Origin of the sequence: Pseudomonas sp. DTU12.3 (genome assembly GCF_004124275.1) — a bacterium.
Classification (GTDB): domain Bacteria; phylum Pseudomonadota; class Gammaproteobacteria; order Pseudomonadales; family Pseudomonadaceae; genus Aquipseudomonas; species Aquipseudomonas helmanticensis.
The window spans coordinates 114,475-229,817 of sequence record NZ_CP027218.1; the positions used below are offsets into that span (position 1 = coordinate 114,475).

General features: G+C 59.5%; 95 protein-coding genes and 1 pseudogene (2 of these 96 only partly in view). 42 read left to right on the plus strand and 54 right to left on the minus strand.

Translation table 11 applies throughout. The annotated features are described in order from the left end of the window. The 3 genes from C2E19_RS00555 to C2E19_RS00565 all read right to left on the minus strand — a co-directional run. A protein-coding gene (locus C2E19_RS00555; RefSeq protein ID WP_129386700.1) for a 5-(carboxyamino)imidazole ribonucleotide synthase crosses the window boundary here: on the minus strand, positions 1–291 show its beginning. The gene continues 792 nt to the left of window position 1, outside the view; 291 of the gene's 1,083 nt are visible here — the first part of the coding sequence; it begins with the start codon at positions 289–291; its stop codon lies off the left edge, out of view. Between the two features lie 10 nt (positions 292–301). Continuing rightward, positions 302–793: a 5-(carboxyamino)imidazole ribonucleotide mutase gene (gene purE / locus C2E19_RS00560; RefSeq protein ID WP_007954291.1), complete on the minus strand. Its 492-nt coding sequence runs from the start codon at positions 791–793 to the stop codon at positions 302–304. Positions 794–1,083: 290 nt separating this feature from the next. Then, on the minus strand, positions 1,084–1,992 hold the full coding sequence (locus tag C2E19_RS00565; RefSeq protein ID WP_129386702.1) for a LysR substrate-binding domain-containing protein: 909 nt from the start codon (positions 1,990–1,992) through the stop codon (positions 1,084–1,086). A 180-nt stretch (positions 1,993–2,172) separates the two neighbouring features. On the opposite strand from C2E19_RS00565, the gene C2E19_RS00570 reads away from it, so the two are divergent. From C2E19_RS00570 to C2E19_RS00580, 3 genes are all read left to right on the plus strand, one after another. Beyond that, a complete protein-coding gene (locus tag C2E19_RS00570) occupies positions 2,173–3,597 on the plus strand; it encodes an aspartate ammonia-lyase (protein WP_129386705.1) in 1,425 nt (474 codons plus the stop codon). A gap of 486 nt (positions 3,598–4,083) precedes the next feature. Beyond that, entirely contained in the window at positions 4,084–5,529 is a 1,446-nt protein-coding gene (locus tag C2E19_RS00575) for a sodium:alanine symporter family protein (RefSeq protein ID WP_129386708.1), read from the plus strand. 171 nt (positions 5,530–5,700) lie between these two features. Then, complete coding sequence (locus tag C2E19_RS00580) at positions 5,701–6,705, plus strand: asparaginase (RefSeq protein ID WP_129386711.1); 1,005 nt, start codon at positions 5,701–5,703, stop codon at positions 6,703–6,705. A 146-nt stretch (positions 6,706–6,851) separates the two neighbouring features. Here the strand turns inward: C2E19_RS00580 and C2E19_RS29105 are convergent, their stop codons facing one another. Continuing rightward, positions 6,852–7,313: a hypothetical protein gene (locus tag C2E19_RS29105; RefSeq protein ID WP_256661269.1), complete on the minus strand. Its 462-nt coding sequence runs from the start codon at positions 7,311–7,313 to the stop codon at positions 6,852–6,854. Between the two features lie 3 nt (positions 7,314–7,316). Here C2E19_RS29105 and C2E19_RS00585 point away from each other — a divergent pair, with 3 nt between their 5' ends. The 6 genes from C2E19_RS00585 to C2E19_RS00610 all read left to right on the plus strand — a co-directional run bounded on the left by C2E19_RS00585 (position 7,317) and on the right by C2E19_RS00610 (position 24,357). Further along, positions 7,317–11,477 (plus strand): dermonecrotic toxin domain-containing protein, encoded by a 4,161-nt coding sequence (locus tag C2E19_RS00585; RefSeq protein ID WP_256661270.1) that lies wholly within the window; start codon positions 7,317–7,319, stop codon positions 11,475–11,477. 96 nt (positions 11,478–11,573) lie between these two features. Continuing rightward, the gene (locus tag C2E19_RS00590) at positions 11,574–12,566 is read left to right on the plus strand and encodes an AraC family transcriptional regulator (protein WP_129386716.1); all 993 of its coding nucleotides are present in this window, start codon (positions 11,574–11,576) and stop codon (positions 12,564–12,566) included. A gap of 205 nt (positions 12,567–12,771) precedes the next feature. Beyond that, positions 12,772–13,797, plus strand: coding sequence for a histone deacetylase family protein (locus tag C2E19_RS00595; RefSeq protein WP_129386719.1), 1,026 nt, complete (start codon positions 12,772–12,774; stop codon positions 13,795–13,797). Next, positions 13,794–14,894 (plus strand): polyamine ABC transporter substrate-binding protein, encoded by a 1,101-nt coding sequence (locus C2E19_RS00600; protein WP_129386723.1) that lies wholly within the window; start codon positions 13,794–13,796, stop codon positions 14,892–14,894. The genes C2E19_RS00595 and C2E19_RS00600 overlap by 4 nt, the downstream gene beginning before the upstream one ends. A gap of 151 nt (positions 14,895–15,045) precedes the next feature. After that, on the plus strand, positions 15,046–19,614 hold the full coding sequence (locus tag C2E19_RS00605) for a dermonecrotic toxin domain-containing protein (RefSeq protein WP_129386726.1): 4,569 nt from the start codon (positions 15,046–15,048) through the stop codon (positions 19,612–19,614). A 144-nt stretch (positions 19,615–19,758) separates the two neighbouring features. After that, positions 19,759–24,357 (plus strand): dermonecrotic toxin domain-containing protein, encoded by a 4,599-nt coding sequence (locus C2E19_RS00610; RefSeq protein WP_129386729.1) that lies wholly within the window; start codon positions 19,759–19,761, stop codon positions 24,355–24,357. 14 nt (positions 24,358–24,371) lie between these two features. On the opposite strand, the gene C2E19_RS00615 is transcribed toward C2E19_RS00610, so the two are convergent. Continuing rightward, positions 24,372–25,925, minus strand: a complete 1,554-nt coding sequence (locus C2E19_RS00615; protein ID WP_129386732.1) for a PLP-dependent aminotransferase family protein — start codon at positions 25,923–25,925, stop codon at positions 24,372–24,374. Between the two features lie 92 nt (positions 25,926–26,017). On the opposite strand from C2E19_RS00615, the gene C2E19_RS00620 reads away from it, so the two are divergent. From C2E19_RS00620 to C2E19_RS00630, 3 genes are read left to right on the plus strand one after another with little or no spacing between them, the layout of a single operon-like run. Next, positions 26,018–26,641 (plus strand): FMN-binding negative transcriptional regulator, encoded by a 624-nt coding sequence (locus C2E19_RS00620; protein WP_129386735.1) that lies wholly within the window; start codon positions 26,018–26,020, stop codon positions 26,639–26,641. A gap of 10 nt (positions 26,642–26,651) precedes the next feature. After that, positions 26,652–27,098, plus strand: a complete 447-nt coding sequence (locus tag C2E19_RS00625; RefSeq protein WP_129386738.1) for a GNAT family N-acetyltransferase — start codon at positions 26,652–26,654, stop codon at positions 27,096–27,098. Positions 27,099–27,110: 12 nt separating this feature from the next. Next, positions 27,111–27,782, plus strand: coding sequence for a GNAT family N-acetyltransferase (locus C2E19_RS00630; protein ID WP_129386741.1), 672 nt, complete (start codon positions 27,111–27,113; stop codon positions 27,780–27,782). A gap of 115 nt (positions 27,783–27,897) precedes the next feature. Here C2E19_RS00630 and C2E19_RS00635 read toward each other — a convergent pair whose 3' ends face one another. Next, complete coding sequence (locus C2E19_RS00635; protein ID WP_129386743.1) at positions 27,898–28,797, minus strand: homocysteine S-methyltransferase family protein; 900 nt, start codon at positions 28,795–28,797, stop codon at positions 27,898–27,900. Between the two features lie 113 nt (positions 28,798–28,910). On the opposite strand from C2E19_RS00635, the gene C2E19_RS00640 reads away from it, so the two are divergent. Both C2E19_RS00640 and C2E19_RS00645 read left to right on the plus strand, forming a co-directional pair. Then, on the plus strand, positions 28,911–29,732 hold the full coding sequence (locus C2E19_RS00640; protein WP_129386746.1) for an ABC transporter substrate-binding protein: 822 nt from the start codon (positions 28,911–28,913) through the stop codon (positions 29,730–29,732). Next, a complete protein-coding gene (locus tag C2E19_RS00645) occupies positions 29,729–30,565 on the plus strand; it encodes an amino acid ABC transporter permease (protein ID WP_129386749.1) in 837 nt (278 codons plus the stop codon). The genes C2E19_RS00640 and C2E19_RS00645 overlap by 4 nt, the downstream gene beginning before the upstream one ends. 32 nt (positions 30,566–30,597) lie before the next feature. Here C2E19_RS00645 and C2E19_RS00650 read toward each other — a convergent pair whose 3' ends face one another. Continuing rightward, the gene (locus C2E19_RS00650) at positions 30,598–30,876 is read right to left on the minus strand and encodes a transcriptional regulator (RefSeq protein WP_129386752.1); all 279 of its coding nucleotides are present in this window, start codon (positions 30,874–30,876) and stop codon (positions 30,598–30,600) included. A gap of 263 nt (positions 30,877–31,139) precedes the next feature. Between C2E19_RS00650 and C2E19_RS00655 the strand changes: the two genes are divergently transcribed. Both C2E19_RS00655 and C2E19_RS00660 read left to right on the plus strand, forming a co-directional pair. Continuing rightward, complete coding sequence (locus C2E19_RS00655; RefSeq protein ID WP_129386755.1) at positions 31,140–34,097, plus strand: autotransporter domain-containing protein; 2,958 nt, start codon at positions 31,140–31,142, stop codon at positions 34,095–34,097. A gap of 199 nt (positions 34,098–34,296) precedes the next feature. Next, complete coding sequence (locus C2E19_RS00660; protein WP_129386758.1) at positions 34,297–35,742, plus strand: autotransporter domain-containing protein; 1,446 nt, start codon at positions 34,297–34,299, stop codon at positions 35,740–35,742. Between the two features lie 179 nt (positions 35,743–35,921). Here the strand turns inward: C2E19_RS00660 and oadA are convergent, their stop codons facing one another. After that, positions 35,922–37,730, minus strand: a complete 1,809-nt coding sequence (gene oadA, locus C2E19_RS00665) for a sodium-extruding oxaloacetate decarboxylase subunit alpha (protein WP_129386761.1) — start codon at positions 37,728–37,730, stop codon at positions 35,922–35,924. An 11-nt stretch (positions 37,731–37,741) separates the two neighbouring features. After that, positions 37,742–39,157, minus strand: a complete 1,416-nt coding sequence (locus C2E19_RS00670; protein WP_053125176.1) for an acetyl-CoA carboxylase biotin carboxylase subunit — start codon at positions 39,155–39,157, stop codon at positions 37,742–37,744. 190 nt (positions 39,158–39,347) lie between these two features. On the opposite strand from C2E19_RS00670, the gene C2E19_RS00675 reads away from it, so the two are divergent. After that, the gene (locus C2E19_RS00675; protein WP_129386765.1) at positions 39,348–40,310 is read left to right on the plus strand and encodes a LysR family transcriptional regulator; all 963 of its coding nucleotides are present in this window, start codon (positions 39,348–39,350) and stop codon (positions 40,308–40,310) included. Here C2E19_RS00675 and C2E19_RS00680 read toward each other — a convergent pair. The 3 genes from C2E19_RS00680 to C2E19_RS00690 all read right to left on the minus strand — a co-directional run bounded on the left by C2E19_RS00680 (position 40,252) and on the right by C2E19_RS00690 (position 44,475). Then, entirely contained in the window at positions 40,252–40,455 is a 204-nt protein-coding gene (locus C2E19_RS00680) for a PA3496 family putative envelope integrity protein (RefSeq protein WP_093429603.1), read from the minus strand. The genes C2E19_RS00675 and C2E19_RS00680 overlap by 59 nt on opposite strands. A 152-nt stretch (positions 40,456–40,607) precedes the next feature. Next, the gene (gene hexR / locus C2E19_RS00685) at positions 40,608–41,474 is read right to left on the minus strand and encodes a transcriptional regulator HexR (RefSeq protein ID WP_007912071.1); all 867 of its coding nucleotides are present in this window, start codon (positions 41,472–41,474) and stop codon (positions 40,608–40,610) included. A gap of 127 nt (positions 41,475–41,601) precedes the next feature. Then, a complete protein-coding gene (locus tag C2E19_RS00690; RefSeq protein WP_129386768.1) occupies positions 41,602–44,475 on the minus strand; it encodes a bifunctional diguanylate cyclase/phosphodiesterase in 2,874 nt (957 codons plus the stop codon). Positions 44,476–44,732: 257 nt separating this feature from the next. Here C2E19_RS00690 and uvrD point away from each other — a divergent pair, with 257 nt between their 5' ends. The 4 genes from uvrD to C2E19_RS00710 all read left to right on the plus strand — a co-directional run bounded on the left by uvrD (position 44,733) and on the right by C2E19_RS00710 (position 49,068). Next, positions 44,733–46,916, plus strand: a complete 2,184-nt coding sequence (gene uvrD, locus C2E19_RS00695; protein WP_129386771.1) for a DNA helicase II — start codon at positions 44,733–44,735, stop codon at positions 46,914–46,916. A 113-nt stretch (positions 46,917–47,029) separates the two neighbouring features. Next, a complete protein-coding gene (locus C2E19_RS00700) occupies positions 47,030–47,470 on the plus strand; it encodes an EamA family transporter (RefSeq protein WP_025112632.1) in 441 nt (146 codons plus the stop codon). A 176-nt stretch (positions 47,471–47,646) separates the two neighbouring features. Continuing rightward, on the plus strand, positions 47,647–48,522 hold the full coding sequence (locus C2E19_RS00705; RefSeq protein WP_129386774.1) for a Tim44 domain-containing protein: 876 nt from the start codon (positions 47,647–47,649) through the stop codon (positions 48,520–48,522). 138 nt (positions 48,523–48,660) lie between these two features. Beyond that, positions 48,661–49,068, plus strand: a complete 408-nt coding sequence (locus tag C2E19_RS00710; protein WP_129386777.1) for an SMI1/KNR4 family protein — start codon at positions 48,661–48,663, stop codon at positions 49,066–49,068. Between the two features lie 21 nt (positions 49,069–49,089). On the opposite strand, the gene C2E19_RS00715 is transcribed toward C2E19_RS00710, so the two are convergent. Then, the gene (locus C2E19_RS00715; protein WP_129386780.1) at positions 49,090–50,853 is read right to left on the minus strand and encodes a cation:proton antiporter; all 1,764 of its coding nucleotides are present in this window, start codon (positions 50,851–50,853) and stop codon (positions 49,090–49,092) included. A gap of 279 nt (positions 50,854–51,132) precedes the next feature. Here C2E19_RS00715 and C2E19_RS00720 point away from each other — a divergent pair, with 279 nt between their 5' ends. Then, complete coding sequence (locus C2E19_RS00720) at positions 51,133–51,615, plus strand: acyl-CoA thioesterase (protein ID WP_003229693.1); 483 nt, start codon at positions 51,133–51,135, stop codon at positions 51,613–51,615. A 106-nt stretch (positions 51,616–51,721) separates the two neighbouring features. Here C2E19_RS00720 and pdxY read toward each other — a convergent pair whose 3' ends face one another. Further along, positions 51,722–52,594, minus strand: coding sequence for a pyridoxal kinase PdxY (gene pdxY / locus C2E19_RS00725; RefSeq protein WP_129386783.1), 873 nt, complete (start codon positions 52,592–52,594; stop codon positions 51,722–51,724). A gap of 117 nt (positions 52,595–52,711) precedes the next feature. On the opposite strand from pdxY, the gene C2E19_RS00730 reads away from it, so the two are divergent. Next, on the plus strand, positions 52,712–53,125 hold the full coding sequence (locus C2E19_RS00730; RefSeq protein WP_129386786.1) for a DUF3301 domain-containing protein: 414 nt from the start codon (positions 52,712–52,714) through the stop codon (positions 53,123–53,125). Between the two features lie 79 nt (positions 53,126–53,204). Here the strand turns inward: C2E19_RS00730 and C2E19_RS00735 are convergent, their stop codons facing one another. Further along, the gene (locus C2E19_RS00735) at positions 53,205–54,170 is read right to left on the minus strand and encodes a GTP-binding protein (RefSeq protein ID WP_129386789.1); all 966 of its coding nucleotides are present in this window, start codon (positions 54,168–54,170) and stop codon (positions 53,205–53,207) included. Between the two features lie 29 nt (positions 54,171–54,199). On the opposite strand from C2E19_RS00735, the gene C2E19_RS00740 reads away from it, so the two are divergent. Further along, positions 54,200–54,556, plus strand: coding sequence for an NADH:ubiquinone oxidoreductase (locus C2E19_RS00740; protein ID WP_129386792.1), 357 nt, complete (start codon positions 54,200–54,202; stop codon positions 54,554–54,556). A 14-nt stretch (positions 54,557–54,570) separates the two neighbouring features. Here C2E19_RS00740 and C2E19_RS00745 read toward each other — a convergent pair whose 3' ends face one another. Both C2E19_RS00745 and zigA read right to left on the minus strand, forming a co-directional pair. Further along, positions 54,571–55,215, minus strand: a complete 645-nt coding sequence (locus C2E19_RS00745) for a DUF1826 domain-containing protein (protein ID WP_129386795.1) — start codon at positions 55,213–55,215, stop codon at positions 54,571–54,573. Next, complete coding sequence (zigA, locus tag C2E19_RS00750) at positions 55,215–56,420, minus strand: zinc metallochaperone GTPase ZigA (RefSeq protein WP_129386798.1); 1,206 nt, start codon at positions 56,418–56,420, stop codon at positions 55,215–55,217. Before zigA ends, C2E19_RS00745 begins: the two co-directional genes overlap by 1 nt. Positions 56,421–56,641: 221 nt before the next feature. Between zigA and C2E19_RS00755 the strand changes: the two genes are divergently transcribed. Then, on the plus strand, positions 56,642–57,019 hold the full coding sequence (locus C2E19_RS00755; protein WP_129386800.1) for a glutamine synthetase: 378 nt from the start codon (positions 56,642–56,644) through the stop codon (positions 57,017–57,019). On the opposite strand, the gene C2E19_RS00760 is transcribed toward C2E19_RS00755, so the two are convergent. Beyond that, the gene (locus C2E19_RS00760; protein ID WP_129386803.1) at positions 57,016–58,218 is read right to left on the minus strand and encodes an N-acetylmuramoyl-L-alanine amidase; all 1,203 of its coding nucleotides are present in this window, start codon (positions 58,216–58,218) and stop codon (positions 57,016–57,018) included. The two genes, C2E19_RS00755 and C2E19_RS00760, sit on opposite strands and share 4 nt — an antisense overlap. 84 nt (positions 58,219–58,302) lie before the next feature. Here C2E19_RS00760 and folE2 point away from each other — a divergent pair, with 84 nt between their 5' ends. From folE2 to C2E19_RS00790, 6 genes are read left to right on the plus strand one after another with little or no spacing between them, the layout of a single operon-like run. Further along, positions 58,303–59,199 carry a GTP cyclohydrolase FolE2 gene (gene folE2, locus C2E19_RS00765; protein ID WP_129386806.1) on the plus strand — a complete coding sequence of 299 codons (897 nt, stop codon included), beginning with the start codon at positions 58,303–58,305 and terminating at the stop codon, positions 59,197–59,199. Next, positions 59,196–59,864 (plus strand): metal ABC transporter ATP-binding protein, encoded by a 669-nt coding sequence (locus C2E19_RS00770; protein ID WP_129386809.1) that lies wholly within the window; start codon positions 59,196–59,198, stop codon positions 59,862–59,864. Before folE2 ends, C2E19_RS00770 begins: the two co-directional genes overlap by 4 nt. Then, the gene (locus C2E19_RS00775; RefSeq protein ID WP_129386812.1) at positions 59,864–60,730 is read left to right on the plus strand and encodes a metal ABC transporter permease; all 867 of its coding nucleotides are present in this window, start codon (positions 59,864–59,866) and stop codon (positions 60,728–60,730) included. The genes C2E19_RS00770 and C2E19_RS00775 overlap by 1 nt, the downstream gene beginning before the upstream one ends. 11 nt (positions 60,731–60,741) lie before the next feature. Beyond that, the gene (locus tag C2E19_RS00780; protein WP_129386815.1) at positions 60,742–61,617 is read left to right on the plus strand and encodes a metal ABC transporter substrate-binding protein; all 876 of its coding nucleotides are present in this window, start codon (positions 60,742–60,744) and stop codon (positions 61,615–61,617) included. Then, positions 61,614–62,174 (plus strand): carbonate dehydratase, encoded by a 561-nt coding sequence (locus C2E19_RS00785; protein WP_129386818.1) that lies wholly within the window; start codon positions 61,614–61,616, stop codon positions 62,172–62,174. The genes C2E19_RS00780 and C2E19_RS00785 overlap by 4 nt, the downstream gene beginning before the upstream one ends. A 3-nt stretch (positions 62,175–62,177) precedes the next feature. Next, on the plus strand, positions 62,178–63,509 hold the full coding sequence (locus tag C2E19_RS00790; protein ID WP_129386821.1) for a dihydroorotase: 1,332 nt from the start codon (positions 62,178–62,180) through the stop codon (positions 63,507–63,509). A 116-nt stretch (positions 63,510–63,625) separates the two neighbouring features. Here the strand turns inward: C2E19_RS00790 and C2E19_RS00795 are convergent, their stop codons facing one another. Continuing rightward, positions 63,626–64,144, minus strand: a complete 519-nt coding sequence (locus C2E19_RS00795; RefSeq protein ID WP_129386824.1) for a DUF3617 domain-containing protein — start codon at positions 64,142–64,144, stop codon at positions 63,626–63,628. A gap of 131 nt (positions 64,145–64,275) precedes the next feature. On the opposite strand from C2E19_RS00795, the gene cls reads away from it, so the two are divergent. Continuing rightward, a complete protein-coding gene (gene cls, locus C2E19_RS00800) occupies positions 64,276–65,715 on the plus strand; it encodes a cardiolipin synthase (RefSeq protein ID WP_129386827.1) in 1,440 nt (479 codons plus the stop codon). 29 nt (positions 65,716–65,744) lie between these two features. On the opposite strand, the gene cfaB is transcribed toward cls, so the two are convergent. From cfaB to hflK (C2E19_RS00840), 8 genes are all read right to left on the minus strand, one after another. After that, a complete protein-coding gene (cfaB, locus tag C2E19_RS00805; protein WP_129386830.1) occupies positions 65,745–66,932 on the minus strand; it encodes a C17 cyclopropane fatty acid synthase CfaB in 1,188 nt (395 codons plus the stop codon). 85 nt (positions 66,933–67,017) lie between these two features. Further along, entirely contained in the window at positions 67,018–67,806 is a 789-nt protein-coding gene (locus tag C2E19_RS00810; protein WP_129386833.1) for a DNA-binding domain-containing protein, read from the minus strand. Next, positions 67,797–68,642 carry a DUF692 domain-containing protein gene (locus tag C2E19_RS00815; protein ID WP_129386836.1) on the minus strand — a complete coding sequence of 282 codons (846 nt, stop codon included), beginning with the start codon at positions 68,640–68,642 and terminating at the stop codon, positions 67,797–67,799. Before C2E19_RS00815 ends, C2E19_RS00810 begins: the two co-directional genes overlap by 10 nt. Before the next feature lie 64 nt (positions 68,643–68,706). Further along, on the minus strand, positions 68,707–68,958 hold the full coding sequence (locus C2E19_RS00820) for a hypothetical protein (RefSeq protein ID WP_129386839.1): 252 nt from the start codon (positions 68,956–68,958) through the stop codon (positions 68,707–68,709). 111 nt (positions 68,959–69,069) lie between these two features. Next, positions 69,070–70,977 (minus strand): cation-translocating P-type ATPase, encoded by a 1,908-nt coding sequence (locus C2E19_RS00825; protein WP_129386842.1) that lies wholly within the window; start codon positions 70,975–70,977, stop codon positions 69,070–69,072. Then, on the minus strand, positions 70,974–72,023 hold the full coding sequence (hflK, locus tag C2E19_RS00830) for a protease modulator HflK (RefSeq protein ID WP_129386845.1): 1,050 nt from the start codon (positions 72,021–72,023) through the stop codon (positions 70,974–70,976). The genes C2E19_RS00825 and hflK (C2E19_RS00830) overlap by 4 nt, the downstream gene beginning before the upstream one ends. Then, positions 72,020–73,060: a protease modulator HflC gene (gene hflC / locus C2E19_RS00835; protein ID WP_129386848.1), complete on the minus strand. Its 1,041-nt coding sequence runs from the start codon at positions 73,058–73,060 to the stop codon at positions 72,020–72,022. The genes hflK (C2E19_RS00830) and hflC overlap by 4 nt, the downstream gene beginning before the upstream one ends. After that, positions 73,057–75,015: a protease modulator HflK gene (hflK, locus tag C2E19_RS00840; protein ID WP_129386851.1), complete on the minus strand. Its 1,959-nt coding sequence runs from the start codon at positions 75,013–75,015 to the stop codon at positions 73,057–73,059. Before hflK (C2E19_RS00840) ends, hflC begins: the two co-directional genes overlap by 4 nt. Positions 75,016–75,226: 211 nt before the next feature. Between hflK (C2E19_RS00840) and C2E19_RS00845 the strand changes: the two are divergent. Next, positions 75,227–75,469: pseudogene (locus tag C2E19_RS00845) on the plus strand (dihydrolipoyl dehydrogenase); the annotation flags it as partial. A gap of 29 nt (positions 75,470–75,498) precedes the next feature. Here the strand turns inward: C2E19_RS00845 and C2E19_RS00850 are convergent. Beyond that, complete coding sequence (locus C2E19_RS00850) at positions 75,499–75,972, minus strand: Lrp/AsnC family transcriptional regulator (RefSeq protein WP_129386854.1); 474 nt, start codon at positions 75,970–75,972, stop codon at positions 75,499–75,501. A 144-nt stretch (positions 75,973–76,116) separates the two neighbouring features. On the opposite strand from C2E19_RS00850, the gene C2E19_RS00855 reads away from it, so the two are divergent. Continuing rightward, positions 76,117–76,746, plus strand: a complete 630-nt coding sequence (locus tag C2E19_RS00855) for a LysE family translocator (RefSeq protein ID WP_129386856.1) — start codon at positions 76,117–76,119, stop codon at positions 76,744–76,746. On the opposite strand, the gene C2E19_RS00860 is transcribed toward C2E19_RS00855, so the two are convergent. The 6 genes from C2E19_RS00860 to C2E19_RS00885 all read right to left on the minus strand — a co-directional run bounded on the left by C2E19_RS00860 (position 76,743) and on the right by C2E19_RS00885 (position 85,046). Beyond that, the gene (locus C2E19_RS00860; RefSeq protein ID WP_129386859.1) at positions 76,743–78,881 is read right to left on the minus strand and encodes a hypothetical protein; all 2,139 of its coding nucleotides are present in this window, start codon (positions 78,879–78,881) and stop codon (positions 76,743–76,745) included. The two genes, C2E19_RS00855 and C2E19_RS00860, sit on opposite strands and share 4 nt — an antisense overlap. Next, positions 78,868–80,052, minus strand: coding sequence for a DUF3142 domain-containing protein (locus C2E19_RS00865; protein WP_129386862.1), 1,185 nt, complete (start codon positions 80,050–80,052; stop codon positions 78,868–78,870). The genes C2E19_RS00860 and C2E19_RS00865 overlap by 14 nt, the downstream gene beginning before the upstream one ends. 137 nt (positions 80,053–80,189) lie before the next feature. Further along, entirely contained in the window at positions 80,190–81,029 is an 840-nt protein-coding gene (locus C2E19_RS00870) for a class I SAM-dependent methyltransferase (RefSeq protein WP_129386865.1), read from the minus strand. Continuing rightward, a complete protein-coding gene (locus C2E19_RS00875; RefSeq protein WP_129386868.1) occupies positions 81,023–82,177 on the minus strand; it encodes an acyltransferase in 1,155 nt (384 codons plus the stop codon). The genes C2E19_RS00870 and C2E19_RS00875 overlap by 7 nt, the downstream gene beginning before the upstream one ends. Then, positions 82,174–83,475, minus strand: a complete 1,302-nt coding sequence (locus tag C2E19_RS00880; RefSeq protein WP_129386871.1) for a glycosyltransferase — start codon at positions 83,473–83,475, stop codon at positions 82,174–82,176. The genes C2E19_RS00875 and C2E19_RS00880 overlap by 4 nt, the downstream gene beginning before the upstream one ends. Then, on the minus strand, positions 83,469–85,046 hold the full coding sequence (locus C2E19_RS00885) for a glycosyltransferase (RefSeq protein WP_129386874.1): 1,578 nt from the start codon (positions 85,044–85,046) through the stop codon (positions 83,469–83,471). The genes C2E19_RS00880 and C2E19_RS00885 overlap by 7 nt, the downstream gene beginning before the upstream one ends. A 427-nt stretch (positions 85,047–85,473) precedes the next feature. Between C2E19_RS00885 and C2E19_RS00890 the strand changes: the two genes are divergently transcribed. From C2E19_RS00890 to C2E19_RS00925, 8 genes are read left to right on the plus strand one after another with little or no spacing between them, the layout of a single operon-like run. Then, the gene (locus C2E19_RS00890) at positions 85,474–86,388 is read left to right on the plus strand and encodes a GDP-mannose 4,6-dehydratase (protein ID WP_129386877.1); all 915 of its coding nucleotides are present in this window, start codon (positions 85,474–85,476) and stop codon (positions 86,386–86,388) included. Further along, entirely contained in the window at positions 86,385–87,356 is a 972-nt protein-coding gene (gene gmd / locus C2E19_RS00895; RefSeq protein ID WP_011336673.1) for a GDP-mannose 4,6-dehydratase, read from the plus strand. The genes C2E19_RS00890 and gmd overlap by 4 nt, the downstream gene beginning before the upstream one ends. 3 nt (positions 87,357–87,359) lie before the next feature. Next, on the plus strand, positions 87,360–88,802 hold the full coding sequence (locus tag C2E19_RS00900; RefSeq protein WP_129386879.1) for a mannose-1-phosphate guanylyltransferase/mannose-6-phosphate isomerase: 1,443 nt from the start codon (positions 87,360–87,362) through the stop codon (positions 88,800–88,802). Then, positions 88,803–89,600 carry an ABC transporter permease gene (locus C2E19_RS00905; protein WP_129386881.1) on the plus strand — a complete coding sequence of 266 codons (798 nt, stop codon included), beginning with the start codon at positions 88,803–88,805 and terminating at the stop codon, positions 89,598–89,600. After that, the gene (locus C2E19_RS00910; protein ID WP_129386885.1) at positions 89,600–90,853 is read left to right on the plus strand and encodes an ABC transporter ATP-binding protein; all 1,254 of its coding nucleotides are present in this window, start codon (positions 89,600–89,602) and stop codon (positions 90,851–90,853) included. The genes C2E19_RS00905 and C2E19_RS00910 overlap by 1 nt, the downstream gene beginning before the upstream one ends. After that, a complete protein-coding gene (locus C2E19_RS00915; protein WP_129386888.1) occupies positions 90,850–92,217 on the plus strand; it encodes a glycosyltransferase family 1 protein in 1,368 nt (455 codons plus the stop codon). Before C2E19_RS00910 ends, C2E19_RS00915 begins: the two co-directional genes overlap by 4 nt. After that, positions 92,201–93,331, plus strand: a complete 1,131-nt coding sequence (locus C2E19_RS00920; protein WP_129386891.1) for a glycosyltransferase family 1 protein — start codon at positions 92,201–92,203, stop codon at positions 93,329–93,331. The genes C2E19_RS00915 and C2E19_RS00920 overlap by 17 nt, the downstream gene beginning before the upstream one ends. Before the next feature lies 1 nt (position 93,332). Next, a complete protein-coding gene (locus tag C2E19_RS00925; RefSeq protein ID WP_129386894.1) occupies positions 93,333–94,463 on the plus strand; it encodes a glycosyltransferase family 4 protein in 1,131 nt (376 codons plus the stop codon). A gap of 115 nt (positions 94,464–94,578) precedes the next feature. Here the strand turns inward: C2E19_RS00925 and C2E19_RS00930 are convergent, their stop codons facing one another. The 20 genes from C2E19_RS00930 to mnmE form a co-directional block, all read right to left on the minus strand. Beyond that, positions 94,579–96,609, minus strand: a complete 2,031-nt coding sequence (locus C2E19_RS00930; RefSeq protein WP_129386897.1) for a pyridoxamine 5'-phosphate oxidase family protein — start codon at positions 96,607–96,609, stop codon at positions 94,579–94,581. 45 nt (positions 96,610–96,654) lie between these two features. Next, positions 96,655–97,281: a glutathione S-transferase family protein gene (locus C2E19_RS00935; protein WP_129386900.1), complete on the minus strand. Its 627-nt coding sequence runs from the start codon at positions 97,279–97,281 to the stop codon at positions 96,655–96,657. Between the two features lie 105 nt (positions 97,282–97,386). Continuing rightward, positions 97,387–98,313, minus strand: coding sequence for a LysR family transcriptional regulator (locus C2E19_RS00940; RefSeq protein WP_129386903.1), 927 nt, complete (start codon positions 98,311–98,313; stop codon positions 97,387–97,389). 127 nt (positions 98,314–98,440) lie between these two features. Continuing rightward, entirely contained in the window at positions 98,441–100,273 is a 1,833-nt protein-coding gene (glmS, locus tag C2E19_RS00945; RefSeq protein ID WP_129386906.1) for a glutamine--fructose-6-phosphate transaminase (isomerizing), read from the minus strand. Positions 100,274–100,275: 2 nt separating this feature from the next. Then, entirely contained in the window at positions 100,276–101,052 is a 777-nt protein-coding gene (locus C2E19_RS00950; RefSeq protein ID WP_129386909.1) for a DeoR/GlpR family DNA-binding transcription regulator, read from the minus strand. Positions 101,053–101,281: 229 nt separating this feature from the next. Beyond that, positions 101,282–102,649 carry a bifunctional UDP-N-acetylglucosamine diphosphorylase/glucosamine-1-phosphate N-acetyltransferase GlmU gene (glmU, locus tag C2E19_RS00955; RefSeq protein WP_129386912.1) on the minus strand — a complete coding sequence of 456 codons (1,368 nt, stop codon included), beginning with the start codon at positions 102,647–102,649 and terminating at the stop codon, positions 101,282–101,284. A gap of 117 nt (positions 102,650–102,766) precedes the next feature. Continuing rightward, positions 102,767–103,192, minus strand: a complete 426-nt coding sequence (locus tag C2E19_RS00960; protein ID WP_007911962.1) for a F0F1 ATP synthase subunit epsilon — start codon at positions 103,190–103,192, stop codon at positions 102,767–102,769. A 45-nt stretch (positions 103,193–103,237) separates the two neighbouring features. Next, positions 103,238–104,617, minus strand: coding sequence for a F0F1 ATP synthase subunit beta (gene atpD / locus C2E19_RS00965; protein WP_016984062.1), 1,380 nt, complete (start codon positions 104,615–104,617; stop codon positions 103,238–103,240). Positions 104,618–104,644: 27 nt separating this feature from the next. Then, positions 104,645–105,505 (minus strand): F0F1 ATP synthase subunit gamma, encoded by an 861-nt coding sequence (atpG, locus tag C2E19_RS00970; protein WP_007911960.1) that lies wholly within the window; start codon positions 105,503–105,505, stop codon positions 104,645–104,647. Positions 105,506–105,555: 50 nt separating this feature from the next. Next, complete coding sequence (gene atpA, locus C2E19_RS00975; RefSeq protein WP_007911958.1) at positions 105,556–107,100, minus strand: F0F1 ATP synthase subunit alpha; 1,545 nt, start codon at positions 107,098–107,100, stop codon at positions 105,556–105,558. 21 nt (positions 107,101–107,121) lie between these two features. Beyond that, on the minus strand, positions 107,122–107,658 hold the full coding sequence (locus tag C2E19_RS00980) for a F0F1 ATP synthase subunit delta (protein ID WP_007911956.1): 537 nt from the start codon (positions 107,656–107,658) through the stop codon (positions 107,122–107,124). A 12-nt stretch (positions 107,659–107,670) separates the two neighbouring features. Further along, positions 107,671–108,141, minus strand: coding sequence for a F0F1 ATP synthase subunit B (locus C2E19_RS00985; protein WP_129386915.1), 471 nt, complete (start codon positions 108,139–108,141; stop codon positions 107,671–107,673). A 59-nt stretch (positions 108,142–108,200) separates the two neighbouring features. Continuing rightward, the gene (gene atpE, locus C2E19_RS00990; protein ID WP_003097235.1) at positions 108,201–108,458 is read right to left on the minus strand and encodes a F0F1 ATP synthase subunit C; all 258 of its coding nucleotides are present in this window, start codon (positions 108,456–108,458) and stop codon (positions 108,201–108,203) included. 133 nt (positions 108,459–108,591) lie between these two features. Next, a complete protein-coding gene (atpB, locus tag C2E19_RS00995; protein ID WP_008084413.1) occupies positions 108,592–109,461 on the minus strand; it encodes a F0F1 ATP synthase subunit A in 870 nt (289 codons plus the stop codon). Between the two features lie 16 nt (positions 109,462–109,477). After that, complete coding sequence (locus C2E19_RS01000) at positions 109,478–109,885, minus strand: F0F1 ATP synthase subunit I (protein ID WP_129386918.1); 408 nt, start codon at positions 109,883–109,885, stop codon at positions 109,478–109,480. Between the two features lie 148 nt (positions 109,886–110,033). Next, on the minus strand, positions 110,034–110,906 hold the full coding sequence (locus tag C2E19_RS01005) for a ParB/RepB/Spo0J family partition protein (RefSeq protein ID WP_129386921.1): 873 nt from the start codon (positions 110,904–110,906) through the stop codon (positions 110,034–110,036). A gap of 9 nt (positions 110,907–110,915) precedes the next feature. Then, a complete protein-coding gene (locus C2E19_RS01010) occupies positions 110,916–111,713 on the minus strand; it encodes a ParA family protein (RefSeq protein ID WP_007911909.1) in 798 nt (265 codons plus the stop codon). Between the two features lie 18 nt (positions 111,714–111,731). Next, entirely contained in the window at positions 111,732–112,376 is a 645-nt protein-coding gene (rsmG, locus tag C2E19_RS01015; protein ID WP_095188719.1) for a 16S rRNA (guanine(527)-N(7))-methyltransferase RsmG, read from the minus strand. Then, positions 112,373–114,271: a tRNA uridine-5-carboxymethylaminomethyl(34) synthesis enzyme MnmG gene (gene mnmG, locus C2E19_RS01020; protein WP_129386924.1), complete on the minus strand. Its 1,899-nt coding sequence runs from the start codon at positions 114,269–114,271 to the stop codon at positions 112,373–112,375. Before mnmG ends, rsmG begins: the two co-directional genes overlap by 4 nt. A 551-nt stretch (positions 114,272–114,822) precedes the next feature. After that, positions 114,823–115,343, minus strand: the 3' portion of a protein-coding gene (mnmE, locus tag C2E19_RS01030; RefSeq protein ID WP_129386927.1) for a tRNA uridine-5-carboxymethylaminomethyl(34) synthesis GTPase MnmE. Its footprint extends 850 nt past the window's final position; the window shows 521 of its 1,371 coding nt (coding positions 851–1,371); its start codon lies off the right edge, out of view; it ends in the stop codon at positions 114,823–114,825.

A 115,343-nucleotide genomic window follows, 5' to 3' on the forward strand; every position in this document is an offset into this window, starting at 1 on the left:
ATCACGAGCGATGCGCAGGGCTTCGGCGCTTGGGTAGACCGGGACGAATTGCGACAGGAATGCCACGGTTTCGGCCGGGACGCTTTCGAATTCGAAGGTCACCAGATCGACTTCATCGGCCAATTGGCGCAGATGATCCTGATCGCCGTAATCGGCCCGCAGGTGTTCGCCCAATGCAGCGGCGCAAGCGTCCGGCGCAGGGTCGAGAAAAGCGAAGTTCATGCCCAGCGGAGTGCCCGCCAGGGCCAACATGCGACCCAACTGGCCGCCACCGATTACACCGATCTTCATCTCAACAACCTCAGGCAATACGTGGATCTGGATTGTCCAGGACGCTGTCTGTCTGCTCGGCACGGAAGGTTTTCAGTACCGCGTGGAACTGTGGGTGCTTGGCGCCGAGGATGCTCGCCGAGAGCAACGCGGCGTTGATCGCGCCGGCCTTGCCGATAGCCAGGGTGGCGACCGGAATGCCCGCTGGCATCTGCACGATCGACAGCAGCGAGTCGACGCCCGAGAGCATGGCCGACTGCACTGGCACGCCCAGTACCGGCAGGTGGGTCTTGGCCGCACACATGCCTGGCAAATGGGCTGCGCCACCGGCACCGGCGATAATCACCTCGATGCCACGGCCTTCAGCCTCTTCGGCGTACTGGAACAGCAGATCCGGGGTGCGGTGGGCAGAGACCACTTTTACCTCGTACGGGATGCCGAGCTTTTCCAGCATATCGGCGGTGTGGCTAAGGGTGGACCAATCGGACTTGGAGCCCATGATCACGCCAACCAGTGCACTCATCGTCGCGCCTCTTCTCTCTGGAGCGCCCGCAGGCGCGTCATAAAACAACAAGCCACGCAGGTTGCGTGGCTTGATTGTACGAAAAATGGCCGGACGTGCCGGCCGAAGGCCGCGCAGTATACCGCAATGAAAGCAATAAACAGCCCCCTGCGCGACCATCTGTCATCTGCCGCAAATGCCCGGTTTTATTGACCTGAAGGTCAGCCAAAAAGATCAAAAGATCGCAGCCTTCGGCAGCTCCTACAGGGATATGCATTGCAATGTAGGAGCTGCCGAAGGCTGCGATCTTTTCAGGAAGCTTGTGCAGCGCCCCCTTCGAGCTTGCGCCACAGCAAGCGTACGTTGGCCTTGCGCACCAAGGCGCAGCGATACAGGCGGATCTCCAGTGGCACATGCCATTGCGGGCCGCCGCAGACCACCAGTTCGCCGCGAGCCAGTTCCGCGCGCACGCTCAACTGTGGCACCCAGGCAATACCCAGTCCTTCCAGCGCCATGCTTTTCAGGCTGTCGGCCATCGCCGTTTCATAGATGGTCGTGAAGCGCAGCTGACGCTGACGCAACAATCCATTCACCGAGCGGCCAAGAAACGCCCCAGCGCTATACGCCAGCAACGGCACACTCGCTTCCCCTTCCAGATCGAACAGCGGCTTGCCCTCGGCATCCGCCGCGCACACTGGCAACATCTCGGTCTGGCCCAAATGCAGCGACGGGAAAATTTCCGGGTCCATCTGCATCGCCGCGTCCGGGTCGTAGAACGCCAGCATCAGATCGCAACCACCCTCACGCAACGCATGTACCGCGTCACCGACGTTGGTCGCGACCAACCGCGTGGCGATGTTCAAACCTTCATTACGCAACTGCGCGATCCAGCGCGGGAAGAAGCCCAGCGCCAGCGAGTGCGCGGCAGCAACTTGCATCACTTCGCCCTGCCCGCCTTCCAGATGATGCAGATGGCGCAGCACTTCACCGAGCTGTTCGACCACCGTGCGCGCGGTCACCAGAAACAACTGCCCCGCCGCCGTCAGTTCGACAGGCGTGCGTGAGCGATTGACCAAGGTCAGCCCCAGCGCAGCCTCCAGACTGCGGATCCGCCGACTGAATGCCGGCTGGGTCACGAAGCGCCGTTCGGCTGCTTGCGAGAAGCTGCGGGTGGCGGCCAGAGCACTGAAGTCCTCGAGCCATTTGCTTTCCAGATTCATCACGTCCTCCCGGACACGCACCAAAACAGGTCACACGTCTGCCGCGCACGCGGCGTCACATGGGCATTATGCCGAATGTGCATAGGCCAGTGCTTAACAGCATTGGCCCAAAAATTCGCACAAGCCTAGCATTCGCAGCGTTCCGGCACAGACCGGGTCCATATCGAGATGATTTCTATCATGTCCTCCGCTGCATCTTTCCGCACAGAAAACGACCTGCTTGGCGCCCTCGAAGTACCGGCTCAAGCGTATTACGGCATCCAGACCCTGCGAGCGGTGAACAACTTCCGTCTCTCCGGCGTTCCGATTTCGCATTACCCGAAACTGGTTGTCGGTCTGGCAATGGTCAAACAGGCCGCTGCTGACGCCAACCGCGAGTTGGGTCACCTGAGCGAAGCCAAGCACGCTGCCATCAGCGAAGCCTGTGCCCGATTGATCCGCGGTGATTACCACGAAGAGTTCGTGGTCGACATGATTCAAGGTGGCGCCGGTACTTCCACCAACATGAACGCCAACGAAGTGATCGCCAACATTGCGCTCGAAGCAATGGGCCACGAGAAAGGCGAGTACCAGTTCCTGCACCCGAACGACGACGTCAACATGGCGCAGTCGACCAACGACGCCTACCCGACGGCAATCCGTCTGGGCCTGCTGCTCGGTCACGACACCCTGCTGGCCAGCCTCGACAGCTTGATTCAGGCGTTCGCGGCCAAGGGCAAAGAATTCGATCACGTCCTGAAAATGGGCCGTACCCAACTGCAAGACGCCGTGCCGATGACCCTCGGCCAGGAATTCCGTGCCTTCGCCACCACCATGGGCGAAGACCTGGCCCGTCTGAAGACGCTGGCCCCGGAACTGCTGACTGAAGTGAACCTGGGCGGCACCGCGATCGGTACCGGCATCAACGCCGACCCGCGTTATCAAGCGCTGGCTGTTCAGCGTCTGGCCCTGATCAGCGGTCAACCGCTGGTTCCGGCCGCCGACCTGATCGAAGCGACTTCTGACATGGGCGCCTTCGTCCTGTTCTCCGGCATGCTCAAGCGCACCGCGGTCAAGCTGTCGAAGATCTGCAACGACCTGCGCCTGCTGTCCAGCGGCCCACGCACCGGCATCAACGAAATCAACCTGCCAGCGCGTCAGCCAGGCAGCTCGATCATGCCCGGCAAGGTCAACCCGGTTATTCCGGAAGCTGTGAACCAAGTGGCTTTCCAGGTCATCGGTAACGACCTGGCGCTGACCATGGCAGCCGAAGGCGGTCAACTGCAACTGAACGTGATGGAGCCGCTGATCGCTTTCAAGATCTTCGACTCGATCCGCCTGCTGCAACGCGCCATGGACATGCTGCGCGAGCACTGCATCGTCGGCATCACCGCCAACGAAGCGCGCTGCCGCGAACTGGTCGAGCACTCGATCGGTCTGGTCACCGCACTGAACCCGTACATCGGCTACAAAAACGCCACCCGCATCGCCGGTCTCGCTCTTGAAAGCGGCCGCGGCGTGCTGGAACTGGTGCGCGAAGAGGGTCTGCTCGACGAAGCCATGCTCGCCGACATCCTGCGCCCGGAAAACATGATTGCTCCGCGTCTGGTTCCGCTCAAAGGCTGAACCGACACGTTACTTGTAGCACCGCTCACCAGGTCGAGGGACTAGACACCTCTCACCTTTTGAGGGCTTGGGGATTATTCCCCAGGCCCTTTTTTTTAACTTCTTTGCGGGTAGGACGTTAAATGTTTTGTGTATTTGATACCGCCAAGATCGCAGCCTTCGGCAGCTCCTGCATTGATTGACGTACACCTGTAAGAGCTGCCGAAGGCTGCGATCTTTTGATCTTGCAGCAACCTCGTTTCGTCGCTTGCACCACTACCGTGCAGACGGGCGCGCCACTGATCGGTATAGTGCCGCCCCTCTTCGCGTGAGCGGTCGTCGGTAACGAGGCCATAACCCATGCGAAACCCGAACTAATAACAAACCCGCGAAATGGATCGGGGACGAAACCCTCGCCTCACCTGTTGTGCCGCGCGCAAACCGGTGTAACGCGATGTTTCCGACCTTCCAGCATTTGCTTACACAATAAACAGCGAGGAAAAATCCATGCTCGAAGTCATTAACGACTTCCTCTCAGGGAAAGTACTGATCGTGCTCATTGTCGGGCTCGGTAGCTACTTCACGATTCGCTCGCGTTTCGTTCAGTTGCGTCACTTCTTCCACATGTTCGCGGTGTTCCGCGACAGCCTCAAAGGCAGCGCCGGGCAACTCAGCTCGTTCCAGGCCCTAATGCTCAGCCTCGCCGGCCGAGTGGGCGCAGGCAACATCGCCGGTGTCGGCATCGCCGTGACCCTCGGTGGTCCGGGTGCGGTGTTCTGGATGTGGGTGACCGCACTGGTCGGCATGTCCAGCAGCTTCTTCGAGTGCACTCTGGCCCAAGTCTACAAGCGCGCCGAGGGCGACGGCCTGTACCGTGGCGGCCCGGCCTACTACATCCAGCACGGCCTCAAGCTCAAAGGCATGGCGGTGGTGTTTTCCGTCCTGCTGCTGGTCACCTACGGCTTCGCCTTCATCGGCCTGCAGTCCTACACCGTGACCCACTCGCTGCAGAACGCCTTTGAGTTCAATCCACAACACACCGGTATCGTCCTCGCGGTGTTGCTGGCCATCACCTTCATCGGCGGCATCAAGCGTATTGCCTCGGTGTCCGACCTGCTGGTTCCGATCAAGACGCTGGCCTATATCGGCGTGACCTTGTACGTGATCGGTACTCAGATCGAACACGTGCCGGCCATGCTGGAAACCATCTTCAAGAGCGCCTTCGGCCTCGACCCGGCCTTTGGCGGCCTGCTCGGCAGCGCCATCGTCATGGGCGTGAAGCGTGGCGTATTCGCCAACGAAGCGGGTCTGGGCAGTGCGCCGAACGTCGCCGCCGTGGCCGCCGTAAAGCACCCGGGCGCGCAAGGCGTGGTTCAGGCCTTCAGCGTGTTCCTCGATACCTTCGTGATCTGCACCTGCACCGCGCTGCTGATCCTGTTGTCGGGTTTTTACACCCCGGGCTTCGAAGGTGACGGCATCGTCCTGACCCAGAACTCGCTGGCGGCCGTGGTCGGTGACTGGGGTCGCATGTTCGTCAGCGTCGCGCTGTCGCTGTTCGTCTTCACCTGCATCCTCTACAACTACTACCTGGGCGAGAACAGCCTGCAATTCCTCACCCGCAACCGCGCCGCACTGATGATTTTCCGTGGCCTGGTGCTGGCGCTGGTGGTCTGGGGTTCGATGCAGGATCTGTCGACCGTGTTCGCCTTCGCCGACATCACCATGACCTGCCTGGCGTTCGTCAACCTGGTGGCCCTGGCCATGCTGTTCAAGGTCGGCATGCGTGTGATGCGCGACTACGACGGGCAGCGCCGCGCCGGCGTCAAACAGCCAGTGTTCGACTCGAGCAAATTCGCTGATCTGGACCTCGACCTGAAAGCCTGGCCGACCCCGTCTGCCGCTGCCGGCAAGACCGAAGCCGAGCCGCAAGGCGTACCTGCAGCGCAACGCTGACAGGTGAATGGCGGGCGCATCCCCTGCGCCCGTCAGTTACAGTGCAATGCATTACCTGTGGGAGCGGGCTTGCTCGCGAATGCGGTGTGTCAGTCGAAATTAATGTATCTGACACACCGCATTCGCGAGCAAGCCCGCTCCCACAAGGAACTCATCGTTTCGGAGAATCCTATGAACCCTTCGACTTACCCCGCCGCCCAACACGTCATGGTGCTCTACACCGGTGGCACCATCGGCATGCAGGCCAGCGCCAATGGCCTGGCGCCGGCGTCCGGTTTCGAAGCGCGGATGCGCGACTACCTGCACAGCCAGCCTGAACTCGCCGTGCCACACTGGCGCTTCCGTGAGATGTCGCCGCTGATCGACAGCGCCAACATGACTCCGGCCTATTGGCAGCAACTGCGTGAAGCGGTGGTCGATGCCGTTGACGTGCAAGGCTGCGACAGCGTGCTGATCCTGCATGGCACCGACACGCTGGCGTACAGCGCCGCAGCCATGAGTTTCCAGCTCCTCGGGCTGCACGCGCGTGTGTGCTTTACCGGCTCCATGCTGCCGGCCGGCGTGACCGATAGTGATGCCTGGGAAAACCTCGGCGGCGCACTGGTCGCGCTCGGCCAAGGCCTGGCGCCAGGTGTGCATCTGTACTTCCATGGTGAACGGCTGGACCCGACCCGTTGCGCGAAAGTGCGCAGCTTTGGCCGTCATCCGTTCAAGCGCCTGGAGCGTCAGGGCGGCGGAGACAAAGCCACCTCGATTCCTGCGTCATTGAACTACAACCAGCCGAAACAACTGGCCAAGGTTGGCGTGCTGCCACTGTTTCCAGGCATAGGCGCCGAGATTGTCGATAGCCTGCTCGACAGCGGCATTCAGGGCCTGGTGCTGGAGTGCTACGGCAGCGGCACCGGACCGAGTGACAACGCCGAATTTCTCGCCAGCCTCGGCCGCGCGCGCAATAACGGCGTGGTGGTGGTGGCGGTGACGCAGTGCCATGAAGGCGGCGTCGAGCTGGATGTGTATGAAGCCGGCAGTCGGCTGCGTAGCGTCGGCGTGCTGTCGGGCGGCGGCATGACCCGTGAAGCGGCGTTCGGCAAATTGCATGGTTTGCTCGGCGCCGGCCTGGAAAACGCCGAAATACGTCGCCTGATCGAACTCGACCTGTGTGGCGAACTGAGCTGATCGCTCCGACTGTCAGGATTAAAACCGCGCAGCATATATATCTACCACCATCACCCAATCGTGCCCCCCTAGCATGAAGCAACCCCGAGGCCTGGCCTCGGGAAGCTCCATCACCAATGCAGGGATGCACGATGATTTCATCCAGCTCAAGCTCCACTCCACAAGCCGTCAGCGACGCCAAACCCATTGAAGCGCTGATCACTCAACTCAGTGTCGGACCCGACTTGCGCGATGTGGCCTCCGTCCTGCTGCGCCAGCATTTGCGCGAAAAGTATCCCGCGCTGGATCTGGATCCCGCCATCACAATGGTCGGTAGCCCGTACTGGTCGCTGATCGACGACCAGATTGTGGCCGGAACCACGACTTATCAGGCACTCACTGAAATTCTCGCCAACCAGGTCGTGCACGGCATCCCGGCCCTCTACATCGAGGGCGAACACTTTCTGGCGCAACAACCGATCAGCGAACCTGCCGTACACTTGCCGGTGCGAATTGACGAAATCGCCAGCCTGCTCAATCTGCTGGCACCGGTGATGCTCACGGCTTTTCAGGAACAGCAGCTTGCGTACTGGAACAACAGCGATGACAGCTCCGGGCCACGCTGGCATGCGTTGGCCGGCACCCTGCGCAGCCTCTGGAACGTCAATCAAATAGAAGGATGGAGTGATACTGACTGCGCGATGGCACGCACGCTTTATCAAACGCCAGTGCACGCCGACAGAAAACCCGAAGATGCCTATCAGGTTAACGCGTACCTGATCGCTATCGACCTGATCGATGGCGATGACGTCAAACACCTGAACGAAGTTTCGATGGTGGTGTTGATCGGCAAACAGGAGACCAAAACGGTCATCCTTGCCCATTCATTACTTAATGGTTACCAGAAGTTCGACTCTCTGGAAAAGCTCGGAGAAAGCTTGCCCGAGCACATCAGCGCGGCCCAGACCTACCGCAATTTGGAATGGCGGTTGCTTGAACCCCTCGGCAGTATTTTCGACTATCAGGCCTGTGCATTGGTCTCCATTCAAATCGATGTGATCGGTTCGCTGGACTTCTCTCACAGCGTTTCGACTGAAGCCGAAAAACCAATATCCACATCGACACCTGAAGTGCATGAGTCTGCGAAAAATAACAGTCCGAGCCTGGACTGGTTCAGGGACGCCCTGCCCGACTGGCTGAGTAACGCTTCCCTGCCCGACCTGAACAACTACTCTCGCCACCTGAAGGATCTGGCCGCGTTAAACAGTCAGAACGCTGGAAAATCCTATCTGGATGGCATCCTGCCGATCAGCGAATATGCGTTGAGCCAACTGAATACCCTGCATGCCCAAACCCTGCTTGAGCACGCTGAACAATTGCGCACCGCACCCGAACTGGAAACGGCGCTGGAGTCGCTTCAACTGCGGGTGAAAAGCCCGGTGATCTGGGGCACGTTTACCGTTCCGGGAAAGATCGACACCTACAACTTCAGTGTCGTCGAGCTGGCCTTGCAGAATCTGATCGCGGTTCCCCCTCTGGGCAACAAAACCCTTGTCTCAACGCGCGACAAGACGTTGCCTTCATGGCTGACCGTGGATTATCTGGAAGATCTCGTCACCCGCGCGGACATCGGTACAACCTACCCGGCGCTGATCAAAAAACAATTGCTCGACAGCACGTCGACAGTGGCTGCCCGACAGACTCTGTTCGCCCGACACTTGCGCATCCAGCTACCTTTGCTGGCCCTGCAATGCAAGATTCGCGGCGAGGCTGGTATTGATGCGCGTGGATACCGCTATGTCATGGCCGTACTGGAAACCGACAGTAAAAATCGTGTAGTCGAGGATCAGACCATTGTCATGCGTGCGCTGGCCTTTATCCCCAAGCGCAGAACTGACGGCACCGAGGACGAAGTCGCCAACATGTTCGTGATCGGTCCCGAAGACCCGACCGCCGGGCCATGTCTGTTGTATCGCCCGATGCTCGACCAGCCCCTGAGCCAATATCCGTCAACCAGCAACTTGCTCTACGCCATCCAGCAATCGTCCAGCCTGCGCGACTCGGTGCTGGCCTGGTTGCCGGACAACGCCCGCAGCGACTATGCCAACTATGTTTTCCCCGGCACCTTGCCGTCACCTTGGTCGGTCACCGAGTTTCTGATCGATTCCAGCAAACTCATCATGATGAGCGGGCCGATCGGCCTGAGTTCAAAAAAGCTCGCCGGCGATCTCCCCACCGCGTTGTTCAAAGCCAACGCGCAGGCAATGGTTGAGCTTGCCGACCGCCAGTCGGTATCCAACAGCGAAAATCGCTGGGCCAGTTTCAAGCGTGCAGGCTGGATACTTTTCAACGGCGTCCTACCGTTTCTTGGGCGCGTCGCTGGCGTCGCCACGTGGATCTGGCAGATCATGGATCAACTGCAAGCACTTCAAGAAGCACATGAACAAGGCGACAAACCCGAGCAATGGGCAGCGCTCACCGATGCGCTGCTCAATCTGGCCATGGCGATCACTCTGCATATTGCCGCCCGCAGTCCGCAAAACCCACGATCCCGTCAAGAATCAGTCACCTCAAAGCCGGCTAAAGATCCACTGCCTTCAGTACCGGCACGCACCCTCAAGCAACTCGACAACGGCGCTCCCCACGAAGTGACAGACTTGCAGCAATCGCTGAACATCAGCGGAGCGGTGAATCAAACGCCGACCAGCCTCAGCCTCGTGCTGAACCGCTTCAAGATCAAGCGCCCGGAAGGACTGGGGGCTGCCAGTACGGAAAAAGGCCGCTATCTTCATCTCCATCGCCAGGGTAAAAAATGCTACGCGCCGGTAGGCAAGGACTGGTACGAAGTCACGGTAGATGAGAACGGCACGGTGAACATCATCGATGCGCAAACAGCGACGCGCTCCGGTCCTGCGCTGTTCAGCAATCTACGTGGAGAATGGTTCGTCGATACCCGATTGCGCTTGCGCGGCGGCGGCTCAACCAGCATGACGCGTGCGGCTGAAGCCGAAGGTAAAGTGGAGGCGGGCAAACTGCGCACCCGGCTGGAGGCATTCGAAAACCGCAAAGCGACTGCGCAGCAAGAACTTGAAAAAGCCCATCAGGCGATGAGCACGGCCACCACCGAAACGGTTGCGACTCACCGAGAACAATTCCTTAAGACGCTGGAAACACAACGAGCCGCCTATGGAGAAGCCTTGAGCGATCTCAAGGCATTGCATGTGTTTTCGCCAACGGCCGACTATCAGCAGAAATCCCTCAGCTACCTCAAGGCTCAACTTGAACTCACGCATGCCGGCATTCGTGAAGCATTGACCGTCTTCACGCCAAAATTGCGCAGCGTACTGAATCATCTCGAACGGCAGGCCGAAGCCCGGGAGGATCGACAAATTGCCGAGGCGCGACAGATGATCACGCTCAATCAGGACATGATTACCCTACTTGAGAATATTCAAGCGCGAATGCAAGAGCTGAAAACGTTCAAAAGGGATGGGTTGCACCTGATTCAACACACCCGCAGAACACTTCCGGCGTATTCGATCGACGACCTCAAGGCGTTGCAGGTGACGCTGGCGCGCAACACTTGCCTGGCCGAACACTCAGTGGCAACGGCCGCCGAAGCCTGGCGCATCCTTGACCAGATTGTCGACACCGCCGACATTGCCGTGCAGGCATTGCGCGACACACTGGAGGAGCGCAGCGTCGCCCGGCTCGACGAGCGCATTGATAGCCTCAACGACCTGATCGAGCAGTTCAACGTGCTCGATGAACGTCTTGGGGACTTCAACACCACCTACGCCGAACAGGTGCTTGAAGAGCCCTTTGCGCGGTTACGCGGACAACTCGATCAGCTCAACCGCAACGCAAAACGCAATCTGGTACTGGTACTTGAAGAACGGGATACCTTGAGAAGCCAGCCAGTGCCACCTCCACAACCGCCGCGGCCAAAGAAGAAGTTCATCCATACACGCTACAACGGCATGCTGATCGGTGAGCCACGCCTGACTGGACAGGGACTGGGAACCGATCTGGTCGACATCAAGTCACCTCTTACCAACAAGGTGATTGCCACGTTCCATCAGAAGACACCCGGAGTCTGGGTTGAACGTGTAAGCAATACGTCACCCAAGATCCCGACCCCCGCACTTGAAACCAGCCTGAACAAAGGACAGACCTTGCTCGATACGCTGGCAGCGTTTACTACCCGCATGGATGAACTCATCAAACAGCCGGGGCGCTCGCCAGTCGGCGTCGAGTTTCTGTTTCATCAACAGGCCCTGCAACTGGAACACATCAGTAGTGCCATCGAACAGGCACTGACAGACAAAAATGCCACCGAGAGCAACCTGCGCTCGGCCGCAGTCATCAACAAAAAGCTCAGCGATGCCGTCGACGATCTCTACCTGAAGGCCAGCACAGCCCTGCTGAAAATGACCAAAGAGCAACCACCCACGCTGATGGCGGTTTCGCGACTACAGAAAAACAACGCAATCAATATCGCCAAAACCGTCACCCGGCGACGCCTCAAAGGTGCCAAGGCACTCTATCTGGACGAATACACCGTCACCGACCGGACCACACGCAAAGTGCTCTGGTATGCGCACTTCCTTTATTCGACTTCGTGGGTGCCGAACAAGTCGTTCCTTTATGCACGCCTCAAAACCCCGCTGGAGCAGCAACAGGGGCAGGAGTCCAATAGCATCCGCGGACTGAGTGGCACACAGCGGCTGGCCTACTATCGCAGCATGATCGGCCTGGATCAGGCGCAAACGTTGTTTTTCAACAGCGATTGAGTCGCCCGGACGAACCATGCGAACGCCCGCCAACGCGCGGGCGTCTCGCGCGGCACGCTACTTGCTCGATTCCTGCGAACCCGAACGGAGGCGACCATGCTGCACTCCCACCTCACCACCCTCAACGCCGTTTCTCTGATACTCAACACCTTCAAGGCCGAAGGCTTGTCGAGCGACGCGCTACTGGCCGGCAGCGGCATCAGTGCGGCAGATTTGCACCGGGCCGATACGCGCATCACCACCAATCAGGAGATGCAGGTCTGCGCCAACGCGGTCGCTCTCAAACACGACATCGGCCTTGAATTGGGTCGTCGGATGCACGTTTCCTGTTACGGCATTCTCGGTTACGCACTGCTGACCTGTGCCACCTTCGGTGACGCATTGCGCCTGGCAATCAAATATCCGGCGCTGCTGGGAACACTTTTCGAACTGAGCCTGGAAGACGACGGCCAGCGCGTCTGGTTCGTGGCAGCCGACTACCGCGAAAGTCCTGCCATGGCGGTATTCAATGCCGAGTTCTGCCTGGTTTCGCTGAAACTGATCTGTGACGACTTGCTCGGCCATCCTCTGCCGCTGCTCGCTACACGATTCGAACACGCTGCACCGGATTACCGCCACAGCTACGCCGAACACTTCGACAGCCCGCTGCACTTCGCCGCCAAGGACAACGCCTTTGCCTTCGACCGGCGCTGGCTCGATCAGCCGTTGCCATTGGCCGATGCCATCACCCACCAGGCGATGGCCGAGCGCTGTCGCAAGCAAAACCTGGAGTTTACCGGGCGTCAGGCCTGGCTCGGACGCATCCGTCAGTTGCTCTGTGCCCAGTTGAACCCCGCGCCGGGTCTGGAAGGTCTGGCGCAGCAAATGAACTGTTCGCCGCGCACCCTGCGCCGGCATCTGAAGGACATGGGCAGCAGTTACCAGGAACTGCTCGATGAACTGCGCTTTGAACGGGCCAAGCAGATGCTGTGTGAGGATCAACTGCCGATTTACCGTATCGCCGAAACCCTTGGCTTCAGCGAGACCGCGAGTTTTCGCCACGCCTTCGTGCGCTGGAGCGGTGTCGCCCCCAGCCAGTTCAGGGCTTGAAAGTCAAAAGATCGCAGCCTTCGGCAGCTCCTACAGGGATCGGTGCAGGAGCTGCCGAAGACTGCGATCCTTTGATCCTCAGGGGGCGAATTTCGGTCAGGATTTTTGGCCATATCGATCCCCTTTTGGCCTTTCCTGCCGTTCTCCGATTCGCCTCGCGCCGCAACACTGGGGGCAACCGAATCAGCCCTGCGGAGAACAACAAATGCTGACGATCTACTCAGACGATCACCACCTGCACCATGGCCGCTGCGAACTCATCGATGGCCAGCTCAAACCGTGCTTCGAAATGCCGTCGCGCGCCGACCACGTACTGCAACGGGTGCAAAACCAGAACCTCGGCCCGGTCGAGGCGCCGAAGGATTTCGGTCTCGAACCCATCGCGCGCATTCACAGCCGCGACTACCTCGACTTCTTCAAAGGTGCCTGGGATCGCTGGACCGAATTCAATACCGACGGTGATCTGCTGCCCTACACCTGGCCGGCACGCACCCTGCGCGCAATCAAACCGACCAGCCTGCATGGCCAACTCGGCTATTACAGTTTCGACGGCGGCGCACCGATCACCGCCGGCACCTGGCAAGCGGCGTACAGCGCAGCGCAAGTTGCCCTGACCGCGCAAGCGCAGATCCAGGCTGGCGCGCGCAGTGCCTTCGCCCTGTGCCGTCCACCGGGACACCACGCCGCCAGCGATTTGATGGGCGGTTATTGCTACCTCAACAACGCCGCCATCGCCGCTCAGGCATTCCTCGATCAGGGCCACAAGAAAGTCGCAATCCTCGACGTCGACTATCACCACGGTAACGGCACGCAATCGATTTTCTATGAACGCAGCGATGTTCTGTTCACCTCGATCCACGGCCACCCGGAAGCGGAATTCCCGTTCTTCCTCGGCTATGACGACGAACGCGGAGAAGGCGCCGGTGAAGGTTTCAACTTCAACTACCCATTGCCGGCCGGCTCCGGCTGGGCTGCCTGGAGCGCGGCACTCGAACAGGCTTGCGCCGAGATCGACCGTTACGCTGCCGACATCATTGTCGTGTCGCTGGGTGTCGATACGTTCAAGGACGATCCCATCTCGCAGTTCAAGCTCGACAGCCCGGACTACCTGGCGATGGGCAAGCGTATTGCCGCCCTCGGCAAGCCGACGCTGTTCGTCATGGAAGGTGGCTATGCCGTCGAAGAAATCGGCATCAACGCGGTGAACGTGCTGGAAGGTTTCGAACAATGAAAACCCTCAAGCAGGTCATCGTGCCGGCCTTGTGCGCCGCGCTGCTGAGCGGGGTCGTCCACGCTGAAGAACGCACGTTGCGCGTCTACAACTGGTTCGACTACATCACGCCCAAGGCCCTTGAAGACTTCAAGGCACAGAACACCCAGACCAAACTGGTCTACGACATCTTCGACACCAACGAAGCACTGGAAGCCAAGCTGCTCACCGGCAATTCCGGATACGACGTGGTAGTGCCGTCCAACGTGTTCCTCGCCAAGCAGATCGAAGCCGGGGTATTCCAGCCGCTGGATCGCAGCAAGCTGCCGAACTGGAGCCACCTCGATCCGAAACTGATGAAGCTGATCGAAGCCAACGATCCGGGCAACAAATTCGCCGTGCCGTACATGTACGGCACCATCCTGATTGGCTTCAACCCAGCCAAGGTAAAAGCTGCGCTGGGCGACAATGCGCCGGTGGACAGCTGGGATCTGATCTTCAAGGAAGAGAACATCAGCAAGCTCAAACAGTGCGGCGTCGCCCTGCTCGATTCGCCGTCGGAGATCCTGCCGCTGGCCCTGCAACACCTGGGTCTCGATCCGAACAGCAAGAACCCGGCGGATTACGCCAAGGCCGAAGCGCTGCTGATGAAGATCCGTCCGTACGTGACCTACTTCCATTCGTCCAAGTACATGGCCGATATCGCCAACGGCGACATCTGCGTGGCGGTCGGCTATTCCGGCAGCTTCTCGCAAGCCGCCAACCGCGCCAAGGAAGCCAAAAACGGTGTGGTGGTCGATATGCGCCTGCCCAAGGAAGGCGCACCGATCTGGTTCGACATGCTCGCGATACCCAAGGGTGCGAAGAACACCGAGGACGCCTACACCTTCATCAATTACCTCCTGCAGCCAGCGGTGATCGCACCGGTCAGCGACTTTGTCGGTTATCCAAACCCGAACAAGGACGCCACCGAACGGGTCGATCCGGCGATCCGCAACAATCCCAACCTGTACCCGACGGATGCGGCGATGAGCACGCTGTACACCCTGCAACCGTTGCCTCGTGATGCCGAGCGGGCACGCACGCGGGCCTGGACCAAAATCAAATCAGGGACTTGAGCCATCAGGTAAAAAACGGACCCGCGCGCCCGCGGGTCTTTTTTTGCCTGCGATAACTATGTACCACCTGCCGCCACGGCCACTGATCTAACGTGCTGTCGTCCGGCGCTGCGCATCGCAGCGGCCGCAAACGTCAGCCAAGGATATGGTCATGTCAGAAAAACCGGCGCCCAGCGCCATCGATGTACTCAGCCAACTGGTGAGTGGCCCGTCGCTCAGTGAAGTGGCGGCGAACGCCTTGCTTCCTGCCCTGGTAAAGTCATACCCGCAACAGGTCATCGATCCGACCTTGGCCATTGTTGCCACGCCGACCTGGCGCTCCGATGGCCGGCAAATCGTCGCGGGGCCCTACCATTTCGAGTCGCTCACCGATGCACTGGTACGGCTGGCCCTGTCTGGCACCGCGATCACGCTCATCGACGGCGAACATTTTCTTACCGAACAACCGGACGTCATGCCTTGTGTCCAGTTACCCGTAGACATCGAAGCGGTTGGCGCCTTGCTCAACGAACTCGCCCCGCTGCTGCTCACGGCGCTGGAAGAACAGCAGATCGATTACTGGAACGAAACCATCAGCCCTTCCGTACCGCGCTGGCACCAACTTTCAGAGACCTTGCAGCAGGTCTGGAACGTCAGCGCCGACAACGGTTGGGATGCCGATCAACGGGCAATGGCGCTAGGCGTTTTCAAGAACCCGGACAAAACCGAACGAGCGCTCGAGGACACCTATCAGACTCGCACCTGTCTGATCGACCTTGATCTGGGCGATACCACCGACCGTAGCCATCTCAATGTCCTCGACACGGCTGTTCTGCTCGGCAGCAAAGGCGAACGGACCATCATCCTCACGCATTCGGTTCCTCAGGGATTCCAGTGCTTCGACAGCTTCACCGACCTGGAAAAGTCCTTGCAGTGGCCTCTGCAGCCCGGCGCCGATGCGCTTCAAGTGCAATGGCGGCTATTCGAGCCAACAGGCAATTTTTTCGATCAGCAAGCCTGCGCGCTGATTGCGCTGGAAGCCCAGGCGATCGGTGAAGTCGACTTTTTCAAACGCCGTAATGACTCGATTGCTCTCGCGCATCTGGGCAGCGGCGCCAGCCCGGCCGCCGAGTCAAACCTGTCCCGCCGCTTCACCCACACCGCACACGCCCTGCCGTCCTGGCTGGACAATGCCTCACCCGCAGACCAGACCCGCTATAGCCGGCACCTGCTGGATCTGGTCGCCGTGCAGCAACAGAATTCGGGCAAGAGTTTTCAGAGCGAAATCCCCGATATCCAGGCTTTTACCCTCGACAAGCTGAAAAAGGCGATCGACCGGACACCGACCCAGAACTTCAAGCTGCAAGAAGTGGAAATAATCGATACCAGCGTTGTGGTCTGGGGCACATTTGTCGCACCGGAACAGCCGCAGACCCTGACCTTGTCCCTGGTCGATCTGGCGCTGCAGAATCTGGCCGGCTTGCCACTGGGCGACCTGTCGGTACGCTACCGCAACAGTAAGACACCGGTGCCGAAATGGATGACCGCCGCGTACCTGGAAAACCTGGTCACGTCGGTCGATATCGGCAAGACCTATCCGCAGTTGCTCAAGCAACGCCTGGTCGAAGATAAAACCCAGGCTGCACGTCTGCAGCAGGTCTACAGCCGGCAATTGCCCGTTGAGTTATCGTTGCTGGCGCTGCAACACAAGATCCGTGGCGAAGCAGGCATTGATGAGCAAGGTTATCGCTACGTCGTGGCGGCGCTGGCCGTGGAACCGACGGACAGACGCGTCGATGGCGAGGATATCGTCGTGCGCCCCCTGGCATTCGTCAAAAGTGATAAGGCCAGCGATAGCGCAGACGAAGTGGTCAACATGTTCGTGATCGGCCCACGCGATGCGGACAAGGGCCCTTGCCTGCTCTATCGTCCGTTGTTCGATGTGCCGCTGCTGCAATACCCGTCAAGGGCAAATCTGCTGTACGCGATCAAGCATTCGAACCCACTGCGCCAGTCGGTACTGGCCTGGTTGCCGGACAAGGTACGCTTCGATTATTCGCAATACGTTTTTCCCGGAACCCTGCCTTCGGCGTGGACCATTCCGCAACTGTTGATCGACCCAGGCTCGGCGACAGATGACCGTGCAAACGTGACTATGTCTGGCCAGGTGATCGAGCCGGAAGTATTGGCAAGCCTGTTCAAAACCAACACCGAGGCACTGATCACTTTGGCCGATCGCGTGTCGGTGTCGAATGTCGAAGCCCGCTGGGCCACACTCAAGCGCGGTGGCTGGGCACTGTTCAATGCGGCGCTGCCGTTTCTGGGGCGTAGCGTCGGTACTGCGGCGTGGATCTGGCAAATAATGGACGACCTGCAAGAGGTCACCGATGCACAAAACCAGCAGCAACCCGTGCCCTGGACCGCGCTGACCGACATCCTCCTGTCGCTGGGCATGGCGCTCGCGCATCGAGCCGCGACACGCAAGCAACCGCAGCGAGCGCGATCCGGCGTTCTCCCCGAGAAAACCCCTCCAGCCAGCAAACCCGCAGCGCCCGCGAGCATTCGCTTCAATCGTCTTGCGGACATCAGTGGCACTGAACTGCCGGGCAATCACGAGCTGTCGCTGCACGTGCTCGGAGCCCTGGAACAATCGTCTTCGAGACTGGGCACGATACTCGACAGTCTGAAGGTGAGCCGACCGGAACCGCTGGCAACAGCCGCGACCGAAGGCGCGTACCGCCATCTTCGCAGCGCCGGGCAAAAGTGGTACGCCGAGGTCGGCGAACGCTGGTTCGAAGTCGGTCTCAATGACAATGAAGATGTGCAGATCATCGACACGCGCCAGCAACCCATGCGCACCGGTCCGCTGTTGCTCGCCAATGCGCGTGGGCAATGGTTTGTCGATTTACGCCTGCGCCTGCGCGCCGGCGGCCTCAAAAGTCGACGTAAACAGTTACTGAAAAAGAATGCCGAACAGTTAAGACAGAAAAAAAGTGATATGGCTGTATTAGATGCCAGCCTTCCCGGCAAGAGCAGTGAGTTGTCCAAAGTCCGGAGTGCCATGCTGGTGGCCACCCCGGAAAATGCTGAAAGCACCCGCCAGGCATTTCTCGATACGCTCGACGCCCAAATGAATGACTACAGCAGCCACATCGACTGCCTGAAAGCGCTGAACCTTCTCGAAGCGGTACCCAACTATCGCAGTGCAATGCTCGAACGGCTTTCCTTGCAGTTATTCCTCATGCAGAGCTGGATCGACGAGACCTACACGGCATTTCGCGACAGCCTTGCACAGACGCTCGTGCTACTTGACGAGAACGCCAGCGAAGCTGCCGCAGAGCGCTCCGAACCGTTCGAAAAAATGTCTGACCTGACAAAGGGCATCATCGACAAAATCGAATTTGCCCACAGCCGTTTCACCGAGTTGAACATGCTTGGCAAAGAAGCTGTCGCCGTCATCCGCCAATACAAAGCCAAACTGCCAAAGTTCTCGCTGGAAGACTTGAAGCTGTTGCAAATAACTTTGGGTCAGGAACTGTGTCTGTCGGCCGAAGCGGGAGCGTCTCGCGAGGGTGCGCGTGCCGCTCTGGAGAATCTCGTCGAGGACGCCTCTCTGAACATTCAGAGCGTGCTCGACTTGAGGGCGGAAGAAGGTTTCAACCAGCTCGTCGAGCGCGTGGAAGCGATGAACAATCTGGTGGAACAGTTCGACGTCATCGACCAGAGGTTTGGCGATCTTGTCAGTGAGTATCCACAGTATCTGGTCAGCGAACGCCTTGAGCAGGTTAAACGCCACGTCGGCGCATTCCATCAGGATGCCGTACAGCACCTGTCCAACCTGTTACGCGAGCAACGCCTGGTCGAGCCCGTCGCCGGGCCATCGAAATCGTCATTGCCGCCGGCGCGTAAAATCATCAAGACCCGTTACAAAGGCACACTGGTCGGTCAACCAAGGCGCAGTGGGCAGGACGGCGATCTTGTCGATGTGGTAGCGCCATTGACCGGTAAAGTGATTGCCACCTTTCACGAAAAAACCCCAGGCAACTGGGTCGAGAGAGTTCCTGCCAAACCGGTCGGATTGCCAAAGCCAGGCCCTGGGCTTTCGAAGAGCCTGCAGAGCGCCAGGGAATTGCTCGACGAACTGCCAGCCTTCAGGCAGCGCACCCAGTCACACATAGCGCGGGCGCAACGCAACCCCACGGAGATCGAGGAGATCTATTACCTGCACGCCACGCGTCTGCGCGATGCCATGGACAAGATCGACAAAGCACTCACCTCTGGCAATCACGTCGAAAGCAAAACCGCTTCCGCTACCGAAGTGCGTCAGCAACTCGAAAGAGAAGCCACGGCACTTTATGCCAGAGGTCGAACGGCTCGGATCGAAATCACCAAACAGCAGCCCCCGACTGCGGCGCGAGTCGAATGGTTGTACAGCAAGCAAGAAGTGACGATTACTCGATCCACCGAACGCCGCCGGCTCAAAGGCCCACGCAAAGACTATCTGCTGGAATACCCGATTCTCGACAAGCAGAGCGGTAAAGTCCTGTGGTACGCCCACTTTCACTACGCCAACCTTGACGACCCCTTAACTTCATTCACCGCCGCGCATTTGAAAACCGTCGAACAGCGACGTCTGGGCGGTGCCTATGTCGAGCGCGAAGGCCGCAGCAATCAGGAACTGATCACCATCCATCGCAGCGTCATCAGCCCCACACTGGCATCGGCATTATTTTTTTCCTGATCTTTCACCTGAATCACAAGCCCGCCTCATGCGGGCTTTTTTTCATCCTATACATATCTACCACCAAGCCCGTTGGGCGCCCCGTTACTGTCGGTTGCAGGCGGCAATTGCCGCACCGTCCACCTCTCAACCGGTACCTGCCCCATGAGTGAAACTACCCGAACGATCATCGCCCCGCCTCTGCTCAAAAAAAGCCGACTGGTGGAAAAGACCAGCGGCGGACCGACCTTGCAAGAGGCTGCTGTAGAGATGCTGCGCAAAGCCCTGAAGACCACCTTTGCGCAATTGCAGGTCGATCCGGATGACATCATGTTGATGACGCCTGTCTGGCACCAGCATGGGCAAAAACTGCTCAGTCACAGCAGTCGATTCGAATCCCTGCCCCACGCACTGGCGCGCTTGGCATTTACTGGCGAAACCGCCAACTACATAGAAGGTGAACACTTTCTAACGGTGGCGCCCGACATGGAAGACCCGGTTCATTTACCGGTCGGTATGGACGCGATCAGCACAATGCTCAACGAAAACGCACCCGCATTGTTTCTCGCTTTCGCCCAAAGCCAACTGGATTACTGGAACGCTACCGAAAAAGAAATACCACGCTGGCAACAGTTGGCTGACACCCTGAAAGAAACGCTTGATGTGCAGTCGATCAAAGGCTGGGATACCAACGAATGCAGCCTGGCACGTCATGTCTCGGCGTTTCCGGACAAGGCTTCGCGCGCAACAACGCACGCAGGCTTGTCGGATGTGCGCGCCAGCCTGATCGATCTCGACCTTGCTTTCGAACTGGCGGAAGCCAATCAGACCCGACATCTGATGGTCGCCGGCGCGCTGGTGTTGACGGCGAAGCTGGACAGCCGGGAATTGGTCACGATGTACACCATCGATGAAGGCTTTGAATCTTTCAGTTCCCTGGCGGAGTTGGGTGCGACACTGCCTGAGCGAATCGATATGGAGCTGAGCGGCCAGACCTTGAAATGGCGACTGTATGAACCCGACGGCAATATCTTCGACGCCATGGTCCGGGCATTGGTGAGCTGCCAGATCGATTCGATCGACGCGCTGGATCCGATGACCCGCTCACCGCTGGTCAGGTTCATTTCGCCTCAAGAGCACAGTGACCGTGAAAGGAAAGCCAACGAAGTGCACGTTGCACTTCTGGACAAAGCCATCCCCGACTGGCTGATCACCGGTTCACTGGACGATATCCAGACCTACAGCGGCTACCTGACGGAATTGGGCAGATTGAGAGACGCCGACAGCGATTCATTCGACGTCAACGAGATTGCACTTATCGCCGACTATGCCCAACAGCAAATGCAAGACGCCATCGTTGCCGCCAAGCCTGCCAAAGAAACTACGCAACTGCTTCCGGATCAAGTGAGGATCACCATTACCCACAGTTTCGAAGCCGGCGGATTGACCTTGCCCGATCCCTTCAGCACTCGCGTGCAGACCCTTGGTGAATTCGCCCTGTATAACACCCGACCCTACCTCGCCAAGGTTGCCTACGCTGATGCAACGTCTACACCCGACTGGCTGACCCTGGATTTGCTATTGCGTCTGGCAGGCGAAGTCAACATAGGCGAAAACTATCCGAAACTGCTCAAGAAAAACCTGATCGACGATGCCCAACAGGCACGGTTTTACAAGGACCGCTACTGCCAGCAGTTGCCACTGCTGCTGCCATTATTGGCACTGGAATGCAAACTCAAGCGCCAGGGCGACGTCGACGAACAGGGGTATCGTCAGGTTCGCCAGTTGATTAAATCGATTGCCGACGACACCGACGTCGCTGACTGGCCAGTGCAGATCCGCCCTCTGGCATTCATGCCTCGCTTTCGTCTGAGCAGCACACCCGACACTGTTGCGAATATGTACCTCATCAGCCCCGCAGCGGGCACAGACGGGCCCTGCCTGCTTTATCGGCCACTGTTGGATCAGCCATTACGGCAATTCCCTTCTGCACAGAACATGCTGTATGCGCTTTACCAGCCCGGCGAACTGCGTGATTCGATATTGGCCTGGCTGCCCACCCGGGCTTTGAGTTTCGACTACGCCCAATACGTTTTTTCAACCGGACTACCATCGCCATGGACCCTTACCGAACTGGCTTTCGAACCCTTCATCCACCTCGACCTGACGGCCGCCGTGAGCCTCGCGGACACGCCGATGAGCAAGGACATTTACACGACCCTGTTCACCAGCCACAGCCAGGCGCTGGCTGATCTTGCCGATCGCCAATCGACCTCCAATGCCGAACGCCGCTGGGCGATTCTTGCCGACAGCGGCTGGGCAATTTTCGGCGTTGCGGCAAACTTTCTCAGCGGCCCGGCTGGCACTGCTGTCTGGGTCTGGCAAACCATTGCTCAGATCCAGCAGGCACTGGATGCCAACGAGCGCAGTGATACAGCCGCTGAATGGTCGTCGATCGGCGATGTTCTGCTGACGCTGGGCATTCTATTGGGCCAACGAATCGCCGTCCGCCGGCTCCGGCTTTCCAGCCCGCTGGGGGAAAATGCTGCGCTCAATCACGCGTCGAGCGCCGAAATGCCCCAACCTGCTCCGCTGCTGCGCAAAGAGCCGACGATTACGCATGACGCCACGCCCATCACCACGCCACTGCCCGACGCGCATCTTTCTCTGTTGGCGCCGGTAGCACTGACGCGCATCGACTCACAAAGCGCTTTTTTAACAACCATCGACCACATGAAAGTAGACAAGCCCTCCTTGTCCGAAGGAGCAACCCCCAACGCCGACCATCTCTACGCGTCCAACGGCAAGCTTTATGCTCAGGTAGGTGAGCGCTGGTTTCAAGTCAGCGCACAAGCCGACGAACCCGTATTCGTCCTTGATCCAGGCGACCCTGCTCACCCGGGTCTGAGCATCCGTTTCGATACGAAAGCTGCTCGCTGGCACTGGGAACTCAGGCTGCGCTTGCGCGGCGGTGGGCCGACCGGGCGGATTGAAGCGCTGCGCCGCAAAAAGGCCAAAACCAAAGAAGAAACCTGGAAGGAACTGCACCGTTTCATCAAACAGGAAGCCGGCCGCAAGGCCAACCTGGAAGAAGCCTTGAAACCTCTGCCAGAGGGCGACGACCAAACACCGATGTCCGAGGACGAGATCACCACCTACATCACCAAGTCCGATGAGCTCGCCACGTCCTACACGCAGGCGCTGGCAACGCTGGAGCAGTGGCGCGAAGCCGGCGGCGCCGGGGTATTTTATCAGTCGCAACTGATGCGCATGACCGTCGAACAACATCGCTTCCTCAGCGGCTGGCTGCGCATGAGACTGCGCGAATACGCGAAAATCGTCGCGCCACAGCTCAGCACGGCAGAACCGGCGCAAACCCGTTCACGCCAGACCCAGATGGAGGCAGGTCGCAAAGCCATCGCCGTGAGCGACGAGATGGTCGAGCGTCTCGGACGCCTGCACGCCTCGCTGGACCGGTTGAATCATCATTCGGGCGAGACCCAAAAAGTCGCCGGCGACCTGAAGCGACTGCTGCCGACGTTCTCCCGTCGAGACTTACATGCCAATGAAATCGGCATGTCCATCGAACTGTCATTGCGCGAGGCACCGGAAAGCACGCTGGATCCGCTGCGGCAGTTGATTGTGCCGATTTTCGAGGGAGCAGCCGAAGCCGGACATGCTTTGGTCGAACGACGCAACAGGGCACAACCCGCCGAGACGCAAGCCATTGCAGTCGTGAGGCTCAGTGCGCTGGTCGACCGTCTGGCCGATGCCAAACGGCGCCTGCAAGACGTGTTCGACAGCTCCGCCGCGCAACTGCAAACCGAACGCTTCCTGCGGGTTCAGCAGTTAGTGAACGAATTTCATGAATTGGCCCGGGAACGCCTGCTCAAGGCATTGCCGGAGCCGGAAGAAATCCCGCTTGCGGCGATGGCCAGACTCGAACCGGTCCCCTCGTCTTCGCGCGCGGTCGGTCGGGTAAACCGGGCACGGCCACAGGTCATCGAACCTCGCAGGGCTGCTCCCGAACCACCGCCGGTGGTCGAGCAAATGCCCGTCGTGCGCGCTGCGGCCAGGCGCGTATTGCCTGTGGCTGCTCTGGGTGACGAAGCGCTGGTTGACAACGCCATGTTGATGAGCGCCGGGCTTGAAGCGGTCATCAAACGTCTGCGCATCGATGCGCAACGACCTTCAAGAATTCCGGCCGACATGAAGGATCTGTTCGATCAACAGGCCACTCGCTTCAATCAGGCGGCGGTGAGTGTCGATGAAATATTTGCGCGCAGAAGTGCCGATTTTCCGATTGCCAACCTGGGTGCTGAACTGCGCACGGCCGCAACGCGTTTGCGCCGTGAAGGCGTCAATATCTACGGCAGTATGCTTACCGGCCGCAAGCCGCGAGAAAGCTATCTGCAGTGGTTACACGAGCACAATCTGGTGCAGATCGTCAAAGACGAACGTGGCCGCATTCGCACTAAGCAACGCCAAGATTTTTTTCAGGAATATCGGATCCTCGATATCAGCCGCCAGAACAAAACTCTTTGGGTCGCACACTTCCATTACGACAAACTGGCTGATCCGGATGAGCAATTCACTGCTGCGCACCTGAAGTTTGCCGACAGTTATCTGCAAAATCTGCCGAGCAAATCACGCCAGGAGCTGGAGCACTTCGATGCGGTGGATAATCTGCTGCGCCGGATCGTCACTCCAGCAGTACGGGATCTGTTTCTCCATCCGCAACATGCAGGCCCCGCAGTAGCGTAAAAACGCCGACGCATTCACTCACACCAGACACTGCGCAAGCGTGCCAGAGCCGCCTCAATTTGCGCCTCTGGCACCGCGGCGAAACCCATTACCAACCCGGCGCACTGCTGCGCCGGCCGAGGTGAGTCGGGTAACCAATAGCTACTCAGGCCATTGACCTCGACACCCACCTGTTCGGCCAGGGCGATCAGCTCGCGTTCGCGGGCAACGCTCGCCACCGGTACCGTCAGGTGCAAGCCTGCGGCTACCGCCGGCAAGCTGCCAACGCCTTCGATATTTCCCGGCCAATGCGCCAGCAAGCAGTTGCGCCGGCTCAGGGCAGCACGACGCATGCGCCGGATGTGCCGTTGAAAGTGCCCAGCGGCCATGAACTCGGCCATCACCGCTTGAGTGCTCACTTCGGAATGGCGCACATCCACCGCTCGCCGCCTGGCGAAAGCTTCGACCAGCCCGACCGGCAGCACCAGATACCCCAGACGCAATGCCGGAAATGCCACCTTGCCGAATGTCCCGACGTAAATCACACGGCCCTGACGATCCAGCGCCGCCAGCGGGGCCAGTGGTGCGCCACTGTAACGATACTCGCCGTCGTAGTCGTCTTCGATGATCCAGCCCTGGCTGCGCTCAGCCCAAGCGAGCAGCTCCAGCCTGCGCGCCAGGCTCATCACAACCCCGGTGGGGTACTGGTGAGACGGGGTGACATAGGCCAGCCGGCAATCGGCAACTTCAGCCAATGCACGACAATCGATGCCCTCTTCATCCACCGGTACACCGTGCAACCGACCGCCCGCTACCGCGAAGGCGTGACCGGCGGCCCGGTACCCCGGATTTTCGATTCCGACCGCATCGCCCTGCTCCACCAGCAGCTGTGCACAAAGGCTAATGCCCTGCTGCGCACCACTGGTGATCAGAATTTGCTCAGCAGAACACTGCATGCCGCGCGAACTGCGCAAATAGGCCGCGATCATGCCGCGCAATCGCGCATCGCCAGCCGGATCGCCGTAACACAGTTGCTGTAAATCCGGTTTACGCCAGAAAGCCGCGTTGAGCTTGGCCCAGACCTCAAAAGGAAACAAGTCAAAGGCTGGTACACCGACCCGAAAAGCACGCGGCGGACCACTCGGCGGCAGGGCCAAATGGTTCTTTTCGATGCGCGCAAATGTATCGCTGTGGATAACTTTACTGGATGAAACAACAGGTAAATCCAGCCATTTTGTGGATAAGGCTGTGGATAAGCCTGTTGAAAACCCTGTGGATACTTTTGTGGATAGTTTTTTCGACGAGCTCGGCGCTTGGGGTAATTGCGCAACGTAAGTGCCGTCCCCTACTCGCCCTTCGATGAACCCCTCGGCATACAGCTGATCGTAGGCGCGCACCACGCTGTTGCGAGAGATGGCCAATGCCTTCGCCAGATCGCGACTGGCCGGTAATCGCGTGCCGCTGGCCAGACGTCCATCCAGCACGCGCAGGCGCAAAGCCTGATAGAGCTGACGACTCAAGCCCTGACGGCGATCAAGCTCGATTCCGGCCGGATTGAATGGCATCGAAAGAGGAGTTTGCTCAAGCATGGCAATGGACCTATGAAATTACTCATCAATGGCTCTTACAACAGACCAATAGCCTGCCTAGGATGCAGGCATTCGCCAAGGAAAATCTGTCCATGTACACGCCGCGCGCCTTCGCCATCGAAGAACTGTCCCAACTGCACGAACTGATCCTCGCCACCCGTCTCGCCATTCTGGTCACCCACGGCGAAAACGGCCTGCAAGCCAGCCATGTGCCGGTGCTGCTGCATTGCGAGCAAGGCGAGTACGGCACGCTGTACGGGCACCTGGCCCGCGCCAACCCGCAGTGGAAAGACCTGCGCGACGGCGCCGAGGCCATGCTGATCTTCGCCGGCGCCGATGCCTACGTCAGCCCGGGTTTCTACCCGAGCAAAGCCGAACACGGCAAAGTCGTGCCGACCTGGAACTACATCGCCGTGCACGCCTACGGCCACGCCGAAACCTTCAGCGATGGCGGGCGCTTGCTCGACATCGTCAGCACCCTTACCGACCGCCACGAGGCCGGCCGCGCGCAACCGTGGTCAGTCGCCGATGCGCCCGCCGATTACATCGACGGCATGCTCAAGGCCATCGTCGGTTTCGCCATTCCCATCGACCGTCTCGAAGGCAAGCGCAAGCTCAGCCAGAACCGCAGCGCCGCAGACATTGCCGGCGTGCGCGCAGGCCTGGCCGCCAGCCCCGAAATCAACGACCAAACCCTCGCCCAATTGATGCGCTAAGGAAATCACCATGAGTCAGATCGACATTCGCCAGGTCAGCGCCGCCGACCGCGCCGCATGGCTGCCGCTGTGGCAGGCTTACCTGGGTTTCTACAAGGGCGAACTGCCGGACGCCGTGACCGACAGCACCTGGCAGCGTTTTCTCGACCCGAGCGAGCCGACCCACGCGGCATTGGCCTGGGCCGACGGCAAAGCGGTGGGCATGGTGCATTACATCTATCATCGCTCGAACTGGAGCATCGAAAACTCCTGCTACTTGCAGGATTTGCTGGTGGCTGAGCACACCCGTGGCACCGGCGTCGGCCGCCTGCTGATCGAACACGTCTACGCCACGGCCAAGGCTGACGGCTGCTGCAAAGTGCACTGGCTGACCCACGAAACCAACGCCACCGCGATCCAGCTCTACGAGCGCATCGCCGAGCGCCCGGGGTTCATCCAGTTTCGCAAAGCCATTTGAGGAGACGCACGCATGAGCATTTCACCGGCCGACTGGAAGGGCGTCCCCGCCCCCACCGCCACCCTGCTTGAAGGACGCTTCATCCGCCTGGAACGACTCGACCCGGCGCGTCACGGCGACGAACTGTTCGCCGCACTCGAAGGCCCCGGTGCCGATCCGAAACTCTGGGATTACTTGCCCTATGGCCCCTTCCCGGAACGCAACGTTTTCAACACTTGGCTCAACAACCACGCGGCTGCCAGCGACCCGTATTTTTTCGCTGTCATCGACCGCGCCAGCGCTCAGGTGCAAGGCATCCTCAGCCTGATGTCGATCGTCCCGGCCCAAGGTCGCATCGAGATCGGCCACGTCACCTTCGGCGCGCCGATGCAGCGCTCGCCGAAAAGCACCGAGGCGGTTTACCTGCTGGCCAAGCATTCCTTCGACCTTGGCTACCGCCGCCTCGAATGGAAATGCAACAACGGCAACGCCCGCTCCAAATACGCCGCCGAGCGTTTGGGTTTCAGCTTCGAAGGCGTGTTCCGTCAGCACATGGTGGTCAAGGGGCAGAACCGCGACACCGCGTGGTACTCGATTCTGGATGGCGAGTGGCCGGCAATTGCGGCAGGGTTCAAGCAGTGGTTGTCCGACGAAAATCAGACGCCCGACGGGCAGGTGAAAGGCTTGGTCGAATGCCGTTCCTGATTATCTAAAAAGCAAAAGATCGTCCGAGCGCGGCCCGAGCCTTCGGCAGCTCCTACACGGGATTGACGTTCACCCTGTAGGAGCTGCCGCAGGCTGCTATTTTTTGATCTGTTGTTCACCCCAGCTTTTGCGCAAGCATCGCAATGTGTTCCGGCCCGATTCCGCAGCACCCGCCCAAATGGCTGGCACCGCGCTGCTGCCAATCAATCGCCCAGTGCAAGTAACCCGGCGGATCGAGGTCTTCGCGCAACGGATCGAGTCCGTCATTGGCGGTGGCCTCTTTGGGCTGCGGCGGAAATGCATTGGCGTAAGCGCCAATATGAATGTTCACCCCCAGACGCTCGAAGGTGTCACGCGCGGCATCAATCGCGGCACCGATCACTTCCGGCTGACTGCAATTGAACAGCAACGTCTCGACGCCCAACTCAGCCGCCACCGCAGCCGCTTCGGCGACAGGCTCACCGGAGCGCAAGCGCGGCACTTCATCGGTGTCTTCGTCCTTCAAGGTGAACGACAACCAGAACGGTTTGCCATCCTTCGGCAACCCGGCGTGAATGGCTCGCGCCTCGATGATCGAACTCTGGGTTTCCGCCAGCCACAGATCAACGTGCGGTGCCAGGCCATTGACCAAGGGCGCCAGCAACTCGGTCACTCGGTCGGCGTTGAACAGATCCGGACGATAGGAGCCGAACAGCGGTGGCAATGAGCCGGCCACCCGCACGGATTTCCCCGAGGCTTGCACCGCACGCTGCGCCAGCTCACCGGCCAATGCTGCCAGCGCCTGCCCCTCAGCGGTGAAACGCTCCTCACCAATATGGAACGGCACCACGGCATAACTGTTGGTGGTAATCACATTGGCGCCACTTGCGATATAAGCCGCGTGTACTGCCTCGACCGCTTGCGGTGCTTCGCTCAATGCCAGCGCCGACCACTCCGGCTGGCGAAAGGGCGCCCCGGCGCGCTGCAACTCACGGCCCATGCCGCCATCGAGAATAATCGTGCTGCCTGCGCCCATATGCTTTTCACTCATATGCTTATGAAAATAACTGACTATCAGAGTCGTTCTTATAACTATTTAATACGCACCATTCCGTTAAAAACAACCTCTTTTTTACCCAGGGATCGACTGTGAAATTTCAACCGCTACTGGCCCTGGGCCTGACGATTCTGGCCGCCTCCACGCAAGCCTTTGGTGGCACGACGCTGGACCGTATCGAGCAAAAAAAAGAACTGGTCGGCGTGCTGATGGAAAGCTATCCACCGTTCTCGTTTCTCAATGACCAGAACCAGCTCGATGGCTTCGACGTGGATGTCGCCAAAGCCGTGGCGGACAAGTTAGGCGTCAAGTTGCGACTGGAAACGCCGTCCTGGGACGTCATTGCGGCCGGCCGCTGGAGCGGGCGCTACGACATCTGCATCTGCTCGATGACGCCGAGCAAGGCCCGCGCCGAGGTGTTCGATTTCCCGGTCGAGTACTACGCTTCGCCGGCAGTTATCGTCGTCAACGCCAAGGATGAGCGGATCCACGACGCCAAGGATCTGAGCGGCAAAAAAGTCGGCCTCACCAGCGCGTCCAGTTACGAAAGCTATCTGAACAAGAACCTGGTCATCGAAGGCGCCGAAGACACGCAGTTGCAGTACCCGTTCGACGATGTGCAGATCGCGCCGTACGACACCGACAACGTCGCCTTCCAGGACTTGGGCCTGGGCGCCGGCGTGCGCCTGGATGCAATCCTCACCAACCTCGTCACCGCGCAGCCACGCCTGAACCAAGACAAGCGCTTCAAACTGGCGGGGCCGGCGCTGTATTCGGAGCCGAATTCGGTGGCCATCGAAAAGGGTGATGCGCAATGGGACGCCAAGGTGCGTGAAGTCTTTGCGCAACTGAAACAGGACGGCACCCTGAGCCAGCTGTCGCAGAAATGGATCGGCGCTGATATCAGCCAATGACTTCTTTCCCGACACCTCCACAGCCACCGCAACCGGTGGCTGAATCACGCCTGCAACGCTTGTTCGGTTTTCGTACGCGGCTGTACCTGACCTGGACAGCGTTGGTCAGCCTGTTCGCCGGGTTCTTCCTGAGCTTCGACCTGAAGTTCTCGATCATCCTCGACAAACTGCCCAATCTGGTCGGTCTGCATCTGGCGCCCAATGGCTTTTTGCAGGGTGCGGCGCTCACGCTTTTCCTCTGTGTGTGCTCGATTGTCGCCTCGTCCCTGCTGGGCTTCATCACGGCATTGGCGCGCCTGTCGAAAAGCGCGGTAGCGTTCGGCATTGCCAGTTTTTACACCTCGTTCTTTCGCGGCACGCCACTGCTCATCCAGATCCTGCTGATCTACCTGGGTTTGCCGCAATTGGGCATCGTGCCCGGCGCCATCGTCGCCGGCATAATCGCCTTGTCATTGAACTACGGCGCCTATCTCAGCGAGATCTTCCGCGCCGGCATCCTCGGGGTCGACTACGGCCAACGCGAAGCATCGCTGGCATTGGGGATGCGCGAGACGGTGATTTTCTGGCGCATCACCTTGCCGCAAGCCATGCGCACGATCATCCCGCCCACCACCAACCAGTTCATCTCGATGCTCAAGGACTCGTCGCTGATTTCGGTGATGGGCGTATGGGAAGTGATGTTTCTCGCGCAGTCATACGGGCGCTCAAGCTACCGCTACATCGAAATGCTGACGACGGCGGCGATCATTTACTGGCTGATGTCGATTGGACTGGAATTGATTCAGGCGCGCTTGGAGCGGCATTACGGCAAGGCTTACGTGCGACGGAGCTAGGGCGATTGGCACATTGCGGGCTGCGTCGGGTTTTATTGGGCCTCTCGGCGTACCCGTACAACGCCCATTTTCAGGCCAAACAATCGGAATATTGAGTCCAACGACCTCAACGTCTGATTACCCTCAGCGTGCTCTATGTGTATCAACGTGCGGACCGAAATTTTGCACATCTTAGCGAATTGGATTTGATGCAGCCCTGTCACCTCAACTCGTAAACGGCGGACGGCTTCGCTGATTTCCAATGTCCCGTCGGCCAGCGCCTCTTGAATGCTTTCGATGAGCGCCATGCGTTCGAGAACTGTCATTACCATTTTCCTCTCCAATCTTCGAGCGCCGCATAAGGCTCAATAAACATTAATGGCGCGGGGATTCATTGATGTGAGTGCTTCGGCGTTTGAATCAAAACTTACTGCACCTAATGAGAGGAGCGGGCAAAAAAACTGCAACAAAATGCAGAAATTAATATATTTCAGCGCTGAAGATGCAAAACAATGCAGATCCGCCATCGACATCATTCTGTAAAAACCCTTCGCTATACAGGTTGGCCCGCTTATAACAAGAAGGCCGTCCACTCATGCCGTTCCCGCCCCAGCGTCTGTCCCTTGCCATTGCCCTGTTGATCACCGCCACGACAGCCCACGGCAAAACCGTGCAGATCGACACCGCCACCACTGCAGCGCAAACGCTGGGTGGCAGCGACACGCTGACGATGTCGGCGCCGGGCAGCATCACCAACAGCGGCAAGGCCGTGAGTCTGAAAGACAGTACCAGCGGGGCCGGTGTAGTGATCAATAACGCCGGCAAAATCATTTCCAGCGGTGGTCGGGCCATCGATAGCAGCGGCGACCTGAGCAAGGCGCGCAACTACACGATCTACAACCGCAGCGGCGGGCAGATTCTCGGCGCCAACGACGCCTTGCGCATCGACAGCAACTTCGTCAGCGGCAGCCTGTTGATCGACAACAGCGGCGTGATTCGCTCAACCACCGGCCAAGGTCTGGATCTGGATGCGCTGCGCAGCGACGGGGTGAAAACCACTATTATCAACCGCGCCGGCGGCCTGATTCGCGGCGACGCCAGCGACGGCATGAAGACCGGTGCCAACGCGGCCATTACCAACTACGGCGAGATTTCCACCGGCGATTCGCACAATGCCGACGAGAAGTTCGACGGCATCGACATTGATTCCGCAAGCGGTGTCAGCGTGACCAACTACGGGGTGATTTCCGGCGGCCGGCATGGCATCACTACCGACCTTGGCGCGACGCTAATCAACTACGGGCAGGTCACCGGCCGCAATGGTTCCGGGTTCGGTTCCGACGGCGATGGCACGGTGATCAACCACGGCACCATCACTGGCGCTTACTCAGGCTTGCAAGCGAACGGTGACGGCGACGGCGTGGACATCGACAAGATCGCCCACATAGAAAACTACGGCACCATTCAGGGTATCGGTGCCGGCGGTGTGGACAAGGGCGGTTTCGCCAATGGCAGCGAAGGTATCGCGCTGGGTGGCGGTTACATCCTCAACGCCAGCAACGCGTTGATCAGCGGTGCCGACAGCGCCATTCTGGTAGACGATGGCAGCGGCGGCTCGGGGCTGGCGGCGACCACCCTGGAGAACTTCGGCACCATTCAAGGCCTCAACGGTTTCGGCGTGAAACTGGTCGGCGAGTTCGCCGACAGCGTGATCAACGGCGGCACCATCAGCGGCAGCAACGGCCTGGCGCTGGACCTGGGCGGCGGCAACGACAATCTGACCTTGCGCAATGGCAGCCGCTTCATCGGCGTGGTCGATGGCGGCAGCGGTTACGACCGCGTGGTGATGGACGATGTGGCCGGCGGCAGCTTCGGCGCCAGTCGCAACTTCGAATGGCTGGAAGTCAGGCAAGGTGCGTGGACACTCACCGGCAGCGGTGATTTCAGCGACGGCGGCGCCGTGCGCAATGGCGCAACGCTGATCAACCAGGGCGGCATCGCCGGCAGCCTGACCGTCGACGCGGGCGGCGTGTATGCCGGTGGCGGTTCAGTGGGCAGCCTCAACGTCAACGGCACCTTGCGCACCGATACCGGCCTTGGCCGCGCGACCATCATTCACGACTTGAACATGTGCAGCTCGTCCACGCTCGCCTACGGCGTCAATGCCGATGGCAGCAGCGCGCCGCTGCAGGTCGGCGGCATCGCCAATCTGAACGGTGCGACCCTCGCGGTGAATCCCGGCGCCGGTACTTATTCGTGGCAGAGCCAATACACCGTGTTGCAGGCCGCGCAGGTCAACGGCACGTTCGGCAAGGTCACCAGCGATTACGCGTTTCTCACGCCGACGCTTGCCTACACACCAACCCAGGTCGATCTCACGTACACCCGCAACGACGTCGCCTTCAATCAATTCGCGGCGACCGGAAACGGCAGCAACGCCGCCAACAGCCTCGCCTCAATGGGCAAGAACAATGCGCTGTATAACGCCTTGCTCAACACCAGCCAAAGCACGGCCGGCGCGGCGATCGAGCAACTGGCCGGCGCCAGCAACGCCAACCTGACCAGCGCCACCCTTGGCGCCAGCAGCCAGGTCGGCAGCAGCATGCTGTCGGCGATGCAGCAGATGGGCGGCAGCCCGGGCTTGATGGTCGGTCTCGATCAACGCGACACGCCGGTACTGGCGGCCAATGCTGTACCAGCCGAGGCGCGCAACCTGAATGATCCGAATGCTCGCGGTCGGGTCTGGCTGCAAGCCATTGGCGGTTACGGCAAGCTCGACGGCGAACACGGCAGCAGTGGTCTGGAACAACGCACCAAGGGCAGCGTGCTGGGCACCGACTGGTCGCTGAATCAGGCGTGGCGCGTTGGCGTACTCGGTGGTTATTCGAAAACCGATCTGGATGCCAGCGGTGTCGATGGCAACGTCGAGAGCTGGCACGCCGGCGTCTACGCGCTGCATCAAAATGGCCCGATCTCCCTGCGCCTCGGCGCGGCTTACAGCGGCCATCAGGGTGAAAGCAAACGCAGCATCGCCTTCAACGGCTTCAGTGATCGGCCCAAAGGTGACTACGACGCCGACAGCCAGCAAGCCTTCGCCGAACTCGGTTATGGCATGGGCAGCGGCCGCCTCAGCGCCGAGCCGTTTGCCAGCGTCGGTTATCAGCGCTACCACCGCGACAGCTATCAGGAAAAAGGCGGCGCCGCGGCTCTGCAGGTCGACAGCCAGACTCAGGATAACTTCAGCAGCACTTTCGGCTTGCGCTTGGCGCACCTGAGCAGCCTGGACAACGGCATGAGCGTGACACCGCGCATGACCGCCGGCTGGAAACACACTTATGGCGACGTCGGCAGCTCGACACGCCAGGCGTTTGTCACGGGTGGCACGGCGTTCAGTGTCGACGGCAGTTCACTGGATCGTGACAGCCTGGTGCTGGAAGCCGGGCTGGACGTAGGCATCTCTGCGCGACAGACCCTGGGCGTGGGCTACAGCGGCGAAATTGGCAGCAACAGCCGCAATCACGGATTGATCGGGCAATGGCAGATGAGTTTTTGAGGATTGAACAGTTGGCGTGGTCTGGATCGGTTGTAGGAAAAGGCGACGCCGACATCAATTAAAAGCATCCACTGTGGATCTGGTGGGAGATTTCCACAGAACGATCCGACATCGCCTGCAATGCTCAGGGAAGCGGCCGACATCGGATTTTTTGCCAAGCTCATAGAGTCGAGTCTTCTGTCTAAAGAGGCTCGACTCGATGCTCGCTCAACCTACATTTCGCCCTCACCATCTTGCATTGGCGCTTGCGCTGACCGTGGGATGGACCGAAGTCTCCCGCGCCCAACAGCCCGACATACAGGTCGTCGAGAACGCTGTTGAAGACCAGCCCAAAAAGCCTCGTAAAAAAACACCCAAACCTCCTGCCGAATCGTCGCCGCTGGAAGAGGTAATCGACCAGGGCAAAACCCACGCCGCTCCTCAATCGCCTGGTAATCCTGCGCCGGACCGGGCGTCGCGCACAGAAACACCAATCAGCGAGAACGCGCAGAAACTCGCCGACAGCATTGAGGAAAAGCGCGCTGCACCACTAACACCTCAACAACCTCAGAAACCCGAGACAGCCGCTGCACTGACGAAAACGGTACCTCCTGCAGCACCCGCAAACTCCGCGATCACGGCTCTGCTCGACAGCAACCACGCAACGCCGGCTGTGGCGCTCGAACAACTCGCGGCCGGCAGCAACGCCAACCTCGCCAAAGCCACATTGAGCAGCGTTACACCGGTGAGCAGCAGCATGCTCTCGGCCATGCGCAAACTGGATAATCGCCCGGAGGCACGGTACGGCGCCGGCAACTCGCCTCGTAGCGCCTCATCTGCTGCAGACTCCGGACGCGTATGGATTCAGGCGCTGGGCCAGGACGGCAAGGTCGATCGCGACACAGACAGCGCACTCACGCACGCCACTCAAGGAGTGGTCATGGGCGCGGACTGGCGTATCAATGAGCAATGGCATGTCGGTCTGGTCGGCGCGAAATCACAAACGCAATTCGACGCCCGGCAATACGACGGCGACCTCGACAGCTGGCATCTCGGCGTTTATGCCGTGCGCCAGGATGGACCGTTGGCGCTGCGCCTCGGCGCTACCTATGCCAGCCATGACGGCGAGAGCAAACGGCGCGTGGCATTCAACGGTTTCAGTGATCGACTCAAGGGCCATTACGACGCCAACACCCAACAAGCCTTCGCCGAACTGGGGCTCAACCTGGGGCGCAACAACGTCGTGTTCGAACCGTTCGCCGGCCTCGGCTACCAACGTTATCAACGCGACAGCCATACCGAAAAAGGTGGCGATGCCGCACTGAAAATCTTCGGTCAAACCCGTGACAACCTCAGCAGCACCTTGGGCTTTCGCACGGCGAAAATCGGCAGACTGGATAACGGCATGAGTCTGACCCCGCGATTCAGTGCCGGCTGGAAACACACCTTTGGCGAGATTGAAAACGACACCCGTCAGCAACTGGTAAAAGGTGGCAAACGCTTTGACATCGCCGGCGCTGCCCTGGATCGAAACAGCCTGTCGGTGGACGCCGGCCTCGACCTCGGGCTATCAGCAAATCATACGATAGGCGTTGGTCTCACTGGCGAGATGGGCACTGAAAGCCGAACTCACGGCCTGACAGGCCAATGGCGCATGGCGTTCTAACCAACCCAATCCCTGTAGGAGCTGCCGCAGGCTGCGATCTTTTGATCTTGTTTTGGATTAATAAAAACCAAGATCAAAAGATCGCAGCCTGCGGCAGCTCCTACAGGGTAAAAAACACAGTAAAAAAAGGGGAGCACATGCCCCCCCGAGGTTTAAAGCGTTGGATCGCGGCCGTTATCTCAGCCTTCGATCTCGATCAGGATTTCGCCCGGGTTGACTCGATCACCCTTGGCCACATGAATCGCGGTGACCTTGCCGGCGATGGCGGCCTGGACTTCGGTTTCCATCTTCATCGCTTCGGTGATCAGCACCGCTTGGCCGGCCTTGACGGTGTCGCCCTCCTTGACCAGCACATCAACGATGTTGCCCGGCATGGTGGTGCTGACGTGGCCCGGTGCGGATGCTTGCTTGCGTTTGCTGCTGCCACCGCCGACGAATTCGTTGAGCGGTTCGAACACCACTTCTTCCGGCATGCCGTCGATGGACAGGTAGAAGTGACGCTTGCCTTCGGCCTTGACGCCAACACCGGTGATGTCGACGCGGTAGGTTTCGCCGTGCACGTCGATGACGAACTCGGTCGGTACGCCTTCGCCGCCTGCCTTGGTCACACCGCCGGCTTCAGGAATCGGCAGCAGCACTTCAGGGGTCAGGGTGCCAGCGGCACGCTCTTCGAGGAACTTGCGGCCGATGTCCGGGAACATGGCGAAGGTCAGCACGTCTTCTTCGGACTTGGCCAGTGCGCCGATGTCGGCACGCAGCTTGGTCATTTCCGGTTTGAGCAGATCGGCTGGACGCACATCGATGACTTCTTCACTGCCGATGGCCTGACGACGCAGCTTCTCGTTGACCACGCCCGGCGCCTTGCCGTAGCCGCCTTGCAGGTAGAGCTTCACTTCGTTGGTGATGGTTTTGTAGCGCTCACCGGCCAGCACGTTGAAGAACGCCTGAGTGCCGACGATCTGCGAAGTCGGGGTCACCAGCGGTGGGAAGCCGAGGTCTTCACGCACGCGCGGGATTTCCGCAAGCACTTCGCCCATGCGGTTCAGTGCGCCCTGCTCTTTCAATTGGTTGGCGAGGTTGGAGATCATCCCGCCCGGCACCTGGTTGACTTGCACGCGGGTGTCGACGGCGGTGAACTCGCTTTCGAACTGGTGGTACTTCTTGCGCACGGCGTAGAAGTACAGGCCGATCTCTTGCAGCAGTTCAAGGTTCAGACCGGTGTCGTACTCGGTGCCCTTGAGTGCAGCGACCATCGACTCGGTGCCTGGGTGGCTGGTGCCGGAAGCGAAGCTGGAGATCGCGGTATCGATGTGGTCGGCGCCGTTTTCGATCGCCTTGAGCTGGCACATGGTCGCCAGACCCGCCGTGTCGTGGGAGTGGATGAACACTGGCAGCGACTGCTCGGCTTTCAGTGCGCGTACCAACTCGCCCGTGGCGTACGGGGTCAGCAAACCGGCCATGTCCTTGATCGCCACCGAGTCGCAACCCATGGCTTCCATTTGCTTGGCCTGGGTGACGAACGCGTCGATGGTGTGCACCGGGCTGGTGGTGTAAGCGATGGTGCCTTGGGCATGTTTGCCGGCTGCTTTCACCGCTTCGATGGCCACGCGCAGGTTACGCACGTCGTTCATCGCGTCGAAGATGCGGAACACGTCGATGCCATTGACGGCAGCCTTGGCAACGAAGGCTTTGACCACGTCGTCGCTGTAGTGGCGGTAGCCCAGCAGGTTCTGGCCGCGCAGGAGCATTTGCAGACGCGTGTTAGGCAGCGCCGCGCGCAATTGGCGCAGACGCTCCCACGGGTCTTCTTTCAGAAAGCGTACGCAGGCGTCGAACGTCGCGCCGCCCCAGCATTCCAGCGACCAGTAGCCGACTTTGTCGAGCTTGTCGCAGATCGGCAGCATGTCTTCGGTGCGCATGCGGGTGGCGAGCAGCGATTGGTGAGCGTCGCGCAGGATGGTGTCAGTGACAAAGATCTTCTTGGACATTGTTGTATTCCTCACAGGCCTGCGTGGGCGGCGATGGCGGCGGCGATGGCCAGGGCCAGCTCTTCGGGTTTGCGCTTGATCGAGTAGTTGGTCAGTTCAGGATGGCTTTCAACGAAGCTGGTATTGAACTGGCCGCTACGGAATTCCGGGTTGCGCAGGATTTCCTGGTAGTACGCGGCGGTGGTCTTCACGCCTTGCAGACGCATGTCGTCCAGTGCGCGCAGGCCACGATCCATCGCCTCTTCCCAAGTCAGTGCCCACACAACAAGTTTCAGGCACATCGAGTCGTAGAACGGCGGAATGGTGTAGCCGGTGTAGATCGCTGTGTCGGTGCGTACGCCCGGACCACCGGGGGCGTAGTAACGGGTGATCTTGCCGAAGCTCGGCAGGAAGTTGTTCTTCGGGTCTTCGGCGTTGATACGGAACTGCAAGGCGAAGCCACGGTGCTGAATGTCTTCCTGTTTCACCGACAATGGCAGGCCGGAGGCGATGCGAATCTGTTCGCGGACGATGTCGATCCCGGTGATTTCTTCGGTGATGGTGTGCTCCACCTGCACCCGGGTGTTCATCTCCATGAAGTACACCTCGCCTTCGGCGAGCAGGAACTCCACGGTGCCGGCATTCTCGTAACCCACCGCCTTGGCCGCACGCACCGACAGGTCGCCGATGTAGGCGCGCTGTTCCGGGGTCAGTTGCGGGCTAGGGGCGATTTCGATGAGCTTCTGGTTGCGACGCTGGATCGAGCAATCACGCTCGAACAGATGCACGACGTTGCCGAAGCTGTCGCCGAGAATCTGCGCTTCGATGTGCTTGGGATTGACGATGCATTTTTCCAGGAACACTTCGGCAGAACCGAAAGCCTTGGTCGCTTCGGAAATCACCCGAGGGAAATTCTGTTCGAGTTCTTCGCGGCTGTTGCAGCGGCGGATACCGCGACCGCCACCACCGGAAGTGGCTTTGAGCATCACCGGGTAACCGATGCGGTCGCCTTCGACCAAGGCTTCTTCGATGTCGGCAACGTTGCCTTCGGTGCCCGGCGTCACCGGTACGCCGGCCTTGATCATGCTGCGGCGCGCTTCGGTCTTGTCGCCCATGCGGCGAATGACTTCTGCCGACGGGCCAATGAACTTGATCCCGCGTTCGGCGCAGATATCAGCCAGCTCAGCGTTTTCCGAAAGGAAACCGTAACCGGGGTGCAGCGCATCGCAGCCGGTTTCCACGGCCAGGTTCACCAGCTTGCGCGGGTTGAGGTAGCCGGCCAGTGGCTCGGCACCGATGCTGTGGGCCTCGTCCGCACGCTTCACATGCAACGCATGACGGTCGGCGTCGGAAAAAATCGCAACCGAGCGAATGCCCATTTCGGCGCAGGCTCGCACGATTCGTACGGCAATCTCACCACGGTTGGCGATCAGGATCTTTGTTATCACTTGGAGGTTCCCTTGAGCCGGTGGCACCACGACCTGCTAGACCCAGGTCGACGCGTGACCAAATGTTTCAATTTGGTCGCAGGTCCACACTAGCGCTCATGAGGGATTAACAAAAATGAATAAAAATTGGGTCAGGCATAAGCAAAGACTTATAGTTGAAACATCAGCCAGCCGTCAGAGCCTATAAAAAATGCGTAAGTCCTTGATGCGTATGACATTGCGTCAATTGCAGATCTTCAACGAAGTGTGTGATTTACGCTCTTACAGCCGCGCAGCCGAGGAAATGTCGCTCACCCAACCGGCGGTCAGCCTGCAAATAAAGCAGCTCGAAGAGCTGATCGGCCAGCCATTATTCGATTATGTCGGCAAAAAACTCTACATGACCGAAGCCGCTGAAGCCCTTCAGCGCGCCAGCCGGGACATCTTCGGGCGCCTGGAAAACCTCGATATGCAACTCTCGGACATGCAGGGCTCGCTGCAAGGTCAGCTGAAACTGGCGGTGGAATCCAGCGCCAAATACTTCGTCCCGCACCTGTTCGCCGCATTCAAACGCCAGCACCCGGAAGTGAACCTGCAACTGACCGTAGTCAACCGTGGCCAGGTCATTCGCAGGCTGTCCGATAATCGTGATGATCTGGTGATCATGTCGATGGTGCCGCAGGACATGGGCCTGGAATTCCTGCCCTTCCTCAACAACCCGATTGTTGCCGTGGCGCGCCCGGATCATCCATTGGCACACATGGGCCCGCTGCGCTTGCAGGATCTGGAACCCTACACGCTGCTGATCCGCGAGCCCGGCTCGGGTACGCGACTGGCTTGCGAAGAGTATTTCAAAGAGAAGCGCGTGCACTTCACCCAGACCCAGGAAGTGGCCTCGGCCGAAGCTCAGCGCGAATGCGTGGCGGCGGGTCTGGGCCTGGCGCTGTTGACGCGCCACGCCCTGAACCTGGAGCTGGCGACCGGCGGGCTGGTGGAGTTGCCGATCGAAGAACTGCCGCTATTCCGTAGCTGGTGCCTGGTGCAAGCCAAGGCGAAACGCCTGTCACCGGTGGCGCACGCCTTCCTGGCGTTTATTCGCAGCGAACGCGTGCAGATCAGCGCGTTGGTTGAGCGCTTCGACGGGAAGCTGCCGGTGCTGCCTGCCAGTGATTGATCTCGGGAAAGTCGCCGATTTCGGCTTGAAGCTGGCGAAGTTCGAAGCGATCTTCGATAGCGCGACGGAATTCCATGCGGCGCTGGTCTTCTTGCTGACGACGGGTTTTCGCGGCGCTGTTGCGTTCTTCGTAGGGCTGAGCCATTTCGAGTCTCCCAAGGCGATGACGGGAGTTTCACGATAGGCGCGGGGGATGACGGTTTGATGAAAGTAACCGTCGTGAAGCAAAAGATCGCAGCCTTCGGCAGCTCCTACATTGACCGTGTAGGAGCTGCCGAAGGCTGCGATCTTTTGCTCTTAATCATCCAGAGCTTTGGCAGCCTTTGGGGACAAGCGCAAACTGCGCAGGCTGCGCTTCACGCTCTTGAGGTGATTAACCAGACTCGGCCCACGCGCCATCGCCACGCCCATCGCCAGCACATCGATCACCACCAGGTGGGCGATACGCGAAGTCAGCGGTGTATAGATTTCGGTGTCTTCATGCACATCGATCGCCAGATTCACGGTCGACAGTTCGGCCAATGGCGTCTGGCTCGGGCACAGGGTAATCAGCGAAGCGCCGCTCTCGCGCACCAGATTGGCGGTGATCAGCAAATCCTTGGAACGCCCCGACTGCGAAATGCAGATCGCCACATCGGTCGGCTTCAACGTCACCGCCGACATCGCCTGCATGTGCGGATCGGAATACGCCGCCGCCGTCAGCAGCAAACGAAAGAACTTGTGCTGGGCATCCGCCGCCACCGCGCCGGATGCGCCGAAGCCGTAGAACTCGACACGCTGCGCCTGCGACATCAACGTCACCGCGCGCTGCAACTCAACCGGATCGAGCTTCTCGCGAACCTCCATCAACGTGTGCAACGTGGTGTCGAAAATCTTCAGGCTGTAGTCGGCGACCGAGTCGTCTTCATGGATAGCGAACTGGCCGAAGCTGGCACCGGCGGCCAGGCTTTGCGCCAGTTTGAGCTTGAGATCCTGAAAACCGGAACAACCGATGGCGCGACAGAAGCGCACGATGGTCGGCTCGCTGATGCCGACGCTATGGGCCAGGTCGGCCATGGAACTGTGCATCACCGCCGCAGGGTCAAGCAGCACGTGGTCGGCGACCTTGAGCTCCGACTTGCGTAACAGGTGACGTGACTGGGCGATGTGTTGCAGCAGATTCAAGGGGCTGGACTCTTCTTATGGGCAAGGATGTAGCACGCTTGTAGTTATACTACATGAATTGGCTTTTTGCCTGCTCAATGCGTAACTCGATGTCCCCATATCAGGCGCGATGAGGTGCATGTAGCCCTTAAAGCGGTTTTTCCTGATTACGCAAAAGCCCGGCCAGAGCAGTCGCCTCCACCGGCCGACTGATCAGATAACCCTGCACTTCATCGCAACGTTCGGCACGCAGAAATTCCAGCTGATCCTGCCGCTCGACGCCTTCAGCCACCACTTTCAGTGACAGTCCGTGAGCCATGGCAATGATCGCGCGAGTGATCGCCGCATCTTCACTGCCTTCACCCAGCCCGCGAATGAACGCCTGATCGATCTTCACGTAATCCACCGGAATGCGCTTGAGGTAACTCAATGACGAATAGCCGGTGCCGAAGTCGTCGATGGCCAGTTTCACGCCAAGATCGCGCAATTGCTGGAACGTCGCGATGATGTGCTCGACGCTGTCGAGCAACTGGCTTTCGGTCAACTCCAGTTCGAGGTAGTGCGGCGCCAGCCCGGTTTCTTCCAGCACCTGACGCACCAGGCTGACCAGTTTGCCCTGACGCAACTGGTGCACCGACAGGTTCACCGAAACGCGGATCGGCGCCAGGCCCTGGCGCTGCCATTCGCACGCCTGCCAGCACGCCTGACGCAAGACGAATTCGCCGATCGGCCCGATCAGACCGGTTTCCTCGGCCAGCCCGATGAAATCCCCCGGCGGCACCCGGCCCATGGTCGGATGATCCCAGCGCACCAGCGCTTCCGCCGCATTCAAGCGCCCGCTCTCCAGGCACAGCTTCGGTTGATAGAACACTTTAAGCTGCTTGTCTTCGATGGCTTTGCGCAGCTGGTTTTCCAGCTGCAAGCGTTCAAGGGTGCTGGCCTGCAAACTCTCTGTGTAGAACTGGAAGTTGTTGCCGCCGAGGTGCTTGGCATGTTGCATGGCCATGTTCGACTGGCTGACCAGCGCGGAAATTTCCCGGGCGTTGTCCGGCAGCATGCTGATGCCCATTGAGGCGCTGACCACCAGTTCATGCCCTTCCACGGTCAGCGGCAAGCGCAGCTTGCTCGACAAGCGCGTAGCGACCCGGGCCAGACTCGACAGGTTGCCGTAGGCATCGAACAACACGGCGAACTCATCACCGGACAACCGCGCGATGGTGTCGGCCTCCGGCAAGGCGTTAACCAGTCGGCGCGCCATTTTCTGCAGTAACTGGTCAGCAACTTCGTGACCGAGGCTGTCGTTGAGCAACTTGAAGCGATCGAGATTGACGTGCAGCAGCGCCAGACTACGCCGCCCGCCCTGCCGCACGCGTTGATGCGCCTCATGCAGGCGCTCGCGGAACAGCGAGCGATTGGCCAACCCAGTCAGTTCGTCGTAATGGGTCAGGTAACGCATGCGCTCTTCAGATTCTCGTCGTGCCGACAGATCGGCGAAGAAGCCGACGATGTGACTGACATTTCCCCGACCATCGCGCACTGCATTCAGTTGCAGCCACTGCGGATAGAGCTCGCCGTTTTTGCGCGTTTCTACCAGTTCGCCCTGCCAACTGCCGTGCTGCTCAAGCGCATGGCGAATGGCGACGTAATGACGGCGTGCATCGCGGCTGCACGGCAACTCCACAACATTGCGCCCGAGCATGTCGTCGATGTCGTAACCGGTGACGCGGCTGAACGCCTGATTGATCGCGATCAACGCATAGTTCGGGTCGAGAATCACGATGCCTTCGCTGGCCGCTTCAAACACCGTCGCCGCCAGGCGCTGCTGTTCTTCGAGGCGTTTGCTGGCACTGATGTCGCGCCGGGTGCCCACCATGCGCATCACCCGTCCGTTGTCGCTGCGCTCTACCGCACGACCACGGTCTTCGATCCACACCCAATGGCCATCGCCGTGACGCACGCGGTACTCGATCTGATAATCCTCGGTGCGGCCCTTCAAATGCTCGATCAGTGCGTGTTTGAGGGTTGGCACGTCCTCCGGGTGCAGCCGCGGTTTGAGGTCGCGCAGCAGCGCCGTGACATATTCCGGCGCAAGACCGAACAACTCCTGAATCTGCGTGTGGTGAACTTCGTCGGTTTGCAGGTTCCAGTCCCACAAGCCCAGTTCGCTGGCTTTCAACGCCAGCGCCAGGCGCGCCTCGCTTTTGCTCAGGGCCTGATTGGCCGCGTCCAGTTCGCGACTGCGCTGGGCGACGCGGTGTTCGAGTTCGACCTGCGCTTCGCGCAGCTTGCCCTCGGCGCAACGTCGATGTTCGATTTCCTTCGCCAGTTCCTGATTGAGCTGCTCGCTGCGCGACTGGGTGTGCTGCAAGTGTTCGATCAGCTGCTGATTCTGAAAGCGCCGCAGCAAGCCGCGATCAATCAGCCGATTGACCTGCCATGCCACCACGCTCAGCGAGCCGAGCAGAATCAGCCCGAGCCAGCCCCAACCACGCGCCTGCTCGTCGCCGCCCCAAAAGAGAAAGCCGATCGCCGGCAACAGGCACGGCAAGGTAAACGACAGAAACGCCGGCAGGCTCACCGCATAAGCAACACTGGCCGACAGCGTTGCGGCGCCGATCAGACCGAACACCCAGGCTTGCTGCATGAAGTTGTCGGCGGGCACCAGCGCGATACCGGCGCCGGCCAGAGTCAGGCCGGTCATGGTCGAGCCGAGCAGGAACATGCGAAACCAGATCGGCTGGGCCTGGCGATCGGGGATTGCCGAATCGAACGCTGCGACCTGGATCACACGCAATGCGACCAGCGACAGCAACCACACCAGCCAGACGCTGACCACGAAGTAGCGCTGCGGGCTCCAGAGCAGAGCGGCGCAGACCAGACCATTGATCAACATGAAAAGTGTGGGCAACAACGAGCCCTGATACAGCAGGCGCGTGCGCTCGACCGCCATTTCGGTGGCGTAGCGCTTGCGGACAACCCGGGGTTCCACAGAGGGGCCCGACAGTTCGGAGCTGAGGGTCATGGGCAACGTTCTTGTTCTTATAAGGAGGGCGTGCGCCCGAAACGTGGACGGAGCATACACAAGCCGATCCCGTTGCCAAACTGCTCCAGATCATAATTTCGCGGAAACTTTTCCCCCTCAAGACCCTGACCAAACCCGCAGAGTCAGGCGGGCTCAAGCCTGTAGCCGGTGACCGACCGGTCGTCATCGGCGGGAGTTTCATCGGCTAATGCAAAGCTCGGTTTGCCCGGGCCTGCGGCGCACCCTAGAATGCCCCGATGCGCGATGATCTCTCCCTTCTGCTGAACTCCCTCAACGATGCCCAACGCCAGGCCGTAGCAGCCCCCGTTGGCCGTCAGTTGGTCCTGGCCGGTGCTGGCTCCGGTAAAACCCGAGTGCTGGTGCACCGTATCGCCTGGTTGATCCAGGTCGAAAACGCCTCGCCCCACTCCATTCTGTCGGTGACCTTCACCAACAAGGCCGCTGCCGAGATGCGTCATCGCATCGAGCAGTTGCTGGGGATCAACCCGGCCGGCATGTGGGTCGGCACCTTCCACGGCCTCGCACACCGCTTGTTGCGAGCGCACTGGCAGGAAGCGGGCTTGAGCCAGACATTCCAGATTCTCGACAGCGACGACCAGCAACGCTTGGTCAAGCGAGTGATCCGCGAGCTCGGTCTCGACGAGCAACGCTGGCCGGCGCGCCAGGCGCAATGGTTCATCAACGGGCAGAAAGACGAAGGTCTGCGTCCGCAACACATTCAGGCCAGCGGCGATCTGTACCTGGCGACCATGCGCGGCATCTACGAGGCCTACGAGGCTGCGTGCCTGCGTGCCGGCGTTATCGATTTCTCCGAATTGCTGCTGCGCGCCCTCGACCTGTGGCGCGATCACCCGGGCTTGCTGGCGCATTATCAAAAGCGCTTCCGCCATATTCTGGTGGACGAGTTCCAGGACACGAACGCCGTGCAGTACGCCTGGTTGCGTCTGCTCGGCAAGGGCGGCGACAGCCTGATGGTGGTCGGCGACGACGACCAGTCGATTTACGGCTGGCGCGGCGCGAAGATCGAGAACATTCATCAGTACTCCTCCGACTTCGCCGATTCGGTGACCATTCGTCTGGAGCAGAATTACCGCTCAACGGCCGGCATCCTCAAGGCCGCCAACGCCCTGATCGCCAACAACACCGGACGCCTCGGCAAAGAGCTGTGGACCGACGGCGGTGATGGCGAAGCAATCAATCTGTACGCCGCGTTCAACGAACACGACGAAGCACGCTACGTTGTCGAAACCATCGAAAGCGCGCTGAAAACCGGCTTGGCTCGCAGCGATATCGCGATTCTGTACCGCTCCAACGCCCAATCGCGCGTTCTCGAAGAAGCCTTGCTGCGTGAACGCATTCCGTACCGCATCTATGGTGGTCAGCGCTTCTTCGAACGCGCGGAAATCAAGAACGCCATGGCGTACCTGCGTTTGCTCGAAGGTCGCGGCAACGATGCGGCGCTGGAGCGAGTGATCAACGTCCCGGCCCGTGGCATCGGCGAGAAAACCGTCGAGGCGATTCGCGAGCACGCCCGCCACAGCGATGTGTCGATGTGGGAAGCGATGCGCCTGCTGGTCGCCAATAAAGGCCTGACCGGTCGTGCAGCGGGTGCGTTGGGCGCGTTTATCGAGCTGATCGAGAACCTCGCGGCCAAGTGCATGGAGATGCCGCTGCACCTGATGACGCAGACCGTCATCGAGCAATCCGGCCTCATTGCTTATCACGAAGCGGAAAAAGGCGAGAAAGGCCAGGCTCGGGTAGAAAACCTTGAGGAACTGGTCAGCGCTGCGCGCAACTTCGAGAACAACGAAGAAGACGAAGAACTGACGCCACTGGCGGCATTCCTCGGCCACGCTTCACTGGAGGCCGGCGACACCCAGGCCGACGAGCACGAAGACAGCATTCAGTTGATGACCCTGCACAGTGCCAAAGGCCTGGAATTCCCCTACGTGTTCCTCGTGGGCATGGAAGAAGGCCTGTTCCCGCACAAGATGAGCCTGGAAGAACCGGGCCGTCTTGAGGAAGAGCGGCGTCTGGCCTACGTCGGCATCACCCGGGCGATGCAGAATCTGGTGATGACCTACGCTGAAACCCGACGCCTGTACGGCAGCGAGACTTACAACAAAGTCTCTCGTTTCGTACGCGAGGTGCCGAAGGGTCTGATTCAGGAAGTGCGTTTGTCGAACAGCGTCAGCCGACCGTTCGGCGGCAATCAGTCGATGAGCGGCAGCAACCTGTTCGCCGGCAGTGAAATTCCGGACACCGGTTTGAGCCTGGGCCAGGCGGTACGCCATTCGATCTTCGGCGACGGCGTGATCCTCAACTTCGAGGGTGCGGGTGCGCAGGCGCGGGTGCAGGTCAACTTCAGCGAAGGCAGCAAGTGGCTGATGCTCGGTTACGCCAAGCTGGAAGCTATCTAAAAGCGAAAAAAGATCGCAGCCTGCGGCAGCTCCTACAGGGGATTGTGTATCTGTAGGAGCTGCCGCAGGCTGCGATCTCTAGATCTAAACCCACCCGGAACAGGGCAGTGCAAATGGGCTCAGGCTTCTTCTCTTCCTGGACATTCTGGGCCTTGCTCTCGGCCACTTTCGCCGCATTGACGGCGATCTTCGCCAAAGTCGGCATCGAAAACGTCAATTCCGACTTCGCCACGCTGTTGCGCACCATCGTGGTACTGGTCAGCCTGGCCTTGATTTTGTACGCCACGGGCCAATATCAGTCATTGGGATCGATCTCCGCCAAGAGCTACCTGTTCCTGTTGTTGTCCGGACTGGGCACGGGCGCGTCGTGGCTGTGCTATTTCCGCGCGCTGAAAATCGGCCCGGCCTCGCTGGTCGCACCGGTAGACAAGCTCAGCGTGGTGCTGGTGGCGGTGCTTGGCGTGATCCTGCTGGGTGAGAAACTCGACCTGCGCCAATGGGGCGGCATCGGCCTGATCACGGCCGGTGTGGTGATGCTGGCGTTTCGTCGCTAAGGCGAATTCGCACTGAACCTGTCCCACTTTCCTACAGCCAAAAGTACACAGCCTTATTGCCTCGACGAAGCTGAACGCAACCTGTCAGGCAAAAGCCCGAAACACTCTCTCGCTAGCCAGTAACACTTCAGCTGTGCAACATGGCGCGCGTGTCTCCACAAACGGGAATTTCCTTTATGAAACGTTTTCTTAGCATCGCCATGGCGTTGTGCATCGGCCTGACGATGAGCCTCGACGCCAACGCCAAGCGCTTTGGTGGTGGCAAAAGCGCCGGCGCTGCGCCGACGCACCAGACCAGCCAGATGGCTCCTTCTTCTCCAGGCATGGGCGGCGCTGCTGCGACCGCTGGTGCTGCCGGTGCCGCAGGCGCTGCGGCCAAAGCCGGCGGTGCTTCGAAATGGCTCGGCCCTCTGGCCGGCATCGCCGCCGGTGGCCTGCTCGCTTCGATGTTCATGGGCGGCGGCTTCCAGGGCATGCAGATCTTCGACATCCTGATCATGGCCGTGATCGCCTTCGTGATCTTCCGCTTCATCGCCGCTCGTCGACGCAAGCAGCAGGAGCAGTTCGCTCCGGCCGGCGCGCCGATGCAGCGTGAAGTGTTCGAGCAGAAGCCTGCGGCCATGGGTTCGATTTTCGGCGGTTCGGCTGCACCTGTTGCCGCCCGTCCGGTGATCAACGCACCGGCCTGGTTCAACGAGCAGAGCTTCCTTGAAGCCGCACGCAGCCACTTCCAGTCGCTGCAGCAGCACTGGGACGCCAACGAAATGGACAAGATCGCCGAGTTCGTGACCCCGCAAATGCTCGAGTTCCTCAAGCGTGAGCGTGCAGACTTAGGCGACGCGTTCCAGTCGACCTACATCGACAACCTCCAGGTACAACTGGATGGTGTCGATGATCGTGCCGACAAGACCATCGCCACCCTGACCTTCAACGGTGTATCGAAGTCCTCGCGCTTCGACCAGGGCGAAGTGTTCAGCGAAAGCTGGAACATGGAACGTCCGCAGGGCGACAACCAGCCTTGGCTGGTCGCCGGTATCCGCCAGAACGGCTGATCCCCTCGCGCGCTTAACTTGCTGTAATAAAAACCCCAGCCTCGGCTGGGGTTTTCTATTTCGCGGTTGCATCTATAGCGAGCTACTGTATAAACCGGCCCATATAAACCGCGCCATTCAAGCAAGAGGATCCCGGACGTGGAAGAAATCATCGAACAACTGCGTGAAGCCAACGAACCCGTGCCGGTTCCTTTGGAATTACCTGACGAAGATCTGCTGGTCGAAATCGAAGAACAACTGTTCATCGACATTCCGTTTGTCTTCAAAGAATTTTTGCTCACCGTCAGCGATGTGGTTTACGGCAGCCTCGAGCCGGTGACCGTCACCGACCCGCAATCCCACACCTACTTGCCGGATGTTGCCGCCAACGCGTGGGATGTCGGCGTTGACCGCGGTCTGATCCCGATCTGTCAGGACGGCGATGACTACTACTGCGTCGAAGAAGACGGCACGGTGGTGCTATGGCAGGCCGAAGAAGAGTTGATTGCCGAAGAAACCTGGGAATCGGTGTGGCACTGGGCGCGGGACGTCTGGCTGGAAAGCTGATCGGCCAGCCGCCCCGGCCGGTCAATGCCCCGACGACTCCTTGTGGTTGTCGAGGGTTTCCAGCAGCGCCACCTGCATCCGCGTGTGCACGCGGATGAACCAGCGCCAGAGCAGCGCCGCCACGGCGGCCGCCACCACGGCGATCAGCACCAGCAACTTGTTGGTCGGCAGAATACTGGCCGACAAGGCTGCCAACAGCAGGAAAATCACCAGCAGCGAGAGAATCGGGATCACTTCGGAGATCACCCGACGCACTCGCTGCGTGTGCCGCCCGGCCATCTCGGGCTTCACGCCCATCTCCGCCAAAAGCATCGACAGCGCCTTGAGCTTTCGATAAGCGGCAATCAGGAACGGCAACGACAGCAGCAACGCCCCGCCCCAGATCAACGCCTTCTGCCAACTCGGATCGCTGATCCAGTCATGCAGCCACAGCGAGATGCGTTCGGCGAAATAGGCCCCGGCGAAGAAGATCGCGATCACCAGCGCCAGGTTGACCCCGACCTGCAACAAGATCTTGCGGATGATCGACGCGAGCATCGCACCCTCGCCTTGCGGCTGAATGCTGCGCAGCCATTCGCCATACATGCCGAGCACGCGACCGAGAGGCTTGGGCACGGCCGCTGACAACCTGATCGACAGCGGATCCGCCGCGCGAATCAGGTACGGCGTCAGCAGCGTGGTAATCACCGACACGGCCACGGCGACCGGATAAAGGAAATTGCTGGTGACCTGCAGGGTCATGCCCAACGCGGCGATGATGAAGGAAAATTCGCCAATCTGTGACAGCCCCATCCCAACGCGCAGTGAGGTGCGCCCGTCATTGCCGGCGATAAAGGCCCCGAGGCCGCAGGACAACATCTTGCCGAGCACCACGGCGACGGTGATCACCGCGATCGGCCACGCGTATTCAAGGAGAATCATCGGGTCGAGCATCAGGCCGATGGCAACGAAGAAGATCGCACTGAAAAGATCACGAACCGGCTCGATCAAACGCTCGATTTTCAGCAACTGCCGCGACTCGGCCATGATCGCGCCGATCAGGAAGGCACCGAGAACCATGCTGTATTCGAGTTTGACCACCAGCAGGCAGAAGCCGAAACACAGGCCGAGCACAGTGATCAGCAGCATTTCGTTGCTTTCGAATTTGGCCACGTAAGCCAACAAGCGCGGCACCAGTAGGATGCCGATGACCAGAGCGACAATCATGAACAGCGACAGCTTGCCGACCGTGGAAAACACCTCGCCGGAGCTGACCGTTCCGCTGACGGCGATGCTCGAGAGTAGCGCGATGATGCCGATGCCGAGGATGTCTTCGACGATCAGCACGCCGAAGATCAACTGCGCAAAGCGCTCGTTTTTCATCTTCAGGTCATTGAGTGCCTTGACGATGATGGTGGTCGAGGAGATCGCCAGAATCGCGCCGAGGAACAGCGAGTCCATGGTGTTCCAGTCGAACCAGCGGCCAATTTCGTAGCCGATCCAGATCATCAGGACGATCTCGAGGAACGCCGCGATAAACGCCGTCGCGCCGACCTTGAACAGCTTGCGCAAGCTGAACTCAAGGCCCAGGCAGAACATCAGGAAAATCACCCCCAGCTCGGCGAGGGTCTTGATGGTTTCTTCGTCGTGGATCAGGCCGAACGGCGGTGTGTGCGGGCCGATGATGAAGCCGGCGACGATATAGCCGAGCACTACTGGCTGCTTGAAACGGTGGAACAACACGGTCACCACGCCTGCGACCAACATGATCACTGCCAGGTCCTGAATAAAACTGATGGCATGCATGGCGTGGGCTCCTTGAATGACGAGGCTCGCAGTCAGACGTCAGAAAAGTCTGAGCGAGCGAAGTAAAAATCCGCTTTTCGTGTGGGAATTGCCCTTGGGAGGGGCTTTTGCAGGTTAACACCGCGACTTGTGGCTGGAAGGCGGTGCAATATATGGAAACAGATCGTTCGAGGCGTGACGGCGGCCTGTCGCCCGGCGTCCCGATAACGGTACTTTTGAAAAGTGACCAGGCACCCGCAGAGGTGCTTCCAGAAATCAGCCTTGATCCGTGAGAACGTTATGGAACCCGGAAACGCCCAGCTGTCGATGACGGTACTGATGACCCCCGACATGGCCAACTTCTCTGGCAATGTCCACGGCGGCACCCTGCTCAAATACCTCGACGAAGTGGCCTACGCCTGCGCGAGCCGCTATGCCGGCCGTTACGTGGTAACCCTGTCGGTGGATCAGGTGATTTTCCGCGAGCCGATCCATGTCGGCGAACTGGTGACTTTCCTCGCGTCGGTCAACTACACCGGCAATACCTCAATGGAAGTCGGCATCAAGGTCGTCACCGAAAATATCCGCGAACGCTCGGTGCGCCACACCAACAGCTGCTTCTTCACCATGGTCGCGGTAGATGACCAGCGCAAGCCGGCCGCCGTGCCGCCGCTGCAACCGCAGAACAGTGAGGACAAGCGTCGTTATATGCAGGCGCAGCAACGTCGGCAGATTCGCCAAGAGCTGGAGAAGCGGTATCAGGAGATCAAGGGCGACGCCTGAGATCAAAAGCAAAAGATCGCAGCCTTCGGCAGCTCCTACAGGGTTTTGCATTCCCCTGTAGGAGCTGCCGAAGGCTGCGATCTTTCTTTTTTGAACGATAACGCGATTACAAACTGATCGCCGTCGCTTCGAACTTCACCCGCGGATGCGCAATCCGGTCCTGCGCGCGCACCAGCTGCAACTCATAACTGGCGCACGCCTGAGTCTCCAGCAGCACTTCATGCACCGCCGCCGCAGTGAATTCGAACGCCGCCACCAGGCTATCGCCCAGCAACACCCGCGCCAGGAACAGGCCGGACGTCAGATCGCCCACGCCCACCGGCTGACGAGGAAATGCCAGTAGCGGACGGCGCAGATGCCAGCTGCCTTCAGCCGTCACCAACAACATCTCGAAGCCATCCGCCGGTTTGCCCGGGTAATCCAGATGTTTGACCAACACCGCTTTCGGCCCACGCGCCAGCAACGCCCGCGCCATGGCCAGGCAATCGAACAACGACTGCGGCTTGCGCCCGGAAAAGCTGTCCAGCTCCAACTGGTTCGGACACATGATGTCCGCCACGGCCGCCGCCTCTTCCAGGAGGAAATCGCTGACCTCGGTCGGCACGCTGCAACCCTTCTCCGGATGGCCCATCACCGGATCACACAGATACAAGGCTTTCGGATTGACCGACTTGATGCGCGCGACGCCACTGAGAATCGCTCGGCCCTGCGCCGCGCTGCCGAGGTAACCGGACAGCACCGCATCGCAGTTGCCCAGCTCGCCAATCGCCGCGATGCCTTCGACCAGTTCGGGAATCTGCTGGGGCGCCAACACTTCGCCGGCCCACTGGCCGTACTGCGTGTGATTGGAAAACTGCACCGTGTTCAGCGGCCAGACGTTGACCCCGACCCGCTGCATCGGAAAAACCGCAGCGCTGTTGCCGGCGTGGCCGAACACGACGTGGGACTGAATGGCGAGCAGATGAGGCGTACGTTTCATTCGGGACATTCCGTAAAACGATTGAAATTCAAGCCGCGCAGTATGCGACGAAACGCAGCCTGTACGACAGACCGGCGACGCAGTTAAGCTGGCACTATCTTTTGGAGTTTGATGTTGATGCTGACCCTCGAAAACATCTTCGTGCTGATGCTGTTCGCCGCTGCCGGGGCGTGGCTATGGCACAACCACGGCTTGCGCGAACGAGCGCTGGAGCGGGTCAAACAGCATTGCCTGAACGTGCGTGTCGAGCTGCTCGATGGCAACGTTGCACTGAAGAAGATCGGTTTCATCAAGGACGCCAACGGTCGCCGACGACTGGCGCGAGTGTACAACTTCGAATTCACCGTGACCGGCGAAACCCGGCATAACGGCACCATCACCCAGTTCGGCGCACACAGTGCGCAGATCGAGCTGGCGCCCTACCCGGCGCCGTTCGACGATACGCCACCGGTGGTTGAGGTGCACAGGCCGCGGGCGGAAGTCATCGAGTTGAGTCAGTGGCGGCAGGAACATACGAAGTGGAAGCCCTGAAAAATCAAAAGATCGCAGCCTGCGGCAGCTCCTACAGGGAATCCCGTGTAGGAGCTGCCGCAGGCTGCGATCTTTGGATCTAATCCTCCCGACACCCCGACAACCCCCGCTGCAACTCATCGATGTTTTGCGCATCGACAAAGATCAGCTCGATCCGAGAATCCTTTCGCCATTCACTGGCCCGCCAAACCAACTCCGCACTATCCAGCGCATTCGCCGAAACCCAGCCATCCACGCTGTGGATAACCAGCTTCGCCCGCGTCCAATCGAGGCTGCTCAGCCAGTCAGCAATGCGCTGCTTGTCGAACCTTTGCCCCGGATGCCAACGCCAACCAATGCTCCAGCCACCCTCCTGCGCCTGACTCAAGCAAATCGGCAACGTCGGATCACTCCAGACGGCTGGCATTTGTCCCAACCCTTTGGGCACAGCCAGGTTATCCACACCGTTGAGCGCTTTTGCAGCCAGACCCGGGAGTTCGCTCAAGGGTAGTTGCGCCTGCTGCGTCCAGATCAGTCGGACTGGAGGCATCTGACTGGTGATGTTTTGTCGAGCCTCTTCGTCAAGGTGTTCCGCCTTGTTCAGCAGCAGCAAACCTGCATTGACCAACGCTTCCTGCTGCGCTGCCGGCAACGCTTTCCCCGCTGCAAGAGCCTGAGCATCCAGCACCAGCACACACGGCTGCACTGCTAACACACCCAACCACGGCGCCTCATTCAACTGTTTCAGCAACTGCCCCGGATGCCCCAGCCCGGACGGCTCGATGAACAGCCGATCAGGCCTGGCCTTGCGCAACAAACGCCCAAGGCCAATCTGAAACGGCGCGCCATTGACGCAGCACAAACAGCCGCCGGCCACTTCGCCCAGTGCGATACCATCGGCATCGCTGGTCAGCAGCGCGGCGTCGAGGCCGATCTGGCCGAACTCGTTGATCAGCACCGCCCAGCGCTCGCCGTCCGGTCGCTGCGCCATGAGCTGGCGAATCAGGCTGGTCTTGCCGGCGCCCAAAGGGCCAGCAATGACATGGGTAGGAATGTTCTGCAACATGGCCAGGAGCTTTCTTGGGAGATTCAAAGATGCGTTGGTTGGGATGGTCGTTGCTGTTGGCTTCGCTGTCGAGTGAAGTGTGGGCTCAGGCCTGCGTGGTGCACAGTCAGGGTGAACGGCTCGACGTAAAAGTCTGTCAGCAGAACCGCAATATCCCGCAGAAACTGTTCAGCGACGGTTTCTGCCAGCCAACCCTGGCCGGACAAAAAGTTGAGGTGCAGTACGTCGATCAGTGCCCGAGCGGTGCATTTGGCGTGTGCAGCAACGCGCAAGTCGCCAATATGCCTTATCGCCAGGACATCCACTATTACGGCGTCGCCACCGATGCGGCGTATTTGAAGCCGTATTGCGAAGGCCAGAGCCAAGGTTCGTGGCTCAAGCCTTGAGACGTCTATAGGCGTTAGCCGAGCCAGTCCAGGGTGAGTATCAGTCGACGTTCGCCTGCCGCCGGTTGCGGCGAGCGATGGATCAGACCGAAGCCTTCATTGCCGTGCCATTTCTCGCCTTTCAATAGAGCGACGTCGCCACTGTCGAGTTGCTCGATTTGCGCATACGGCTCGGCGTTGGCCTGCCCCAATTGCTGGCGGTCCATCGCACCTTCCTTGAGCCATTGGCTGCCGACGCCGGCGTACGTGGTGATCAGCCGCACCGGCACATGATCGACGTGAAAACGCGGGCACATGGCCTTATCGAGCACTCGCAGACGCAGGCCGATTCGCTTGGCTCCCAGTAAGCAGGCGAAGGCGCTGACCAGCCATTTCAAGTCGGCGATAAAACCTTCATAACCCGCGAGATCTCTGAACCCGCAAGCCAACCCGGTCAGGTCAGGCTCGGCGTCTTCCTCCGGCAACTCCAGGCACAACGATTCTGCCAAAGGCTCGTTGAGCGACAGCAGCAACTTGGCAAAATCGCTGATGTGCAATGGCAGTTGACGCTGCCAGACAGCCAGGTTGGTGTCGTCATGCAGAATTCGTGTCAGCGCCTTCGGCGTAGGGCCTTGATGCTGATGACGGGTGCGGTTTTGCTGCAGTTTGAGGGCGAGCATCAGGCAGCCTCTTCATGCCAAGGGCCGAACGGATCCGGCAGCGATCGCCAGCCCTCGACACCCTGGGTCATTTCGTCATCGGTGAGCAGGCAGGCATCCAGTTCATTGGAGAGTTGTAGGAAATCGATGTTCTGCCCGATGAATACCAACTCCTGACGACAATCTCCTACGCTCGGCGTCCAGTTTTCCATGATGGCCGCGGTGCTTTCCTGATCCTCTGGCCACTGGTTTTTCGGCACGAAACGCCACCAGCGACCGGCGAAACCGTGACGCATCAAACCGCCGGCCTGCGACCAGCTACCAGCGTCTGTAGGTTTGCTCGCCAACCAGAAAAAACCTTTGGAGCGGAGCAATTTGCCGTTCAGCCACGGACGGTCGATGAAGCTGAAGAAGCGTTGCGGGTGAAACGGTCGGCGAGCGCGATAGGCGGTGGATGCGATGCCGTATTCGTCGGTTTCCGGCACATGTTCACCGCGTAACTCTTGCAGCCAGCCCGGTGCCTGGGCGGCTTTATCGAAGTCGAATCGCCCGGTGTTGAGGATCTTCTCCAATGGCACCTCGCCCATCACCATCGGGATGATTTCGGCGTGGGCATTAAGGCGTTTGAGAATGGCGATCAACTCCTCACGCTCGGGCTGGCTGATCAGGTCGATCTTGCTGATCAACAGTACGTCAGCGAACTCGATTTGTTCGATCAACAGATCGGTGATCGAACGTTCGTCTTCCTCGCCGAGGATTTCGCCACGGGACGCGAGGCTTTCGGCCGCCTGGAAGTCCGGCAGGAAATTCACCCCGTCGACCACAGTGACCATGGTGTCGAGCCGGGCGATGTCAGAGAGGCTCTGCCCGTGTTCATCGCGGAAGGTGAAGGTTTCTGCGACCGGTAGCGGCTCGGAGATTCCGGTGGATTCGATCAGCAAATAATCGAAGCGGCCTTCTCGGGCGAGTTTGCTGACTTCCTCAAGCAAGTCTTCGCGTAACGTACAGCAGATACAGCCGTTGCTCATCTCGACAATTTTTTCTTCTGCGCGATTAAGGCTGACATCACGCTGGACTTCGCTGCCATCGATGTTGATCTCGCTCATATCATTGACGATGACCGCTACGCGCAGACCCTTGCGATTACGTAGTACGTAATTTAAAAGCGTACTTTTTCCAGCACCAAGAAATCCTGAAAGTACGGTGACGGGCAATTCGGCTGACATTGGATAATCCTCATGGAACGCAGCCGATTGACGCTTTTGTCAGCGCATGGCGTTTTGGTGCTTCATGCGAGGGGTTCGCTGAAGATAAACGCTTGAAATCGGCCCGCTTAGGCTCAGTTTCCATTTATGTTATAGTATAACAATATAAATAGGCCAGCCCCACTCTTGTCCTGAGCGACAAATAGCAGGAAGCTGACTTTCTGCAATACTTGGAAAACCCCATGAGAAACGCGTTGAAATGCACGTTGTTGAGCCTTGGTTTTTTGGTCATCGGGCATGCCTCAGCGCAGTTACCAGCGCTCGCGAGCTGCACTCGTAGTGCAAATCTGCTGGCGTGCGTCGATGCCGATGGCAACGCTTACAGCGTCAACACCGTCGGCAATACCCTGTATCTGCGCGGCTTTGAAAAAAACGGCAAGCGTTACTGGGCGCAAACCAACACCCGGTTTGGCCAACTGACGTTCTTCACCGGCATTGCTTCAGATGGAGAGGCCTGGGTGGGATACACCCGGCGTGTCGGCTGGACGACCATCAATCGCTTCTCCAGCTCCGGTGGAAGCAGTGCAAAGTTCACTTGCAGCCGGATTACTGGCTGCTAGACCCGCGCTTTGCGCTGTTCTTGCTGCCAGGCAAGGTAGCTGTCGATCGGCGGATTCTTTTCAAAGTAGCGCTGTAAACCTTCGAATAAACCGTTCGCTACCGCTTGCTGATGCCGCGCCGTCACCAGCCGCTGACTGTCGCGCGCATTGGAAATGAAGCCGGTTTCTACCAGGATCGAGGGCACATCTGGCGATTTCAGCACTGCAAAACCCGCCTGTTCCACGCGCTTCTGATGCAGCGTGGTGATGCCAGCAAGGCTGCCCAGCACCGTGCTGCCGAGCTGCAAACTGGCGGCAATCGTCGCATTCATCGACATGTCGAGAATCACCCCAGCGAGCATCGGATCCTTATCCTTCAGATTAAGCAGACTGGTGGCGCCGAGCAGATCCGCACCGTTCTCTCGCTGCGCCATGAAACGAGCCGTCGCCGAGGTTGCACCACCTTCAGACAGGCAATACACCGACGCGCCAGAAGCCGTCAGCCGGGGCGCCGCATCGGCATGCACCGAGATAAACATGTCGGCTTTGTGCTGACGGGCGATTTCTACGCGCTTGCGTAATGGAACGAAAAAGTCGTCGTTACGCACCAGCTTCACATCAAAGCCGTTCTCTTTTTTCAGGCGTTTGGCGAGTAATTGAGCGATGGACAGCACCACATCTTTTTCACGCTCACCCTTGGCGCCGACTGCTCCAGGATCCTTTCCGCCATGCCCTGGATCCACTACTACGATGATGTCGCGTTTCGGATGCGTGCTAATTTTGGGTGTTTCACGTGGAACCATTGGCACCATTGACGCCGTTTTCGCACTGACCAAATCCATCACCAGACGATGACTCTGGCCATCTTGAGGCGCTAAAAGAAAGCTGTTCAGCAGTACCGGGCCGTTCAGATCGAGAACGATACGCGTATCACCCTGGCCAAAAAGTCCGGATCGGATGGAGCGAATCACAGTTCCATTCAACGCCAATTGGCTGAAGTCACCGCTCAAATCTGCACCCGCCACATCAATAATCAGCCGATCTGGAGCACTGAGAGCGAAGGTTTTGTAGCGCACCGGCCCACTTAAATCGAAGACCAATCGCAGTTTCTCATCAGACCGCCAAAGTCGCGCGTTGCGAATCTGCGTGGCCGAAGCACTGAAAGGAAGGGCGAAGGCCGCGCTGGCCAGAATCAGATTAAGCAGATGGCGTCTGTGCATATGAAAGCCTGTTCATGAAAAAGGCGTCGTGATTTGTATTGTTATAATGTAACATCTAATTCAATCAACACGATGGTTCCGAACATGAATTCGCTGACACTTCCGGATGTCGCCGCGCAGTCGGCTCGCCAAGCCTTGCCGCTCGAATGGGTGGGCATGCGCGGCATCGCTTTACCAATCTTGTTGGAAGCTCAACGCTTGAGTGCGAAGGCGGATGCCGGGGTGAGTCTTGATGACGGCGAGGCTCGTGGGATTCATATGTCGCGGCTTTATCTGGCTCTGGAAGCGCTCGAACAAGAGAGCCTTTCTCCTGCCCTGATGCACCAGGTTCTAACGCGTTTTCTGCAAAGCCACGAAGGGTTGTCCAACCGGGCCTATCTGAATATCCACACTGATTTGCTGTTGAAACGTCCCGCGCTGATCAGTCCATTGGCCGGTTGGAAGTCCTATCCGACAACGATTTCAGCAAGCCTGAAAAACAAGATGTTCCACGTGGAACTCAAAATTGAAGTGCCCTATTCCTCAACATGCCCCTGCTCCGCAGCGTTAGCACGGCAGTTGATCCAGCAACAATTCATCGACGACTTTGCCAACAAAGCCCTCCAGCACGCAGACGTTTTGGCATGGCTCGGCTCCAGCCAAGGCATCGTCGCCACACCGCACAGCCAACGCAGCACGGCACAACTGCATCTTCACCTCGACAAGTTCGTTGATGAATTGCCCCTTAGCGTGATCATCAATGACGCTGAAACCGCCCTCGGTACCGCCGTGCAAACCGCAGTAAAACGCGCAGACGAACAAGCCTTCGCCCTCGCCAACGGCCAAAACCTGATGTTCTGTGAAGACGCCGCGCGCCGACTGAATCTCGCTCTTCGCCGAACACCTGGCGTTAACCAGTTCCACCTCCGAGTGATCCACGCTGAAAGTCTGCATGCCCATGACGCCGTCGCCGAAAGCCACTGGCAGCGTGAGCAAGCATGATCCGCTGCCAATCCCTGAGTTGGGGCGCCCCCGGCCAACCGCTGACCGCGCCGCTGAATCTAGAACTTGATAACGGCAGCCTGACAGCGATCATCGGTGCCAACGGCTGTGGCAAGAGCAGCCTGCTAAAAGTCATTGCCGGATTGCAGAAACCTTTGGCGGGTAACGTCGCCCTAAGTGTTCCACGTCAAAGCGGACTGTCCTTCCTCCCCCAACAACAGCACCTCGACCGTCAGTTCCCCATCAGCCTGGAAGAACTGATCGCGGCCGGATTTTGGGGCCGCCGCCTTTCAACCCAGCTGCGCGCAAAACGCCTCAAAGATGCACTGGAAAACTGGCACCTGAGCGGACTGGAAAAGCGTCCACTCATGGCCCTCTCTGGCGGTGAATTACAGCGCGCCCTACTCGCCCGATTGAGCCTGACCGACGCCCCCGTCCTTCTCCTCGACGAACCCCACGCCGCGCTCGATGAACTGGGTCAACAGCTCCTTTGGCAACACCTGCATGCCTGGCATGGCGAAGGCCGCACGTTGGTCGTGGTTTGCCATGACCTCGCCGCCGTACGCCAGCACATCCCGCAGACTTTGCTGATCAAAAACAGCCAGTGCGTATTCGGCACCAGTGCTGAGCTGATCCAGCAAACACCTCATACACAGGTGGCCTGATGCTCACCGTCGCCCACTTATGGCAACCGTTCAATGAGTTCGTGTTCATGCGCAGGGCCTTGCTCGGCGGACTGGTATTGGCCTGCAGCACAGCGCCACTCGGTGTGTTTTTGATCCTGCGACGGATGAGTCTGATCGGTGACGCGGTGGCTCACGGCATCCTCCCCGGCGCGGCTTTAGGCTTCTGGTTTGCTGGGCTGAGTCTGCCCGCACTGACGCTGGGAGGTTTGGGCGCAGGTCTGAGCATGGCCGGCCTCGCTGCCTGGATCACCCGTCGTACCGGCCTGCGCGAGGACGCCAGCCTCGCCGCGATTTATCCAATCTCGCTCGCCAGTGGCGTGCTGATTCTCGGCGTCGCCGGCAAACGCCTCGATTTGCTTCACCTGTTGTTCGGCTCGGCATTGGCGGTCGACGGACCGACCCTCACCGGCATGTTGTGGGTCTCTGGATTCAGCCTGATCGCCATGGCGTTGATCTACCAACCCCTGTTGCTCGACACCCTCGACCCGCTGTTCCTCAGAACCGTCAGCCGTCTCGGCCCGCTCGCCCACGGCGTATTCCTGACCCTGGTGGTGCTCAATCTGGTGATCGGCTTCCAGGCCATCGGTGCGTTGATGGTGGTCGGACTGATGATGCTCCCCGCCGCCGCGTCGCGATTCTGGAGTCGCCGTCTGCCGATCCTGATTGCCACCGCCGCCGTCATCGGCTGCCTCTCGGTGTGGTTCGGTTTGTTGCTGTCGTTCTATTACTCGCTGCCAAGCGGCCCGGCCATCGTGCTGGTCGCAGGCGTCGGTTACCTGCTGTCGGTGGTGTTCGGGCCGGTTCACGGTCTGCTACGCCGCCCGCCTTTGCTCACATCCCAATGAGGTGTCTCCCGATGCGCGCTCTACTCGTGTTGTTCAGCTTGCTACTGTCGATGTCGTTATCGGCAGCGGAGAAATTGCCGGTGGTGACCAGTTTCAGCATCCTCGCCGACATGGTCCATCAGGTCGGTGGCGAGCATATCCAGATCACCAACATGGTCGGCCCCGACGCCGATGCACACACCTACGAGCCGACGCCGGATGACGCCAAAGCGCTACTCAACGCCAAGTTGATTATCAAGAACGGCCTCGGTTTCGAGCCGTGGCTGGATCGACTGGTGACCAGCACCGAGACCAAAGCGACCGTCATCAGTGCCAGTCACGGCGTGATTCCGCGCTCGCTGGATGAATACGGCGAAACCGTTCCCGATCCGCACGCCTGGCACAATCTGGCGAACACCGAGTTGTACATCGCCAACATCACCAAGGCGTTGATCGCTGCCGACCCGGCGAACGAAGCCGACTACGAACGCAACAGCAAAACCTATTTGAAGCAGATCTACGCCCTGCTCACCGAAGCCAAAACCAAACTCGGTTCACTGCCACCGGGCAATCGCAAGATCGTTACCAGCCACGATGCCTTCGGTTATCTCGGTCAGGCCTACGGCATCGACTTTATGGCGCCACAGGGTTTGTCCACCGAGCGCGAGCCGTCGGCCGCCGAAGTTGCCGCGCTGATCACGCAGATTCGTCAGGCCAAGGTCAAAGCGGTGTTCATGGAAAACATCAAGGATGCGCGCTTGCTCAAGCAGATCGCCGACGAAAGCGGCGCGCACATCGGCGGCACGTTGTACTCCGATGCCCTCGCTGCCAGCGGCCCGGCCAGCACTTTCACCGGCCTGTTCGAATACAACCTCAACACCCTTTACGAGGCGCTGAGCCGACCATGATCCGCAAGAATCCTTCAGGTGATATACCGCAGATCGCCGAGTCCGCCTACGTCGATAAAACCGCAATCATCTGCGGCAAAGTGGTGATCGGCGAGAACGTCTTCGTTGGCCCTTACGCGGTGATCCGCGCCGACGAAGTGGACGCCTCGGGTGAGATGGAGCCGATCACCATCGGCGCTAATTCGAACATTCAGGACGGCGTGGTGATCCACTCGAAATCCGGCGCGGCGGTGACCATCGGCGAATTCAGTTCCATCGCCCACCGCTCCATCGTGCATGGCCCGTGCGTGGTTGGCGACCGGGTGTTCATCGGTTTCAACAGCGTGTTGTTTAACTGCGTGGTCGGCAACGGCTGTGTGGTGCGGCACAACTCGGTGGTCGATGGCCGGGATTTGCCCGACGCCTTCTACGTGCCCTCCACCACGCGCATCGGCCCGAATACCGACCTCTCGTTATTTCCACCAGTGAGCGTCAGCGCCTCGGAGTTTTCCGAGGATGTGGCGCGCACCAACGTCGATCTGGTGCGCGGCTACAAAGCCTTGCAGAACGAGTTCTGAACCATGAGCAGCGTGCTGATTCGCAACGCCAGACTGGTTAACGAGGGACGCGAGTTCGACGGCGATCTGTTGATCAGCAACGGACGCATCGTCAAGATCGCCCGTAGCATCCAAGGTGAAAACGCCACGATAGAAATCGACGCCAACGGCCAATGGTTACTGCCGGGGATGATCGATGACCAGGTGCATTTCCGTGAACCTGGCGCGCCGGCCAAGGGCAGCATTCACACCGAGTCGCGTGCGGCCGTGGCCGGTGGCATCACCAGTTTCATGGACATGCCCAACACCCACCCGGCCACCCTCACCCTCGAAGCCCTGGCGGATAAAAAGCGTCGGGCGGCGCTCACCTCGGTGGCCAATTATGGCTTTCACTTTGGCGTGAGCCGGGACAATCTCGACACGGTCGCTGCACTCAATCCGTCTGAAGTGGCAGGAGTGAAAGTGTTCATGGGCGCGTCCACCGGCAACATGCTGGTCGATGATCCGCTGATCCTCGAGCGACTGTTCGCCGAGGTGCCGACGATCCTGTTGGCCCACTGCGAACACACGCCAAGTATCGACGCCAACGCGGCCAACTTGCGTGAAATGTTCGGGGAGCAAATCCCGCCCGCCGCTCACCCACTTATTCGCAATGCCGAGGCGTGTTATCGATCCTCTTCACTGGCGGTGGAACTGGCGAAACGTCACGGCACACGTCTGCATGTTTTGCACCTGACCACGGCGCGTGAACTGGCGTTGTTCGAGGACAAACTGTTAGCGCAGAAACGCATCACCGCTGAAGTATGTCTGCATCATTTGTTGTTCGATGATCGGGATTACCCAAGCCTCGGCAACCTGATCAAGTGCAATCCGGCGATCAAGACCCAGGCCGATCGCGATGCGTTACGCGAAGCAGTGAACAGCAATCGGCTAGACGTGATCGGCAGCGATCACGCGCCGCACACGTGGGAAGAAAAACAGCAGCCTTACGCGCGGGCTCCTTCGGGATTGCCATTGGTGCAGCATGCGTTGCCGGCATTGATGGAACTGGTCGCGGATGGCGTTTTGCCGATATCCACGCTGGTGGCGAAGACCAGCCATCGCGTCGCGGATCTGTTCGCGATTCCGGATCGTGGGTATTTACGAGAGGGGTATTGGGCGGATCTGGTATTGGTTAAGCCGCAGGCACTGGAAGTAAACCGGCAACCGATTCTGTCGCAGTGCGGATGGACGCCGTTTGCCGGGCGCAGCTTTCGCCATCAAGTGAGTACGACGATTGTCTCGGGGCAGATTGCCTGGCGCGAGGGCCAGGTGAATGAGGGATGCCGAGGATTGCCACTACGGTTTATGCGCTGAGCCCACAAAACCCCTGTAGGAGCTGTCGAGTGCAACGAGGCTGCGATCTTTTGATCTTGTTTTTTACAATCAAGATCAAAAGATCGCAGCGTGCCGCAGCTCCTACAGGGAATGATTCAGGCCCGGGGTTTAACGCTGCCGCAGTCTTGCCCCAACCACACCGCGCGGGTTTCCAGGCTGCCCTTCTGGTTGATCCCGATCGCATTGAATGTGCCGTTGGCCACCGTGGTGAACTCACGATCACTGAGGAACGTCGCCACCCCTGTGCCCTGCGCTTTCGGGCAACTGAAGCGGAATTTCCACTGGTTGCCGGTGCGATCGGTGATCTGCTGTTTGCAGCCCGACTGCGGGTCGGCCAGCGGAATGTCATTGGTCGCGACCTGCTCCGGGGTCAGGCAGGCACGAATGCCTTTGCCGCCGATGTTGATCCCGTTCTTCTCCAGCGCCGCGCGCTGTTGCGGCGTCATCTGCCCTTGCAGCTGGCCGAGGATCGATTGCACATCCATCGGCTGGTCATCAACCTTGACGTTGCTCGATGTCATTTCCCACAGCCCCGGCTGCAGCATCTGCGCCTGCGCAACCACCGGCAATGCCAAACCCAGGCCCAGCGCCAAACCCAGCAGACGAACGTTCATCGAAAAACTCCTGATCAGTAGTGGCCGTTAGACGTCGGCCGATTGCTTCGGTTCATGCACCAATTAAATAGCGACATTCACCACAGAACATGGTCTGTTAAGCATTGAATCTTCCGGAGCAAGGCTGCCCCATGGATTATTTTGGACCGCACATTTTCGGTTATCTGATCGCCCTGATACACACTCTCGGTTTGATCGCCGCGATTCACGCGGTGCTCACCGTGCGCACGGCTCAAGGCTCGATCGCCTGGGCATTGTCGCTGATCTTCATTCCCTACCTCACGCTTATTCCGTATCTGGTGTTCGGCCGCAGCACCTTCGATGGTTACATCAAGGCGCGGCGTCAGGCCAACGAACAGATGCGCCAGGCGATCTCCGAACTGAACTGGCGCCCATGGGTGGAAGAAGCGCTGACGGCGCGTGCGTCGAACACCTACGCGTCATTGCGGGCGATGCCCAAACTCGGTCGCATGCCGTGCCTGGCAAACAATGAAGTGCAGTTGCTAATAAACGGTACCGCCACCTTCGACTCGATCTTTGATGCTATCGATCAGGCCAAAGAGGCCGTGCTGATCCAGTTCTTCATCATCCACGATGACCGGCTCGGCCAGCGCCTGCGCGATCTGCTGCTAAAGAAAGCCGCCGAAGGCGTGGCGATTCATCTGCTTTACGATCGCATCGGTAGCCACGCCCTGCCCCACAGTTACGTACAGGCGCTGCGCGATGCTGGTGTGGAGGTCAAAGCCTTCGCCACGCGCAGCGGCTGGCTCAATCGCTTTCAGGTCAACTTCCGTAACCACCGCAAAATCGTTGTGGTCGATGGCGTGGTCGGCTTTGTCGGCGGGCACAACGTTGGCGATGAATACATGGGCGAGAAACCACCCCTGGCGCCGTGGCGCGATACCCACGTCAAAGTACGCGGCCCGGTGGTGGCGTGCATGCAGGAATCCTTTGCCGAAGACTGGTTCTGGGCCGCACGCACCCTGCCGCCGCTGATCCTGCCGGATGAATACCCCGAAGACGGCGTGCTCTGCCAACTGCTCGCCAGCGGCCCGGCCGATGCCTACGAAACCTGCTCGCTGTTCTTCGTCGAGGCGATCCATGCGGCGACCGAACGGGTGTGGATCACCAGCCCGTATTTCATCCCTGATGAAGCGGTATTCGCAGCGTTAAGACTAGCGGTGTTGCGCGGTGTCGATGTGCGTTTGCTGCTGCCTTCGCGTCCCGATCACCGCATTGTCTACGCTGCTTCCAGCCTTTATGCCTTTGAAGCCGTGCGCGCCGGCGTGCGGGTGTTCCGCTACCGGCCCGGTTTTCTGCATCAGAAAGTCGTGTTGATCGACAGCGAGATCAGCGCGATCGGTAGCGCCAATCTGGACAACCGCTCGTTCCGGCTGAATTTCGAAGTGATGTTGCTGACCGTCGACAGTGCCTTTGCCGCTACCGTGGAACAGATGCTCAACGATGACTTTGCGCTGGCCGACGAAGTCGCCAAAGAAGAAAGCCGGGAGATCCACCGCCTGCAACAAGTCGGCATGCGGATCGCCCGGCTGATTTCGCCAATCCTGTAAATCCCTCTCTCAAAGGAGAGGGAATAGGTTCAAGGGTTATAGATGTCGTCGCGCGTCCATGGCAGTTCATGACTGCCATCCGGATGCGTTTTCACGGCGAGGATCTGGTGCAGATTGATCCAGCCGCGCGCAAACGCATAAGCACAACCGGCCAGATACAGACGCCAGATACGCAGCGCTTGATCCGGGACCAGCTTGCCCGCCGCCTCAAGGTTGTCCTCAAGCCGCTCGCTCCAGTGATCGAGCGTGCGAGCGTAATGCAGGCGCAGGCTTTCGACGTCGACAACCTCCAGACCTGCTTCGCTGATCTCGGCCGAGATCATCGCCAAGTGCGGCAACTCGCCATTGGGGAACACGTACTTCTCGATAAAGTCGCCAGCACCGCGTCCCACCGGTCGGCCATCGGTGTGTTTGGCGGTGATGCCGTGGTTCATCACCAGACCGCCCTCCTTCACCGCGCCAAACAAGGTCTTGCAGTACTCGGCGAGATTGGCGTGACCAACGTGTTCGAACATGCCGACGCTGACCACCTTATCGAAACGCCCATCCTGGGGCAGATCGCGGTAGTCGAGCAGTTGCAGTTCGATCTGGTCTTCCAGGCCTTCGGCCTTGACCCGCTCGCGTGCCAGTTCCAGTTGTTCTTTGCTCAAGGTAATGCCGAACACCTTGGCGCCGAACTCCCGTGCAGCGTACCGCGCCAGACCGCCCCAGCCACAGCCGACATCCAGCAGATAGTCGCCTGGCTGCAGACGCAACTTGCGGCATAGATGGCGGAATTTGGCTTGTTGCGCCTGCTCCAGGGTTTCGCTGCCCGTTTCGAAATACGCACAGGAATACGCCATGTCGCTGTCCAGCCAGAGCTGGTAGAACGCATTGGACAAGTCGTAATGGTAGGAGATGGCTTTGGCGTCGGTTTCCTTGTCGTGCAAGGCGCGCACCGGCTGGTTGTCGTCATCGTCACCGAGCAAGGCGTTGCTCAATTCGTCGCAGACCCGGATGACCTCGCTGATCGAGCCCTCCAGTTCGAGCTTGCCTTCAACGAATGCCGCTCCCAGCGCATCAAGGCTTGGATGGGTGAACTGGGAGACCATCTGCGGGTCCTTGACCACGATGGTGACGCTGGGCGCCGGCCCCAGATTGAACTCATGGCCGTCCCAGAGCCGCAGTCGAAGCGGTAGCTGCAGATTCTGTAAGGCCGGTGGAAGTTGCGCGAGCATGGAAAATCCCCCTTGTTTCAGACCGTCAGATCTGAGGGTAGACCATCCTTGAAAAATAGCAGGCTATCGATTTGATTAGCCAAATCTATCGTTGCAGACGCTCCAGCAAGCCTTCCCCAACCCACTGTTTCAGCCAGGTAACAGCTTGAAGTGGTGCGCCCTCACCATAAATGACTGCTAGCGCAGCGCACAGTTCGGAGAAATTCCAGCCATCGTGCAACAAGCCACTCAGCGCGTCGGCTTCCGCAGGTTCGAGGCTTCGGTAGCTGCAGATCAGGTCGTTACGCCAGATCAGGCAGACCTGAGGGATTTCCAGCGTGGTACTGCCAGGGAATTCAGATTGCTCTTTCAGCGACCGCCACAGCGAAAGGCTATTGAAGCGGCACGTCAGCCACTGCAACGATGGGCTCGGTTTGACCTGTAGCTCGGGCCACTCTTCAGGGGCGAGTGTCGCCATTTTTGCAATCGTCAGCGGCTCACCGGCAGGCGCATCAAAGGCTAGGGTGAATGCCCATTCCAGCGCTGCCAATTCGGCCAAGGGGGCACTCTGCTGTGGGATCAGATGCTCGCGGATAAAACTTTCGAAGCCTCTGCCCAGCCAGCGCAGGCTGTAATGAGCTGAAGGGTTTTCGCGGATGTACGCGGTGGCGAACCGCTCGAATTCTTCATCGCCCATCCAGTGCAGGATGGTCGGAAAGTCATCATGCAGCACTTCCAGCAAACGCGCCTTGTAGGCGTTGTGATAGATCGCCAGCCCAGTGTCGATATCCAGTGTCGGGCCACCGATCAGGCTGTCACTCAACACCATATTCGCATTGGCACCGTCATCGAGCAGAAACGCTTCGAACGCCAGTTGCCATTCTTTCAGGCGCATTGTTGCCTCCTGGCCAGGACTTGGTCGCCCAGTTCACGCGCGGTGTGCAATTCATCGAGCAATTCTTCGAAGGGCGGAAAATGATCATCGCGCTCGAGCAACGTGGCCACCGGGCCGAAGTGTTCTAGGGTGCGTTGATACAGCGCCCAGACCGGATCGCTCACCGGATGGTCATGGGTGTCGATCACGTAGTCGCCATAGTCGCTGTGCCCGGCGAGGTGCAACTGGCGGACTTTATCGACAGGCAGATGCTCGATGAAGGCCCACGGATCGAAACCGTGATTGCGTGAACTGACGTAGACGTTGTTTACGTCCAGCAGCAACTCGCAGCCGCTCTCCCGGCTCAGAGCGGCAAGAAACTCCCACTCGGTGAAATCATCCGACGCGGCGCGCACATAACTGGAGACGTTCTCCAGCACCAGTGGCCGCTGTAACACGTCCTGCACTTGCGCGACTCGCCCGGCGATGTACACAAGGCTTTCGGCGGTGTACGGCAGTGGCAGCAGATCATGCAACTGATGCGCGTTGCCACGGCTCCAGCACAAGTGGTCGGAGATCCACGCTGGTTTGACCCGGTCGGCAAGTTGCTTGAGTTGTTTGAGATAATCGGGATCGAGGGCATGCGGGCCGCCGATGGACAAGGACACTCCGTGCATCACCAACGGATAGCGCTCGGCGATGGCGTCCAGGTAATACAGGGCCTTGCCGCCCTGCACCATGAAATTTTCCGAGACCACTTCAAACCAGTCGACGTGCGGCGACTGTTCGAGGATCTGCTGGTAATAGGCACTACGCAAGCCGAGGCCGTAACCAAGGAAAGGATGAACAGCAGGCATGAGCGGACTCCTGATAAAAGTGGCCGCAGTGGCGTTAACCACTGCGGCGGCACTTGCCGGTCAGTTATTCGCCGACCTTGCCACCTGCTTTGTCGCAAGCCGTCTGAGTCATCGCCTTGAAGCCCTGGCCTTTGCACGAACCCATGCCTTTGCAGGCGTGGTCTTTGGTCTTGCAGTCGTTCTGGCCTTTGCAGGCATTCACGCCGTAGCAGTGAACGTTGGCGTCGGCAGCCATCGCGTTGGTCGCGACACCGGCAAACATCGTGGCGGCGGCCAAAGCGAGAGCGGTACCAGCAGCAGCGGTCTTGATAGTCATTTTTCTTATCCTCGGTAATCGTCAGGGGGTGTCGGCTGGAAGGTTGTTCAGTCCCGACATAGCACTAGAGAGGGCGACCCTGACGGCGTTACAGAAGTGTGAAAAATAATTTCAGGTTTCTTCCTTGAGCTTCAACAGCGGCTCCTGAAAACGCAGCAAGCGTCCGGCGTTGCCGAGTACCAGCAAGGTGCTGAGGTTATGCAGCAACGCGGCAATCATCGCCCCGGCAGCGCCGAGCCAGCCGAATGCAGCGAACACCACGATCACCAGCGTCCAGCCCAGACCGATGATCACGTTGACCTGCAAGGTTCGCCGGCATTGGCGACTCAGCCGCACACAGGTGCCGAGTCGGCGCAGGTCACTGCCGATCAGCACGATGTCGGCCGAGGCCAGTGCGATGTCGGCACCGCCAGCGCCCATCGCCACGCCGACCACACCGGCCTTGAGTGCCAGCGAATCGTTGATGCCATCGCCGACCACCATTGGCCGGAAACCATTGTCGATTTCCTTGAGCACGCGATTGAGTTTGTCCTCGGGCAAGGCTTGCGCTTCAACCTCGTGCAAGCCGACATCTCGCGCCAGGGCCTGGGCGACACTCTGTCGATCACCGGTCAGCAACAGTTGCCGTCCGAGTCCCAGTTCACGCAACTCATTGAGGGCAAAGCGGGCTTCCGGTTTGACGCTGTCGGCGAGCAACAGCCAGGCGAGGAATTCACCGTTCAGCGCCAGGCCGGCAATCGGACCGTCGTGCTCAGGCACGGCTGTCGTGGCGATGCCCAGGCGGCCGAACAACTCCGGTCGGCCCAATGCCGCTTCGCCCTGCTCGGTCATGGCGACCACACCCAGGCCTTGGCGCTCATGAATATCCTTGAGTGACCAACACGCCTCTTGGCTGACCAAGCCCGCCAGAGCCCGGCTGACCGGGTGACTGCTCGCCGCGCCGAGACTGGCCGCCAACGCCATGACCGTCGATGAATCGGCGCACGGACTGTTGATCGACTGCAAACGCAAAGTGCCGTACGTCAGGGTGCCGGTCTTATCGACCACCAGCGAGGTGAGGTCGGCCAGCTCTTCGAGGAATGCCGAACTGCGGATAAGAATGCCGTGCCGTGCCGCCACCGCCACACCGGCAATCGCCGTCGCCGGGGCGGACAGCACCAATGCGCACGGACAGGCCGCGACCAACACGGCAAGCATCGCTTGCGCATCATTGGTGATAAACCACGTCACTGCCGCGAGCAGCAACACCAACACCATGTAACTGCCGGCATAACGCTCGAGCAAACGGGTAATTGGCGGCTTCGATCGCTCGGCGTTTTGCATCAGGGCAATGACTTTGCCCAGTGTCGATTCATCGCCGGTGCGGGTCACTTCGATGCGCAGCAGACCATCGAGGTTGATCGCACCACCGAATACAGTCATGCCAACGCCCGCTTCCACCGGCACCGATTCTCCGGTAATCGAGGCCGTATCGAGGCTGCCCTGTCCGGACAGTACCCGACCGTCCGCCGGCACCCGATCTCCGGCTCGCACCTCAACCGTGTCGCCGGATTTCAGCGTGCCGTTATCCACTTCGATGATCGAACCATCCGCCTGAACCTTACGCGCGTGGCTGCGGGTCAGTTGGCCGAGGGCATGAATCGCTTCCTGCGAACCAATCACGCTGCGCTCTTCCAGTACATGGCCAAAGATCATGATGATCGGCAGCAACGCCGCAGTCAGCAGATCGCCGGTCGCCCACGCCCCAAGCATTGCCAAGGCGATCAACTGATCAGTAATCCCGTGCAGACTCGGGTAACGCAGGCTGTACCACGCCGAACGCATTACCGGGACAGCCACCAATAAAGAGGCAAAACCCAGCAGTAACTGACTGACGCCGGATTGTTCCGGCATCATCCAGCGCCAAATCAAGCCGAGGCTCAGCAGACCCAGTGCGAGCATGGCCAAGGTCAATTGACGCGCCGCGCGGCGTTGTTCGGCCGAGGACAACAGGCTCGGTGCAGCAGTGGTCGCGCTCATTTACTGGCTCCCTGAATGATCAGGCGGGAATCGTCGTTCGGGTCGACCGTGGTCACCGATCCGGCCTGACCGAGAATCTTCGGCATGCGCTCGCGGTACAGACGCAGGAGCATCTGCGGGTCGGTGGCGCTGGCCAGACTCGATACGGTGGCGGTGTCGGCAGAAGCTTTCGCCAGGCGTTCGCCGGCCTGTGCATGGGCGACCTGCAACGTTCGGTCAGCTTGTTCGTTGGCGGTTTGAGTGAGTTTCTCGGCGTCAGTGCGTGCGTTGGCCACGGCTTTGTCGGCTTGCTGACTGGCGGTCAAAACCGCGTTGAAAGCACTGACCGCTGGGTCCGGCAAACTCGATTGCACATCGACTCGCGCTACCTCAATGCCGATACCCTGGCCGCTCGCCTTCAAGTTTGCCAAGCGTTGGTTGATGCCTTGCACCAGATCACCACGGAGTTTTTCACGACGCTCGGCAGCCTGATTATCGGCCCCGATCAGTTCCGGTCGGGCGACCAGAATGGTGTCCAGATCCCGCGCAGCTGTCAGTGCCACAGCACTGCGTGTCACCAGACGATCGAGTGCCGGCAAGACATGTTCGCCTTGCAGGACAAAGTCATACGGGTCGGTGACTTTGTAAAACACGCGGACATCCAGTTGCACCACACCGGCGTCACCGGTCAATAAGTAACCCGAGCCGGCCAATGCATCGCTCAAAGGTGTTGCGAACGAGGCCGCCCGATCAGCCTTGAGCGCCTCATCCGTGCGCAGCAGGTTTTCCACACGGCGCTCGATGACCCGATCCGCCGCTGGCAACAAAACCACTTTCTCGAATGGCTGTGGCCACGCCAACAACAGACCGGCATTCTGAATGCGATCCAGCGCACCAAAGTGCAAAACCACCGCTCGATTCTGCGGATCGATCTGCCGCACATTGGAGAACGCCCAAGCCAACGCGGCCAGTACCGTCACCGCGTATAAGGCAAAAAACGCCAAACGTCCCGCTTGAATCCATGGGCTATTGAGCGAATGTGTTCCACGTGGAACTTCTTCACTCATGGCTGCGATCCGCTTTTGCTGTCGAACGTTGGCGGACCATCGACCAGCACGCGAAACGGTGCGGCATCCGTACGCAGAATCAGTTTGGTGTCGGGCGTGACGATGGTGCCGAGGGTATCCAGCGAGCGCAGCAAGTTGTAGAGCTGTGGCGAACTGGCGTAAGCACGGCCATAGATCTGCGCCGCTTCGACGCGAGATTGCGCTTCGATTTCGGCGGCTTTCACCGTGGCATCGGCCTGCACAATTCGCGCATCGCGTTCGGCGGCAGAACGGATCTGCGCCGCTTCACGCTTGCCGATCGCCGTACGTTCCGTGGCAATTGTTTCACGCTCGGCACGCATCCGATCGACCGTCGCGGTCAGCGTCACCGACGGCAAGGTCAAACGTTCGATACCAATCTGCACCACGCGCACGCCGTAAGTGGCGAGCAACTGCTGATCAATCTGCTGACGCAATTGCGCTTCGAAATCGCCAATGCGCACCTGACTGGCGTCAGTATTGACCAGACTCGCCAGATCAAAACTGCTCGCGGTGGTTTCCAGCGCCGAGCCGACGAAGGTGCGAATCTGTCGTGCCGCTTCGTCAGGCTGATTCTGCACCGCGCGCATGAAGCGCTGCACATTGTCCGGATCTCCCTGCACCTGCCAAGCCACATACGCCTGCACAATGATGCGCAAACCGTCACGCGTGCCGACGTCCTGCAAGCCACTGGAAGTGGTGCGCAGACGCAGATCGACCGGGATCGCAGCCTCGAACGGCGCCGGCCAGCGCCAGCTCAAACCCGGATCGAGCAACACTCGCGACGGGTTACCAAAACGGGTGATGACCGTGGCCTCGCCGGAGCGCACTTGCACCAGGCTCGCCGCAGCAATGGCAAATACCACCAGCAACGCCGCCCAGCCCATGCGTCGCCACGGGAACGGCCCCGCCTCTTCCGGCGCGCCGTGGTGATGATGACCATGATGATGGTGATGCCCGCCGTGACCATGATCGTGGCCGCTGTGATCATGCGGTTCGTGAGTATGCGACTGGCTCAATGGCTAACTCCTGGTTGAGCGGTGGTGCGCGCGGGCGTCGGGTCAGCCGGCAGCGTGAACGTACGCAGGTCGATGGTCGGCGCGTTGCTGCCGCCGAGGCGGTGGTCGAGTACCAGCAATTTGGCTTTACTCAGACCTTGGCTGAGCTGACCGAGGTATTGCTCCAGCACAAATGCCTGACCGGCACTGGCATAGGCTTTTTGTTCGGCAGCGAATTTCAGGTCCGCAGCCTGCGCTGCCGCGTTGATTTCACGCGCATTGGCGCTGGCCTGATCGCGCGCAAGGCTGGCCTGCAGTTGCGCCTGATTACTCGCTTCAGCGGCCGCGCCGCGCTCCCGCGAGATCAACGCCTGCGCGCCAATCTGCGCCGCTTGCACACTGTGGTAGGCATTGGCGGCACCGGCCGGTGGATGAATGGCCTCGACCACCGTGGCAAGAATTTCCACTCCACTGTCGAGTTTTTGCAGATCATCCTGCACTGCGCGACCGATTTCATCGGCCAGCCCTGCCCTGTCCGCTCCGAGCAAACCGTCCAGTGTGCGCGAGGCAAAATCGTGCACCAGAATCCGGCTGGCGGTGCTGCGAATCAGCGTCGGCACATCGGCGCTGTTGTAGGTCGCGGCCAGCGCTGCCTGATCGCTCAGACCAATGCGATAGACGAACCGCACGTCCATGTTGACGATCTGAAAGCTCTGCTGCTCGCCCCGACTGCTGGCGATGACCTGGGATTTATCATTGACGTGGCTAGCGTCCCACAACCGATTGGCCGTCATCGGCGCCGGCCCCTCAGCGGGATCGGCTTGCAGCGGCGTCGGGTTTTCGCCGACGCTGGTTGCCAGCTCATGCACCACACCGTTTTCGACGTTCAGCACCCGCCCAAGAGGCCACGGCAAACCGCTATGTAAGCCGGGACCGAAGACCTCCACGGGTTTGCCGAAACGCTCGTAGATGCCACGGCCTTGCAGCGGAATTTCATGAATACCGGTGAGCAACCAGCCAACCACCGCGACCAGCGCCAGCACCGGTAGAAAGGCACGACGCATGTAACTGAAAGCCCAGATCTGCCGCAGATCGATGCCGAAACGGTTGTGCAATTCGTGCTGCAACGCGAGTAGCGGCTGCGGCGGCCAACGCAACATGTCGGCAAAAAAACTGCGCGCCAGCAGCGGCGGTTCGAGCTGTTCGCGACGCGGGCTGAAAACCGAAAGAACGGCACGCAATAGCAGCTCGATCGCGACCAATCCCGGCAAAATACCCATCAGCACAGCAACGCGAACCGGCCACACGGAGTTTTCGCCGGCAAACAACAAACACACCGCACCCAACACCAGACTGATGATCGCCACACGCGTCAATTGTGCCAATGAACCTGCTTCTGGCCATTGCGCAGGATTTTCCTGGGCCAGTTGCCGCTCCAGCACCAACAGACCGAACGCCAACAGCAACGCCAGAGTCGCGCCCACCGTAGCGGACAGTCCGACAGCGGCGGCCGGCAATGCCAGATTCCACGCCTGCTCGATGCCAAGTAGCACCAGCAACGCCCACCCGCCCAACCATAACGTCGCTGCGCCAATCTGCCCGAGCAGATGCAAGCCACGCTGACTAAGGCGATCGAGCAGGCGCTCATACCAGCCATCGGCTGCGGGAGGCCCGTCAACCACCAACGGGGTTAACGCCTGAGGATTCATTACCCCTGCGCGCCAGCGCGTCACCCACCAAGCCGATTGCAGGCCTGCGACCAACACCAGCAATGCCGCGCTCTGATTGACCAAAAGCGGCAACCACAGTGATTGCGGTGCGAATAACCCGACAAAAAACGCCAGCACCCAGCCCGCACCCGCCAATGCACCCAAGCCGATCGCCCAACGCCGCAATCGTCTGCCCTGCGTGGCCGCCTGCTGAAAGCGCGGCAGTCCGGTCACTTGCGTGCCATCAACCTCCAGATCGACTTGCATATCACCCCAACATCATTGGCTCGCTGTTCATATCGTTACGATATAACGAAAAGCGTGAAATATTCGTACACAATTGCGCTTATTCAATGGCGCCCAACCTGTCGCTTGCCTGAAGCCTTGACCGAAATGTCCGCAAATGCACATTTTGCGTTCGAAATTTTAGAACAAGGTCGACTGGATCAAGGGCTGGGGCCACATCGATGGCCCGGGAAAGGTTAACCACGAGACCGAAGGCTTTGCCAAAGTCCTCGCCGACGAGCGCACGGACGAAGTACTCGGCGTGCACCTGGTGGGCCCGAGCGGGAGCGAAATGATTGGCGAGTTCTGTGTGGCGATGGCGTTCAGTGCTTCGGCCGAGGACATTGCGCTGACCTGTCATCCGCATCCGACACGGTCGGAGGCATTGCGGCAGGCGGCGATGAATGTCGAGGGGATGAAATGCGTACCCCTGTAGGAGCTGCCGAAGGCTGCGATCTTTGCTCTTCAGGCAGGCAGATGCCCAAGCGGCAATGCCCCCGGCGTCTTCACCGTATGAATCGCAAAGTTGCTGCGAATATCACTCACGCCTGGCAGTTTCAGCAGACAACCGCTGAGAAAGCGGTCATACGCGCGCAGATCGGGCACCACCACTTGCAGCAGAAAGTCCGATTCACCCGACACCAGAAACGCTGAAATCACCTCCGGCAACGCCGTCACCGCCCGGTAGAACGCTTCCGCCTGCTCGTCGTTATGGCGCTCGACCTTGACCCCGACAAACACCGTCAGCCCCAGCCCCACTTCATCGCGATCCAGGTTGGCCTGATAGCCACGGATCACCCCCGCGTCTTCCAGCATGCGCACGCGGCGCAAACATGGCGATGCCGACAAACCGATCTCATCCGCCAGTTCGACATTGCTCAGGCGTCCGTTACGTTGCAGCGCGGCGAGAATCTTCCGGTCAAAGGCGTCGAGTTTCATGCTTGGCAGATCCTGATGGTTGAAACACAAAAAGAAAGCAGGTTATGCCAATAACTAGCTTTTTTGAAGCCAACTACGCAAGCACCTGCCCCACCCTTGCGCCCTAGACTTGGACCACCGAATCGACAACGAAAGGGCGGTAACATGGCAAGTCTCTGGCTGTTTTTCCTGGCGCTGGCAGTGGTTTATCTATTGCCCGGACCGGACATGATCCTGCTACTGCAAACCGGCGCACGTCAGGGTCGCGGAGCCGCGTTGGCCACCGCGATCGGTCTGGGGATTGCCCGGGGTTGCCATGTCGCGTTGGCGGCGCTGGGGCTGGCGGCGCTGTTCAAGGCGGCACCGTGGACATTCGAAGTGGTACGGCTGGCAGGCGCCGCGTATCTGCTGTGGATCGGCATTCAGTGCCTGCGCAGCACGCTGCTGCCGAACCTCAACGCCAGCGACATTGCCGACAGCCATGGACAGTGGCGCGAAGCGATTCGTCGCGGCTTGCTGACCAACCTGCTCAATCCCAAGGCACTGCTGTTCTGCTCGGTGCTGCTACCGCAATTCATCGTCAATGATGGCGCGCCAGTGCTGAGCCAGTTCGCCCTGTTAGGTGGCTTGCTGGTCGGCGTCGGGCTGCTGTTCGACAGCGCCTACGCGCTGACCGGTGCCGCGCTGGGCCGTTGGCTGCATCACAGTCCAACGGCCCAGCGCGTTCAACAATGGCTGTTCGGCAGCCTGTTGATCGGCTTTGCGCTACGCCTGACTTTCGTTCAGCAGGCCTAGCCTTTACGGTTCTTGCGTTGACGACGAGTGATCAACAGCAATGCCGCCGCCGTCACCAGCACAATCGCGCCAATCTGTACCGGCCATTTGTACGGCCGCAGCGTCGTGCGCACAGCGTCCGTGACCTGGGTGACGTAACGCTTGTCGGCGTTTTCGAAATCCGGGTACGGACATTGATTGCCGAAGTCCACCGCCCACGGCACGAACGCGCCTTCCTTGACGTAACGCTGATACAGCGTGCTCTGCTCTTCCAGGCTACTGTTCCAGCCGGCGGCGTTGCACAGCACAGCGGCAAATGCCTGGCTGGTATGCGGCAGGCTGTCGGCGGCGCGATTGGCCAGGGCCGTGGCCACAAAACGGTAGTGATAACGCTGATCCGGCTGCGCCTCACTGGCCTTCTGACGCTGCACTTCGGCTTCGGAAACCAGCGGGCCGACCTTGAGCTGCGTAGTTTCCAGCGAGTAGTTGCCGCCAAACGTGGCGTAGTCCGGCGCCATCTCGTAGCCGAGAATGTCCATGCCCCACTCGCGCGCCGTCCACGCCGCGTTATACAACGCACTGGCACGTTTGGTCGGCCACCACGCGGAATCGGCTTTCAGCCTTTGCTCGCCGTAGAGTCGCGCCTTGTTCTGCAAATCGGGATTGTCGAAATAAGCGACCGCTTCGGCGTAATGCCCCTCACGCAGCAGGCGACGACCGAGCAGGTTGCGCAGGCTGGCGGCGACCGGCAAGGGAACGTAGTTGTCGCGCTCCTGCTGGGTCAACGCCGGCGGTGCCGGGACATTTTCATCGACGTACTGCTTGAGCTCGGCAAGCGTCAACACACGCTCAGCGACGGTCGCTGCATCGAACCAATAAGTGCTGTTGCTGCGATACAACTGCACGAACGCTTGCAGGTATTCGCCGCGCTGCAACGCCAGGATCGCACTTTCACCCTCGACCCGGCATTTCGGCTGAAGGCTTTCATAGGCCCAGTCCGGCGTGCGCCGATAACCCCAGTCTTCTTTCTGCGGGAAGGCTTGCGCGGCTTTCGAATAGGCTGCGGCGGCGGCATTTTTATCGCCGTCGCGCACCGCCAGTTTCGCTCGCAACCACCACGCGAGCCCGCCATCACCGGCGTTTTCAAGGAAGGCCTTGGCGCCAGCATAATCGCCTTGTTGATAACTCATGGCTGCCAGGCGATCAGCGTTTTCGAGGCTGCCGCGCGTGCTGTTTTGCAGTAGCTTCACCAGTTTTTTCTCGTTTGGCGGCTCATCGCCAAACGACCAGCCCTGGCGACTGACCAGCGAGGCCGTGACCAGTTGTTGCACCGATTTATGCTGCAGCAACTCCGCCAGTTCGGCTTCGGGCAACTCCGCCAATTCGTTCATCAATTGCTTGAGCGAGGTGTAACCCACCGCCGAGCCGTGCAGGTTTTGCGCTTCGTACAGTTCGATGGCGCCGCTCCAGTCGCCGGCCGTGCGCACCGCCCGCGCCTCTTCGCCGAGACTGGCAACCCCCAGCTCCAGCGGATCGCTGAAACCGTCGATGCTCAACTGCCGGGTTTGGCGGAAAGCCTCACGCGATCGCTCCAGCGCCGCGACCGTATCCGCGCCTTCGCTGCTCATGGCAAACCAGCTACGCCCCAGCGAATACGCCGCCCAAGTGCTGCGCAATGGACGCTGATCCGCCGGCAGCGCCAGCAGCTTGTTGAAATATTCGACCGCGAGTTGCTGCTCGCCAGTGGCAAACGCCACCGCACCGGCCACGTACAAACGGATTTCCGCCGGCAGGTTCGCGCCCTGCACGTCGACCTGACGTGCATCGGTCAGCCCGCGCAGTTGCTTGACCAGCGCTTGCTGTTCGACGCTCAAACCGGCCTGTTCGGCCTTTTCCCGAGCCTCGACGGCGGCGTTTTCCTCGCCGTACAGGTCGTCCGGATTGTGCGTCGCAGCGGTGACACTGTTCAGCCCGGCGATGGCTTTGCCGAGACGACTGAGTTCAAAGTGGAAGCTGCCCTCAGGCAGATCTGCCAGGGTTTGCCCGCGATTGTCGAGCAGGCGCATCGGGAAGTCCGGGCCGCAGGCCAACGCCGAACCGAGCGGCAAGCAGAGGCTCAGGCAGAGCAGATGGCGGGGCCAGTTACGGGTCAACATGCGAACCTCCTTGATCAATATGTGCGCAGCGCGCCCAACCGATGGCGCGTTGTCCGCCTGCCGGCAAGCGGCCGTCGCGCAGGCGGGTGAAGGTAAGCAGATCCGCGCTTTGTTGCAACGCATAACCGGCGAGCGCGTCGGCGCCTTCACAGCGTTGCGCCTTCAAGGTGATTTGCGCGGGCCAGGCACTGTCGAGGTTGCCGGGGTTGTCGAGTTTGATGTCGTAGAGACCTTGGTGTTCGCTGAACGTCACGCCGAGCTGACCATTCAACGCATCGCCCCGAGCCACAGCGCCCAACGTGGTCAGGCTCCAGGCGCGGCGGTCGTTGGCCAGCGGCAAGCGAAACCAGATCAACCCAGCGAGATGTGCCGGTGGGTCGTCGCGCAAGGTTTTGCCGAGTTGGCTAAGTTGTAGCGGATCAGCCAGCAACTCCCGACGCTCGCCGCCTCGTTCAAGCTGCACTTCGCTTTCCACCACCGGCGCCCCGCCGTCATCCGCCAACAACGCCACGCCATAGGCTGGCAGCGCGAGATAGAACGGCTTGTCGGTAACGCGCGCCCAGTCTTTCGCCCACTTCAACGCCTGCTCAGGATCAAACAATCCTCGGCGTGGATCGCTGACGGCGTGGACTTGCAACACGCTGCTGTCGACGGTTTGCAGGAGTGTCGGCAATTGTGGGCTGCTGAGCCAGGCCGGTAGCGCGGTAATGCTCAGCGGCAGACTCGTCGGCAATGCCGAACGCAGATGCTTGAGGAACTCGGCATAGTCCGGCAGACGCGCGTTACCTGCATCGTGGTCGATCTCGACGCCACTCAGCGTCAGGCCTTGCGCCTGCCAATCTGTGAGCAGCTGAAGAATCTGCGCGGTGGCTTGATCCTGATCCAGCGACTTCAGCTGACCGTCGAGACGAATCACCGCAACCAGTGGGCGGCCATCGGCTTGCAACAACCGTGAATCGATCCGCGCCCGGCTCCACCCTGCATTCGGGAAGGCTTGCAGCGCAAGCACGCGCAATGTCGAGAAGTCATCATGGCTGTCGCGCAACGCCGCCTCATGGGCCGGCGTCCATTGGCGTTGCCAGATATAGAGTTGTTGGTCGAGGGCAGGCGGGTCGCGCTGCTCGCAACCCAAAAGCAAGACGCCCAGGAACAGACCCACAATAAACCGCATACCTTCCCAATCCCTGACACCACGAGACCGCAAGGTTACACAAAAACCCTGTAGGAGCTGTCGAGTGAAACGAGGCTGCGATCTTTTGATCCGGTTTTTTACAATCCAGATCAAAAGATCGCAGCGTGCCGCAGCGCCTACAGGGATGCCGTGGGTTTACGGGCGATAATCACTTGGCTTTTGGCGACAACGGCATCCAGCGCCTGCTTGATCTGCGCGCCACGCGGGGAGTCCAGTACCGTTTTCCAGGTATCGGCCCAGTGATTGAGCAACGGGTGGTCGGGGTTGCTGAAGTCGACCTTGGCTTCCCAGAACAGCAACATCCACATCGACCAGTAAAAACCGTACTGGCTGTGGCTGATGACCTCCAGCCCCGCTTCGCTGACCATCGCCTTGAACTGCTCTTCGCTGATGATGCGAATGTGGTTGGGCTTCTGGAAGTACTCCGCCGCAGCGATGTCTTTCTGCAGGTCTTCGGAGCTTGGATGCGGCACGCTCAGCAAGTACAGCGCCCCCGGTTTACCGACGCGCACCAGTTCGGCGAGAAACTGCGCCGGATCGTCGACGTGTTCGATGACTTCGGTAGAGACCACACGAGTCGCCGTGGCATCGGCAATCGGCAGCGGATTGCAGTCGGTGACATGGCACTCGATGTCCCGCGCCGGGGTATCGCTGAGGCGCTGACGGGTGGCTTCGACCTTGGCGCCATCGATGTCGGCAATGATGATCTTCGCCCCGCGCATGCCGCAGAAATGCACGTTGCCACCGTCACCGCAGCCGACGTCGAGCAGCGTGTCGTCGGCACTCACCGGAAAACCTTTGAACAGCTCGCCGGTTTCCTGATTGAACCAGCCACTGAGCATCGCATCGTGCAGGCCAAGCATGTACGGGTCGGTTTTCTCGGCGGTCGCCGCAACAGGCTGCGCAGGGGCGGGTGCCGGCGTGCCCGCCGTGAGTTTCTTCAAAAGGCTCAGCATGAGGTGGCTCCAGAGGATGGGACGGCGGTTGACGATGTACCGAGGCGCTTGACCAGCGCGGTACCGCGATTGCGCATAGGCATTTCGATGAAGCGGTAATTGAGTTCACTGAGCAGCACGATCAGCCCGAACGCCAGCAACAGCGTGACGATCGGATGTCCGGCCGGGCTTGGCAGGCCGGCGCTTTGCAGCCGGAAGATCAACTCACGCACCAGTTGATAGGCCGGAATGTGGATCAGATAAATACCGTAGGAACGACTGCCCACCCAGGCCAGCAAACGCTGAACGCCACCGGCCGGCATCAGGTAATTGCGATTGTACGAAGCGATCCACACCAACAGCGCGCTGAGTACAGCGATCGAACCGATGCGGTAGTTGGCAAAAGTGAAACGGTCGGTGGCCATGAAGCTCAACAGCGCTGCGATCACGAGCAACGCCGATACCCCGGCCCACGGTCGACGCAAGAACGTCGGCTGCCAGCGCTGATAACCAGGTTGCGCGCTCCACATCGCCAGCAACACGCCGAGTGCCAGCGCATCGGTTCGCACCACCATCAGCAGCGGCGTGCGCAAAGTGAATAGCTGCACTGCGACCAGCGCCAGCAAAGCCCAGACCAGATGCTTGCGGCACAGCACGATCAGCAGCGGGAACAGCAGGTAAAACTGCTCCTCCAGCGACAGACTCCAATAGACGAAACTGCTGCCGTATTCGTAATGAAAGAAGCTGTCGGCAAAGCGGAAGTTGGCGTACTGGAAGACGCCCGCCAACGTCGCTTGCAGGTTGGCGGACAGCGTGCCGAACGCTCCTGAGCGATTCAGGAACAGGCACGCCAGCAACATCAGCGCCAGCCATAACCATGCCGACGGCAACAGCCGAAAGGCCCGGCGCAGCCAGAAATTGCGCGTCTGCTGCCAGTAATCCTGGCGAGTCGTGCAGCCTTGCAGCGCCGGGATCAGGCTGCGGGCGATGACAAATCCGGAGATGGCGAAGAACAGATCGACGCCCCACCACGGTTGCGCCCAGCCATGGATTTTTTCCAGCAGCGGCACCGGATCGGTGAACAGACTGCCTTGCAGGTGATGAAACAGCACACCCAGAACGGCAATCGCACGCAGGACTTCAATGTCCATGATCCGTTTGCTGTTCATGCTTGAGGGGTTTCCACGGTGGCGGTGTGGCGCTCGAACAACTGCGCGAAGAACGCCTGCAAGCGCTGCTCGGCCACGGCCTGACTGCAGAAACCCTGCAGGCTGCTGACGGCGTGCGCCGCCATCTGTGCGTAACGCGCCGGATGATTTTTGGCCACGTCGTAACTGGCCTCATAGGCCTGGCACAACGATGCCCAATTGGTCGCATAGCGCAGCGTGCGGAACGCCTTGCGCGGATCGTGCGGCCACGCCGTTAGTTCGTCAGTCGATTCGATCAGGAATGCGTTATCGGCGCTCAGGTAATCGATCATTGCCGTGGTGTGCGGAGCCACGGCAGGCTTGCCGCAGGACATGAACTCCATCAGCGGCAGGCATTGGCCTTCGCCGTAGGAGGTGTTGACCACGTAACGCGTGGCCTGCACCAGTTGCTCGTAATCGGCATCGGCGAGATAGCCGTAGATCAGCACGATGCGGCAACGATAGGACTGGTTTTTGTACAGGTGATGGAGGATATCGCCGAGCGCTTCTTCGGCATCGTGGTGCGTGAGCTTGAGCACCAGCGTGGCGTCGTCGACCTCGCGAAAACTCACGCAGAAGGCACTGAGCATGTCTTCCCAGTTCTTGCGCCCATCGCCGGGGTTGAACACCGAGGTGTACACCACGCCGTCGAGCAGCAGTTCCTGCTCGGTCACTGGCGCGGCAAAATCAATGCCCTTGCCACTGCGCAGATGCTTGGGGCCGAACGCATTGAGATCGAGTGTTCGACTGTCGGCAACCAGGCCTTTGATTTTCAGGCGAAACGACTCGGGCGAAGCTTGCCCCTGCGATTGCGCGCCGCGCGCGGCGAAGCGGTCCCAGACCGGAGCAGGCACCGCGACGATTGGGTAATCGGCGTCCATCGCCTCACGCACGGCGTTGACCGTGTAGCTGGAATGGGTGATCGCTGCGCCGCACGCGTGCAGCACGCTGCGCCAGTCATTGCGCGGTTCACCGGCAAACGCTTCGTTGGGGATGGTGCTGAATTCCCAGGCAAACACCGGCAGCGTTGGGCAGGCCAGATGCACCGGCGTGCGATGCGGTGGCGAGAACGACAGAAAGACACACGGCTCGCCGCGGCTCAGGCATTCCAGGTACAGCGCATCGACTTCACGCTGCGGATCAGCCACTTCCACCACGCGCCCGAGACGTTCGAGCACCGGCCGATACTCCTTGAGCACGAAGTAATAGCTGTACTCCGAACGCCCGAGATTCTGCGCGATGGTGTGCTGGTTGGTTTCCGAATGAATGATGATCAGCATGAGGCGTTATCCGTCACTGGCGCGGCATCCGTGGTCTGCGGCACCAGGCCGAAAAAGTCCGCCATGCGCTTTTGCACCGGGGCAAAACCACAGTAGTCGTGCATGCGCTGGATGGCAGCAGCCGACATGCGCTGATATTCCGGGGTTGGCGCCTTGGCCGTGCGGTAGCTGTGTTCGTAGGCGTTTTTCAGCGAGCCCCAATCCGGACGGTAACGCAGGGTGCGATAGATGATGCGGGTATCTTGCGGCCAGATGGTCAGCTCTTCGCTGGACTTGACCACGAATGCCACTGAATCATCGATGTAGTCTTCCATCGCCGTGTGATCCGGCGCGATTACTGGTTTGCCGCTGGACATGAACTCCATCAGCGGCAGGCACAGGCCTTCGCAGCGGGAGGCATTGACGTAGAAACTCGCGGCGGCATAGAGCCTGGCGTACTGCGCGTCGTCGAGGTAACCGTGCATCACCACCACCCGGCAGGCGAACGGCGTGAGCTGCGCGAGCAAGGTCATCAACTCGCTGTAGTAGGACACCAGATCGTTCTGGGTAATTTTCAGTACCAGCGTCGCGTCGCACGTTTCACGAAACGCCCAGCAGAAAGCCGTGATCAGTTGATGCCAGTTCTTGCGGCCATCCTTGGGATTGAACACGGTGACGTAGACCACGCCGTCAACGCGGGTTTCGACCACCGAGGTGATGTCCGGCAGATCCAGCGGAGGCGGCTCGATCAGCGGCAGCGGTTGAGGGCCACAGATTGCCGGCAGGCGTTGTTCGAGCCAGCCGTGCAGGTTGTCCGCGAACAGATCGCGAAGACCTTCCCAATACCAGTTGTGCAGAAATTTGACCCGCGGCACCGGCTCGGCTTGCTGACGCCCGAGATCCAGTGCCCACAGCCGCAAGTAATGCCGGGCAATGATCAGGCGCCGCTTGAAGGTCAGCGGTGGCGGGCGGGCGGCTTCGAGTTCGGCGGCCAGTGCGGCCTCTTCTTCAGCGCTCAGCGGCGCCGGGATCAGCGCATCGGCTGACAGGCCCAGCGTGCGCGTATCGAAAATGCAGCCCTTGATCGCCAGCGTGGCGCCTGGATTGACCGGCATGGGCACATGCTGCTGACGAATTGTCGCGAAGTTTTCCCACAGCGGCGTCGGCAGCACCAACACCGGAAAGTCTTCGCCCATGGCTCGGCGAATGGCGCGCGCGGTGTGGCTCGACAGGGTGATCACCCGGCCCTGCCGCGCGAGCATCTGCGTCCAGTCCTGGCGCGGATCGTTGTCCCACTGCTCATCAGGGATCGAATCGAACTCCCACGCCACCACGCAAATCGTCGGGCATTGCAGATCGACCGGGGTTTTCTGCGGCGGGGTGAACGACAGGAAGACACTGTCTTCGCCAGCGGCGAGCAGTTGTCGGTAAAGCGCGTCGACCTCGGCGGTGGACGACACCACATGCACTCGCCCAAGGCTTTCCAGCACCGGGCGATAGGCCTTGAGCACGAAGTAATAGCTGTATTCGGGACGCCCCAGGCTTTGGCTGATGGAGCTGTCGTTGACGTCCGAGTAAAGAATGAAATTCATGGCATCCCACGATGAAACTGCCGTCCTGGCACCTTCATGCTATGACGTCTCAGCTTCGGATCGAGTCGGTCGTACCGTTCTCGCCCTGAGTCATTGAGCACGTCTTCGTTCTTGTTTTAGTGGTCGGTTTCACCCTGTGTCGCGGTCCCGCAATCAACGTCCGGGTTTTCGCGACGAGGGGCATTCTAAACACATCCGCTGAGGATTCGTGAACCGCCGGGCGAGAATAAATCGGGCTACGCTGACGAGAACTGACCAGTCACGGTTGGACCTGTTGAAATTGCTGCGCAATTGGCACAGATTGGCAACCAAACAACTACAACAACGACTTCGCCTGTCGTCCTATCGGTTTTTTCTACCGGTCTGACAGACTTCCCCTTAAAGCCTGTGGGAAAGTGGCGCAAGTTCAAGACCAAGGGGTCGCTGTTTGAAAAAGCGTCTGTTCGTCACGGGTCTCAGTGGATTCGTGGGACAACATATTCAGTCTCGTCTGGCATCGCCTGATTCGTCGTGGGAGCTGCTGCCTGCCGCTGCACCCTACGACCTGACAGATCCGGACAGCCTCCTCGACCTGTGGCCGCAACTGCCCGACGCCGTCATTCATCTGGCCGGGCAGACGTTTGTCCCGCAAGCCTTTCGTGACCCGGCGGGCACCCTCGAAATCAATCTGCTCGGCACCCTCAATCTGCTGCAAGCGCTCAAGGCGCGCGGCTTTCAGGGCACGTTCCTGTACGTCAGCTCGGGCGATGTATACGGCCAGGTCGGCGAAAACCATCTGCCGATCACCGAGCAACAACCGCCCTGCCCGCGCAACCCTTACGCCGTGAGCAAACTCTCCGCCGAGTTTCTCAGCCTGCAATGGGGCCTTAGCGAAGGCTGGCCGATGCTGGTGGCGCGCCCGTTCAATCACATCGGCAGCGGGCAGAAAGACAGCTTTGTCATCGCCAGCGCCGCCCGCCAGATCTGCCGCATCAAACAAGGTTTGCAGGCGCCGCAACTGGAGGTTGGCGACATCGACGTGACGCGCGACTTCCTCGATGTCGGCGATGTGATTTCGGCGTACTTCGCGTTGCTGGACAAAGGCACACCGGGACAGGTTTACAACATTTGCTCGGGTCACGAGCAAAGCATCCGCAGCCTGATCGAACAACTGGGCGATCTGGCTGAGGTCGAGATGCAACTGGTTCAGGATCCGGCGCGCATGCGACGCGCCGATCAGCGTCGCGTTTGCGGCAGCCACGCAAGACTGGCGAAAACCACCGGATGGGCGCCAGAAATCACCACACAACAATCCCTGCGGGCGATCCTGTCCGACTGGGAGATGCGAGTACGACAAGAATGACAAAAAGTGCACTGATCACAGGGATCACCGGCCAGGACGGCGCGTATCTGGCCAAGTTGCTGCTCGACAAGGGCTACAAGGTTCACGGCCTCGTGGCGCGGCGCAGCAGCGATTCGCGCTGGCGTCTGCGCGAGATGGGCGTCGAAGCCGACATCGTCTACCTCGACGGTGACATGGCCGATGCCTGCTCGGTACAGCGCGCAGTCATCAAGTCGGCGCCGGACGAGGTCTATAACCTTGCCGCGCAAAGCTTCGTCGCCGCCTCGTGGGATCAACCGGTGACCACCGGTATCGTCGACGGCCTCGGCGTTACGCACTTGCTCGAAGCGATCCGCCAGTTCAGCCCGCACACGCGTTTCTATCAGGCTTCGACCAGTGAAATGTTCGGCCTGATCCAGGCCGAGCAACAGGACGAGAACACCCCGTTCTACCCGCGCAGCCCTTACGGCGTGGCCAAGCTGTACGGCCACTGGATCACCGTCAACTACCGCGAAAGTTTCAACCTGCACGCCAGCAGCGGCATTCTCTTCAACCACGAATCGCCACTGCGCGGCATCGAGTTCGTGACCCGCAAGGTCACCGACGCTGCCGCCCGCATCAAGCAAGGCAAACAGCAGGAGCTGGCGCTGGGCAACATCGACGCCAAACGCGACTGGGGTTTTGCCGGCGATTACGTCGAAGCCATGTGGCTGATGCTGCAACAGGACAAGCCTGACGATTTCGTCGTCGCCACCGGTGTCACCACCACGGTGCGCGAGATGTGCCGCATCGCCTTCGATCACGTCGGCCTCAACTACCGCGACTACGTGAAGATCGACCCGGCGTTTTTCCGCCCGGCCGAAGTCGAAGTGCTGCTCGGCAATCCGGCCAAGGCTCAGCGCGTGCTGGGCTGGAAACCGAAAACCGACCTGGATACCTTGATCCGCATGATGATGGATGCGGACATGAAACGCGTCGCCAAGGAGTAGGCCATGCTGATCCCCGTGATTTTGTCCGGCGGTGCCGGCACCCGTTTGTGGCCGGTGTCCCGCGAGGGCCATCCGAAGCCGTTCATGACCCTGCCCGACGGTCAGTCGCTGCTCGGCAAGACCTACCAGCGTGCTGCCGCGCTGCTGGACGGCTGGGGCGACATTGTCACGGTGACCAACCGCGAATATTACTTCCAGAGCAAGGATCACTATTGCGCCGCCCATGTCTCGCGGCATCGCGGGCACTTCCTGCTGGAGCCGACCGGGCGCAACACGGCGCCGGCGATTGCTGCAGCGGCGTTGTCACTGCAAGCGTTGCATGGCGACGACGCGATCATGGTGGTGATGCCCGCTGACCATTTGATCGTCAATCAGGACGCACTGAAAACCGCCGTGGAACACGCGGTGAATCTGGCGAAGGACGGTTATCTGGTGACTTTCGGCGTGATCCCGACCGCGCCGGAAACCGGTTTCGGCTACATCGAGACCGGCGCGCCGCTGGACGCCAAAGGCGCGGCCAAAGTGCAGCGCTTCGTCGAAAAACCCGACCTGCAAACCGCCACGCATTACCTGGAAAGCGGCAACTTCCTGTGGAATTCGGGGATGTTCTGCTTCACCACCGCCACCGTGATTGCCGAACTGCAACTGCACGCACCCGAGCTGCTCGAACAGACTCGCGCGTGCATGAACGCCAGTGCGCCCATCGAAACCGTCGGCTGCCTGCAACAGGAACTGTCGCCGGCGCTGTTTGCTGAAATCACCGACATTTCCATCGACTATGCGTTGATGGAGCGTTCGGAAAAAGTCGTCGTGGTGCCGGCCGGTTTCGACTGGAGCGATATCGGTTCATGGGGCGCCGTCGCCGCGCTGGTGCCGGCCGATGCCGACAACAACCGCGCCAGCGGCGAGGCGATCTTCATCGACAGCCATAACAACTTCGTCCAGAGCGACGGTCGCCTGGTGGCGACGGTGGGTGTGGATAACCTGATCGTGGTCGACACCGCCGACGCGGTGCTGGTGGCGCATGCCGACCGCGCGCAAGACGTGCGCCGGGTGGCCAAACAACTCAAGGACAAGTCCCACGAAGCCTATCGCCTGCACCGTACGGTCAGCCGTCCGTGGGGCACCTACACCGTTCTGGAGGAAGGCCCGCGCTTCAAGATCAAGCGCATCGTGGTCAAACCTGGCGGCAAACTGTCCCTGCAAATGCACCATCACCGCAACGAACACTGGGTGGTTGTCGAAGGCATGGCCAAGGTCACCAACAACGGCACCGGCACGCATCTGGTGGCCAAGAACGAATCGACGTTCATCGCCGCCGGCCACAAGCACCGCCTGGAAAACCCCGGCGTGATCGATCTGGTGATCATCGAAGTGCAAAGCGGCGAATACCTGGGAGAGGACGATATCGTCCGCTTCGAAGACCATTACGGCAGGACCGATTGAATGCTGCTTTCCCTGTATCGCTCGTTGCGCAGCTACCGTGGATTCATCCTCGGCAGCGTGCAACGAGAGTTTCAAGCGCGTTACCGCAATTCGCTGTTCGGTGCCCTGTGGCCGATCTTCAATCCGCTGTCGATGATCGTCGTGTATACGGTGATTTTTTCGCACATCATGCGCGCGCGCCTGCCCGGTGTGGACGACAGCATGGCCTACAGCGTCTACCTCTGCGCCGGCCTGCTGGCCTGGGGACTGTTCTCGGAAATCACCCTGCGCAGCCAAACGATGTTTCTCGACAACGCCAATCTGCTGAAGAAAATCAGCTTTCCGCGGATCTGCCTGCCGGTGATCGTGCTGATCAATGCCGGGATCAACTTCGCCATCATCATCGCGCTGTTTCTGGGTTTCCTGCTGGTGACCGGGCGCTGGCCGGGCATGGCCTTGCTGGCGCTGTTGCCGCTGATTGCGCTGCAAATGATGTTTTGCGCCGGACTGGGCATGGTGCTCGGTGTGCTCAACGTGTTTTTCCGCGATGTCGGCCAGCTCTTCGCGATCTGCCTGCAATTCTGGTTCTGGCTGACGCCGATCGTCTATCCGATCAGTATCCTGCCGGAATGGGTGCAACGCCTGTTGCAACTCAACCCGCTGACCAACCTGTTCAGCAGTTATCAGAACCTGTTTCTCTATGGGCAATGGCCGGTGTGGAGTTCGCTGTTGCCGATCTTCATCACCGGCAGCGTTTTCTGCCTGCTCGGGCTGCGGCTGTTTCGTCAACGCGTCGGCGAAATGGTGGATGAACTCTGATGGGGCATATTCGTGTCACCGGCCTGAGCAAGGCCTACAAGCAATACCCTAACCGCTGGGCGCGGCTGGCCGAGTGGCTGATCCCGTTCTCGCCGATCCGTCATCATCAGCACTGGGTGCTGCGCGATGTCGAATTCGAGATCGCCCCCGGCGAAGCGGTGGGCATTGTCGGCGCCAACGGTGCCGGCAAAAGCACCTTGTTGAAGATGATCACCGGCACCACCCAGCCGACTGCGGGCAAGATCGAAATCGAAGGCCGGGTCGCGGCGCTGCTGGAACTGGGCATGGGTTTTCATCCCGACTTCACCGGCCGCCAGAACGCGGTGATGGCCGGGCAGCTACTGGGCATGCAGCTCGAAGAAATCGAAGCGTTGATGCCCGAAATAGAATATTTCGCCGAGATTGGCGACGCCATCGATCACCCGGTACGCACCTATTCCAGCGGCATGCAGATGCGTCTGGCGTTCAGTGTGGCGACCGCCCGGCGTCCGGACATTCTGATCGTCGACGAAGCGCTGTCGGTGGGCGACGCCTACTTTCAGCACAAGAGTTTCGAGCGCATCCGCAGCTTCCGCAAGGCCGGCACCACGCTGTTGATTGTGTCCCACGACCGCTCGGCAATTCAGTCGATCTGCGACTCGGCGATCCTGCTCAAGGACGGCCACATGGCCATGTACGGCAAACCCGAAGCCGTGCTCGATTACTACAACGCCCTGATGGCCGAGCGTGAAGGCCAGGTCGTGCGCCAGGAAATGCTCGCCGGGGGCGAAGTGCAGACCGTCTCGGGTACCGGTGAAGCGGCGATTCTCGGCGTGCGCATGCTCGACGAACACGATCGCAGCATCGACGCCGCCGAAGTCGGCCAGCCGGTGGTGCTGGAAGTGCAGGTCGAAGTGCGCAAGGACATCGAACGCCTGGTGCTGGGCTTCATCCTCAAGGATCGCCTGGGGCAGATGATGTATGGCATCAACACTCACCGTCAGGGCAAGGCGCTGACCGATCTGCACGCCGGTGAACGCTTTACCTATCGCTTCGCCTTCATCATGGGCCTGGGCAAAGGCAACTATTCGGTGTCGCTGAGCCTGTCGCGCCTGGATTCGCACCTGGATCGCAACTTCGAATGGCGCGACTACGGCCTGGTGTTCCACGTGATCAACAATCGGCACGAAGATTTCGTCGGCTGTTCCTGGCTGAATGCGCAGACCACGATCACTCGCGAAACTGCGGTCACACCTGTCGAGCGCACGCCATGACTCGCTTGCTGGTGGAATGCACCCACGTGTTCAAGCACCCGAAAGTCAATTCCGGAATCCAGCGCGTGGTGCGCAATGTCATCAAACAGTTGCCGCCGAGCGCCGAAGGCGTCGAATGCATGCCGGTGATCCTGCTCAATGGCCAACTCTATCGTGTACAGCGCCTGGCGCCGCTCGACACCCCGCTGTTCAATGCCCTGGCGACGTTCGGCGAACGCCTGCAACGCCTCGCGCATCGATTCTGGCAAGGGCACCAGCGCCTCGACACCCGGAGCAGCTCGAAACTGCTGCGACGCGGGCTGTATGTTGCCTATCGCCTGACGTCATTCGGTTTGTTCGGTGTACCCCTGCGGCTGATTGGCGCCATAAACCACACCCAATTGCTCAAGCGCTGCTCACCGCTGCAACATCAGCCCGGTGATCAACTGGTGCTGCTGGATTCCTCCTGGCACTCGGATTTTTTTGCCCACGTCGAACGACTCAAACGCGATGGCGTCGGCATCATCGCGGTGATCTACGACCTCATCCCGCTGACTCATCCGCAGTTCTACGACACGCGCCTGGTGCAGGTTTTCAGCGAGTGGTTCGACTGGGTCAGCCGCACCGCCGATGGTTTTATGGCGATCTCCGCGACCGTACGTGATCAGGTGCGTGAGGAACTGCAACAGCGCATCGGCTCCGCGCAGGCTGACAAGCGCTGGCTGGATTTTTTCCACCTCGGCTCCGAGCTGGACTTGCACAGCAACGAGGCAACGGTCGAACCGCGCCTGCGCGAAATGTTCGCCACAGCCGAGCCGGTGTTCCTGATGGTCAGCACCATTGAGCCACGCAAGAACCACGGCTATCTGCTCGACGCCTTTGAGCGCGCCTGGGCTGCAGGCTCAAATGCCCGCCTGTGCATCGCCGGGCGTGTCGGCTGGAAGTGCGAGGTCCTGCTTGAGCGGGTGCGCGCTCACCCGCAGCTGAATCAGCGGCTGTTCATGTTCAACGACCTGAGCGATACCAGCCTCGAACACGCCTACGCCCACTCCAAGGCATTGGTCTTCCCCTCGTTCGTCGAAGGCTTCGGCCTGCCACTGGTGGAGGCCATGCAGCGCGGTCTGCCGGCAATGGCCAGCGATATCGCAGTGTTCCGCGAAATCGGCGGTGAGTTCATGGCGTACTTCGATCTGCAAGCACCGCAAAGCCTTGCCGATCTGATCGCAGCCTTCGAAAGCAGCGGCCAGTTCCCCGCCGCCCGCGATGTCGCGGACTGGACCTGGATCGGCTGGCGCGAAGCCAGCGAGCAACTGGCCAAACGCAGTGTGCGTCATGTCCTGGAAGCGCTAACGGCGCCAGCGAGGCAGCATGCGCATTGCCCTTAACGCACGAATTCTGCAGGCACCGCGCACCGGCATCGGCCACTATGTCGCGGAGCTGGTCAACGCTTTGCGCAGCGAAACCGATGTCGAGGTCAGCTTGTTCCATGGCTGGGGCTGGAGTTCGGCATTGCCGGAAGCGGCCATGCCCGGTTACTCGCGCCTGACGCCGCTGCTGCGGCAAATCCCCGGGGCTTATCAGGCCCGGCGCTGGCTGGAGCAGAAACGTTTCGATCAGGGCAGCACGCAAGGTATCGACCTGTACCACGAGCCGAGCCTGTGGCCGCTGGCGTTCAACGGCCCGACCGTGATCACCCTGCACGACCTCACGCACCTGCATTTTCCGGAAACCCAGCCGCCGGCGCGGCTCAAGGAAATCGAGCGGCGCTTGGCCTCTGGCATACAGCAGGCACGGCTGATCCTGACCGACTCACAGGCGATTGCCGACGAGGCCCAGGACTATTTTGGTCTGCCCGCCGAGCGCTTTGTCGTAGCGCCATTGGGCGTGGCCGAACGTTTCCATCCGCGCGAACCGCACGCCATCGACGCGGTACTCAAAGCGCATGCCGTCGGCTTTCGAGAATACTTTCTGTGTGTCGGCACCCTCGAGCCGCGCAAGAATCTCTGTCTGGCCCTGCGTGCGCACGCCCTGTTACCGGAAGCCGTGCGCCAGCGCTTTCCGTTGCTGATCGTCGGCATGGCGGGCTGGGAGCGCGAACAGTTCAGCGAACCGCTGCGCCAAGCCCTGGCGAGCGGGCATGTGTGTCTGCTCGGTTATCTGCCGGACGAACAGGTAGCACAACTGCTGGCCGGCGCCCGAGCACTGATTTTTCCTTCGCTGTATGAAGGTTTTGGCTTGCCGGTACTCGAGGCGATGGCCAGTGGCACACCGGTAGTCATCACCCGCTCCTCGGCGATGCCGGAAGTCGCGGGCGCTGCCGGCAACTATATTGAAGCTGACGATGCAGACGGCTTGCGTGATGCAATGAGCCGGTTGATCGACGATCAAGCACATTGGCAGGCATGCCGAGAAGCCGGATTGCAGCAGGCACGGCTTTTTTCCTGGGAGCGTTGTGCACAGGCCACGGCCGGTGCCTACCGCCAGGCCATGGGAGGTTGAAATGCGCGTACTTCATTTTTTCAAGACTTACCTGCCTGATTCGGTCGGCGGCATCGAACAAGTGATTTTCCAGCTGTGCGAGAGCGGCGCCAAACATGGCATCGACGGCCAGGTGCTGACGCTCAGCGCCGACCCGACGCCGCCGGTGGTGAAACTCGGTCAGCACGAAGTGCACCGCGCCAAACTCGACATTCAATTCGCCTCCACCGGGTTCTCCTGGAGCGTGTTCAAGCAGTTTCGCGAAATGGCCGCCGAGGCCGACGTGGTCAACTACCACTTCCCGTGGCCGTTCATGGACCTGGTGCATTTCGCCAGCGCAACGAACAAGCCCAGTGTCGTCACCTACCACTCGGACATCATTCGCCAGAAGCACCTGCTCAAACTCTATCGTCCGCTGATGAACCGTTTCCTCGCCAGCGCCGACCGCATCGTCGCGGCATCGCCGAACTACCTGCACACCAGCGATGTTCTGCAGCAGTTTCAGGACAAGACCCGGGTGATTCCTTATGGCTTGAACAAAGCAGGTTATCCACAGGCCGATAGCGAAAGGATGAACCGTTGGCGCCAACAGCTTGGGGATAAGTTTTTCCTGTTTGTCGGCGTGATGCGTTACTACAAAGGCCTGCACATTCTGCTCGAAGCGCTGAAAGACGTGGATTACCCGGTGGTGATCGTCGGCGCCGGCCCGCTCGAACAGGAACTGCATGCTCAAGCGGCGGCGCTGGGGCTGCGCAATATCCATTTCCTCGGGCGCCTGGGTGATGAAGACAAAGTCGCCTTGCTGCAACTGAGCTACGCCATCGTTTTCCCTTCGCACCTGCGCTCGGAAGCGTTCGGTATTTCGCTGCTTGAAGGCGCGATGTACGGCAAGCCGATGATCTCCAGTGAGATCGGCACTGGCACCAGCTACATCAATATCCACAACGAAACCGGGCTGGTAGTGCCGCCGAGTAATCCCCAGGCGTTTCGCGAGGCAATGCGTACGTTGTGGGAAGATCCGGTGCGCGCTGCTGCGATGGGTGTGAAGGCCGAGGCACGATATCGGCAGTTATTCACCGCCGACGAGATGGGCCGCAAGTGGACAGAGCTGTATCAGGAATTGCTCGAAGAGAAATCCCTCTCCTACGCCTGATCAGGCTGAACCACATCCCCCTGCAGGAGCTGCCGCAGGCTGCGATCTTTTGATTTTGATTCTATAAACGCAAGATCAAAAGATCGCAGCCTTCGGCAGCTCCTACAGGGGCTCGTTACAGGTCCAAGACCAAGGGTTGGCTGCTTTGTGCCGGAACTGCGCAGCAAATCAGCACGTGGCCTGCTTCCGGAATGTCCGCCGGGGGCTGTGGATAATTTACTGCGCCGCTGACCAGCCTTGTTTTGCAGGTGCCGCATGAGCCACCGCGGCAACTGAACTCCGGACGCAATCCACGGCTTTCCGCCAGCTCCAGCAGGCTACCGCCATCGGGTTGCCAACGCGCTTCTTTTGCCGAGCGCTCGAACACCACAGGCACCGAAGTAGTCGCTGCGGGCGGTTGTTCGATGACGATGGCGTCCGGGTCGGCCTGGCGTTTCAGTGTCGACGGGCCAAAGGTTTCCGCATGAATCTTCGCGTCGCGCACATCCAGTTCGCGCAGGCTGTCGTACAGCCCTTGGGTAAAACCACCGGGGCCGCAAAGGACGAAATCGAGCTGGTCGAAATCCTCGGCATCCAGCAGGTTCCTCAGCACTGAGCTATCAATTCGGCCCTGCAGATCAAAATCCTCGCCCTCTTGCAGATCGGCTTCCGGCTGGCTGAGCAAACGCAGCACCCGTACCGCATCGCCAGCCGTTTCCAGCAAACGGTCCAGCTCTTTGCGAAACGGTTGATCCGCGAGGCTGCGCGAACTCTGCAACAACAGCGTCGGACGAATCCCCCGCGTCCGTAAGCCTTGATAGACCACCTCGCGCAACATCGACAGTAACGGCGTTATTCCCACGCCAGCCGCCAATAGCACCAGCGGGCGGTGCTCCAGCGGCGCCACAGTGAAATGCCCTTGTGGAGCCCGCGCTTCCAGCACATCGCCAACGCGGATCTGCTCATGCAGATGCGATGAAATCAAACCTTCGCGTTTGACGCTGATCCGGTAGAAACCATCCGATGGCGCACTCGACAGGCTGTAAGTGCGGATATGCACCTCGCCATCGATCGTGAAGCGTAGCGGTAAATGCTGACCGGCGAGAAACACCGGCAAACCGGCGCCATCGGCGGGCTCCAGATAGATGGAACGGATGCTGCGACTTTCCGCTTCTATCTTCGCCACCCGCAGCGGCCGCCATTGATTGCCCAGCGCTTGCGCCTGCAACCGTGCAGCCGCCTCGACCCAATTGCCGGTCAACAGACTGGTCGGCGACATGCCGTCGAAGCGCCAGCGCAACGCCAATGCTGCCGGGCGCCGCACCAGTTTCTCCACTTCGAAAGTCCACAACCGCTCAGCGCCTTGAAACGCCTCGATCTGCGGGTCTTCGAGAAGAATCTCGGTACGCCCGCTGAGTTGCAGCAGATCGCCTGTGGAAAAGTCGATGAACAGCAAGCCAGCCTTGGGATTCAGCAGCAGATTGCCCAACGTGTTGAAGTGCAGGTTGCCGGCGAAATCGGGGATGGTCAGACGGTTGCCTTCCACCCGTACGAAACCGGGCTGACCGCCTCGATGGGAAACATCCACCGCACGCTGGCCATCGACATCCACGTAACTGGCGACGAAAAAGGTATCGGCGCCAGCGATCAACGCGCTGGCGGCATCATCCAGAACATCCAGATGCTGAGCCGGGCGCGTCTGTGGATCAGTCAGTGCTACACGCTGGAACTGACGCAACTGAATGTATTGCGGGCAGTTACCAAACGCCTGATCCACGCTCACTTCGAATCCTTCAGCGCTCAGATTGCCGACATGGCCATTGAGGCGATTGCGCCGGCGAGTGTGCAACTCGATGCCGAGCAAACCGATCGGCTCGCCATTGCGCAATTGCGCCGGGTCATCGGCCGCGACCTGACTGGCGAAATGCAGGTGTTCGGGATCCGGCGATTGGGCAAACCCTGGCGCGCCTTCGAGCACACTGGCCCACGGCCGCCCATGTGCATCGACGGCGCCGTACAGCAGGAAAGGCAGTTGCTGATAGAACTCACGGTGCTGATCGGGCATCCAGGTGCGAATCACCTTGCGCCCGAAGGCTTCCATGCGTTCGGCAACGCCGACATGGGCCTGTAACTGCTGTTCGCCAGCGTGCCACGGTGAACCTTCCATCACGACCTCTCCTCTGCACCACTGGCGCAGCGTGGATTGCGATTATCAGACTGCGGTTTGCAGACCGGCGGCGGTGCGCGGCATGCCAACAAAACCCGGCAGGGCTTCGACGCGGGCCAGCCATGCGCGCACATTGGCGTAGTCATCCAGCGCGACATTGCCCTCGGGTGCATGGGCGATATAACTGTAGGCGGAGACGTCAGCAATGCTCGGTTCTTCGCCCGCCAGATAGGCAGTTTTGCCCAGTTCGGCGTCCATTACTTTGAGCAGGTTGTGCGCACGGCCGATCGCTTCTTCAGCATTCAACTGTGCACCAAACACCGTGACCAGGCGCGCAGCGGCAGGCCCGAAAGCAATCGGCCCGGCGGCGGCTGACAACCAGCGCTGTACCCGTGCGGCGCCGACCGGATCGGTAGGAAGCCAACGGCCGTGGCCGTATTTGTGCGCCAGGTAAACCAAAATGGCATTGGAATCGGCCAGCACCACGCCGTCGTCGTCAATCGCCGGCACTTGGCCGAAACTGTTGATCGCCAGGTAGGCCGGCTGTTTCTGCTCACCCTTGGCCAAGTCGACGAAGATCAGCTCGGTCGGCAATTTCAGCAGGGACAGCATTAACTCGACGCGATGAGCGTGGCCGGAACGCGGGAAGTTGTAGAGTTTGATCGCTTGCATGGTCGACTCCGCTGAACAGGGGCGCCACTGCGGGGATGAGAGCGCCGATGCAGACCATCATCCCCCCGTTGCGGGGGGAACAGAATCATCACCAAACGCAATCAATTATTTCATCTGGTGCAATAACGCCTCATTTTTCAACGCCGGATTTTCGCGCAAAGCCTCTACCGTGAAATCCACAAAACTGCGGATCCGCGCCGGGGCCTTGCGTCCGCCCTGATACACCACGTGAATCGGCAAGGGCGGCAGTTCAAACTCGGCGAGGACGATTTCAAGTTCACCGGAGGCAATCTTGCTCGCCACTTGATAGGACAACACCCGCGTCAAACCCAAGCCCATGCAGGCTGCGGTAATGGCTGCCTGATTGGCGGTGACGATCAAGCGCGGTTCGGGACGCACGCTGAGCGGTTCGCCCGCATCGAGAAACGGCCATGTGCGTTGCTGGCCAATCGCTGAGGTCGCCACGACGGGCGCACCGGCCAACGCTTGGGGATGAACCGGCCGACCGTACTTGGCGAAGTAGTCCGGCGAACCGCAGATGACGCGACGTACCTCTCCCACTCGGATCGCATGCTGATTGCTATCCGCCAAGTCACCGATGCGCACCGCGACATCAATGCCCTCTTCCACCATATTGACGATGCGATCGACCAGCACTGCGTTGATCGTGACATCCGGATACTGCGCCAGATAACCCGCCATCACTGGCGTCACAAACAAATCACCAAACAACACCGGCGCCGTCACCGTCAATTGCCCACGCGGCTGGGCATGACTGCCCGCCGCAGAATCCTCGGCTTCCTGCACCTCGGCGAGAATCCTCCGACAATCTTCCAGATAACGCTGCCCCGCTTCACTCAAATGCACACTGCGCGTGGTCCGGATCAGCAACTGCGTACCGATCCGCAACTCCAGCGCCGCCACCGCCCGCGTGACGCTGGCGGCGGACAGACCCAAGCGACGAGCAGCAGCGGAGAAGCCTTGCTCTTGGGCGACGGTGGTGAAGATGTGCATTTCCTGGAAGCGGTCCATCGGGGTCGACCCTCACTTGAAAATCAAAAGATCGCAGCCTGCGGCAGCGCCTACAGGTGAAATACGATTCCCGTGTAGGAGCTGCCGCAGGCTGCGATCTTTTTCGGCTGACTCAGTTGTGGATAACTTATTCCACCGTCACCGACTTCGCCAGGTTACGCGGCTGATCGACGTCCGTGCCTTTCAGCACCGCAACGTAGTACGACAGTAACTGCAGCGGAATCGTGTAGAGGATCGGCGAGAGGATGTCGTGGATGTGCGGCATTTGCACTACGTGAGTGCCTTCGCCGTTGGTCATCCCGGCTTTCTCGTCGGCGAACACGATCAGCTCGCCGCCACGAGCGCGGACTTCCTGCAGGTTGGATTTGAGTTTTTCCAGCAGCTCGTTGTTCGGCGCAACAGTCACCACTGGCATGTCGTTATCCACCAGCGCCAGCGGGCCGTGTTTCAGTTCGCCGGCCGGGTAGGCCTCGGCATGGATGTAGGAGATTTCCTTGAGTTTCAAGGCACCTTCCATCGCTACCGGGAATTGCGCGCCACGGCCAAGGAACAGGGTGTGGTTCTTTTCAGCGAACAGTTCGGCGATTTTTTCCACCGTGCTATCCATCGCCAGCGCTTCGCCGAGGCGGGTTGGCAGACGACGCAGTTCTTCGACCAGGGTGGCTTCCATGCCTTTGGCAAGGCTGCCGCGCACTTGGCCCAACGACAGGGTCAACAGCAGCAGGCCGACCAGTTGCGTGGTGAAGGCTTTGGTCGAGGCCACGCCGATTTCGCGACCGGCCTGGGTCAGCAGGGTCAGGTCGGATTCGCGCACCAGCGAACTGATGCCGACGTTGCAGATCGCCAGGCTGGCGAGGAAGCCCAACTCTTTGGCGTTGCGCAGCGCGGCCAGGGTGTCGGCGGTTTCACCGGACTGCGAGATGGTTACGAACAGGGTGTCTGGCTGCACCACCACTTTGCGGTAGCGGAATTCGCTGGCGACTTCGACCTGGCACGGAATGCCGGCCAGTTCTTCGAGCCAGTAACGGGCGACCATACCCGCGTGATAGCTGGTGCCACAGGCAACGATCTGCACGTTGCGCACTTTGGCGAACAGCTCGGCCGCTTGTGGACCGAATGCTTGAACCAGTACTTGATCGTTGCTCAAGCGACCTTCGAGGGTGCGCTGGACAACGGCCGGTTGCTCGTGGATTTCCTTGAGCATGTAGTGGCGGAATTCACCTTTGTCGGCGGCTTCGGCACCGTCGGTGTATTGCACCGTCTGGCGCTCGACAGCTTTGCCAGCAATATCCCAGATCTGCACGTGATCGCGGCGAATTTCGGCGATATCGCCTTCTTCCAGGTACATGAAGCGGTCAGTGACCTGACGCAGGGCCAGTTGATCGGAGGCGAGGAAGTTCTCCCCCAGACCCAGACCGATCACCAGCGGGCTGCCACTGCGCGCAGCGACCAGACGATCAGGCTGCTTGGCGTTGATCACCGCCAAACCGTAAGCACCGTGCAGTTCCTTGACGGTCGCTTTGAGGGCGACGGTCAGGTCTGGCTGATCCTTGAGTTTGTGGTTGAGCAAATGGGCGATGACTTCGGTGTCAGTGTCCGAAGTGAACGCATAACCCAGCGCTTTCAGTTGTTCACGCAGTGCTTCGTGGTTCTCGATGATGCCGTTGTGGACAACCGCGATATCGCCGGAGAAATGCGGGTGGGCGTTGCGCTCGCACGGTGCGCCGTGAGTGGCCCAGCGGGTGTGGGCGATACCGAGACGTCCCACCAGCGGGTGTTCAGCCAGTGCTGCTTCGAGCTCGCTGACTTTGCCCGGGCGACGCATGCGCTCCAGGGTTTCGTCGTTGGTGTACACCGCCACACCGGCGCTGTCGTAGCCGCGGTATTCGAGGCGCTTGAGGCCTTCGAGCAGGATGGCGGTGATGTTACGTTCTGCAACTGCGCCGACAATTCCACACATGCTTATTTCTCCTGACTGACAGCCGCGCAAATCAAGTTGATACCGCGGGCCTGGATCTGATCGCGTGCATCGATGGGCAGGCGATCATCGGTAATGAGGGTATGGACGCTGCTCCATGGCAGCTCCAGATTGGGAATCTTGCGGCCGATCTTGTCGGCCTCGACCATGACGATGACTTCGCGCGCCACATCAGCCATGACCCGGCTCAAACCGAGCAGTTCATTGAAGGTCGTGGTACCGCGGACCAGATCAATACCATCGGCGCCGATAAACAATTGGTCGAAGTCGTAAGAGCGTAGTACCTGCTCAGCGACCTGGCCCTGAAAGGATTCCGAATGCGGATCCCAAGTGCCGCCGGTCATCAACAGCACCGGTTCGTGCTCAAGCTCGCTCAAGGCGTTGGCGACATGCAGGGAATTGGTCATCACCACCAGACCCGGCTGCTGGCCAAGTTCGGGGATCATTGCGGCGGTGGTGCTGCCGCTGTCGATGATGATGCGCGCGTGCTCGCGAATGCGTTTCACCGCCGCGCGGGCAATCGCCTGTTTGTACTTGGAAACGCTTTGCGCGGTTTCAGCGACCAGTTCCTGCGGCATGGTGATTGCGCCGCCGTAACGGCGCAGCAACAGGCCATGGCTTTCCAGCGCGGCAAGATCCTTGCGAATCGTAACTTCGGAGGTTTCGAAGCGCTTGGCCAATTCGTCCACACTGACTTCACCCTGCTCGTTCAGCAAGGCAAGAATGTTGTGACGGCGCTGCGGCGTATTGCGTTTCGACATGACGACCTAAGTTTCGATTCGAAAGATAACGGAAGCAATAAAAACCTATCGGCCCCAAATCGTCAAGCAGCAGGCAGACTTTTTTGAAAACGACACAAACAAAAATGTGGGAGCGGGCTTGCTCGCGAAAGCGTCGTCTCAGGCACTGAATGTGTGACTGAGATATCGCATTCGCGAGCAAGCCCGCTCCCACATTGGATTTTTGTGGCTAAGTGCGACTGTGGATAACTCAGACCTTCTTGATCTTCTCCGGCCGCTTCCAGCCATCAATATTCTTCTGCCGCGCACGCCCAACCGCCAACTGTGCGTTATCCACATTCTGCGTAATGGTCGACCCCGCCGCCGTGGTCGCACCGGCAGAGATATCCACAGGCGCTACCAACGAGTTGTTGGAGCCGATGAACACATCCGCGCCCAACACGGTTTTCCACTTGTTGGCGCCATCGTAGTTGCAGGTGATGGTGCCAGCGCCGATGTTGGTGCGCGCGCCGATTTCGGCATCGCCCAGGTAGGTCAAGTGACCGGCCTTTGCGCCTTCACCCATGTGGGCATTTTTCAATTCAACAAAGTTACCCACATGCGCCCGCGCTTCGAGCACGGTGCCAGGACGCAGGCGCGCAAACGGGCCGGCATCGCTGCCCTCGCCGAGAACAGCGCCTTCGATATGACTGTTGGCCTTGATCACCACGCCTTTGCGCAAGGTGCTGTCCTTGATCACGCAGTTCGGGCCGATCTCCACGTCGTCTTCGATAACAACGTTACCTTCGAGGATCACGTTGACATCGATCAGCACGTCGCGACCTACGGTGACTTTGCCACGCACATCGAAGCGCGCCGGGTCACGCAGGGTCACGCCTTGCGCCATCAAACGACGGCCAGCGCGCAACTGGTAATGACGCTCCAGCTCGGACAGTTGCTTGCGATCATTGGCGCCCTGCACTTCCATCGGGTCATGCGGTTGTTCGGTGGCAACCACCAGACCGTCACTGACCGCCATTTCGATCACGTCGGTCAGGTAGTACTCGCCCTGAGCGTTGTTGTTGGACAGGCGGCTCATCCAGTCGGCCAGACGATTGGCCGGGACAGCGAGAATGCCGGTGTTGCCTTCGGTAATCGCGCGTTGTGCGTCGCTGGCATCTTTATGCTCAACGATTGCCGTGACCTTGCCTTCGGCATCGCGAACGATGCGGCCATAGCCGGTCGGGTCATCCAGCTCAACGGTGAGCAGGCCCATTTGCCCGGGAACGACTTGTTTGAGCAGACGTTGCAGGGTTTCGACTTCGATCAATGGCACGTCACCGTAAAGGATCAGCACAGTGTCGGCGGTAATGAACGGCACAGCTTGGGCGGTGGCGTGGCCGGTACCGAGTTGCTTGTCCTGCAGGACGAAATTCAGGTCATCAGCCGCCAGACGTTCGCGCACCACGTCGGCACCGTGGCCGATGACCACGTGAATGCGTTGCGGATCGAGTTGCCGGGCGCTGTGGATAACATGGCCCAGCATGGAATTGCCGGCAATCGGGTGCAACACCTTCGGTAATGCCGAACGCATACGAGTGCCTTGACCGGCCGCGAGGATAACGATTTCAAGAGACATGACTGGCTACCAATCCTGGGTGGTCAGCAACTGCGACCGGGGTTTGAATTCGGAAAAAGAAAAAAGGGTAGCCGAGGCTACCCTTTTTTATCAATCGCACAACAAGTGGCTGACGGATTAACCGCCAAACTTCTTGCGGATCTGCTGGACGGTGCGCAGCTGAGCTGCAGCCTCGGCCAGGCGTGCTGACGCAGCGCTATAGTCGAAATCAGCGCCTTTTTCATGCAGAGCATGCTCGGCAGCCTTGAGAGCTGCTTGAGCCTGAGCTTCATCCAGATCGGCGGCGCGTTGCACGGTATCGGCAAGCACCTTGACCATGTTCGGCTGAACCTCGAGGAAACCACCGGAGATGTAGAACACCTCAGGCTCCCCGCCTTGCTTGATCAGGCGGATCGGACCCGGCTTGAGATTAGTGATCAGCGGCGCGTGACCCAGAGCGATACCAAGATCACCCAGTGCACCGTGCGCAATCACCATCTCGACCAGGCCGGAAAAGATTTCCCCTTCCGCGCTGACGATATCGCAATGGACTGTCATAGCCATCTGATTGCCTCAACCTAAATTAGCGCCCGTTGCCGGGCGCCGGGATTACAGTTTCTTGGCTTTCTCGATCGCTTCTTCGATGCCGCCAACCATGTAGAACGCTTGTTCTGGCAGGTGGTCGTAGTCACCGTTGAGGATGCCTTTGAAGCCAGCAATGGTGTCTTTCAGGGAAACGTATTTACCCGAAGCACCGGTGAAGACTTCAGCCACGAAGAACGGCTGGGACAAGAAGCGCTGGATCTTACGAGCACGGTTTACCAACTGTTTGTCGGCTTCCGACAGCTCGTCCATACCCAGGATCGCGATGATGTCTTTCAGCTCTTTGTAACGTTGCAGAACGTACTGAACGCCGCGAGCGGTGTCGTAGTGGTCCTGGCCGATTACGTTCGGGTCCAGCTGGCGCGAAGTCGAATCCAGTGGATCTACCGCTGGGTAGATACCCAGGGAAGCGATGTCACGGGACAGAACGACGGTGGCGTCCAAGTGGGCGAAGGTGGTCGCTGGCGACGGGTCGGTCAAGTCATCCGCAGGTACGTATACCGCTTGGATCGAAGTGATCGAACCTTCCTTGGTCGAAGTGATACGTTCTTGCAGAACGCCCATCTCTTCAGCCAGGGTCGGCTGGTAACCTACTGCCGAAGGCATACGGCCCAGCAGTGCGGATACTTCAGTACCGGCCAGGGTGTAACGATAGATGTTGTCGACGAACAGCAGAACGTCGTTACCTTCGTCACGGAACTTCTCGGCCATGGTCAGGCCGGTCAGTGCTACGCGCAGACGGTTACCCGGCGGCTCGTTCATCTGACCGTAAACCAGTGCCACTTTGTCCAGAACGTTGGAGTCCTTCATCTCGTGGTAGAAGTCGTTACCCTCACGGGTACGCTCGCCCACACCGGCGAACACGGAATAACCGCTGTGCTCGATGGCGATGTTACGGATCAGTTCCATCATGTTTACGGTTTTGCCTACACCGGCACCACCGAACAGACCGACTTTACCGCCTTTGGCAAACGGGCAAACCAGGTCGATAACCTTGATGCCGGTTTCCAGCAGGTCGTTGCCGCCTGCTTGCTCAGCGAACGAAGGTGCTGGGCGGTGAATGCCCCAACGCTCTTCGGTGTCGATCGGGCCGGCTTCGTCGATCGGGTTACCGAGGACGTCCATGATCCGGCCCAGGGTCGCTTTACCGACCGGTACGGAGATGGCTGCGCCAGAGTCGGTAACTTCCAGACCGCGCTTCAAGCCTTCGGTGGAACCCATCGCAATGGTACGAACCACGCCGTCGCCCAGCTGCTGCTGAACTTCCAGAGTGGTGCCGGCATCGCTTTTTACTTTCAAAGCGTTGTAGATGCTCGGTACGCTGTCGCGTGGAAATTCCACGTCGATAACGGCGCCGATGATTTGAACGATACGTCCGCTACTCATAGCTGGATCCTCTGAATATTTGAACCGTTAAACCGCGGCAGCGCCGCCGACGATTTCCGAGATCTCTTGGGTGATCGCAGCCTGACGCGCCTTGTTGTAGATCAGCTGCAAATCGCTGATCAAATCACCGGCGTTGTCGGTAGCGTTCTTCATCGCGATCATCCGCGCAGCTTGTTCAGCCGCGTTGTTCTCGACCACCGCCTGGTAGACCTGCGACTCAACGTAGCGGACCATCAAGCCGTCAAGCAGCTCTTTGGCATCCGGTTCGTAGAGATAGTCCCAGTGGTGCTTGAGATCCTGATCCGGGGTGGCCACCAGTGGAATCAATTGCTCCACGGTAGGCTGTTGCGTCATGGTGTTGATGAATTTGTTGGACACCACGGACAGGCGGTCAATACGGCCGTCCAGGTAGGCATCCAGCATCACCTTGACGCTGCCGATCAAGTCATTGATCGACGGCTCTTCACCCAGGTGGCTGATAGCTGCAACGACGTTACCGCCGAAGTTGCGGAAAAAGGCCGCACCCTTGCTACCAACGACACACAGATCAATCTCGACGCCGTTTTCGCGGTTTACCGCCATGTCCTTGACCAGGGCCTTGAACAGGTTGGTGTTCAAGCCGCCGCACAAACCACGGTCACTGCTCACCACAACATAACCCACACGCTTGATTTCGCGGTCGATCATGAACGGGTGGCGGTATTCCGGGTTGGCGTTGGCCAGATGCCCAATTACCTGGCGGATACGTTCCGCATAAGGACGGCTAGCAGCCATGCGCATTTGTGCCTTGCGCATTTTGCTTACCGCCACTTTTTCCATGGCGCTGGTAATCTTTTGCGTGCTTTTGATGCTCGCAATCTTACTGCGAATCTCTTTTGCGCCTGCCATGTAACACCTATCAGGTTAGCAAGCGGGAGCCTCGCGGCTCCCGCTGCGGCTTACCAGGTTTGGGTGGCCTTGAACTTCTCGATACCGGCTTTCATGCCAGCGTCGATTTCGTCATTGAAGTCACCTTTAACGTTGATCTTGGCCATCAAATCGGCGTGATCGCGGTTGAAGAAAGCGATCAGCGCTTGTTCGAAGCTGCCGATCTTGGCGATTTCAATGTCAGTCAGGAACCCACGCTCAGCGGCATACAGCGACAGCGCCATGTCAGCGATCGACATTGGTGCGTATTGCTTCTGCTTCATCAGCTCGGTAACGCGCTGACCATGCTCAAGTTGCTTACGGGTCGCTTCGTCCAGGTCAGAAGCGAACTGGGCGAATGCCGCCAGTTCACGGTACTGAGCCAGAGCGGTACGGATACCACCGGAGAGCTTCTTGATGATCTTGGTCTGAGCGGCACCACCCACACGGGATACCGAAACACCGGCGTTCACTGCAGGGCGGATGCCCGAGTTGAACATGGCCGATTCCAGGAAGATCTGACCGTCGGTGATGGAAATCACGTTGGTCGGAACGAACGCGGAAACGTCGCCAGCCTGGGTTTCGATGATCGGCAGTGCGGTCAGGGAACCGGTTTTGCCGGTCACTGCGCCGTTGGTGAACTTCTCTACGTATTCTTCCGAAACGCGGGATGCGCGCTCCAGCAGACGGGAGTGGAGATAGAACACGTCGCCTGGGTAAGCTTCACGGCCTGGTGGACGGCGCAGCAGCAGGGAAATCTGGCGGTAAGCCACTGCTTGCTTGGACAGATCGTCATAAACGATCAGCGCGTCTTCACCGCGGTCGCGGAAGAATTCACCCATGGTGCAACCGGAGTACGGTGCCAGGAATTGCAGCGCAGGAGATTCCGAAGCACTGGCAGCCACGATGATCGTGTTGGCCAGGGCGCCGTTTTCTTCCAGCTTGCGAACCACGTTGGCGATGGTCGATTGTTTCTGACCGATTGCTACGTAGACGCAGAAAATGCCGCTGTCTTTCTGGTTGATGATCGCGTCGATCGCCAGAGCGGTTTTACCGATCTGACGGTCACCGATGATCAGCTCACGCTGGCCACGGCCGACAGGAATCATGGCATCGACAGCCTTGTAGCCAGTCTGTACAGGCTGGTCTACCGACTTACGCCAGATCACGCCCGGTGCAACTTTCTCGACCGCGTCGGTCAAGGTGTTGCCCAGTGGACCTTTGCCGTCAACAGGGTTACCCAGTGCGTCGACTACGCGACCCAGCAGTTCCTTACCAACAGGAACTTCGAGGATGCGGCCAGTGCACTTGGCGCTCATGCCTTCAGCCAGAGACTGGTAAGCGCCCAGTACAACGGCACCTACGGAGTCTTGCTCAAGGTTGAGGGCCATACCGTAGACGCCGCCCGGAAACTCGATCATCTCGCCGTACATTACGTCGGCCAGACCGTGAATCCGCACGATGCCGTCAGATACGCTGACGACAGTGCCTTCGTTACGGGCTTGGGAGGTCACATCGAGCTTGTCGATGCGGCCCTTGATAATTTCACTTATTTCGGAAGGATTGAGTTGCTGCATTGCTCTGCTGCCCCTTCAAACTCAAGATTTCAATGCTTCGGCAAGTTTCGCGATTTTGCCGCGAATCGAGCCATCGATAACCAGGTCGCCGGCGCGGATAACGACACCACCTATAAGGGCAGCATCCTCCGCAACTTGCAGGCGCACTTCCCGGTTGAGTCGTGCACTGAGAACCTTGGCGAGTTTGTCTTGCTGTTCTTGGTTCAATGCAAAAGCACTGGTTACTTCAACGTCTACCGATTTCTCTTGTTCGGCCTTGTACAGGTCGAAAAGAGCGGCAATCTCCGGCAGAAGCGGGAGACGGTCGTTTTCGGCAACGACATTGATGAAGTTCTGTGCCTTGGCATCAAACTTGTCGCCGCACACGTCAATAAACGTGGCGGCCTTTTCTGCGCTCGTCAGTCGCGGGGCCTTGAGCACGCGCTGCATGGTGTCATCTTGTGACACCGCTGCAGCCAGGCCGAGCATGGCTGACCAATTGGCCAGTTGCTGGTGGGCCTGAGCGTGCTCGAAGGCCGCCTTAGCGTAAGGTCGGGCCAACGTGGTCAGTTCTGCCATGATCGCCCTCGCTTAGATTTCAGCAGCCAGTTGGTTAACCAGCTCTGCGTGCGCGTTTTGATCGATTGTGGCACCCAGGATCTTCTCGGCGCCGCCGACAGCCAGCATGCCCACTTGGGCGCGCAGCTTGTCTTTGACACTGTTCAGTTCCTGTTCGATCTCGGCTTGAGCCTGAACCTTCAGACGGTCAGCGTCGACACGGGCCTTTTCAACGGCCTCTTCGACAATCTGGTTACCGCGTTTCTTGGCTTGCTCGATGATTTCAGCTGCCTGAGCTTTCGCTTCGCGCAGTTGCTGACCCGCTTTTTCTTGGGCCAACTCCAGGTCGCGAGCTGCACGGCTGGCAGCGTCCAGACCATCAGCGATCTTCTTTTGACGTTCGTGCAGGGCAGTGATGACCGGAGGCCATACATACTTCATGCAGAACAGTACAAAAATCAGGAACGCAACGGACTGGCCAATCAGGGTCGCATTAATGTTCACGCCAACACCTCGCAGTTACGTTGTCCATCACATCAAATTACTCGGAAGAATCCGGGTAATTAGCCAGCGATCTGACCAACGAACGGGTTCGCAAAGGTGAAGAACAGAGCGATACCAACACCGATCATGGTTACGGCGTCGAGCAGACCGGCAACGATGAACATTTTAACTTGCAGCATTGGAACCATTTCTGGCTGGCGCGCTGCGCCTTCCAGGAACTTGCCGCCCAGCAGGCCGAAACCAATTGCGGTACCCAGTGCGCCCAGGCCGATCAACAGTGCAACAGCGATAGCGGTTAGACCAACTACAGTTTCCATCTTTCCTCCCGACTTTTACGTCGTATGGTTTAGGTTTTTTAGATTAAAGCGGTAAAACAAATCGTTTCAGGTGCCCTGTGAAGAGCCCCTTCCCGTTTGACCGGGAAGGACATCAGACTAGTCGAGACTGGTCTTAATGGTTTTCTTCGTGCGCCATCGACAGGTAGACGATGGTCAGCATCATGAAGATGAACGCCTGCAGGGTGATGATCAGGATGTGGAACACAGCCCAAGCCCACTGCAGAACAACGCCCAGGCCGCTCAGCCAGAGCAGGCCGCTGCCGAACATCACAGCGATCAGAATGAACACCAGCTCGCCGGCATACATGTTGCCGAACAGACGCAGAGCCAGAGAGATCGGCTTGGCGATCAGAGTCACGAATTCCAGCAGGAAGTTCACCGGGATCAGCAGGGCTTGAACGAAGATGTTCTTGCTGCCGAACGGGTGCAGGGTCAGTTCGCCGATGAAGCCGCCGATGCCCTTGACCTTGATGCTGTAGAAAATGATCAGTGCAAAAACCGACAACGCCATGCCCAGGGTCGCGTTCGGGTCGGTAGTCGACACGGCGCGGAACGGGATGTGGTGATCACCGGTGATCAGGATGGCCAGCTGAGGAATCCAGTCGACCGGGATCAGGTCGACGGCGTTCATCAGGAACACCCAGACGAAGATGGTCAGTGCCAGCGGTGCAATCACCGGGCTACGGCCATGGAAGCTGTCTTTCACGCTGCCATCGACGAATTCGACCAATACTTCAACGAAGTTCTGCAAAGCACCCGGCTGACCCGAAGTCGCCTTCTTTGCCGCCATGCGGAAAAGAAAAACGAAGATCAGACCCAACGCGACCGACCAGCCGAGAGTATCGACGTGGAAAGCCCAGAAGCCCATTTCCTTGGCTTCTGCTGCGGTATGGGCAAAGCCCCAGCCGCCGTTAGGTAGCTGACCGAAGGTCAGGTTCTGCAAGTGGTGCTGGATATAGCCCGAAGCGGTTGTTTCTGCCATGGTTGCCTCAAACGCCCTAAGGTCTCGAAAGTCTTGTTCTCATCAGCAGGGGAGCGAACCAGCTGACCGACTGAGTCAGCACGAACACGCCGAATACAGCTATCGGCGCCAGTGGCTTCACACCTGCAAACACCAGCGCAAAAAGCACTGCTGTCAAAATCAGTTTGCCTGCCTCGCCGGCATAAAAAGACCGGACGATGGACTGGGCTGCTCGGGCGCCGGAAAACCGAAATGCCTTGTGAGCGAAATAAACATTGGGCAGCAAGGCTATCAGGCCTCCGCAAAGTCCCGAGTATCCGGCAACGACTCCATGCCATTGCCAAAGCGCCAAAGCGGCAATGAACAAAATGACAAATTGAGCCATCAACACCGGAAAAACCGCCAGGCGATGGAACGGCAGGCGGTTTGGCTTGCGGGTTTCCATCACATTTGCTCTCCAATGGTCGGCTGCCAGAATTCAATAACTTGGCATAATTTGTGCCGACAAAATGCGCGCAGAGTATAGGGGCGGTTCTGCCCCTATTCAACTGTCAGGTAGTGATTTCCGACTGCGCGCTACATGAGGAAATGTTTCAGCGAATGTGCGCGAGCACACCTTGAAGCTCATCGAGGGAGTTATAACCGATCACCAACTGACCTTTTCCCTTCTTGCCGTGGCGAATCTGCACCGCAGAGCCTAGGCGCTCGGCCAGACGCTGTTCGAGGCGGGCGATATCCGGGTCGGGTTTGGTGGCTTCCACAGGCTCCGGTTTGCCACTTAACCACTGGCGAACCAGTGCTTCAGTTTGGCGCACAGTGAGGCCGCGTGCGACAACATGTCGCGCCCCTTCCACCTGCTGATTCTCTGGCAGACCGAGCAATGCACGGGCATGACCCATTTCCAGGTCGCCGTGGGACAACATGGTCTTGATGACTTCCGGCAGTGCAATCAGACGCAACAGGTTGGCCACGGTGACGCGGGACTTGCCCACAGCTTCGGCGACCTGCTGCTGGGTCAGCTGGAATTCCTGCTGCAAACGCTGCAGGGCTACCGCTTCTTCGATCGGGTTGAGGTCTTCACGCTGGATGTTCTCGATCAGCGCAATGGCGATCGCGGTTTCATCCGGTACATCACGGACCATCGCCGGGATGGTTTCCTGCCCGGCTTGCTGGCTCGCGCGCCAGCGGCGTTCACCGGCGATGATTTCAAAGCGGCCACCGCCAATCGGGCGAACCACGATCGGCTGCATCACGCCTTGTGCCTTGATCGACAGCGCCAGCTCTTCCAGCGCCTGCGGATCCATGTCCCGGCGCGGCTGGTACTTGCCACGCTGCAGCAGGTCCAGTGGCAGGTGTTGAAGTTCACGGGTGTCAGCTTGCGCGGCCTGTTCTTCCAGCGCGCTGACGGTCGGACCACTCAGCAGTGCATCCAGTCCACGTCCGAGACCTCGTTTCTTGACGGCCATGGGGATTCCTTAAGTTGCCTGAGCGGCGGCGATGCGTGAATTTTTGCGCTGACGGCGAACCATCTCGCCGGCCAAGGCCAGATAAGCCAGGGCGCCGCGCGATTGCTTGTCGTAGGCCAGCGCCGGCATGCCGTAGCTTGGCGCTTCGGCCAGACGGATGTTGCGCGGGATCACCGTGTCGTAGAGCTGCTCGCCGAAGTGTTCCTTGAGCTGTGCCGAAACGTCGTTCATCAGGCTCAGGCGCGGGTCGTACATGGTCCGCAGCAAACCTTCGACTTTCAGGTTCGGATTGAGCAGTTCAGCGATGCGCTTGATGTTATCCACAAGGTCGCTGAGACCTTCGAGCGCAAAATACTCGCACTGCATGGGGATAATTACCCCGTCAGCAGCGACCAGTGCGTTCAGCGTGAGCATCGACAGCGACGGCGGGCAGTCGATCAAAATGTAATCGTAGTTTTCACGGATCGGCGCAAGCGCACTACGCAGACGGCTTTCCTTCATCTGCATTTCCAGCAGCACCACTTCGGCCGCCGTCAGATCGCGGTTGGCCGGCAGCAGTTGATAACCGCCATGTTCGGAATAGTGCATGGCCTGGGCCAGATCGCATTCGCCGATCAGCAGGTCATAGACCGAATTTTCCAGGCCGTGTTTATCCACACCGCTACCCATGGTGGCGTTGCCCTGTGGATCGAGATCGATCAACAGCACCCGGCGCTTGGTCGCGACCAGGGATGCTGCGAGGTTGATGCAGGTGGTGGTCTTGCCCACACCACCCTTTTGGTTCGCTATCGCGAATACCTTAGCCATTCTTGCTTGTGTTCCCAATCATGCCGTGCGGCGCAGTATCAGCAGATGGCGTTGGCCTTGGCAACCGGGTACGGCCAGGGCGTGTTCGCTATCGAGTTTGAAGTCTGCCGGCAATGCTACCAGCTCATCGGCCGGATGAACGCCCTTCATTGCCAGCCAGCGTGTATCGGCATCGCCGAGGTGGCGAGTCCAGTTGGTGAAGTTCTCCATGCTGCTGAACGCCCGGGAAATGATCCCGTTGAACGGCTGTGCAGGCTGGAAGGCTTCGACACGACTGTGGATAACTTGCAGGTTATCCAGTTTGAGTTCGAGTTTGACCTGGGTCAGAAAGCGGGTTTTCTTGCCGTTGCTGTCCAGACAGGTCACTTGCGCGTCCGGATACAGGATCGCCAACGGGATTCCCGGCATGCCGCCGCCGCTGCCGACGTCGAGCCAACGGCCGTTTTCGATGAACGACATCACGCTGAGACTATCGAGCAAGTGCCGCGAGACCATTTCGTCCGGATCACGCACGGCGGTCAGGTTGTAGGCCTGGTTCCATTTGATCAACAGGGCCAGATAACCCAGCAGCAGTTCGTGCTGGGTTTCAGTGAGATTGACACCCAGCTCGCGGGCTCCTGTGGATAACTCTTCGGCGTGTTGCGAAGTGACCTTAGAACTCAAGCGCTTTGCTCCAACTGACGGCCCGCGCCGCGTTTTTTCAAATGAATCATCAACAGCGAAATCGCTGCCGGGGTCACGCCCGGGATCCGCGAAGCCTGGCCAAGCGTCTCTGGACGAGTCGCGCCGAGCTTGCTTTGGATTTCCTTGGAGAGACCGGAAATGTTGGTGTAATCGATATCCACAGGCAATTTCGTGTCTTCGCTGGCGCGCAGACGAGCGATTTCGTCCTGTTGACGGTCGATGTAACCGGCGTACTTGGTCTTGATTTCAACCTGCTCGGCGACCTGTGGATCTTCGGCGCCATTGCCGGTCACTTCGACCAGACCAGCGTAGTCGATTTCCGGACGACTCAAGAGATTGAGCAAGTTGTATTCGTGGGTCAGCGGCGTGCCGAATTTCTCGGCAATTGCATCGCCCTGCTGCGTATTCGGGCGAACCCAAGTGCTTTTCAGGCGTTGCTCTTCGAGTTCGATGCTTTCGCGTTTCTTGCAGAAGGCCGCCCAACGCGCGTCATCGACCAGACCGAGCTCGCGGCCTTTTTCGGTCAGACGCAGGTCGGCGTTGTCTTCACGCAGGATCAGGCGGTACTCGGCACGCGAAGTGAACATGCGGTACGGCTCTTGAGTGCCGAGGGTGATCAGGTCGTCGACCAATACGCCGATATACGCTTCATCGCGACGTGGACACCAGGCTTCTTTGCCCTTGGCGCGCAGTGCGGCGTTGGCACCTGCGAGCAAACCTTGGGCGCCAGCTTCTTCGTAACCGGTGGTGCCATTGATTTGCCCAGCGAAGAACAGACCGCCGATGACTTTGGTCTCGAGGCTGTACTTCAGATCGCGCGGATCGAAGTAGTCGTATTCGATCGCGTAACCCGGACGCACGATGTGCGCGTTTTCCATGCCGCGGATCGATTGCACGATCTGCAATTGCACGTCGAACGGCAAGCTTGTGGATATCCCGTTCGGATACAGCTCATGGGTGGTCAAACCTTCCGGTTCGATGAACACTTGATGGCTTTCCTTGTCGGCAAAGCGGTGGATCTTGTCTTCGATCGACGGGCAATAGCGCGGGCCGATGCCTTCGATTTCACCGGCAGCGGAATACATCGGCGAACGATCGAGGTTCGCCGCGATGATTTCGTGGGTGCGGGCGTTCGTGTGAGTAATCCAGCAGCTGACCTGGCGTGGATGCTGTTCTTTGTTGCCCATGAACGACATCACCGGGATCGGCGTATCGCCCGGCTGCTCGGTCATCACCGAGAAATCCACAGACTTGCCATCGATACGCGGCGGGGTGCCGGTTTTCAGGCGACCGACACGCAATGGCATTTCACGCAGACGGTGAGCCAGGGCGATCGACGGCGGATCACCGGCGCGACCACCAGAAAAATTCTGCAACCCGATGTGGATAAGTCCGCCGAGGAACGTACCGGTGGTCAATACCACTGAATCGGCAAGGAAACGCAGACCCATTTGTGTGACCACACCGCGGACTTGTTCCTGCTCGACGATCAGGTCATCAGCAGCTTGTTGAAATATCCACAGGTTCGGCTGGTTTTCCAGAATTTCGCGGACAGCGGCCTTGTACAGAATCCGGTCAGCTTGCGCACGGGTCGCCCGTACGGCTGGGCCTTTGCGGCTGTTCAACACGCGAAACTGGATGCCGCCCTTATCGGTCGCCATGGCCATCGCGCCGCCGAGGGCGTCGATTTCCTTGACCAGATGGCTTTTGCCAATGCCACCGATGGCCGGGTTGCAACTCATGGCACCGAGGGTTTCCACGTTATGCGTCAGCAACAGGGTTTTTGCCCCCATACGTGCTGAGGCCAGTGCTGCCTCGGTACCGGCATGACCGCCGCCGATGACGATCACTTCAAAACGGGAAGGGAAATCCACCACGCACCTCGTGCCTGCTTAAGTAGGTAATTCAGGAATAGTTTGAGATCAGGTTTTTGAACCTGGTCGACAAGTATAGGGACTTCGCCCTTCCTAAAGAACCCTTTGCACAAAATTTAACCAGCTGTGGAGAACTCTAGGTTAAAAGAATAAAAAAGAGAGAAATTTATAAAACCTTTGTTTTTATGTTTATTTCTACTGAGGCGACTTTCTGTGGATAGATTGCTACAGGCCTTTATATTCAATATGTACAGGGTTTCAAAACCCTGTGTTCAGGTGCCAATGAGGGGCTTGGATAACCGGTCTAAGCCTGTGGATGAAAGAGGTGGTTATCCACAGATGGGGTTATATCCAGTTTTGAAGCCCTGTTATCAACCGACCTCAGTGGCAGTTATTCACAGGGCTTAATCCACAGAAAACCGGCAAATGATGAAATAGCGGGCACGAGAAATCCGCTCAGGGAGACGAAATCTACCCGGCACTGGAGAGAGGTTTGGAGAAAGGAGGCGCAGACAGGTCGCGAATGGACCTGTCTGTGGATAGCGGAAGGTTTATTTACCGATACAGAAGCTGGAAAAGATCCGTCCCAGCAGATCATCAGAGCTGAATGCCCCGGTGATTTCGCCTAGAGAGTGCTGAGCCTGACGCAGGTCTTCGGCCAGCAACTCACCGGCACCCGCCAGAGTCAGTTGTGCGCGACCGTGTTCAAGAGCTGCGCTGGCGTGGCGCAACGCTTCCAGGTGGCGGCGGCGAGCGCTGAAACTGCTTTCAGACGTCTGCTCGTAGCCCATGCAGGCTTTGAGATGGTCGCGCAACAGATCCAGCCCTTCACCGGCTGATTTGGCGCTCAAACTGATCGTAACATGGCCATCTTCACTGGTTTCCAGGGCAATTGCTTCCCCGGTCAAATCGGCTTTATTACGGATCAGGGTAACTTTTGCCGGATCCGGGCGGGTTTCGAGGAATTCCGGCCACAACGCAAACGGATCGAGCGCTTCCGGTGCGGTTGCATCGACTACCAGCAAAACCCGATCGGCTTCACCGATGGCTTTCAGCGCCCGCTCGACGCCGA

Coding starts and splice junctions, on each gene's coding strand:
- purE (WP_007954291.1), bottom strand. CDS start 793: ATGAGTGCACTGGTTGGCGTGATCATGGGCTCCAAGTCCGATTGGTCC.
- C2E19_RS00565 (WP_129386702.1), bottom strand. CDS start 1,992: ATGAATCTGGAAAGCAAATGGCTCGAGGACTTCAGTGCTCTGGCCGCC.
- C2E19_RS00570 (WP_129386705.1), top strand. CDS start 2,173: ATGTCCTCCGCTGCATCTTTCCGCACAGAAAACGACCTGCTTGGCGCC.
- C2E19_RS00575 (WP_129386708.1), top strand. CDS start 4,084: ATGCTCGAAGTCATTAACGACTTCCTCTCAGGGAAAGTACTGATCGTG.
- C2E19_RS00580 (WP_129386711.1), top strand. CDS start 5,701: ATGAACCCTTCGACTTACCCCGCCGCCCAACACGTCATGGTGCTCTAC.
- C2E19_RS29105 (WP_256661269.1), bottom strand. CDS start 7,313: ATGCCAGCGTGGCCCGGAGCTGTCATCGCTGTTGTTCCAGTACGCAAG.
- C2E19_RS00590 (WP_129386716.1), top strand. CDS start 11,574: ATGCTGCACTCCCACCTCACCACCCTCAACGCCGTTTCTCTGATACTC.
- C2E19_RS00595 (WP_129386719.1), top strand. CDS start 12,772: ATGCTGACGATCTACTCAGACGATCACCACCTGCACCATGGCCGCTGC.
- C2E19_RS00600 (WP_129386723.1), top strand. CDS start 13,794: ATGAAAACCCTCAAGCAGGTCATCGTGCCGGCCTTGTGCGCCGCGCTG.
- C2E19_RS00605 (WP_129386726.1), top strand. CDS start 15,046: ATGTCAGAAAAACCGGCGCCCAGCGCCATCGATGTACTCAGCCAACTG.
- C2E19_RS00610 (WP_129386729.1), top strand. CDS start 19,759: ATGAGTGAAACTACCCGAACGATCATCGCCCCGCCTCTGCTCAAAAAA.
- C2E19_RS00615 (WP_129386732.1), bottom strand. CDS start 25,925: ATGCTTGAGCAAACTCCTCTTTCGATGCCATTCAATCCGGCCGGAATC.
- C2E19_RS00620 (WP_129386735.1), top strand. CDS start 26,018: ATGTACACGCCGCGCGCCTTCGCCATCGAAGAACTGTCCCAACTGCAC.
- C2E19_RS00625 (WP_129386738.1), top strand. CDS start 26,652: ATGAGTCAGATCGACATTCGCCAGGTCAGCGCCGCCGACCGCGCCGCA.
- C2E19_RS00630 (WP_129386741.1), top strand. CDS start 27,111: ATGAGCATTTCACCGGCCGACTGGAAGGGCGTCCCCGCCCCCACCGCC.
- C2E19_RS00635 (WP_129386743.1), bottom strand. CDS start 28,797: ATGGGCGCAGGCAGCACGATTATTCTCGATGGCGGCATGGGCCGTGAG.
- C2E19_RS00645 (WP_129386749.1), top strand. CDS start 29,729: ATGACTTCTTTCCCGACACCTCCACAGCCACCGCAACCGGTGGCTGAA.
- C2E19_RS00650 (WP_129386752.1), bottom strand. CDS start 30,876: ATGGTAATGACAGTTCTCGAACGCATGGCGCTCATCGAAAGCATTCAA.
- C2E19_RS00655 (WP_129386755.1), top strand. CDS start 31,140: ATGCCGTTCCCGCCCCAGCGTCTGTCCCTTGCCATTGCCCTGTTGATC.
- C2E19_RS00660 (WP_129386758.1), top strand. CDS start 34,297: ATGCTCGCTCAACCTACATTTCGCCCTCACCATCTTGCATTGGCGCTT.
- oadA (WP_129386761.1), bottom strand. CDS start 37,730: ATGTCCAAGAAGATCTTTGTCACTGACACCATCCTGCGCGACGCTCAC.
- C2E19_RS00675 (WP_129386765.1), top strand. CDS start 39,348: ATGCGTAAGTCCTTGATGCGTATGACATTGCGTCAATTGCAGATCTTC.
- C2E19_RS00680 (WP_093429603.1), bottom strand. CDS start 40,455: ATGGCTCAGCCCTACGAAGAACGCAACAGCGCCGCGAAAACCCGTCGT.
- C2E19_RS00690 (WP_129386768.1), bottom strand. CDS start 44,475: ATGACCCTCAGCTCCGAACTGTCGGGCCCCTCTGTGGAACCCCGGGTT.
- uvrD (WP_129386771.1), top strand. CDS start 44,733: ATGCGCGATGATCTCTCCCTTCTGCTGAACTCCCTCAACGATGCCCAA.
- C2E19_RS00700 (WP_025112632.1), top strand. CDS start 47,030: ATGGGCTCAGGCTTCTTCTCTTCCTGGACATTCTGGGCCTTGCTCTCG.
- C2E19_RS00705 (WP_129386774.1), top strand. CDS start 47,647: ATGAAACGTTTTCTTAGCATCGCCATGGCGTTGTGCATCGGCCTGACG.
- C2E19_RS00715 (WP_129386780.1), bottom strand. CDS start 50,853: ATGCATGCCATCAGTTTTATTCAGGACCTGGCAGTGATCATGTTGGTC.
- C2E19_RS00720 (WP_003229693.1), top strand. CDS start 51,133: ATGGAACCCGGAAACGCCCAGCTGTCGATGACGGTACTGATGACCCCC.
- pdxY (WP_129386783.1), bottom strand. CDS start 52,594: ATGAAACGTACGCCTCATCTGCTCGCCATTCAGTCCCACGTCGTGTTC.
- C2E19_RS00730 (WP_129386786.1), top strand. CDS start 52,712: ATGCTGACCCTCGAAAACATCTTCGTGCTGATGCTGTTCGCCGCTGCC.
- C2E19_RS00735 (WP_129386789.1), bottom strand. CDS start 54,170: ATGTTGCAGAACATTCCTACCCATGTCATTGCTGGCCCTTTGGGCGCC.
- C2E19_RS00740 (WP_129386792.1), top strand. CDS start 54,200: ATGCGTTGGTTGGGATGGTCGTTGCTGTTGGCTTCGCTGTCGAGTGAA.
- C2E19_RS00745 (WP_129386795.1), bottom strand. CDS start 55,215: ATGCTCGCCCTCAAACTGCAGCAAAACCGCACCCGTCATCAGCATCAA.
- zigA (WP_129386798.1), bottom strand. CDS start 56,420: ATGTCAGCCGAATTGCCCGTCACCGTACTTTCAGGATTTCTTGGTGCT.
- C2E19_RS00755 (WP_129386800.1), top strand. CDS start 56,642: ATGAGAAACGCGTTGAAATGCACGTTGTTGAGCCTTGGTTTTTTGGTC.
- C2E19_RS00760 (WP_129386803.1), bottom strand. CDS start 58,218: ATGCACAGACGCCATCTGCTTAATCTGATTCTGGCCAGCGCGGCCTTC.
- folE2 (WP_129386806.1), top strand. CDS start 58,303: ATGAATTCGCTGACACTTCCGGATGTCGCCGCGCAGTCGGCTCGCCAA.
- C2E19_RS00770 (WP_129386809.1), top strand. CDS start 59,196: ATGATCCGCTGCCAATCCCTGAGTTGGGGCGCCCCCGGCCAACCGCTG.
- C2E19_RS00775 (WP_129386812.1), top strand. CDS start 59,864: ATGCTCACCGTCGCCCACTTATGGCAACCGTTCAATGAGTTCGTGTTC.
- C2E19_RS00780 (WP_129386815.1), top strand. CDS start 60,742: ATGCGCGCTCTACTCGTGTTGTTCAGCTTGCTACTGTCGATGTCGTTA.
- C2E19_RS00785 (WP_129386818.1), top strand. CDS start 61,614: ATGATCCGCAAGAATCCTTCAGGTGATATACCGCAGATCGCCGAGTCC.
- C2E19_RS00790 (WP_129386821.1), top strand. CDS start 62,178: ATGAGCAGCGTGCTGATTCGCAACGCCAGACTGGTTAACGAGGGACGC.
- C2E19_RS00795 (WP_129386824.1), bottom strand. CDS start 64,144: ATGAACGTTCGTCTGCTGGGTTTGGCGCTGGGCCTGGGTTTGGCATTG.
- cls (WP_129386827.1), top strand. CDS start 64,276: ATGGATTATTTTGGACCGCACATTTTCGGTTATCTGATCGCCCTGATA.
- cfaB (WP_129386830.1), bottom strand. CDS start 66,932: ATGCTCGCGCAACTTCCACCGGCCTTACAGAATCTGCAGCTACCGCTT.
- C2E19_RS00810 (WP_129386833.1), bottom strand. CDS start 67,806: ATGCGCCTGAAAGAATGGCAACTGGCGTTCGAAGCGTTTCTGCTCGAT.
- C2E19_RS00815 (WP_129386836.1), bottom strand. CDS start 68,642: ATGCCTGCTGTTCATCCTTTCCTTGGTTACGGCCTCGGCTTGCGTAGT.
- C2E19_RS00820 (WP_129386839.1), bottom strand. CDS start 68,958: ATGACTATCAAGACCGCTGCTGCTGGTACCGCTCTCGCTTTGGCCGCC.
- C2E19_RS00825 (WP_129386842.1), bottom strand. CDS start 70,977: ATGAGCGCGACCACTGCTGCACCGAGCCTGTTGTCCTCGGCCGAACAA.
- hflK (WP_129386845.1), bottom strand. CDS start 72,023: ATGAGTGAAGAAGTTCCACGTGGAACACATTCGCTCAATAGCCCATGG.
- hflK (WP_129386851.1), bottom strand. CDS start 75,015: ATGCAAGTCGATCTGGAGGTTGATGGCACGCAAGTGACCGGACTGCCG.
- C2E19_RS00850 (WP_129386854.1), bottom strand. CDS start 75,972: ATGAAACTCGACGCCTTTGACCGGAAGATTCTCGCCGCGCTGCAACGT.
- C2E19_RS00855 (WP_129386856.1), top strand. CDS start 76,117: ATGGCAAGTCTCTGGCTGTTTTTCCTGGCGCTGGCAGTGGTTTATCTA.
- C2E19_RS00860 (WP_129386859.1), bottom strand. CDS start 78,881: ATGTTGACCCGTAACTGGCCCCGCCATCTGCTCTGCCTGAGCCTCTGC.
- C2E19_RS00865 (WP_129386862.1), bottom strand. CDS start 80,052: ATGCGGTTTATTGTGGGTCTGTTCCTGGGCGTCTTGCTTTTGGGTTGC.
- C2E19_RS00870 (WP_129386865.1), bottom strand. CDS start 81,029: ATGCTGAGCCTTTTGAAGAAACTCACGGCGGGCACGCCGGCACCCGCC.
- C2E19_RS00875 (WP_129386868.1), bottom strand. CDS start 82,177: ATGAACAGCAAACGGATCATGGACATTGAAGTCCTGCGTGCGATTGCC.
- C2E19_RS00880 (WP_129386871.1), bottom strand. CDS start 83,475: ATGCTGATCATCATTCATTCGGAAACCAACCAGCACACCATCGCGCAG.
- C2E19_RS00885 (WP_129386874.1), bottom strand. CDS start 85,046: ATGAATTTCATTCTTTACTCGGACGTCAACGACAGCTCCATCAGCCAA.
- gmd (WP_011336673.1), top strand. CDS start 86,385: ATGACAAAAAGTGCACTGATCACAGGGATCACCGGCCAGGACGGCGCG.
- C2E19_RS00900 (WP_129386879.1), top strand. CDS start 87,360: ATGCTGATCCCCGTGATTTTGTCCGGCGGTGCCGGCACCCGTTTGTGG.
- C2E19_RS00905 (WP_129386881.1), top strand. CDS start 88,803: ATGCTGCTTTCCCTGTATCGCTCGTTGCGCAGCTACCGTGGATTCATC.
- C2E19_RS00910 (WP_129386885.1), top strand. CDS start 89,600: ATGGGGCATATTCGTGTCACCGGCCTGAGCAAGGCCTACAAGCAATAC.
- C2E19_RS00915 (WP_129386888.1), top strand. CDS start 90,850: ATGACTCGCTTGCTGGTGGAATGCACCCACGTGTTCAAGCACCCGAAA.
- C2E19_RS00920 (WP_129386891.1), top strand. CDS start 92,201: ATGCGCATTGCCCTTAACGCACGAATTCTGCAGGCACCGCGCACCGGC.
- C2E19_RS00925 (WP_129386894.1), top strand. CDS start 93,333: ATGCGCGTACTTCATTTTTTCAAGACTTACCTGCCTGATTCGGTCGGC.
- C2E19_RS00930 (WP_129386897.1), bottom strand. CDS start 96,609: ATGGAAGGTTCACCGTGGCACGCTGGCGAACAGCAGTTACAGGCCCAT.
- C2E19_RS00935 (WP_129386900.1), bottom strand. CDS start 97,281: ATGCAAGCGATCAAACTCTACAACTTCCCGCGTTCCGGCCACGCTCAT.
- C2E19_RS00940 (WP_129386903.1), bottom strand. CDS start 98,313: ATGGACCGCTTCCAGGAAATGCACATCTTCACCACCGTCGCCCAAGAG.
- glmS (WP_129386906.1), bottom strand. CDS start 100,273: ATGTGTGGAATTGTCGGCGCAGTTGCAGAACGTAACATCACCGCCATC.
- C2E19_RS00950 (WP_129386909.1), bottom strand. CDS start 101,052: ATGTCGAAACGCAATACGCCGCAGCGCCGTCACAACATTCTTGCCTTG.
- glmU (WP_129386912.1), bottom strand. CDS start 102,649: ATGTCTCTTGAAATCGTTATCCTCGCGGCCGGTCAAGGCACTCGTATG.
- C2E19_RS00960 (WP_007911962.1), bottom strand. CDS start 103,192: ATGGCTATGACAGTCCATTGCGATATCGTCAGCGCGGAAGGGGAAATC.
- atpD (WP_016984062.1), bottom strand. CDS start 104,617: ATGAGTAGCGGACGTATCGTTCAAATCATCGGCGCCGTTATCGACGTG.
- atpG (WP_007911960.1), bottom strand. CDS start 105,505: ATGGCAGGCGCAAAAGAGATTCGCAGTAAGATTGCGAGCATCAAAAGC.
- atpA (WP_007911958.1), bottom strand. CDS start 107,100: ATGCAGCAACTCAATCCTTCCGAAATAAGTGAAATTATCAAGGGCCGC.
- C2E19_RS00980 (WP_007911956.1), bottom strand. CDS start 107,658: ATGGCAGAACTGACCACGTTGGCCCGACCTTACGCTAAGGCGGCCTTC.
- atpE (WP_003097235.1), bottom strand. CDS start 108,458: ATGGAAACTGTAGTTGGTCTAACCGCTATCGCTGTTGCACTGTTGATC.
- atpB (WP_008084413.1), bottom strand. CDS start 109,461: ATGGCAGAAACAACCGCTTCGGGCTATATCCAGCACCACTTGCAGAAC.
- C2E19_RS01000 (WP_129386918.1), bottom strand. CDS start 109,885: ATGGAAACCCGCAAGCCAAACCGCCTGCCGTTCCATCGCCTGGCGGTT.
- C2E19_RS01005 (WP_129386921.1), bottom strand. CDS start 110,906: ATGGCCGTCAAGAAACGAGGTCTCGGACGTGGACTGGATGCACTGCTG.
- C2E19_RS01010 (WP_007911909.1), bottom strand. CDS start 111,713: ATGGCTAAGGTATTCGCGATAGCGAACCAAAAGGGTGGTGTGGGCAAG.